Consider the following 114,032-nt stretch of genomic DNA (forward strand, 5'->3'; position numbering starts at 1 on the left):
CAGAGCCAGCAAACGGTCTCCAACGACCGGGATCCCGACGGCCTTCCGCCCGCCCCCATTAAAGCACAGTTCAGACACACAGGATTCCTGTGACAGGCACAGGAATGACGGAGGTTTTGGCAATCGCATAATTTCCCAAACAACCCGCAAAATGCCAAGACAATGACTTTGTCAGCGGCCTGCTAAAAACTCATCCGGTAGCGCACGTGGCCGTCCGCTTCGGTATAGTGATCGTAGAGTTTTCGCGCCATCTCGTTGCCTTCGTCGGTGTGCCAGTACAGACGCGCCCAGCCATTGGTTTTGGCTTTGGTGACGAGGTCGTCGAGCAGAGCCTTGCCGATGCCTTTTCCACGCGCAGCCTCATCAAGGAACAGATCCTCCAGATAACAGACCGGCTCCTTAACCCAGGTTGCCTCATGCAGCAGGCAGATGGCAAAGCCGACTACCTGACTATCCAGAACGGCAACCCGCATGAACAGCGGCGTCGCTGGGTCGATGATCCGCGCCCAAGTCGTGGTCGTCACTTCCTGCGATACGGCGACCCTGTAGAAGGTCACATAACCGGCCCAGAGCCTGCGCCACTCAGCTTCGTCGCCAGGTGCCGCATCGCGTATTTCAACCGTCATGTTCTTCTCTCCCGTCGCGCCTATTCGCTGGCTTCGTTTAGCAGTTGGCAAGCTTCGTCGGAAAGGGTGATCGCGGCCGATTTCGCCAGGCTTTCAAGCTGCTTCAGGCTGGTGGCGCTGGCGATCGGTGCCGTTACGCCCTTGCGCGCCATGATCCAGGCCAGGGCAATTTCCGCCTGCGTATTGCCAGTATCGGCCGCCACTTCGTCCAGCGCTCCGAGAATGCGCATGCCGCGCCCGTCGAGATACTTGCCGACACCGCTGCCGCGCGCCGAGCCTTCGAGGTCCTTGTGCGAACGATACTTGCCAGACAGGAAGCCGCGCGCCAGGCCGAAATAGCTGATGACGCCGATATCCTCGGCGATGCAGAGATTGCGCAGCGGCCCGTCGAAGGAGGCCCGGTCATAAAGATTATATTCCGGCTGCAGCACATCATAGCGCGGCAGGTTCCGTGCCGCCGAAACATCCAGTGCTGCACGCAGCTGTGCCGCATTCAGATTGGAAGCGCCGGTATGGCGGATCTTGCCCTGTTGCAGGAGCCTTTCATAGGCACCGAGCGTTTCCTCGTAGGGCGTCTCGTCATCCGGCCAATGGGAGAGATAGACATCGATATGATCGGTCTGAAGCCGGCGAAGGGAATCTTCGACTGCCTGCATGATCCACTTGGATGACAGACCCTTCCTGCCCGGCCCCATTTCCGAACCGACCTTGGTGATGATGACGGCTTCGTCCCGGGCGCGGCCTTTCAGCCATTTGCCGATGATCATCTCGGACTCGCCGCCCGCATTGCCGGGAACCCAGGCAGAATAGACGTCTGCGGTATCGATCGCATTGAAGCCCGCATCGAAAAAGGCGTCGAGCAATTGGAAGGAGGTTTTTTCATCGGCGGTCCAGCCGAAGACATTGCCGCCGAAAACCAGCGGCGCGATCGGCAGGCCCGTGCGGCCAAGGGTTCGCTTTTGCATGGGGTCGCTCCAGATTGTTATGGGGTCATCGCTTGGGAGGCGTGAAGTCTGCACCAAGGACATAGGCGGGGTACAGCGCTTTTACATGCGCGGTCGTAATTTTATTCCGGCAAGGACAGCTTGATAGGCACGTACCTCGGGGATACTGTGCCGCCAAAACGGAGAGGACACATCATGTTGCGTTTCGGTATTCTGTCGACGGCCAAGATCGGCCGCGAACTCGTTGTTCCCGCCATTCAGGACGCCGAAAACTGCGTCGTGACGGCGATTGCCAGCCGCGACCTTTCCCGGGCGCGCGAGATGGCCGATCGCTTTTCCGTGCCGCATGCCTTCGGCTCCTATGAGGAAATGCTTGCCTCCGACGTGATCGACGCCGTTTATATTCCGCTGCCGACCTCGCAGCATATCGAATGGACAATCAAAGCCGCCAATGCCGGAAAACACGTGCTCTGCGAAAAGCCGATGGCCCTGAAGGCATCGGAAATCGACGCCGTGATCGAGGCGCGCGACCGCAACAAGGTGCTGATCTCCGAAGCCTTCATGGTCACCTACAGCCCCGTCTGGCATAAGGTCCGCTCGCTGCTCAAGGAAGGCGCGATCGGCAAGCTGCGGCATGTGCAGGGCGCCTTCACCTATTACAACCGCGACGCCGGCAACATGCGCAACATGCCGGAGCTCGGCGGCGGCGGGCTGCCGGATATCGGCGTCTACCCGACGATCTCGACCCGTTTCGTCACCGGCAAGGAACCGATCCGCGTCCAGGCCAACACCGACCGCGATCCAGAATTCGGCACCGATATCTATTCGAGCGTGCGTGCCGATTTCGGCGATTTCGAACTGAGTTTTTACATCTCCACCCAGCTCGCCGCCCGCCAGATCATGGTGTTCCACGGCGACAAGGGTTTCATCGAGGTCAAATCCCCCTTCAATGCCGACCGTTACGGTGCCGAGGAACTGGAACTGACCAACCAGAACCACTCGCAATCGCAGCTTTTCCGCTTCCAGGATGCGCGCCAGTACAAGCTGGAGGCCGAAGCCTTTTCGCGCGCTGCGAAGGGCGAAGCGGAAGAAGTCGTGACGCTGGAAAGCTCCGTCAACAACCAAAAATTGATCGACGCCATCTACCGCGCCAGTGAGAAGGATGGCTGGGAACCGGTCTGAACCGCGTCACACCAAACAGAGACCCGCCGGCGAAAGCGCGGCGGGTTTATCATGACCGGCATCGCGGATCGGGATATCTATGCCTCGGAGCGCAGCGCCACGACCAGCGCGATCAGAAATGTCGCCGCCATGCCGGTATTATACGCCACAATCGCCAGCCCGAGTGCGAGCAGCGACACATTCCCCGGCGAACAGATCGCCGCGAGAGCAAAAGCGATGATGATCAGCCACGGCGTCATGCAGTAACAAATCAGCGAGCGCGTGCCCGCCGCCAACAATCCGATTGCAAATGCGGTCAAGATTATCATCCGACCCTCCAGCCATAGCCACAATGCGGCAACACTGCGCCGGGGGCGCTAAAATTGACTTAAATTTCAACGTGCCGGGCGCCATGCGCCCGGTTTGGCGGCCAGGAAACCGCAGGTATGGTGAAAGCTTTGTTGAGAGCAGCGTCAAAGGCTGGCTATCCGCCGCCGGGCACGGCAAAATAGCTGGATGAGCTCGTTCTTCGAATCCGATTCGCCCTCCAATCTCGCCGAATATTCGGTCTCCGAACTGTCCGGCTCCATCAAGCGCACGGTCGAGCAGGCCTTTGACCAAGTGCGGGTACGTGGCGAGATTTCCGGCTACCGCGGCCCGCATTCCTCGGGTCACGCCTATTTCGCCCTGAAGGACGACAAGGCGCGCATTGATGCCGTCATCTGGAAGGGCACGATGAGCCGGCTGAAGTTCCGGCCGGAAGAGGGCATGGAAGTTATTGCCACCGGCAAGGTGACGACATTCCCCGGCTCCTCCAAATACCAGATCGTCATCGAAACGCTGGAGCCCGCGGGCGCTGGCGCCCTAATGGCACTGATCGAGGAGCGCAAGCGCAAGCTGGGTGCTGAAGGGTTGTTCGATCCATCGCGCAAACGGCCGCTGCCTTATATGCCAAAAGTCATCGGCGTCATCACCTCCCCGACCGGCGCCGTCATCCGCGATATCCTGCACCGCATCGCCGACAGGTTTCCAGTCCATGTCATCGTCTGGCCGGTGCGGGTGCAGGGCGAAGGTTCCGGTAATGAAGTGGCTGCGGCGATCGAGGGCTTCAATGCCTTTACTGCAGGTGGCCCGATCGCCCGGCCGGACCTTTTGATCGTCGCGCGTGGCGGCGGCAGCCTGGAGGATCTCTGGAGTTTTAATGACGAAGCGGTGGTGCGGGCAGCGGCCAATTCGCAGATCCCGCTGATCTCCGCCGTTGGCCATGAGACCGACTGGACCTTGATCGACTATGCCAGCGACCAGCGGGCACCAACGCCGACGGGGGCCGCGGAAATGGCCGTCCCGGTGAAGGCCGATCTGGAAGCCGCCACATCGGCGCTTTCCGCACGGTTGAAATCTGCCGTCGGGCGGCAGATGGACAATCGCCGTCAGAGCGTGCGGGCGCTGACCCGTGCCCTTCCCTCGCTCGATCAGTTGCTGGCTTTGCCCCGCCGCCGTTTCGACGAGGCCTCGGCAGGATTGGGCCGCGGGCTGCAGATGAACACCGCCAACAAGCGGCGGACCTTCGAGCGGATCGCCGCGCATCTGAGGCCCGACGTTCTCTCGAACCGGATCAACGAACGGCGCCAAAAGCTTGGCGAGCGGATGATCCGTGCCGAGCGCATCGTCGAGCGTTTGCTGCAGCGTTCCGCCTCACGGGTTTCCTCCGCCGACGCCGCCTTGCGCACGCTTCCTGCCCGCTTGCTGAGCCAGATCCACCGGTCCCAGGATCGCCTGACCGGTCTTTCCGGCAGGGCCGACAGCGCCCTTCTGGCCGACCTGCGGCGCCGGCGTAGTGCGGTGACGGCGCATGACCGCATCCTGCAGTCCCTATCCTATCGCAACGTGCTGAAGCGCGGCTATGCACTGGTGCGCGACGAGACGGGGACACCGGTGAAGGGCGCTTCGACGCTGTCGCTCAACCAGACGATCGCCATCGAATTTGCCGATGGCTCGATCAACGCGGCGACGACCGAGGGCAGCGCTGCACCGCCGCCACAGCCGGCGAAGAAACGCGCCGACAAACCGGCGGACGCAGCACCGTCCAAACAGGGCAGTCTGTTCTAGGATGCGCATTCTCCTCGTTCTCGCCCATCCGCTGACCGACAGCTTTGCCGCAGGCGTTGCCGCCACTGCGAAGGCGGCGCTGGAGAAAAGCGGCCATAACGTCGATCTGCTCGATCTTTACAGGGAAGGCTTCGATCCGCGCCTGCGGGAAGAGGAACGGCGGGGTTATTACGACACGCCCTATGACACCACGGGCGTCGACGATATCGTCGCACGGCTGCGGGCTGCCGATGGGCTGATCCTGGTCTTTCCGCAGTGGTGGTTCAATTTTCCGGCGATCCTCAAGGGTTTTTTCGACCGGGTCTTTGCGCCGGGCGTCGCCTTCGACCATGAACAATCCGGCGGCCGCATCCTTCCGCGGCTGACGAACATCAAGTTGTTCTGGGCGCTGACGACGACGGGCTCGCCGTGGTGGGTCGTCAAGCTCTACATGGGCAACCCGGTGCGGCGCCTGCTGAAACGCGGGATTGCGGCGTTCTGCGCCAAGGACGTCAAATTCCGGATGATCTCGCTGCACGATATGGACCGGGTGACGCCAGCGCAACGCGCCGCCCATCTGGCAAGGATTGAAAAGGCTCTGGAACGGATATGAAGTCCGGGCAGGCAGACGGAAAGGAAACGGTTCCGTAACGGTCTGACAGCTAGAATATCGGCTGATTGAACCGAGGGCGTCCGATGCCGGTGGAATTATCAGCTTCGCAGGCTTTGAACCTCTGGCACAGCGTTTCGCTTGAGCAGGTGCGGATCGACAATCACGACCTGACGCTGCGGCAAATCTCCATCCTGCTGCATATCTACCTCGTTCCGCCGCCGCATACGGTGCGTGGGCTCGCCGGAATTCTGGGTGTCACCAAGCCTGTCATCACCCGTGCGCTCGACACGATGGGCGATCTCGGCCTTGTGACCCGGGCCCGCGACGAGCGCGACAAACGCAATGTGATCATCAAGCGCACGGTCGACGGTGCGCTTTATCTTGAAAAACTTGGCGATCTGATCATTGATCAGGGACGCAAACTGTCTATTTGAGAAACCATGCTTGATCTTCCAGACCGCCGGCTGAACGCCTACCGCACCGATCTTGCCGAGGAACGCCTGCGCGGCGTCGTCGAGGCCGCCAGCTATGTCAGCGGCTCACCGGGACTGATCTGCGTGCCGGTGGTGCAGATGCGGGCAAGGCCGGAGCTGGAATGCGGCACCGATACGGAACTGCTGCTCGGCGAAACCGTCCGCGTTCTCGATACCGATGCTGGCTGGGCCTGGGTGAAGTCCGATTTCGACGATTATGTAGGCTACATTCCCGATTATGCGGTTTCTCCCGTCGTGCGCAGCCTGACCCATATCATTACCGCCCCGCGCACTTTCATCTATTCCGGGCCAGACCTGAGATTCCCGACCGTGCAGGCGCTGTCGATGGGCAACCGGATCGCTGTCATCGACGAGCGCGAGACGCGCGGCACACGCTATTTCCTGTTGGAAGGCGGGCAGGCGGTGATTGCCAACCATTGCGCCGAGGTCGGCCAGCCGCTCTCGGGTGATTACGTTTCTGTTGCCGAGCGATTTCTCGAAACACCCTATCTTTGGGGCGGACGCTCCGGATTCGGCATTGATTGCTCCGGCCTCGTGCAGCTGTCGATGATGATGGTTGGCCGGAATGCGCCACGCGACACCGATATGCAGGGCAGCGGACTTGGCACCGAAATCGACCGCAGCGAACTCAAGCGTGGCGACCTCGTGTTCTGGAAAGGCCATGTAGCGATCATGGAAGACGAAAAGACGCTGCTGCACGCCAACGGCCACACAATGACCGTCTCGCATGAAGGGCTTGAGGAATCGATCCAGCGAATCGGCTGGCTCTACAATAAGCCGACGGGTTTCCGCCGGCCCTGATCAATAGCCGGCTTTGCGATCCACCAGATGCTCCAGCGGCAGGCCGCTTTCGAAGCGGTCCATCTGTTGCTCGGCATGGACAAACAGCGCCTTGACGTCTGACGACGCCGCCACATGCGGCGTGACATAGACATTGTCCATGTCCCAGAACGGGCTGTCGCTGGCCAAGGGCTCCTGCTCGAACACATCGAGCGAGGCTCCACCGAGAACGCCCGATTGCAGTGCTGCGATGATATCCGTGCCGACCTGACTGCCGCCACGGCCGCCATTGATCACAACCGGCGCGCCAAAAGGCCCTTTTCGGCTGAGCTTTGAAAACAGAGAGGCGTTCAGGATGCCCTTTGTCTCTGCCGTCAACGGCAGCAAGCTGACGAGAAAATCGGTTCTGGCGAGAAAGGCATCCAGCGCATCGCCGTCAAAGGTCTCGACACCATCGATTGTCTTTTTCGAGCGCGACCAGCCGATGGTCTTGAAGCCCACGACACCGAGTTTGCGGATGGCATCCTGACCGAGAATGCCGAGGCCCATGACGCCCACCGTGACATCGGCCGCTTCCGGCTGGCTGAGATCCTCCCAGACATGCGCCTTGGCCCGCGCCTCGTAGGCACGATGCTGGCGCAGGTGCATAAGGCAGTTCATGACGACCCATTCGCTCATCCGCGTCGTGAGGCTGCGATCGACGAAGCGCACCAGCGGCACATCCGGCAGGCCCGGAAGCGTCAGGACGTGATCGACGCCGGCACCGCCGGAAAACACCACCTTCAGATCTGGAGCGCGCGAAAACAGATCGGGGCCTGATTTCCAGACGACGGCATAATCGATGCCGGAGAGATCGCGGCCCTTGTGAGCGGGGTCGGCGAGGTTCAGGACCTCGCGCCCCGGGAACGCACCCTTCAGGCCGTTCTCCACTTCGCGCGGAATGAACTTCAGATCGACAATGACAGGACTTTTTGCGGGCATGACAACGGTCTCTATTGGCGGACGGCGGGCACATCGACCGCCTCCATGTTGAAGGCGGCGGCCATCAGCGCCTTGGTGTAATCTTCCTGCGGCGCGGTAAAAATACGCTCGGAAGGGCCCTGCTCGACGACCTTGCCAAGCCGCATGACGATCATATCATTGGCAAGGGCGCGAACGACTTTCAGGTCATGGCTGATGAAGAGATAGGCGAGCGAGTGTTTCGCCTGCAGATCGCGCAAGAGATCGACCACCTGCGCCTGCACGCTCATATCCAGAGCCGATGTCGGCTCGTCGAGCATGACGAACTGGGGTTTCAGCACCATGGCGCGGGCAATGGCGACACGCTGCCTCTGGCCGCCGGAGAACTCATGCGGGTAACGCCACCGCGTCGCCGCATCGAGACCGACTTCTTCAAGTGCTGCCGCCACGCGTCCGTCACGCTCCTTCTCGGAGAGTGACGGCTCATGCACTTTCAGTCCTTCGGCGATGATATCGCTGATGGCCATGCGGGGGCTGAGGGAACCAAAGGGATCCTGGAAAACGATCTGCATGCGGTTGCGCAAGGGGCGCATCTGCTTGAACGAATAGCCAGCTATCTCGTTGCCGATAAAGCTGATGCGGCCCTTCGACGAAATCAGCCGCGTCAGCGCCAAGCCGAGCGTGGTCTTGCCCGAGCCGGATTCGCCGACGACGCCGAGCGTCTGGCCGGCGCGCAATGTCAGGTCGATGCCGTCGACCGCCTTCACGTGATCGACGACCTTGCGCAGGAAGCCGGCCTTGATCGGGAACCAGACCTTCATGTCTTGCGCCTCCATCACCACCGGCTTTGACGTGTCGGAAATGGGCGGCACGCCCTTTGGCTCGGAGGCCAGCAGATGGCGGGTATAGGCATGCTGCGGATTAGCGAAAATCTCGGCCGTCGGGCCGGTTTCGACGATCTTGCCCTTGGTCATGACACAGACCCGGTCGGCGATCTTGCGGACGATGCCGAGGTCATGGGTGATGAACAGCATCGACATGCCATGATCGTCCTTGAGCTTTTTCAGAAGCTCGAGGATCTGTGCCTGCACGGTCACGTCGAGCGCCGTCGTCGGCTCATCGGCGATCAAGAGTTCCGGCCGGTTGGCAAGCGCCATGGCGATCATGACGCGCTGGCGCTGGCCGCCCGACAGCTCGTGCGGATAGGCGGCGAGGCGCTTTTCCGGCTCGCGTATGCCGACCTGATTGAGCAGTTCCAGCACCCGGGCGCGCGCCGCAGCACCTGTGATGCCCTGATGCAGGTCGAGAATTTCGGCGATCTGCCGCTCGATCGAATGCAGCGGATTGAGCGACGTCATCGGTTCCTGGAAGATCATCGTGATGTCGTTGCCGCGCACCCCACGCAGTTCGGCATTCGAGGCCGTCATCAGGTCCTTGCCGTTGAAGAGGATTTCGCCGCTCGGATGGCTGGCAGCGGGATAGGGCAGAAGTTTCAGGATCGAATTGGCCGAGACCGATTTTCCCGAGCCGGATTCGCCGACCAGCGCCACCACTTCACCGCGCTTGATATCGAAGGAAATGCCGTCCACCGCCGTCGATGTCTTGCCGCCCTGATGAAAGGCGACCGAGAGATTGCGCACGGAAAGGAGTGTGTCTGTCATCAGGCCAGGCTTTTCAGGAGAGAGGTTAGGGTGGGGACATCCAAGGGCACCATTTCGAGCGACCGCATCTTGGTCATTCCAAACCGTATGTGCCGAAGTTCACCGATCGTGCGCAAGGCCTTGTCGGCTGTGAGAAAAGGGGTGCAGTCAGATCCGAGGGCTGTCGAAAGATGAATGGCGTCCGGTAATTTAATCCCGGTCTGAGACCTCAGAACACCGGCATACCATAATGTCGGACGGACCACCGGCTGAACATCAAGCCATGCACTGTCCCTGATCATGTTGTCATAACGGGTGATCAATTCGTCTTCAAGATTGCGATAGGGTTTGACGAGCACCTCCGCAAGCGTCAGTTCGCTAGTCACCAAGATGACACGATCCGCCTCTTCGGAGACCGAAAAGAGCTCTAGCAGAAGGCTTGAACGCTCCGATTGCTCCTCGACTGCAAAAATGAATGCGTTTGTATCGAGATATAGTCTCGGCACTTCCGTCATTCTTCATCCCATTCGTCGCGCAACTCACGAATCCGCCGGACGGCTTCTTCCTCATCCGTGGAAGGCGCGCGGCTGGCTTTATAGACGCGAATACTTTCCAGCAGATCGGTCACTTTCATCGGCGGACCAGGTACACGGTATTCAAAAAAAGATGACGGTAAGGCGCCTCCGCCTGACTCGACTATAGAATTCTCGTGCTCTTCGATCACAATGCGGACGGTCGCATCCTTGTCGAACCCTGTGCGGAGATCATCGGGAAGCTGGGATACTGGATAATGATCGCGGACAATCTTGTTCATTGCAGCTCTTTCGACACAGAACCAGTTGCTCGCATCATATGCCCTAGGGAGACAAATGACGAGATCATCGAAACGTCTTCCTTGGGTCGAAGGCGTCGCGGGCGGCTTCGCCAATGAAGATCAGCAGCGACAGCATCACCGACATGACGACGAAGGCAGTCAACCCGAGCCATGGGGCCTGCAGGTTGGACTTGCCCTGGCTGATCAGTTCGCCAAGCGAGGCGGATCCCGGCGGCATGCCGAAGCCGAGGAAATCGAGCGAGGTCAGCGTCGTGATCGAGCCGGAAAGAATGAAGGGCAGGAAGGTCAGCGTCGCCACCATGGCATTGGGCAGAAGGTGGCGGAACATGATCGTCCGGTTGTTGACGCCGAGCGCGCGGGCGGCCCGCACATATTCGAAATTACGGGCGCGCAGGAACTCGGCCCGGACGATGCCGACAAAACCGACCCAGGAGAACAGCAGCATGATGCCGAGCAGGATGAAGAAGCCGGGCGGCAGGATCGCGGCGATGATCAGCAAGATGTAGAGCACCGGCATCGACGACCAGATCTCGATGAAGCGCTGCATCAGAAGGTCCGTCCAGCCGCCGAAATAGCCCTGTACGGCACCGGCAGTGACGCCGACGACGGCGGAGGCGATGGTCAGGCACAGGCCGAAGAGGACGGAGATGCGGAAGCCGTAGATCATCCGCGCCGCAACGTCGCGCGCCTGGTCATCGGTGCCCATCCAATTGAGATTGCCGAGCGTGCAGCCTGGATCGTTTTCGCCCTGCGGATAGCCCGAGCAGCGCTCGGCCTTGTCCATCAGCCAGAAGGGCTTGGTGGGCGCCGAATGCGGAATGTTGGAATTGGCCGTCTGGTAGGAATAGCGGATTGGCGGCCAGATCATCCAGCCATTGGCCTTGATCTCGTCGGAGATTTCCGGCGCGCCATAGTCGGTGATCGCCAGGAATCCCATGTCGCCGAGGAATTTCTCCTCCGGATACTGCACCAGAGCCGGCACCAGTAGTTCTCCCTTGTAGGAGACCAGCACTGGCCTGTCATTGGCGATGAACTCGGCACCGAGGCTGAGGCCGAACAGGACGAGGAAGATCCAGAACGACCAGAAGCCACGGCGGTTGGCCTTGAAATTATCCCAACGGCGCCGGTTGACCGGCGACAGGCGGCCTGTGCGGCCGTTGAGCAAGGTTGGATCAGCAGAGACGATATCGGCGGCCATCAGACGTCCCTCCTGTCGAAATCGATGCGCGGATCGACCCAGGTATAAACGAGGTCAGACAGAAGGCTAACAAACAGGCCCATCAGCGAGAAGATATAGAGCGTTGCAAAGACGATGGGATAATCGCGCTTGACGATGGCGTCATAGCCGAGACGCCCAAGGCCATCGAGCGAGAAGATATATTCGGTCAGCAGCGAACCGGTGAAGAAGGCGGTGATGAACGCGCCGGGGAAACCGGCGATGATGATCAGCATGGCGTTGCGGAAGACATGGCCGTAGAGCACCTGGCGCTCGTTGAGCCCCTTGGCCCGCGCTGTGGTGACATACTGTTTCTTGATTTCGTCGATAAAGGAATTCTTGGTGAGCAGCGTCGTCGTCGCAAAGGCCGACATCAAAAGCGTGATCAGCGGCAATGTCATGTGCCAGAAATAGTCGAGAATCTTCTGCCACCAGTTCAGTTGGGCAAAATTATCCGAGACGATGCCCCGCAGCGGGAACCAGTCGAAGAACGAGCCACCGGCAAACAGCACGATCAAGAGGATGCCGAACAGGAAGCCCGGAACCGCGTAGCCGACAATGATCACGCCCGACGTCCAGACATCGAAGGTCGAGCCATCGGAGATGGCCTTCTTGATGCCGAGCGGAATGGAAATCGCGTAGGAAAACAATAGTATCCACAGGCCCAGCGAAATCGAGACCGGCATCTTGTCGAGGATCAGGTCAATGACCGAGGTATTGCGGAAGAAGCTCTCGCCGAAATCAAAGCGGATATAGTTCCACATCATCTGGCCGAAGCGCTCAAGCGGCGGCTTGTCGAAGCCGAACTGCTTTTCCAGCTTCTTGATGAATTCCGGATCAAGACCCTGTGCACCCCGGTACCTGCCAGAGGAATCGTCCGAGAAAGACTGTCCGAGGTCGCCACTGCTCCCGGACAACCGGTCGCCGCCCTGCTGGCCGGTCAAATCGGAAATGACCTGCTCGACGGGGCCGCCGGGCGCAAACTGGATAACGGCGAAGGAGATGGCCATGATGCCGACGATCGTCGGGATCATCAAGAGAAGGCGGCGCAGGATATAGGCACCCATCAGCGTTGCTCCCGCCTGCCGCCGTTTCCAGCAACGCGATCCGATCCGCAAGCGGCCTGCCACCTGTTTTCAGTCAATCCGTTCGTCTCCTTGAAGGCGCCCCTGCCAAACCGGCCAGGACGCCCAAACTGATTCGCATATGTGCATTTGGAGTACATGGTGAGCCGTGCGCAAGGCTTTCATGGGGTTCCAGCAGGCTTCGACCACCAGACGTCCGGGAATCCCATGCCGTAATAGGGCAAGTCCGCCGGATGGGTCAGGTGATTCCAGTAGGCGACGCGCACAGCCTTGGAATAGAACAGAGGCACGACATAGTGATGCGCCAAGAGCACGCGGTCGAGCGCCCTTGTGGTCGCCACCAGTTCCTGCCGGTTCGGCGCGAAGACGATCTTACTGATCAGTTCGTCGATCGCCAGATCGGCAATGCCCGCATAGTTCTTCGAGCCCTGCTGATCGACCGAGGCTGAGCCCCAATAGTCGCTCTGCTCGTTGCCGGGCACCAGTGTCTGCGCCCAGATCCCGTAGATCATGTCATAGTCGAAGCTCCGGACGCGATTGGTGTATTGCGAGTCATCGACAGTGCGCATGCGGGCATCGATGCCGATCTTCTTCACGCTGTTGACGAACGGCGAGACCGTACGCTCGAAGGACGGGTTGGACAGAAGGATCTCGAAGCCGAAAGGTTCGCCGGTCTTCGTGTTCACCAGCCGGTTTCCCTTGAGCTCGTAGCCGGCCTCCTTGAAGAGGGCGAGCGCCGTGCGCAGGTTCCCGCGTACCTTCTGCGGATCGCCGTTGATGGGGTTCGTGTAGGGTGTGGTGAAGACGGCAGCAGGGATCTTGTCCTTCAGCGCCTCCAGGATTTCCTTCTCGCGGCCCTCGGGCAGGCCAGAGGAGGCAAGTTCTGTGTTCCAGAAATAACTGTCGACGCGTTGATAGGCGTTATGGGCAAGCGTGCGGTTCAGGTCCTCGAAATCGAAGGCGTAGTTCAGCGCCTCACGCACCTTCTGATCCTTGAACTTTTCGCGGCGCATGTTCGGCACGAAGGCCTGCATGACGCCGGTGGCACGCAGCGGGTTCGCGATCTCCGCTCTAATCACCCGGCCATCCTTCGCGGCCGGGAAGTCATAGGCTGTCGCCCAATGGCTGGCGCTACTGTCCCTGTAGAAATCGACATCACCGGCGCGCACAGCCTCGAACTCCACGGTCTTGTCGGCGAAGAACGTGTAAGTGATCGTGCCGAAATTGTTCTGGCCGACATTCACGTTGACGTCCTTGCCCCAATAGTCGTCGCGCAATTCGAAGCGGATCGAACTGCCTGCCTGGAAGGAGGCTATTTTGTATGGCCCCGAGCCCATGACCGGTTCCAGCGTGGTGCGGCTGATATCGCGCTTGTTGCCCTTCGCATCCTGGCCTTCCCACCAGTGCTTCGGCACGATCGGAAACTGGCCGAGAATGTTTGGCAGTTCGCGATTGTTCTTCTCGTCGAAGCGGAAGGTGACGTCCCGCTCGCCGGTCTTTTCAGCCGAAACCACATGGCGGTAGTAGTTGGAGAGAAGAGGATTGTGTTCCTTCGACATGTCGAAGGAGAAGACGACGTCTTCCGGCGTGACCGGCTTGCCGTCCGCCCACTTCGCTTCAGCGCGCAGCCGAAACGTCGCGGAGGAAAAGTCGTCGGGATAGGAGACGCCCTCGGCGAGCAGCCCGTAGGAGGCGGTGACCTCGTCTTCGGCGGATTTCAAGAGCGTATCGAAGACAAGAGACGTGACGCCGGCTGCCGCCTCGCCCTTGGAAAGGATCGGATTGAACGTGTCATAGGTCCCGGTTTCGGAGAGCTTCAGCTCGCCGCCTTTTGGCGCATCCGGATTGACATAATCGAAGCGGGCAAAGCCGTCTTTATGTTTCAGTTCGCCGATCGTGGAAATGCCGCCGTGCCAGACCGGCTCCTGCGCCACCACCGGGCCGGTTGCCAGGAAGATGGTTGCTGCCAAAGCCAATGCGCGTCTGAAATTCATGCCAATTCGCCTCTTCCGTTTTTCATTTTCCCGCTGCTTGAACGACAGAATAGGCAAAATCCGGGCAATTGACAGAAGCCGCCTCAAATCGGGCATTTTTTTTGGTCACGGTTGCGTGTCCCGCAAGGCTGACACAAAGACGGCGTGTCAGGGTCTGCATGGCAAATCGCAGTTGGGCATCGCTTATGCGCGGATCGCCACGCGTTATCAGGAAACGGACGGTATATGACACCGAAACATGCAGGCTTTCTTCGGCATCTGGGATCGGTCGCGCTGGTTGGGATGATCGGGCTGAGCCTTGTTGCAGGCGATGCAGCAGCGGCTGACGATACGCCTGCAAAGCAGATCTTCGGCAAGGTCCAGCTTCCGAGCGAAGCCGCGCCGAACCCGATCGGATTTTATGCCAAGGGCTGCATGGCCGGCGCCGTGGCGATCCCGACGGACGGGCCGACATGGCAGGCGATGCGTTTGTCGCGAAACCGCCGCTGGGGCAATCCGGCGATGATCCAATTGCTGGAAAAATTCTCTCAGGATGCGGTTCGGCTTGGATGGGGATCCGGCATCCTGATCGGCGACATTTCCCAGCCGCGTGGTGGGCCGATGATTACCGGACACGCCTCCCACCAGATCGGGCTCGACGCGGATATCTGGTTTCAGCCCAAGCCTGCGCAGTCGCTTTCCGCGCAGACGCGCGAGGACATGCCGTTCATCTCGATGCTCGACAAGAGCAAGTTCCTGACCGTGAACCCTGCCCGCTGGACGCCGACCCACGCCAAGCTGGTGATGCAGGCGGCAAGCTATCCGCAGGTGGAGCGTGTTTTCGTCAACCCGGCGATCAAGAAGAAATTGTGCGAGACCTGGACCGGTGACCGCGACCTGCTCGGCAAGGTACGCCCGGTCTATGGCCATGACGAACATTTCCATATTCGCATGTTCTGCCCGCCGGGTACGCCGAGCTGCAAGGCGCAGGCCCCGGTCGCCAGCGGCGACGGGTGCGACAAGTCGCTTGCCTGGTGGTTCACCAAGGAACCTTGGGCCGCACCGAAAAAGGATCCGAATGCCAAGCCGGTGAAACCACGCTTCACGACCCTGGCTGACTTGCCGAAAGCCTGCACGGCGCTGCTGGCCGCGCCTGCGGCCTCGGAACAGTCGGCCACTTTCGGCTCGGCTTACGTGGCGCCGCAGCCAACGCCCGGCGATGCGGCAATCCAGCAGGCAATCCACACGGCAAACAGTGACCTGCCGGACAATGACGTTCCGATCCCCCTGGCCCGTCCTGCCACGCAATAGGCTTGAGGCGCCGAAACTTTCGGCGCTTTTCAACCGCCGAGCAGTGCTGTAGAGAAAATCAAATCGATTTAATTCGAGACTTTTCTTGGTCGGCGTGATGCCGGGAGTTCTGTGATGGCCAGCCAGACATGCGTGGCGCTGATTGCGCACGATCAGAAGAAAGACGACATAGCCGCGTTTGCTCAGGCCAACGAGGCCGTCTTTGCCGGCTGGAAAATTGTCGCTACCGGCACTACCGGCGGCCGGGTGCAGGAGGCCTGTCCCAGCCTTGATGTGATCCGGCTGAAGAGCGGCCCGCTTGGCGGCGACCAGCAGATCGGCGCGATGATCGCCACCGGCGACGTGCAGATGCTGATTTTCTTCGTCGATCCCCTGACTGCAATGCCGCATGATGTCGACGTCAAGGCGCTGATGCGGCTTGCCACCGTCTACGATATTCCGATGGCGCTAGACCGAGCGACCGCAGAACGGTTGATCGACTTCAACCAACCCTGATACAGCTCTTAACAGCCTTCAGTCGCACGATCATAACGGAACCCTCCATGCCCACGCTCCCAGATACCGACAGCGGCCTCACCTTTCCGATCCTGATCGGCGATATCGGCGGAACCAATGCCCGGTTCGCGCTGCTCCTCGACGCCTTTGCCGAGCCGAAGCTCTTTCCGATCATTCCGACGACCAGTTACGCCAGCATTGAGGAAGCGCTGCAGACCAGCATTCTCGACAAGACTTCGGTTCAGCCGCGCTCGGCGATCATCGCGGTGGCAGGCCCGGTCAAGGGCGATGAGATACCGCTGACCAATGCCGGCTGGGTGATCAAGCCGAAAGACATGCTGACGGCGCTTTCGCTGGAAGATGTGATCATCATCAACGATTTCGAGGCGCAGGCGCTCGCCATCGCTTCGATCGGCGACGAAGGCCGCGAACAGATCGGCCCCGGCACAATCCTCGAATCCGCCTCATGCGCTGTGCTTGGGCCAGGAACGGGCCTTGGTGTTGCGGGCCTTGTCCATGCGCAGCATACCTGGTTTCCGGTTCCCGGCGAAGGCGGTCATGTGGATGTAGGTCCACGCACCGAGCGCGACTATCAGATCTGGCCATTCCTCGAGCCGATCGAGGGACGCATTTCCGCCGAACAACTGCTGTGTGGCCGCGGCATCGTGAACATCTACCGCGCCGTCTGCGAATCAAAAGCATGGGAACCGAAACTTGCCGATCCGGCAGCAGTGACCACCAATGCACTTGCCGGCAGCGACGAGGCGGCGGTAGAGACTATTTCGTTGTTTTCCACCTATCTCGGCCGCGTCGCCGGTGACATGGCGATGATCTTCATGGCGCGTGGAGGCGTGTTCCTCGCCGGCGGCATTTCGCAAAAAATCCTGCCGGCGCTGAAAAAACCGGAGTTCCGCCAGGCTTTCGAGGACAAGGCGCCGCATTCCGCGCTGCTGAAGACCATTCCGACTTTTGTGGTTACTCACCCCACCGCGGCCCTGTCCGGTCTTGCTGCTTATTCGCGCACACCGGCGCGCTTCGGTGTGGCAACTGAGGGACGCCGCTGGAGAACTTGAGCCCCTGTCAGCCGCCAGACTCGCCAAACGGGGATCAAGGGACTATAGAGCCCGGTGAAATAAGGCGCCCTAAAGCACGCGCCGGGTTTTAAGGAAACCAGCTTGAAACAAGCCAAAGCAAAGTTGCCTGCCGTCGATCGCGAGACGATTACCAGTGTTCTGAAGCGTGTTATCGCCGAAAACGGCCGTGCGCATTTGCGCGGTTACGCTTTTGCAATCGCCTGCCTCGTCCTCGTCGCCGGCACCACGGCATTTACCGCCTGGATCATGGAATCGGTCGTCAACGAAGCCTTTGCCAACAAGCGCGCTGACATCGTTCTCTATATCTGTGGGGCGATTTTTCTCGCCTTCGTGGTTCGGGGCTTTGCCACTTATGGCCAAGCTGTGGCATTGTCGAAGATCGGCAACAGCATTGTCGCAAGCTACCAGCGCCGGCTTTACGCGCATCTGATGGCGCTCAGCGTCGGCTATTTCAGCGATACCCGCTCCGCCCGTATTTCCGCCCAGATCAGCCAGAATGTGTCCGGCATCCGCGACGTGCTGAACATGACGGTCACCTCGCTTGCCCGCGATTTCCTGACATTGGTGGCGCTTATCGGCGTAATGATCAGCAAGGACTGGCTGCTGACGCTGATCGTCTTCGTCATCGCGCCGCCGTTGTTAATTGGCCTTCGCTATATCTCGCGACGGCTGCGGCAAGCAACGCGCGAAGCCGTCGAGATCAACAGCCACGTCCTCGGCGCCATGCAGGAAACCATCCAGGGCATCACCATCGTCAAGGCTTTTACGATGGAAAAGCAGCTGAAAGAAAAGGTCGAGTCGATCATCGACCGTGCCGAAAACCGCGCCAACCGCATTGCCCGGCTCAGTGAACGCACCGCGCCGATGACGGAAACCTTCGCCGGTTTCGCAATTTCCAGCGTGCTGGCCTATGCCGCCTTCCGCTCGATCTATAACGGTGTACAGCCCGGCGCTTTCTTTGCTTTCGTAACTGCGCTGCTGATGGCCTATGATCCGGCACGGCGTCTTGCCAGGCTTCAGGTCTCGCTGGAGCGCGCCGTTGTCAACGCGCGGATGATCTATGAAATCCTCGACACCGTGCCGCATCAACGGGATCTGCCAGATGCCCGCGACCTTGTGCTCCGTGCGGCAAAGATCGAATTCAAGAACGTACGTTTCAGCTACGCGCAGGGCGACGATATTCTCAAAGGTGTCAACTTCGTCGCCGAGGGCGGCAAGACGACGGCGCTCGTTGGGCCATCCGGGGCCGGGAAATCGACCGTCATCAGCCTCATTCCGCGTTTCTACGATCCTTCTGGCGGCGAGATCCTGATTGACGGGCAGGACATTGCCCATGTTACCAAGCAGTCGCTGCGCAACGGGCTCGCCTATGTTTCGCAGCAGCCCTATCTGTTTGAAGGCTCGATCCGCGACAATATCCGCTATGGCCGTCCCGAGGCGACGGATGCTGAGGTCGAGGAAGCCGCAAAGCTTGCCTACGCGCACGACTTCATCACCATGCAGCATCAAGGCTACGACACGCCGGTTGGCGAAAACGGCGTGACCCTGTCCGGCGGCCAACGTCAACGTTTGTCGATCGCCCGCGCCCTGGTGCGCCAGGCGCCGATCCTGCTTCTCGACGAGGCGACGTCTGCACTCGACACGGAATCGGAAGCAGCCGTGCAAAAGGCACTCGATTACGCCATGAGTGGCCGAACCGTCGTGGTCATCGCCCATCGTCTATCGACTGTGGTCAATGCCGACAAGATCATCGTCATGAAGGACGGGATCGTTGTCGAGGAAGGCACCCATGAGGCGCTTGCGCAGCGCAGTGACGGCCTCTACGCTCGCCTGCACAATCTGCAAGGCACGACGGCGGGATCACAACCGGTCGCGGACGCCGAAATACTGATCTGAGGGAATGAGGCTGGCATGAGCGGGACAGACATGAAATTGGTGGTGGTCGGGGCCGCAGGCCGGATGGGCCAGACGCTGATCCGCACCATCCATGCCATGCCGGGCGCCACCGTCTTTGCCGCGGTCGAACGCCCGGGCTCCGCCTTCATCGGCCGGGACGCCGGCGAGATTGCCGGGCTTGGACCGACCGGTGTCGTGATCACCGACAAGCCGCTCGAAGCCTTTGTCGAGGCCGAAGGCGTGCTCGACTTTACCGCGCCAGCATCTTCCGTGGATTTTGCCGGGCTCGCCGCGCAGGCCCGCATCGTCCATGTCATCGGCACGACCGGCTGCTCGGCGGAGGACGAGGTGAAGTTCAAGGCGGCCGGACGGCACGCCCGGATCGTCAAATCCGGCAATATGAGCCTCGGCGTCAACCTTCTCGGCGTGCTGGCGCAACAGGCAGCCCGCGCGCTCGGTCCGGAAAGCTGGGATATCGAAATCCTCGAAATGCACCACAAGCACAAGGTGGACGCGCCGTCCGGCACGGCATTGCTGCTTGGCGAAGCGGCTGCCAGGGGCCGGCAGATCGGCCTTGCCGAACATTCCGTGCGGGTGCGCGATGGCCATACCGGCGCCCGTGTCACTGGCGCCATCGGTTTTGCCACGCTGCGCGGCGGCTCCGTCATTGGCGAGCACTCTGTCATCCTTGCCGGTGAAGGCGAGCAGGTGACGTTGTCCCATTCGGCGACCGACCGGGCAATCTTTGCCCGGGGCGCCATTACTGCCGCACTCTGGGCACGCAACCAGAAACCCGGCTTCTATTCCATGCTCGACGTGCTCGGGCTGTCCTGATCCCTAAACTCCCCGGAGGAATTTCTATGAGCGGCACCCTCGTCCTTGTGCGTCACGGCCAGAGCGACTGGAACCTGAAAAACCTGTTTACCGGCTGGAAGGATCCCGACCTGACCCCGCTTGGCATTGAGGAAGCCAATGCCGGCGGCAAGGCGCTTGCGGACTACGGCATCAAGTTTGACGTCGCCTTTACATCGGTTCTGACACGCGCCCAGCACACGTTGAAACTCATCCTCGACAATCTCGGCCAGCCCGACCTGGAGACCATCAAGAACCAGGCGCTGAACGAGCGCGACTACGGCGATCTGTCCGGTCTCAACAAGGACGATGCCCGCGCCAAATGGGGTGAAGAGCAGGTGCACATCTGGCGCCGCTCCTACGATGTACCACCGCCGGGTGGCGAAAGCCTGAAGGACACCGGGGCCCGCGTCTGGCCCTATTACATGACCGACATCCTGCCGCGCGTGCTGGCCGGAGAAAAGGTCCTGGTTGCCGCCCATGGCAATTCGCTGCGCTCGCTGCTGATGGTTCTCGACCGGCTGGACCGGGAACAGATCCTCTCGGTCAACCTCGCGACCGGCGTGCCGATGGTCTACAAGCTGAAGGCGGATTCCACCGTCGCTTCCAAGGAAGTACTCGGCGACATGTCCGGCGCGCATTGAGCACCAAGTGTTCAGTAGATGAAGATTGGGCCGCGCAAGCGGCCCTTTTCATGTCAGACCTTGCCCGCCTCCCAGCCGAGCATGGCCCGCTTGCGGGTGAGGCCCCAGTGATAGCCGGTCAAAGCACCGCTCTTGCCGAGCGCGCGGTGACAGGGGACGACGAACGAGATCGGGTTGCGGCCGACAGCAGCACCAACGGCCCGTGAGGCGGTGGGCTGGCCGATATCGCAGGCGATGTCGGAATAGGTGACGGCCTTGCCCATCGGGATCTTCAACAGCGATTCCCACACACGGATCTGGAAATCGGAGCCGATCAGCACGACGCGCAACGGTTCTTCCGCATTCCATTCCCTGGCATCGAAAATACGGGCCGCATAACCGGCGGTGGCTGCACTGTCCTCAACAAACTGGGCATTCGGCCAGCGGCTGGCCATGTCCTCGAAGCTGGCCTTCTCATCGCCGGCATCGTTGAAGGCAAGACCGGCAAGGCCGCGATCGGTGACCATCACCAGTGCCACGCCGAACGGGCATGGATGGAACCCGTAACGGATGGTCAGCCCACCACCGCGCAGCTTCCATTCCCCCGGCGACATCGCCTCATGGGTGACGAACAGGTCATGCAGGCGCGACGGGCCGGACAGACCGAGCTCGAAGCTGGTTTCCAGAAGCGGCAGTTCTTCCTGACGCAGCAGGCGCTTGGCGTGATCGAGCGTCACGGCCTGAAGGAACGCCTTTGGTGACAGGCCAGCCCAGCGGGTAAATGTCTTCTGCAGCTGCGTCGGCGACTGGCCAAGATCGCTGGCAATGGCGTCGAGAGACGGTTGATCGCGATAGTTCTCGGTCAGCAATTCGACGACGCGGCTGACGGTTTCGTAATCGCTGCCGTGCGGCGTGATATCGGTGGGAATCGATGTCTTGATATCCATGAAGGTATCTCCTTGAGACCAGAGATAATCACTCCGAGTGATCCATCGCCACCCGATTCTTGATCTATCGGCGTTTCACCGTCGCCAAGGCACCGGAAAAAGCGGCGGCGAAGGTTTCGCGGTCATCACGGTTGAGGAAGGAGCCGATATCGGTGGTGCGCTGCCGGTCACTGAGCTGCATCGAGACGATGCCGATTTCCTGGTGGCGGGAAATGTTGAACCGCGCCCAGAAGGGGTTGAACCTGTGCTCGGTCATCCGGCCAGCCGGGTTGAATTTGCGCACGGAAACATCGGTGCGCGAAACGCGGATTTCCTCGCGGGCGCGGGCGGAACGACAGTTCAGCCAGAAGGCGCCGAACAGCAGCAGGAAATCCAGTCCGAAGAAAAAGACGATCGGCCAGGCACCGATGACCACAAAGACGAAGATATGGACAAGGCTCATCAGGGCGGCGATGAGCAGGAAAACCTTGAAGCCCCCGATCCCAAGCGAACGATGGGGCGTCAGCTCGGCGGCGAAAACCGGCTGCTCCTCACTCCATATCTCGGCGTTGCCATCGTTCATGGCGAATGACTATAGATGCATCATGAAAAACGTGAAGCCAAAATCAGCAGTCAAGCCGGCGAAAGCAAAATCCGCGACAACCGGCCGCGCCAAAACAAAGCCGAAAACCATCTACAGCAAAGCGGAAATCGAGGAGATTTTCCGCCGTTTCTCGATCCAGCGCCCCGAGCCGAAGGGCGAGCTGGAGCATGTCAATCCGTTCACGCTGGTCGTTGCGGTGGCACTGTCGGCACAGGCGACGGATGCGGGGGTCAACAAGGCGACGCGGGCGCTTTTCGCCATTGCCGACACGCCGGAAAAAATGGTCGAACTCGGCGAGGAGCAGGTTCGCGAGCATATCAAGACCATCGGGCTTTACCGCAACAAGGCGAAGAACGTCATTGCGCTCAGCGAAAAGCTGATCGCCGACTTCGGCAGCGAGGTGCCGCGCACCCGCGAGGAGCTGATCACCCTGCCCGGCGTCGGCCGCAAGACCGCCAATGTGGTGCTTTCCATGGCTTTCGGGCAAGCGACCATGGCGGTCGATACGCATATTTTCCGCATCGCCAACCGGCTCTGTCTGGCACCGGGGAAGACCCCGGACGAGATCGAACATCAGTTGATGCAGATCATCCCCGATCACTATCTCTACCATGCGCATCACTGGCTGATCCTGCACGGGCGCTACTGCTGCAAGGCGCGCAAGCCGGAATGCCAGCGTTGCGTCATTGCTGATATCTGCAAGGCGGCCGAAAAGACCAGCGAAATGCCGGCACCGCTGGTCGAGCTGCCGGCTCAGATCATCTGATGGAAATGCCATCGATCAGGGCGGTGATTGCCGTCTCGTAGTCTTCGCGCCTGCCACCCGCTTCGATGGCGAGTGCTGCGCGGTCAAAAGATGCGGACAGAAGCTGGGCGAATGCATCAAGCAGCGTGGTATCCCTGCCGTTTGCCGCAAACAAATCTTCCAGACCCGCCTTCAAACTCCCCTCGACATGCTCAGCATCGATATCCTGCAAGCTGTGAAGGCCGAGAATGGCGGGACCTTCGAGTAAAAGAAGCCGCGTGCGGCCGGGCACAGCCATCGCATTGAAATAGCCGCGTGCGCCCTGCAGCAACGCGTCGCGGGCATTGCTGGATCCGGCGGCTTTAGCCTCGATCTCAACGCCCACCTGCCGTGCCTCCTCTGCGACGATGGCTGCAAACAGCGCCTTCTTATCTTCGAAATGATGATAGAGCGCGCCGCGCGTCACGCCGGCGGCGCTGGCGATCTCCGGGGTCGCCGTGTCGGCATAGCCTTTTTCAACAAAAAGCGCGCGCCCCGCTGCCATCAGGGCGAGGCGCATGCTTTCGGTCCGTTCCTTATTGCTGCGTCGCATTTTTCACCTTTACATACAATCTGCATGTATGTTAATTACAAAACATACAGACTGTATGATAATTTAGCACGGAGGAAAAGACATGAAAATCACCAGCTATTATCCCGTCATCATGACCGGCGACGTTCAGGGCACGGCAGAATTCTATGTCCGGCATTTCGGCTTCGAAGCGCTGTTTACGGTCGACTGGTACATTCATCTGCAGTCGATTGAGAACGAGCATGTGACGCTGGCCATTCTCGATGGTAGCCACGAAACGATCCCGGAAAGCGCGCGCGGCGCAGTGTCCGGGCTTCTGCTCAATTTCGAAGTTGAAAACCCGGATACCGTTTATGCAGAGTTCCAGGCGGCGGGCCTGCCGATCCTTCTAACGCTGCGCGATGAAGATTTCGGCCAGCGGCATTTCATCACCGTCGATCCGAACGGCGTACTGATCGACGTGATCAAGCCGATCCCGCCAACGGCGGAATTTGCGGCGCAGTATACTGCGCCCGTGCTGCCGGCCTGATCACGCGCGGGCCGTAACCGGTCTGCGCTCCGTCAGCGAATAAAGGAGCGCCGAGACCGGCAGTGCCAAGCCAAGCATCGAGGCGGCCCACCAGCCGCCTTGCGCATAAAGCCAGCCGCCAAGCGCCGAGCCAACGGCACCGCCGGCAAAGAAGGTGGCCATGTAAAGCCCATTCAGGCGGCTGCGATATTCGGCGCCGAGCATGAAGATGGCGCGCTGGCCAAGCACCAGATTGGTGGTGACGCCGAAATCCAGCAGGATCGCAGCAAAGGTCAGAAGGTCGAGCGCCCACATCGACCCGGCCGGCGCGATATGGGTGATGAGGAAGGCGGCCGCGACAGAGATCATCGATAGGCGGGTTGCCGGAAAACTCCAGCCCTTGTCTGCAAGACGCCCGCTAATGGGCGCGGCGATGGCACCGGCGGCACCTGCCAGCGCAAACAGCGCAATCTGCCCCTGCGACAGGCCAAATTCCGGCCCCGACAGCAGCAGCGGCGTCGTTGTCCAGAACAGGCTAAAGGCGGCGAACATGAAGGCGTGATACAGCGACCGTCGGCGCAGGATGGGCGTGGTTGCGACCAATCTGCCCATAGAAGCCAGCAGGGCGCCATAGCTCAATCCCGTCTGCGGAACGCGCGGCGGCAGCGCGCGAGCGAGAACCAAGGCTAGAACGACCAGAACCCCGGCAGAAATGAAGAAGACCATATGCCAGGGCAGGAACTCGGCGATGAAGCTCGAGGCCGGGCGCGCCAGCATGATGCCGACCATCAGGCCGCTCATGACATTGCCGACAGCCTGGCCGCGATGGGCCTCCGGTGCCATATGTGCCGCGTAGGGCACGATGATCTGGATGGCGACGGACCCAAGCCCGATGAAAAACGCCCAGGCCAGAAACGGCAGCGGCGTCGAGGCAAGGCCTGCACCGACCACCGCCACCGTTCCGAGCGCCATGACCGAGAGGATCAGCTTGCGATTTTCAAAGAGATCGCCCAGCGGCACGATCAACAGAAGGCCAAGGCCATAGCCGATCTGCGTCAGCGTCACGATCAATCCTGCAGCCCCTGGAGACAGGCCAAGCGACGCGCTGATCGGGCCGATTAGGGGCTGCGCGTAATAGAGGTTGGCGGCAATCAGGCCGCAGGCAGCGGCCAGAAGGAACATCATCGATGATGACATAACCTTGGGTTCGATAGCCTCGGGTTCAGATGCAATGTCAGCCCGGCTTGCAATACTGGTCACGGTCGTCTCCGTATCCAAGTCTCGAGATCCAGGTCTCAAGACATCACAGTGTTTAGCCGAGCAACTTCAGCGCCACTTCGGCGACCGCCATCATCTCAGCGCGGCTGCGGCCGGTTTTCCCGACAATGCGCATGCCCTGCAGCAGGCACAGCAGCGCGCGTGCGGTATCGTCGGCATCGATGCTCGTGGATACCGATCCATCCGACTGGCCGAGCAGAATGCAGTCCTTCATGACAGCTTCGTTGGTTGCGTGCGCGACGTCGACGCGCTCTGCGGCAACCGGATCGGAGGCGGCCAGTTCCGCTGCCGTCGCAATGACGAGGCAGCCACGCTGGCCAAGTTCCCCATGAGCCGCCTCGGCGTAAAACCGTAGGGCCGCCCTGATCTTGTCACGCCCGAACGGAAACGGCGCAATCGCGGCCCTTAGCTTCGTGCTGCGCAGAACGCGGTAGCGGTCGAAGGCGGCGAGCAGGATGCCACGCTTGTCCTTGAAGGCCTTGTAGATGCTACCCGGCGTCAACTGCATCGCATCCGAAAGATCGCTGATGGACGTCCCGTGATAACCGCGAACCGAAAAAACATCGATGGCGCGCTCCAGGGCAACATCGGTATCGAACTCCCGGGGGCGGCCGCGCGGGCGTTGGTCCTGTGGTGTTTCGGCTGTGGTTTCCATGCACGCCATATAGGAAATGATCGTTTCCTATATCAAGTAAAATTTGCGTGTGACCGCTCTTTTTCGCTTTCCTCTTCCAAACTGCCGGAAATCCGCTATTACCGCACACCGACTGACACAAACATTCCAGGCGGTTTCCGGATGACAAAATTCGACGTGCTCACGATCGGCAATGCGATTGTGGATATCATTGCGCGCTGCGACGACGCATTCCTTGTCCACAACGGCATCATCAAGAGCGCGATGAACCTGATCGATGCCGACAGGGCCGAGCTGCTCTATTCGCGCATGGGGCCGGCACTGGAGGCTTCCGGCGGCAGCGCCGGCAATACGGCGGCGGGCATTGCCAACCTGGGCGGCCGGGCCGCCTATTTCGGCAAGGTCGCCAACGACCAGCTGGGTGAAATCTTCACCCATGACATTCGTGCCCAGGGCGTGCATTTCGAAACGAAACCGCTTGCCGATCTTCCGCCGACCGCCCGCTCAATGATCTTCGTCACCGAGGACGGCGAACGCTCGATGAACACCTATCTCGGCGCCTGCGTCGAGCTTGGACCGGACGATGTGGAACCGTCCGTGGTCGCGGACGCGGCCGTCACCTATTTCGAGGGCTACCTCTGGGATCCGCCGCTAGCCAAGGACGCGATCCGCGAATGCGCCCGCATTGCCCACGAGCACGGCCGCGAAGTGGCGATGACGCTGTCCGACAGCTTCTGCGTCCATCGCTACCGGGCAGAATTCCTCGAGCTAATGCGCTCCGGCACCGTCGATATCGTCTTTGCCAACCGCGCCGAGGCCCTGGCACTGTACGAGACGGAAGACTTCGAGCACGCTCTGTCGATGATCTCCAAGGATTGCAAGCTGGCCGCGGTGACGTTGAGCGAGGAAGGCTCGATCGTCGTCAAGGGCGACGAGCGGGTCAAGATCGAAGCAACCACCGTCAACCGCGTTGTTGATACAACGGGTGCGGGCGATCTTTACGCCGCCGGCTTCCTGCATGGTTATACGACGGGTCGGACATTGGCCGATTGCGGCAAGCTTGGCAGCCTTGCGGCCGGCATCGTCATCGAACAGGTCGGCCCACGCCCGATGATATCGCTCTCTGCCGCAGCAAAGGAAGCCGGTCTGCTATGACCGACTCTTCTCGTCAAAAAGCTATGTAGACGTAATCCCGTTTGGGCGGGGCCTTACTTGAAGGCTTCGCCCGGATAGGCGCCCCAGATTTCACCCTGTGAAATCCAGCCATCGGTGCCTTGCGCTTCGGCGCGGCACCATTCGCCGTTGCACTCGCCCACATGGACGACGACGCCAGGCTCGATCCGCGCGACGATGGCACCGCCCGCCTGCGGATCGCGCCGCATGTTGACGAAAACGCCCTCGCCCTTGCCGCGCATCCACGGGGCAGCAACAGCCGTCCGGTCGCCCGATAGCAGCGCCTGATTGACCCAGCCTTCGGTGCCATCAGCATCGCGGATCTTGCGCCAGTTGTCATATTCCTGGGTCACTTCAACCGGCACACCCGACTTGAGGTAACGCCAGGCAACGGCATAATCGACACTGGGGCCAACACGCAGATTGACGCTCTTGGATTTCAGGCTGACGAAGCGCGGCAACGGCAGGCCGCTGGCACCTTTGGCCGCCTGGGCAAATGCCGGTGCTGCCTCGATCGCGACGAGGGACAGGGTAACTGCGGTGGCGAAAGCGAGCCTGGAAAGGAACTGACGCATGACGAAATCCATTTTCCAAAAAGATTCAGAAGCTTGCAGCTAAATCTCTGACCGACCCCGTAGAAGACACGCAAATCGTCTGGGAACATCTCGAGTTTTGTTTGTCTTCCCCACCGGGTCTGGTAGAAAATGGAACTGCAGGGAGAACGATCACTCATCTTGGTTAAAAACCCGTCAACAAGGCGAAGCAGGCAGCAATGACCGCGAAGAAAAAACCCAAGGTCTACATCACCCGCAAACTGCCGGATGTCGTCGAAACGCGCATGCGCGAGCTGTTCGACGCTGAGCTCAACATCGACGACACACCGCGCACGCAACCGGAACTCGTGGCGGCAGTGAAGCGGGCCGACGTGCTTGTTCCGACCCTCACCGACCGGATTGACGCCGCGCTGATCGAACAGGCCGGGCCACATCTGAAACTGATCGCCAGCTTTTCCAATGGCGTCGATAATATCGATGTCGATGCCGCCGCGCGCCACGGCATAACCGTCACCAACACGCCGAACGTGTTGACCGAAGACACCGCCGACATGACGCTGGCACTCATTCTCGCCGTCCCGCGCCGGCTGACGGAAGGGGCCAATATCCTGACCGACCGCAAGGGTGAATGGGCCGGCTGGTCGCCGACCTGGATGCTCGGGCGCCGCATTTCCGGCAAGCGCATCGGCATTGTCGGCATGGGCCGGATCGGCACCGCCGTTGCCCGTCGCGCCAAAGCTTTCGGGCTGTCGATCCACTACCACAATCGCCATCGCGTCAGCACCGAGACTGAGGAAAAGCTCGAGGCGACCTATTGGGACAGCCTCGACCAGATGCTCGCCCGGGTCGATATCGTCTCGGTCAATTGTCCATCGACGCCTGCGACATACCACCTGCTCTCGGCACGGCGGCTGGCGCTGATGCAGCCGACCAGCTACATCGTCAACACGGCCCGGGGCAGTATCGTCGATGAGGTGGCGCTGATCAAATGCCTGCGTGAAGGCAAGATCGCCGGAGCCGGGCTCGACGTGTTCGAGAACGAACCGGCGGTCAACCCGAAGCTGGTCAAGCTTGCCAGCGAAGGCAAGGTCGTGCTGTTGCCGCATATGAGTTCGGCGACGCTCGAAGGCCGTATCGACATGGGCGACAAGGTGGTGATCAACATCCGCACCTTCTTTGACGGACATCGTCCGCCGGACCGTGTCTTGCCCGGTAGGGATTGATCCCTCAGAGCATTTTGCGCATCTCGACGTACGTGGGACGGGCAAAGCCGGGATGGCAGCCTTCCGCAATCCGGACGAAGCCCCATTTCGCGAAAACGTGGTGGTTTTCTATAAGCTCGATCCGTGTCTCAAGGCGCAGGCAGGACAGCCCGCATTCGGCGGCATAGGTCTCGGCCGCCTGCAGCAACATCCGCCCGACGCCTCTGCCCTGTGCATCCGGAGCGACAGCAAGCTTGCCGATATAGAGACAATCCGGCGGTTCCGGCTTGCAGAAGATGCAGCCCAGCAATTTACCGTTCTCAACCGCCGCATAGGCCTTTTCCACCCTCGCCTTTTCCATCAGCGATTGAAGCGTCAGCTGCAGGGCGGACGATGGCGGATCGATGCGGGGCAGCATATAGGAGAAGGAGGAGAGGATGAGCGCCAGAAGCGCGTCCCAATCGCCGAACGTTTCATCGATCGGCACAAGGTTCATCGCGTCTTCCGGCTGTATTTGATGGTCTCGAACCGTGCGGCCAGCCCGTCATACATCAGAAGACGGCCGATCAGCGGTTCGCCGGCGCCGGTGATGATCTTGATGACTTCCATAGCCTGCAATGTACCGAGAACGCCAGTCAGCGCGCCGACAATACCGGCTTCCGCGCAGGAGGGAACGACGCCCGGTGGCGGCGGTTCTGGAAAGAGATCGCGATAGCCCGGGTTCAGGCGGCCATCGGCCGACGTCTTCCACGGCTGGAGAACAGTCAGCGAACCATCGAAGCGGCCGACGGCAGCCGTTACCAGGGTGATTTCCAGGCGCTCCGCCGTATCGGCTGCGAGATAGCGGGTGGTGAAATTGTCGGAGCCATCAACGACGATGTCATAGCGGGACAACAGCGCCTCGGCATTGGCCGCCTCCAGCCGCTCCACGTACCGGATCACTTCCACATGCGGGTTGATCCGATGGAGCGCATCCGTGGCGCTGTCGGCCTTGGTGCGGCCGATATCCGGGGTGCCGTGGATGACCTGCCGCTGCAGGTTCGACAGCGAAACCGCATCATCATCGACGATGCCCAGCGTGCCGACGCCGGCGGCGGCGAGATATTGCAGGACCGGCGCGCCAAGACCACCGGCACCGATAACCAGCACCCGCGCCGCCTTCAGCGCCTGCTGCCCCGCCCCGCCGATTTCAGGCAGGATGATGTGGCGGGCGTAACGCTGGATTTCTTCGGAATTCAGAGGTTGCTTGCTCATGATATCGAACTCTCACCCGGAAACGGTGCCGTTGGCAACGGTGAGATAACGCGCCCTGTCACCAAGAGCTGAAAACATCGACTGGTCCGTGCCGGTCATGAAAGCCTGACCGCCGAGATCATCGACCAGATCAAACAGCGCCGCCCGTCTGCCCTCGTCGAGATGGGCGGCGATCTCATCGAGCAGCAATACCGGGGCATGGCCAGTCATATTGCCGACCAGGCGGGCATGGGCGAGGATTAGGCCAACGAGAAGCGCTTTCTGCTCGCCGGTCGAGCAGCGCGCTGCTTCCATGTTCTTGGCACGGTGACGGATCAACAGATCGCTGCGGTGCGGGCCATCCAGCGTGCGGCCGGCTGCGGCGTCGCGGTAGCGGCCAGCCCTCATCATCTCCAGATATTGCTCTTCCAGATCGAAGGCCGGGCGATGCCATTCTCCGTCGAGAAAGCCGGACAGCGCCAGATCGGCCGCCGGAAAGACGCCACCTTCGTGGTTCTTATCGACCAGCCCCACCAAAAGACCGAGCATTTCCTGCCGCGCCAACGCCATCGAGATGCCCAATTCGGCCATCTGCCGCTCAAGGCCTGTCAACCAGACCGGATCGGGGCGTCCTTCCGAGAGCAGTTTGTTGCGGCCGCGCATGGCACGCTCGTAATCGGTGGCGCGTCGGCCGTGTTCGGGATCGAGCGACAGAACAAGCCGGTCGAGGAACCGGCGGCGGTCGCCCGAACCGCCGGTGAACAGACCATCCATAGCCGGCGTCAGCCAGAGCACGCGCAAATGATCAAGCAACTCGTCCACCGTCTTTGCCGTCGTGCCGTTCAACCGCAGGCGGCGCGTCTGGCCTTCCTCAGTGCCTGCCGTACCGGTGCCGATCTCGACGGAACCGTCCATGCCCTCCAGTTCTGCAAACACGGAGAAGCCGGTCTCGGCGCCGGCCCGCGCCACATCGGCATAGGCGGCACGGCGCAGTCCGCGCCCCGGTGAAAGAAAAGAGACGGCTTCCATCAGGTTGGTCTTGCCCGCACCGTTCTCGCCGGTCAGCACCACATGGCGAGTGTCGAGATCGAGCGACAGTCCCGCATAGTTGCGGAAATCGCTGAGCTTCAGACGGGAAAGTGAAACCTTGTGCGGCATGGGGAATCCGGTTGCGTGTCGGGGTGAGAGCTAAGCCGAGAGGAGGCCGATGGCAAGGTGGAACATCGATGCGCATCAAACAGGAGGGGGCGGGCGGGAGACCGGTCGGCGCATTCACCGAGATGTGACAGCAGCAATGACGCAACGCACACATGGCCAGTTGCGCAGGTTCGAACATTCAAATAAGATTGCTTATATTATGTATGCTAATGATATGGCACTCCCTCCATGAACCTTACCCCTACCCTGGGTTTTCTGCTTCACGACGTCGCCCGGTTACTGCGCAAGCGTTTCGAACAACGCGCAAAACACATGGGCCTGACGCGCTCGCAATGGCAGACGATCGCCTATCTGGCCCGCAATGAAGGCATTCATCAAAGCGGCCTTGCCGAGCTCCTGGAAATCGAACCGATCACCCTGATGCGGGTGCTCGACAAGCTCGTCGAACGCGGCTTCGTCGAGCGGCGGCGGCATGAGACAGATCGCCGTATTTCGCTGCTCTACACCACGGAACTTGCCCGCGGACTGTTGTCCGACATGCGCGCCATCGGTGACGCGACGCGTTCCGAAGCCTTGCAAGACATTCCCGACGAGGACCGTGAAAAACTCGTCGGCATTCTCGACCTAATGAAATCCAACCTCCTGCAGGCCTGCCGTGCGCCGGCCGATAAAGAAACCCACCATGGCTGACACCCTCCGCGTACCCGCCAATGCCAATGTCACAACCCCCGAAACATCCGAAGGCGTGACGGCCGAAGCAAAGATAACCACCGCGCCACCGGCATCAGCCGACCCCGCTCCTGCCGCCGGCATCGTTCGCCGCCGCGGCAGCCTGAAGCGGCCGATCCTGTTTGCACTGCTACCGATCGCGCTGATTGCCGGCGGCTACTTCTATGTCACCGGCGGCCAGATCATGGAAACCGACAACGCCTATCTGCAGGCAGACATGGTCGGCGTTTCGACCGACGTCGCCGGCACGGTTGCCTCGGTCAACGTCCACGAGAACGAAGAGGTCAAGGCTGGCCAGATTCTGTTTCAGCTGAAGCCGGATTCGTTCCGCATCGCCTTGGAAGGGGCCGAGGCCAAGCTCGCCGCCTCCCGCAACGAACTTTTGAACCTCAAAGCAAGCTATGCCCAGACCCTGGCGCGGATTGCCCAGGTCGACGCCGACATTCCCTATTACCAGACCGCTTTCGACCGGCAGCAGACCCTGATCACCAATGCTGCCGCGTCGCATGCAACCTATGACTAGGCCAAGCACGATCTCGACGCCGCCAAACAGAAGGTGACGGTTGCCAAGGCCCAGGCCGAAACGACGCTGGCGCAGCTCGGTGGCGACGCCAACCAGCCGATCGAGCAGAATCCGCTCTATCTCGAAGCCAAATCGGCCGTGGACGACGCGCAGCGCCAGTTGGACGACACCACGGTGCGGGCACCGTTTGACGGCGTGGTCACAAACGTCAACGCGCTGCAGCCCGGCAGCTATCTGGAGGCCGCACAGCAGGCCTTCTCGCTGGTCTCCACCAAGAACATGTGGATCGCGGCCAATCCGAAGGAAACCGAGCTTACCTATGTGAAGCCGGGCCAGCCGGTGACAATCACCGTCGATACCTATCCGGGCGTCGAATGGAAGGGCAAGGTCGCCAGCGTCAGCCCGGCCTCCAGCGCCAGCTTCGCGCTGCTGCCGGCACAGAACACCTCCGGCAACTGGGTAAAGGTGATGCAGCGCATTCCGATGCGGGTGACGATCGACGACACCGCCGGCAAGCCGCCGCTGCGTGTCGGCATGAGCACGCTGGTTGCCGTCGATACCGGCCGTGCGCGCGGAATACCGGACATGATCCAGAAACTTCTTGGCCATTCGACCGCCCACGCCCAAGAGTAACGGCCATGAGCAGCATAGCCTCTGCCGCCACAACGCCCGTCGCCAATCGCGGCGCCATCACCGCCTGCATCATCCTTGCGGTAATCATGCAGGCGCTGGACACGACCATCGCCAATGTGGCGCTGCCCTACATCCAGGGCAGCGTGGCGGCGAGCGCCGACCAGATCAACTGGGTGCTGACTTCCTATATTGTCGCAGCCGCGATCATGACGCCGCCGTCCGGGTTTCTGGCGGCAAAATTCGGCCGCAAACCGGTTCTGCTGGTGGCGATCGTCGGCTTCGTCGCGGCTTCGGTGCTTTGCGGCCTCGCACAGTCTCTGCCGCAGATCGTCGGTTTCGCCTGCTGCAGGGCCTGTTCGGCGCAGCGCTCGTTCCCCTGTCGCAGGGCATCCTGCTCGACATCTATTCGACCCAGGAACGCGGATCGGCGATGGCGCTGTTCGGGGTCTCGGTGATGGTCGGACCGGTGCTGGGGCCGGTGATCGGCGGCTGGCTGACGGAGAATATCAGCTGGCGGTGGGTGTTCTACATCAACGTGCCGATCGGTGCGCTGGCCTTTGCCGGTATCAGCGTCTTCGTCAAGGAAACCAAGCTGGACACGCAGGCGAAACTCGACTGGTTCGGCTTCGGCATGCTCAGCCTCGGCAACGCCTCGCTACAGCTTTTCCTCGACCGTGGCGGCCAGCTCGACTGGTTTTCCTCCGGCGAAATCCTGATCGAGGCCATCGTCTGCGCGAGCGCCTTCTATCTGCTGGTCATTCATACGCTGACGACCAAAAAATCCTTCATCAATCCGCGCCTGTTCCTCGACCAGAATTTTGCCGTCAGCATGCTGTTCATCTTCGTCGTCGGCGTCACCTACCTGGCGTCGCTGGCACTGATGACGCCCTATCTGCAATCGCTGATGGGCTATCCCGTCGTCACCGCCGGCATCGTCATGGGGCCGCGCGGGCTCGGAACGATCGTCTGCATGTTCGTCGTCGGCCGTCTGATCGGCAAGGTCGATACCCGCATCCTGCTGTTCGTCGGCCTGGCGATCACCGCCTGGGCGATGTACGACATGATCGGCTGGACGCCGGATGTCTCCCAATGGACGATCATCTCCGTCGGTTTCGTGCAGGGCGCCGGGCTCGGCTTTCTGTTTGTGCCGCTGACGACGATCGCCTTCGCCACCCTACCGGCCGAAATGCGGGGCGACGGCACCGGGCTTTACAATCTCTCGCGCAATATCGGCTCCAGCGTCGGCATCGCTGTCGTCTCGGCGCTGCTGATTGAAAACACCCAGATCAACCATGCGTCGATCGCTGCTTATGTGACACCATTCAACCATGCGTTCCAGGCTCCGGCGGCCGCAGGGCTCGATCCGATGACGGCGGTGGGTCGTGCCTCGCTCGCAGCATCGTCACGCTGCAGGCGACCATCATCGCCTATATGGACGACTTCAAGCTGCTGATGATCATGTCGCTGGCGGTCATGCCGCTGGTCTTCCTGTTGCGCAAGCCGAAGGCTCCACCGGCAATCGACCATAGCGCGGTGATGGAATAGGTGGCTTTAACGCCGGTCAAGCTCCGGATAATAGCGGAAAATGCCCTGCTCGTTAAAGGCAAGCCGCCGTTCCGAGGCCAGATAGGCCTTGATCCGCGGCAGTTTGCGGACCTGCGCGTTGAGCGCAGCGAGAAGCGGATAATCCGGCTCCACCGCCGTCATAAGCGTAACGCAGCCCCTCGATGAGGTGGAACAGCGACAGATCGACATAAGTGAGCATATCACCCAAGGCATGGACCTGCCCTTGTCTGTTCTTCGCCAACTGCTTTTCGAAATAGCCAAGGAATTTCGGCAGCCGTTCCTCGCGAAAACTCTCGGCCCGCCGCAACGCTTCGTCCTTCTGGTCCTCGTAATAGATCGACACGCCGATCGGATGATGGGTGTCGTGGATTTCAGCGACGAAATCGGTGATGCTGAGTTGCAGCCCATGCGCGGTTATACGCCCGGCCTCATGTTCGGGTGCGAGACCCAGCCGGTTGCCCAGATAAAGCAGGATATTGGCGGCGTGGGAGATGACGAGGTCGCCATCCTTCAGGAAGGGTGGGGCAAGCGGCATGACGCCCGCCGTCTTGTTCTTCATCATCGCCATCATCCGCGCCATGCCGCCGTCATTGCGGGCGACATCGATGTAATCAGCACCGGCCTGTTCCAGCGCGAGGCGGACGAACTCACCCCGGCCGGGGATTCCATCCCAGTAATAGAGCTCGTAGGTCATGGTGCACCTTTCGCGTGGGGATACAGCCTGCCTGCATTACGGGCCACAGACAAAAAAGCCGGAGGCATTGCTGCCTCCGGCCAATATATATTGCGGATTGTCTGTTCTGCCAGCCGCCGAGTGCGGCGCTTACTCGATGTCGAAGAAATCCTTCATGCGGGAGAAGAAGCCCGCCGATTCAGGGTTGTTTTCCTTCGAGGACAGTTCCTCGAACTCCTTTAGAAGCTCGCGCTGGCGCTTGGTCAGCTTCTGCGGCGTTTCGATCTGGATCTGGATATAGAGATCACCCATCTGGCTGGAGCGCAGCACCGGCATGCCCTTGGCCTTCAGGCGGAACTGCTTGCCAGCCTGTGTGCCTTCCGGCACCGAAACCCGCGACTTGGTGCCATCAAGCGTCGCCACATCGAACTTGCCGCCAAGGGCTGCCGTCGTCATCGAGATCGGCACGCTGCAATAAAGATCGGCGCCGTCGCGCTGATAGAACTCATGCGGCTTTACCGACAGGAAAATATAGAGATCGCCGGAAGGCCCGCCACGCAGACCGGCTTCACCCTCGCCGGACAGGCGGATACGGGTGCCGTCCTCGATGCCGGCCGGGATATTGACCGAGAGCGAACGCTCTTCAGTGATGCGGCCCTGGCCGTGGCACTTGCCACAAGGGTCGGCAATGGTCTGACCGCGGCCCTGACAGGTCGGGCAGGTGCGCTCGATCGAGAAGAAACCCTGCGCGGCACGCACGCGGCCGGAACCCTGACAGGTGGCGCAGGTCGTCGGCTTGGTACCGGGCTTGGCGCCCGAGCCGGTGCAGACATCGCAGGTTATCGAGGTTGGAACCCGGATCTGCGCCGTCTTGCCGGCATAGGCCTCTTCCAGCGAGATTTCCATATTGTAGCGCAGATCGGCACCGCGCTCGCGGCCGCCCGACGAACGCCGCTGACGCCCGCCGCCCATCATCTCGCCAAAAATGTCTTCGAAGATATCGGAGAAGCCGCCGGCGCCACCGCCCATACCGGCGCCGCCACCCATGCCGCCCTGTTCGAAAGCCGCATGGCCATAACGGTCATAGGCTGCCCGCTTCTGCGGATCCTTGAGCATCTCGTAGGCTAGGCTGATCTCCTTGAACGTCTTTTCAGCTTCCGCATCGCCAGGATTCTTATCCGGATGATACTTCATTGCGAGTTTGCGGAAAGCGCTCTTGAGCTCCTTCTCGTCTGCTGTTTTCGCAACGCCGAGCGTTTCGTAAAGATCACGTTTCATGCTTGCAGATTGTCCTGTTGAATAGGCGCGTCAAAACCGGCTGCCCGGCGGTCGCCAAATTTCCTTGCAACAGGATTTAGTAAACCTTCAAGCGGGATACCATAGGCAATACACTATCTCGGCCGATTTTTCTCGGAAAAGTACTGAATCAGGCTCTCTGACCTTCGATCTTTCCCTCGCGGCAGCCCCGGCCCTGGGTGGACACGGGTTGATCCAGCCGCCGAGTGCCTTTTGGAAGCGTTGACCGGGAGCGATCTTGAGCGCTTCCTTGCGGTTCACTCACGCAACATCCCTGCGGAGATCAAGGAGTTTCATAAAATAGACCGATGCCCTGGGAACACCGAAGGGATCGACAAAATGATGCGGAACGATGCCGATTTGCTGCCAGCCCAAACGGCTATAAAGCCGTTCGCCAGCTCCGCCCATGACAGTATCGAGAATGAGGAGCGAACGTGCGAGCCGCACCGCTTCCACTTCTACGGCCAGCATCAGCGCCGTACCGATGCCTCGACACTGGAAATCGCGGTGGACAAGCAATTTGAAAATCTCAGCCCGATGCGGAGCGTTCGGCTCCGGCGACAGATACAGTTGCACGGTTCCGGCAATCTGCCCGTCGATCGAGGCGCAGAAAAGCAATCGTTCCTGTTCGGCAACGGCAAACCCGACGACCGCGCCGTCTTCAACACTTTGAACAAGAATTGCAGCAAGCCGGTCCAAATTCTGCGCCGCATATGCCCTATCGACAATCGAGATTTCCATTGCACCCTCAATTGGTTTTATCGCTGCCGGAGTGTGCCTTGGAAGGCTCTACCGTTCAACGTTTGCCGTTGAACCGGTTACTCAATTGCTGAAAACAAAAAAACCCGGAGCTTTGCGGCTCCGGGTTAATGATGGGCTGTTCAAAGAAGGCTTATGCAGACTTCTTGCGGTCGTCCTCGTCTTTCACTTCTTCATAGTCGGCATCAACGATGTCGCTATCGCGGGCTGCATCAGCCTGTGCATCGGCATTGGCTGCTTCAGTCTGCTGCGATTCGTACATCGCCTGGCCAAGCTTCATCGAAGCTTCGAGAAGCGTCTGGGTCTTGGTCTTGATGTCTTCAGCATCCGGCTCGGAGGCTTCCACAGCAGTCTTCAGCGCAGCGATCGCATCGGAGATCGCGGTGCGTTCGACTTCCGTGACCTTGTCACCGAATTCCTTCAGCGACTTTTCCGACGAATGGATCAGGCTTTCGGCCTGGTTCTTCGCTTCGACCCCTTCACGGCGCTTCTTGTCGCTTTCGGCATTGGCCTCGGCATCCTTGACCATCTTCTCGATATCGGCGTCGGACAAACCGCCCGATGCCTGGATCCGGATCTGATGTTCCTTGCCGGTGCCCTTGTCCTTGGCCGAAACCTGCACGATGCCGTTGGCGTCGATATCGAAGGTGACTTCGATCTGCGGAACGCCACGCGGTGCCGGCGGAATGCCAACCAGGTCGAACTGGCCAAGCAGCTTGTTGTCCTGAGCCATTTCGCGCTCGCCCTGCGAAACGCGGATGGTTACGGCATTCTGGCTGTCTTCGGCCGTCGAGAAGGTCTGCGACTTCTTCGTCGGGATCGTCGTGTTGCGCTCGATCAGGCGGGTGAACACGCCACCGAGCGTTTCAATGCCGAGCGACAGCGGGGTCACGTCGAGGAGCAGAACGTCCTTGACGTCGCCCTGCAGAACGCCGGCCTGGATCGCGGCGCCCATGGCAACCACTTCATCCGGGTTGACGCCCTTGTGCGGCTCCTTGCCGAACAGCTGCTTGACGATTTCCTGTACCTTCGGCATGCGGCTCATGCCGCCGACCAGAACGACTTCGTCGATCTCGGCTGCGGTGACACCGGCATCCTTGAGGGCCGCCTTGCACGGTGCAACGGTGCGCTGAACCAGCTCATCAACCAGGCTTTCAAACTTGGCGCGCGACAGCTTCATCGTCAGGTGCTTCGGACCGGTGGCATCCGCCGTGATGAACGGCAGGTTGATTTCGGTCTGCTGCGACGAGGACAGTTCGATCTTGGCCTTTTCAGCAGCTTCCTTGAGGCGCTGCAGAGCCAGCTTGTCGTTCTTCAGGTCGATGCCCTGATCCTTCTTGAACTCGGCTGCAAGATATTCGACCAGACGCATGTCGAAGTCTTCACCGCCGAGGAAGGTGTCGCCGTTGGTCGACTTCACTTCGAAGACGCCGTCGCCGATTTCCAGAACCGAGATATCGAACGTACCGCCGCCCAAGTCGTAAACGGCGATGGTCTTGCCGTCCTTCTTGTCGAGGCCGTAAGCGAGCGCCGCTGCGGTCGGCTCGTTGATGATGCGGAGCACTTCAAGACCAGCGATGCGGCCGGCATCCTTGGTTGCCTGGCGCTGCGCGTCGTTGAAGTAAGCCGGAACGGTGATAACGGCCTGCGTGACCTTTTCGCCGAGATAGGATTCTGCGGTTTCCTTCATCTTCTGAAGGATCATGGCGGAGATCTGCGACGGGGAATAACCCTTGCCCTGCGCTTCGACCCATGCGTCGCCATTGTCGCCCTTGACGATCTTGTAAGGAACGAGCGCCTTGTCCTTTTCGACGAACTTGTCGTCGTAACGGCGGCCGATCAGGCGCTTGACGGCAAACAGCGTGTTTTCCGGATTGGTGACAGCCTGACGCTTGGCCGGCTGGCCGGTCAGACGCTCGCCATCGTCGTTGAATGCAACGATCGACGGCGTGGTGCGTGCACCTTCCGCATTCTCAATGACCTTCGCGTCCTTGCCGTCCATGACGGAGACGCAGGAGTTGGTCGTTCCCAAGTCGATACCGATTACTTTAGCCATGTCGTTCTCTCCTTGCAGCGGACTGTCAGAACCCGGTCTGGCATTCATGCGACAGCCCCTAACGGGATGGTCTGTGGAATATTCGCAGCGAAAACTGCGGTGATGGGGCGTATATAAGGACCAGTGTTTCGGACTGCAAGGCATGACGACGCCACGAAGCCGAGGAAATCAACGCCTATTATGACGAAGCATCGCGCGTCGTTACCGAAATCAGCAATCCTCTCTTGAAGGCGATTGCGGTTCTCGCTCCAGAACAGCGGGGACGTCCAGCAGGCATGGCGGTATCGACGCGATCGTCTGCTGCGGGAAAATCATCGCATGTTCATTGGGTTGACCGGAATATAATTGTTTCGCCGGCTTTTTCCAGCCTGAATTTATCCCCGTCGCCTCTGCACCACGCACAATTGTCCGACTGAATTGAAAAGCGGATGGCGTGGCCAATGATTTCGACAGAACCGGCAGACCTGAGCCTGCCACAACTGAGCTACCGGCAGGCGGCGATGGCCGTCGAAATTCGCGCGCTGACCTTATGCCTGGAATGGAAGGCCGGTTTTCGCCCCGAGCAGCCGCGGGTGCCGGCCGGCAATCCCGACGGCGGGCAATGGGCTGGAGACGGTTCCGAAAGCCGCCCGATCCGCGTCAGCCGCCGCGGGCCTCGTGGCGCGGGACAAGTCCGCATTCTCGACAGATGGCAGCCCGTCACGCCCGCGCAGGAAGCGCGGCTGGCGGTCAGTATCGGCCGGATGCAGGAAGCGCTACGCGCAGTTCAAAGACGTGACCCGAACTGGCGGCCGACCCCGCAAGCCTACGAGACGGTCGAAGGGCTGATACGGGCCAATGAATCCGTAACACAGGAGGCGATGCTCCGCGCGCTCCAGTTGCGACTGCCGCGGACCGGCATCGGACCCTATGCAAAGGAGTGGCTTGCGGCGCCAGCTACCAACAGGCGGCTGACCAGGAGAGAAGAGGCGGAAATTGATCGCATCGGCCGTACCTATGGATGCCACTGGTGTGGTATAAAGACGTCCGGGACTAAGCGCGGTCATTTTATTGGTGATCATCAGGTGCCAAAATCGCTTGGCAAACCAAGTAGAATTTATCCGCATTGCTGGCCGTGCAGTAAATCACAAGGTGGATTGATATCTCAGGAAAGTTACTGATCGATGTCCATAAAAAAACTCACAATTGCCCCTGAATATCTCAGCATCTATGTTGCAGGCCGTCGCAACGTCAAAATTCCTCTTCATATGGACAGGCGGGGAATATTTTCCTCGCCTGACTGCATCAACGTTCCTGCGCTCTACTGGAACGATGGAGACACCTCTGTGACATTCGGACCGATTTTAGAAATTAAGGAAACGAGAGAGCCGGATTTCGATGGAATTCTGAACACTCCCAATAACGAATTGATTTTATTTGATGCAATCGAGCCTGAATTCGCCAGTACACACGTGCCTTCCCAAAAAACACGTATCCGAATCTGGATCGACCATCCCAGCGAGCCCGAAAATGTCACCGTCGCATGGGGGTAGGGATAGCGAGATCAGGCTTTCTGGACATTCACGTCACGCATGTGACATTAGGACCAGCGTCCGAGATAACGGAGACCCGGCAGCCCGATTTCTACGGCATTCTCGCCACACCCAATGAAGAGATAATCTTTTTTGACGCGAACCGCCCTCAATATGCCATTGCGCACATGCCATCCGTCAAAACCCGTATCCAAGTCTGGATGGATCACCCGATCGAGCCGGAAAATGTCGTTATCACCTGAGGTTAAGTAAGGTATCCAGTTAAACACATCGTGCTGCAGAAACATTGCTGATGGTACAGCAAATCGCAAGATGGATTAATCTCTAGAGGGAGGTATTAATCTGTGCCTGTTGAAAAACTCACGATCACACCTGAATATTTAAGTATATATGTTGCAGGCCATCGAAAGGTTAACATTCCTTTGCATATGGACAAGCAAGGAATATTTTCATCTCCCGACTGCATCAACATTCCGGCGCTGTATTGGAACGATGGAGATACGCATGTAACATTCGGACCAGCTTCCGAGATTATTAAGGCAGGTCAGCCTGATTTCGACGGTATTTTGAATACCGCCAATAAAGAGATTATCCTCTTTGATGCACTTGAGCCTCAATTTGCTATTGCACAGGTGCCTTCCTTGAAAACACGTATCCGGATCTGGATGAACCATCCCACCAGCCCTGATCAGGTGACTATCGCTTGGGGGTAGATAAAGCCGATACGGTGAAAAATGTGGCTTGCTGAGGAACGGCAACTCGCAGGGCAGACTTTCATCAAAAGGGGATTGTGACGCCATGACCGTGCAGCACCTGTCGATCGCTCCGGAATATGTGAGCTTTTACGTTGCAGGCCGTCGAAATGTCGATATTCCGACGCACATGGATAGGCGAGGTGTCCTTTCGTCAAAAGACTGCATTCTCATTCCCGCGCTCTATTGGAACGACGGGGACACCCACGTGACGTTTGGACCAGCTTCCGAGATTGAGGAGAAACGGGAGCCTGATTTCAACGGGATTCTGAACACCCCCAATCAAGAAGTTATCTTGTTTGACGCGAACCAACCCCAATATGCCATTGCGCGTGTCCCATCCGCGAAAACCCGTATCCAAGTCTGGATGGATCACCCGATCGAGCCAGAGAACGTGGTTATTGCCTGGGGATAAGCAAAAGTCGTGCAGCGAAGAGATGCTGCCCGATGACGAGTTGATGTTGAGCGCAGTAAATCACAAGGCGGACTGATATCTCAAGGAAGGGACTACTTGATGTCCGTAAAGAAAATTACAATCACGCCAGAATACCTGAGCATCTATGTTGCAGGCCGTCGCAACGTCAAGATTCCGCTCCACATGGACAGGCAAGGAATATTTGCTTCCTCTGACTGCATCAATGTTCCAGCTTACTATTGGGGCGACGGAGATACCAATGTGACGTTCGGGCCGATTTTAGAAATTACAGGGATAAGAGAACCTGATTTCGACGGAATTCTGAACACCCCCAATAACGAACTTATCTTGTTTGATGCTATCGAGCCTGAATTCGCCCGTGCACAAGTGCCATCCACGAAAACGCGGATTCGTGTCTGGATCGATCACCCGATCGAGCCGGAAAACGTTATCATCGCTTGGGGATAGCGACTGTTCAAACCGGCTCGGTAATACATGGAAAACGACCCCCACCGTGAGGAGCACCAAATGGCGGTTGCGGTTCAACCGCCGGTCAGGATGTCGAACAGGGTCGTGCGGCGGGTCGCACCGGTGGTCTCGCCGACATCGGCCGGTGGTGTAAGCCCGGAATTTGCCGACTGCGCCGGCTGATCGAAATCCTGCGTGCCAGCCGTCTGTCCGTTGGCGGCGGGTGCTTGCGGAAATTCATCCGCCGCCCCATTGCCGAACGTGCCGGAGATAACATCGCCCACACTCTCGGGCGGTGCCTGATTATCGTCGAATGTCGGCTGGATCCCGGTTGTGCCGAAGACCGGTGAAGGCGACAGGCCCTCGTGGGCCGCCGTCATGAAATCGTGCCAGGCCTTGGCCGGAAGACCGCCGCCAGTGACCTTCTTCATCGACTTGCCATCATCATTGCCGAACCAGACGCCGGTGGTCAGATTGTTGGTGAAGCCGACGAACAGAGCGTCTCGGAAGGACTGCGTGGTGCCCGATTTGCCAGCCGCCTGCCAGCCCTTCAGCCGGGCAGCCTTGCCGGTACCATGATCAATCACGCCGACCATCATCTGGTTCATCTCGCTGACAACAGCCGGATCCAGCACCCGGGGCGGGTTGTCATAGGTATTTTCATAAAGAACAGTGCCGTCAGCCGTCGAAATCCGCCGGATCACATGCGGCGTCGCCTTGAAGCCACCATTCATGAACGGGGCATACGCTGACGTCAGTTCGACGAGGCTGACTTCCGATGTCCCGAGTGCGATCGAGGCATTGGACTGCATTTCGGATTCGATACCGAGCCGGCGCGCCAGCTTGATGACATTCTGCGGGCCCACCTCCATCACCAGTTGGGCGGCGATGGTGTTGAGCGAATTGGCCAGCGCATTGGCGAGCGTCACCTCGCCGCGATATTTCTGATCGTAATTCTCCGGCGTCCAGTTGCCGATCCGGACCGGCGCATCATTGCGGATCGACATCGGTGTGCGGCCAATTTCCATGGCGGCAGCATAGACGAAGGGCTTGAAGGCCGAACCCGGCTGGCGCCTTGCCTTGACCGCACGGTCAAACTGGCTTTCGGCATAGTCACGGCCACCGACAAGGGCACGGATGGCGCCGGTGCCGTCGATCGAGACCAAAGCCGCCTGTGAGACATCCAGCTTTTGTCCGGATGCGTCGAGGCTTGCAGCCAGTGTTTCCTCAGCCTTCTTTTCCAGATTGAGATCGAGCGTCGTGTCCACGATCAGATCCTGGCTGATCTCGCCGACCATGCCCGGCAGCTGGTCCATGACCATATCTGCGACATAATATTGCGCGCCGGACCAGAAGCTCTTCGCCTTGGTCGGTGTCTGCGACATCGCGGTCTTGATCTCGCTGTCGGTGATGAAGCCTTCCTCGCGCATGGCGCCGAGCACGACCTGGGCCCGCTCCTCCGCAGCTTTCGGATCGCGGGCCGGCGACAGGCGCGACGGCGCCTTCAGAAGCCCCGCAAGCAGTGCCGCCTCGCCGAGGTTCACATCGCGGGCGGATTTGTTGAAATAGCGCCGCGAGGCCGCTTCGACGCCATAGGCATTGGAACCGAAGAACACCCGGTTCAGGTACATCGCAAGAATCTGGTCCTTGGTGTATTTCTGCTCCAGCCAGACGGAGAGCAGCACCTCCTGCACTTTGCGCTCCAGTGTGCGCTCCGGCGACAGGAACAGGTTCTTGGCCAGTTGCTGGGTGATTGTGGAGCCGCCCTGCACCATGCGCCCGGAGGTGATATTGGTCAGTACCGCCCTTCCCAGACCAAGCGGATCGACGCCGAAATGCGAATAGAAGCGCCGGTCCTCGATGGCGATGACCGCCTGCGGAATATAGGGCGACATGTTTTCGAGCGACAGCGCCTCGCCGCCGGTGGCGCCGCGATTGGCAATGATATCACCGCTGACGGACAGGATCTTTACGTTGGGCGGCCGGTCCGGAATGGCCCAGGTGGTAGCGCTCGGCATGCGCGATCCGTAATAGAGCACCAGTCCGCCGACGCCGATGGCGCCCCAGATACCGAGAACGACGCACCAATAGACCAGCGTCCGGATCAGGCCGGTCAGGCCTCCGCCGCCACGCGACCCGCCACGTCTGCTGGTTTTTCGTGAACTGGTCATCTTCGCTCCAGGCTTCGAACTACCGGATTTCCTGCCGCCGCCACTGACGCGTTCACCGGCATTCATGCGCAGATCGCCGTCATCCTGACCGCGTCCACCTTCAAAGGAAGGTTCAATCCTCTGCCCTGATGTTCGATTTCCTGCCATGTCGGGGTGGGTCTGCTCCAGCTGGGCGTTTGGGGAGCGTGGCCGGCACATATACCGCAACGCACGATTTCGCACCGTGCGATGAAGTGTAAATGCGGCGATTTAAGGGGGCGTTAACTTCACGGCCTCAAGTGCCACCGGTTCCCGGCCGCGCGACAACGCACTTGCGGAATGCGGCAATAATCGCCATGTAGTGATCAGCACCGACAGCGGTGCCTGAAGCAATTCCATCGCTTCAGCGCGGCCAACTCAAATCCGCTCGCCAGATTTTTGGAACATGCGGCAAGCATGTCCTTAATTCTCTGACCCAGCCTGTTACTCTTTTGCTAGACCGTTTCGCGACGGAATGGCTGCTTTTGTGACGTTAAGCGTCCGGCGGCCTCAAACAACGATCCAAGGAGACCACCCATGTCGACCCCCTCAGACAAGCCCTACGAACCGATCTCTTTCGCAAAGAAACACCGGATATCCGTTGAAGACGCCCGCAGCATCCTCGACCAGGCAGCCGGCGATAAAAAGGCTGCCGACAAGCATGCGCGACGGGTCAGCGTTTAAATTTTGATGCCCTGTGGGCGGCACCGCTGCATCGACGTGCCGCACAACAGACTTTTCATTCTTGGGAACCTTTCCGCTGGCCAACTCGTTTGTCGGGCGGCAACAGGAGAACCAATGATGGCAGAAACAACCAATAGCGACCTTGAATCCTTGCGCGCCGAAGTGGCGCGCCTATCCAAAATCGTCAGTGCCCAGAGCGCCCAGGCCTATAGCGACGTTCGTGACCGGGCATCAAGCGTCCTCGATGCCGCAGCACCTGTGGCGAGAAAAGCGGCAAGCGTTGCGCGCACCGAAGGCAGCGCCATTGCCCAAACCGCACGGGAACACCCGGCAGCAGCCGGAAGCGCACTGGCGCTTGCGCTGCTGGTCGGAGGGGCGATCGGCTTTTTGCTGGGAGCCGCCTCCCGACAGGAGCCGGAGCCGCCGCGTCGCCGGTATTGGTAACGAACGGGCTGGCAATCGGCATGCACATTCGAAAGGCCCTGTCGGGGCCTTTTTTCTTGAGGCAACCGGAACTTTTTTCCCCAAATCCGGTTATCCGGACTTCAAACAGGGGATTGCCATGGGCCAGATTTATCATCTCAATTCAGAAAACGACGAGCTTCTGTCGGAGGCTGAAAAAGCGTTCGATCTTTCTGCCCGCAGGCAGGCAATGCTGAAGAGCGTTCGGGACCTTCCGGAAACGCCGCGCCACAAACCGGTTCTGAAAGCGCTTGCCGGACTTGCTTAATCCCGTTTCCCACGGCCTGCAAAACTGAAGTCCACATCTCGGCGGAGGAACCTATGGAACACGACAGAGAAACCAGAATCCGGCAACGGGCCTACCAGATATGGCAGGATGAAGGCTCCCCCGACGGCAGACAGGAAGACCACTGGGCAAAGGCTGCACGCGAAATCGATAGTGGCGATATTGAAGGTGGCGGGGTCACCAATCCCGGCGTCGTGCGCGAGGCGATCCGCGAACATATGGATGCGTTTGTTGTGGCGTCCGATCTTGAGGATGCAGATCAGCGCGAGAGTTCACCCGGTACGCGCGAACAGCCGTAGCCGAACCCAATCATCTTCCCGAGATTGGTTCTACGACGTGGCGAGCTTGCCGTAAAATCTCTTCCGTCAGTTCGCGTTGGCCCGCGCGATGCGGTGGGTTGCATCGTCCAACGCATGGCTGGTTTGCACGCCATCCCGCTTCATGCCCCGCACCGTGTTGGCGCATCCAAAGAGCGAAAGCAGGCCCAGGCAGACGGCAGCTATCCCGAACTTCGACATTGCTCGGTCCTCCACTCAAAGCAGCGATAAACAGGACATGACCCGGCCGTCGAATAATTCAACCGGCAACCCGGAAAATACAATTTACGCGCTCTGCACATCCTTATGGCCACGGTTAACTTCTGCTGCCAAATCAAAAAAGACTGTGTTCCTGCTCTCGATTTCGCCTCATAAAACTCAATAAAAACAATGCTACAGCTGAAAGATGAATAATAAAACTTGACTGACGGCCCTCGGTAACCTATTTGAGCTTTGGTCGATATTTGTTAGATGACTTTGGTTTTTGCGACTTGTGCGCAATCGGACGAACTTTCCTTCAGATTCGAACAAAAGCTTTTCCGTAACGTTTTACGGGATGGTTCAACATAATTTGCTAGAGAAAGGGATCGTTATGGCCACTGGCACAGTAAAATGGTTTAATTCCACAAAGGGCTTCGGCTTCATCCAGCCGGACGACGGCAGCCAGGACGTTTTCGTACACGTTTCTGCTGTTGAGCGCGCTGGTATGCGTGGCCTCAATGACGGCCAGAAGATCAGCTTCGAGCTCGTCAAGGACCGCAAGTCCGGCAAGATGTCTGCAGACAACCTGCAGGCTGCTTAATACAAATCTGGCGCGATAATCCGCGCCGGAGAAATGCGCTTCCGCGGTTGACCACGGATGTACTGGCAGGAGTGTCGAAGCGCGTTGTGAAAGGTCGGGTTTTCCCGGCCTTTTTGTTTTTCTGCGTCATGCTTTTTCCCAACGCCCGGCTTGGGTGGCGCGGTTTTTGTTTGGCTGATGCTGGGCTGGACCTTCAAATCGCCTCATCCGCACTGAAACTTGCTGTGAACAACAGGAGTCGTGTGCATGAAAGCCATTTTCGTTTCTCTTTCGACAGCTGCGGTCCTGGCCGTGTCCGCCTTTCACGCCGGCGCCCAAGATCAGGCGGCTTATATCGACGACCGCTCGGACGGTCCGGCTCTTGTCCGCTCGCTCTACAACGCCATCAATCGTCAGGAATATGCCCGCGCCTATAGCTATTTCAGCGATCCGGTCGATAGCTACGAAACGTTTGTAGAGGGCTATGCAAAGACCGTGGATGTTCAGGTGTTGATCGGTTCCGTGACGCAGGAGGGGGCCGCCGGCAGTATCTATGCTCCGGTTCCGGTGGCGATCAAATCAACGGAAAAAGGCGGCAAGGAAAAGGTCTTCGCTGGCTGCTACATCACCCGTATCGTCAACTCTGCCATTCAGGAACCGCCATTCTCGCCGCTGCATATCGAAAGCGCGGAGCTTGAGAAGGTCGCAGGCCCCCTGGAAAAAGCGCTGCCGAAAGTCTGCCATTCGCCGTCATAGGGCAAGGACTGGGTCAGGGGCCGTTGTTTTCGCCGGCCTCGGCTTTGCGGCCAGCAAGGAACTGGCCACGCTCGAAAATGACCACGACGGTGAGCGCGATCAGGAATGGAACGATCAGGTAGAACAGGCGGAAGATGGCAAGACCGGCGAGAACGCCTGCCGGATCCATTTCCGGCAAGGCAGCGATGAACACCAGTTCCAGCACGCCAAGGCCGCCCGGAGCATGGGAGAGAAGCGCCGCCGAGAACGAGGCGAGAAATACCCCGAGGATCACCATATAACCGGGATTGCCGGCCTCCGGCAGGGCGAAATAGATGATGGCGGCAGCTGCGATCAACTCGACGGGGGCAATCAGCAACTGGCGCAGCGCCAGCGACGGTTTTGGATACTCAAGCCTGAACCAGCGGGTTTTCAGTGGCCGGAACCCGACGAGGCTGCCGATGACATAGAGCGCGATCAGCGCCAGAATGATCAGCCCGGTGGAAATGGACGCGCCGATCGGCAGGAAGGTGGCGAAACGGGCGGTGATTTCCGGCTCGACCAGAAGCACGATGGCTGCCAGCATCAGCGTGCCGAGCGCGAATGTGAAAGAGCAGAACGCGACGAGGATGCCGGTTTCCCCAGCCGTGAGGCCCTTTGATCCATACGCCCGATAACGCACGACGGCACCGGAAAAGACCGAGGCGCCGACCGTATGCGACAGCGCATAGGCCGTGAAGGAACACACGGTAATGAACCAGAGAGAGATCCTGTGGCCGAGATGCTCGAGCGCCAGGTGATCATAAGCCGCGAGCGCCGCATAGGCGGCCAGCGTCGCGGCCGCGGCCAATATCCAGCTTTTGAGCGACACGGCCTCCAGGCTCGCCATGAAATCGGCGGCCGAAAGGCCGTGAAGCTCGTGATAGAGGCCATAAAGCGAAAACACGATCGCGGCGAGACCTATCAGCGGCCAGGCAAGTTTGCGTACCGTTTTCATGAGGCGATTATACTTGAAATCTGTAGCTGGCAAAATGTCATCTGCACGAAAAGAACACCCCCGACCGGCCCGGTCAAGGGTGCTAACCGTTAACGATGGCCCTTAAGCCGCGAGCGCGTCGAGAATCCGGATCCAAGAACGGATGCCCTTGTGGAAGGACTGAAGCTCGTATTTCTCGTTCGGCGAATGAATGCGATCGTCCGACAGACCAAAACCCACCAGCAGCGATTCCATGCCGAGCATCTTCTGGAAATCGCCGACGATCGGGATCGAGCCGCCCATGCCAATCAGAACCGCAGGCTTCGGCCATTCATCCGAAAGGGCCGATTTTGCGGTGTTCAGCAGGGCCGAATCGTACGGAAGCTGGATTGCCGGCGAGCCGCCATGCTTGTGGAATTCGACCGAGCAATCGGCCGGGATTTTCGAGGTGACATAGGCGCGGAATGCCGCCCGGATTTTTTCGGGGTTCTGCGCGCCAACAAGGCGGAAGGAAACCTTGGCGGATGCCTGCGCCGCGATCACGGTCTTGAAGCCTTCGCCGGTATAGCCGCCCCAGATGCCGTTGACCTCAGCCGTCGGCCGGGCCCAGGTCAGTTCCATGACCGAACGGCCCTTTTCACCCGACGGAATCGACAGGCCGATTTCGCCGAGGAACTTTTCCGTCGTCATGCCCAGCGTGTCCCAGGCGGCCTTGATCTGCGTAGGCGTTTCCTCAACGCCTTCATAGAAACTATCCAATGTGACGCGGCCGGTGTCGTCGTGCAGCCCGGCGAGGATCTGCGACAGGATATGGATCGGATTGGCGGCAGCGCCACCGAAATAGCCGGAATGCAGATCACGGTCGGCAGCGGTGATGACGATTTCCTCGCCGACGAGACCGCGCAGGCCAGCAGAGATCGCCGGCGTGTCCCGGTCCCACATATTGGTATCGCACACCAGCGCGTAGTCGGCCTTCAACTCGGCGGCGTTGGCTTCCAGGAACGGCTTCAACGACGGCGAGCCGGATTCTTCCTCGCCCTCGAACAGGATAGTGACCTCACACGGCAACGCGCCGTTGACGTCCTTGAACGCGCGGCATGCCTCGACGAAGGTCAGGAGCTGGCCCTTGTCATCAGCCGTTCCACGCCCCGTAATGACCTTGCGGCCGCCATCCAGTTCCTTGATTGATGGCTCGAACGGAGCCGTGTCCCACAGATTGAGCGGATCGACTGGCTGGACGTCGTAGTGACCGTAGAACAGCACGTGCGGCGCTCCGGCCTTGCCGGCTGCATGGTGGGCCACCACCATCGGATGGCCGGGCGTGTCGCGCACCGACGCTTCGAAACCCAGGCTCGTCAACTCGGCAACGAGCCATTCCGCCGCCTTGCGGCATTCAGCCTTATAGGCAGGATCGGTGGAGATCGACTGGATACGGACCAGATCGAAAAGCCGTTCGAGGCTTTTTGGGAGATTGTCGTCTGCGCGGGTGAGAATGCTGGCCGTGTCTGTCATGTCGGAATCCTTGTTGTCGCGGCGGAACCTACTGCATAACTCCTCAAATCGGAATCGATTTAAGGGAGAATTATGCAGCCAGTTAAAGTGCTACAGCGCCGCGCGTCATGAAATGACGCGCGGCGCTGTAGACAAAGATTGGCGTCGCTTTAGGCAAAATATTTTGATCGATGGTTTGATCGATGGATGGTCACCATGCCGGAACGGCGAAAGGTGTCAGTTCTGCGCACCATTGGCGATCGCCATGCGCATATATTCGAGCATGAGTTCCCGTTCGAAATGACGAAAACCGGACAACAGGGATTGGTCGGCGGCGAGTGCTGCCTCTTTCGCCTCCCGCTCCATCTCTCTTGCCTTGGCGGTCAGGAAAATCTGCTGTGCGCGCCTGTCGGTCGGATGTTTTTTCCGCAGGACCAATCCGTCCCGCTCCATCCGGGCCAGAGTATTGGCCATCGTTGCCTGCTCGATATCGAGGCGGTCGAGCAACTGTTTCTGGGTCAGCCCCTCTTCGCTCCACAATTCCAGGAGAACCGGAAACTGGCCGGGGGCAAAGCCGAGTTTCTGGCCTCTCTCCTGCAGGGCGCGGGAGAAGCTTTTCGCCAGAAGGCTGGACAGGTATGTTGCTGAATCCATACGGTCGAAGGCCATGTCTATGGGTACCTCTCCCCAAGCTGGAACACAAGTTACATTGCGGCCGATGGACCGGCAGGCAATACGTTTTCACGCTGATTTGAAATCTGCAGGATATACAAACAAAAACCGCCATGGCGGAGGCGGGGCCACGGCGGTTGTTGTTATAAATTGGACAAAGGCCCGGAGAGGGGGGATAGGCCTTTGTCCTTACATCTGGCTTCGGCGGGGGACAGGCCTTTGACCAGATGACGGCGTGTTCAGGTGCCGTTGGTTATTATTTGTGGTCCCAAATGTGGCTTTTCAAGGGACTCGTCCGACCCGGCGCATTACAAATTGGTAACGTTCCTGTGAGGGCCCTCACTTTTGAGAATAGAGTGTCTACTCTTACCCAAAAACAGCTCTTCAATGACCAAAAGGCGCCTTTTTCTCACTGTCGGTTTACCTCGACGGACAGCGATTGTTCGTTGGAACCCTCCAATCGATCAACGCTTGAATATTCATCCGCAAGGAAATCCAGAAGCGCTCGCACCGAAGGAAGCAGCCCGCGTCTGGATGGAAAGGCTGCGTGGATGATGCCCGCCCGTGGAGCCCAATCGGGAAGGATATCCGCCAGCCTGCCTGCCTGCACGTCGTCTCTGATCATGAACGTCGGGAACTGGCAGACACCAACGCCGCGAAGTGCTGCAAAGCGCAGGGCAATCATATCTTCCGTGACAAACCGGGGACTATGACGGACGGTGGCTGATGCACCGTTTGGGCCATCGAGACACCAATCGTGCTCAAGTTTCATCGGTTCCCAGGCAAGGCTCGGCAGCATGGCAAGATCGGCGGGGACTGCGGCGCGGGACAACCCTTGCAGAAGAGCCGGGCTGGCAACCAGTCGCTGGGTGCTCTCCGCCAATTTGCGGATCACAAGATCACTGTCATCGAGTGGCGGAAAACGCACACGGATAACGAGTCCAAACCTTCGCGAATCACATCGACACGCCGGTTGGTGCTTTCGAGCAGCACTTCCACTTTGGGGTGCTTGGCCATGAAACGGGCAATCATCTCACCGAGCTGAAAATAGATCACCGACGAAGGACAACTGATGCGCACAATGCCCTGCGGCTCGGATCGCGTGCGGTCGATCACCTCTTGCGCCGCGTCAGCCTCCACCGTCATGGCCAGGCAATGGCGGTAGTACTCGCGGCCTATATCGGTCACCGCAAATTGCCGCGTCGAGCGCTGAATCAGCCGAACGCCGAGGCGCTCTTCCAACTGCATTATGCGGCGGCTGAGTTTTGATCTTGGCACGCCGAGCTTTCGAGCGGCGGCGGCAAAGCCGCCCTGTTTGATAACATCGACAAAAAATCGGAGGTCGTTGAGGTCCTGCATGGATTTGATTGTCCTATTTTCAGGACAGAGTAACCCGAATTGCCGATCTACTGCCATCACCGTGGCGGCAGTATTTTCTCCCAACACGCTGCATCAAAAGCAAAGCGACAAGGAGAAAGATCATGAGAAAGGTTCTCGGGGTTTATAGCAATCCCGCACCGCATTGGGTCGGAGACGGATTTCCGGTGCGCTCGCTGTTTTCACATGCCATGCACGGCGACCATGTCAGCCCCTTCCTGCTGCTTGATTATGCCGGTCCTGCAGAGTTCGCACCGGCGAACACGCCGCGCGGTGTCGGGGTCCATCCGCACCGCGGATTTGAAACAGTAACCATCGTCTATCGCGGCGAGGTTGAGCATCGGGATTCGACCGGCAGCGGTGGCATCATAGGGCCGGGCGACGTGCAGTGGATGACGGCCGCCGCCGGTATTCTGCATGAGGAATTCCACTCGCAGGCCTTCACCCGCAAGGGCGGGACACTGGAGATGGTGCAGCTCTGGGTCAACCTGCCGGCCAAGGACAAGAATGCTGCGCCAGGATATCAGAGCCTGCTCAGCGGCGACATTCCATCGGTGGAACTGCCCGACAGTGCCGGCTCTCTCCGGGTGATCGCCGGCACATACGACGGTCACCGCGGGCCGGCCCAGACCTTCACACCGATCGATCTCTGGGACGTGCGGCTGCACGAAGGCCGAAGTGCTTCGTTATCCCTGCCAGAGGGATATACTGCCGCCGTTGTCGTGCTGAAGGGCACGGTCGCCATCAATGACGCGACCGCCGGAGAAGCTCAATTTGTCCTGCTGGACAGAACGGGCGGCGACATCACGCTGGAAGCATCAACCGACGCATCCGTCCTGATCCTGGGCGGCACGCCGATCGATGAGCCTGTCGTCATGCAAGGGCCGTTCGTGATGAACACCGCCGATGAGATCAGGCAGGCGATGACCGATTTCCGCAGCGGCGGCTTCGGCGCGATCAGCGCAGCATAACGCCGATCTCTACGACCTAGCCAGATACGATTTTCGCCCCTTTGGGAAAACTGCTCGCATCCCCGGGCGATGAAGGCGAAGCCTTCAAATCATCAAGCGAGCCTTGAACGGAAGGAAACACGCCATGACCAGCGAAAAGATCCGCGACCCCGCCAGTGATCACCTGCTTACACCGCAGAATTCCGCTTCATCATTATCGATTATCAACCGGTGCAGGTGAACTCGATCGCCTCCATGGACCGGCAATTGCTTGTCAACAACATTGCCGGCGCCGCCAAGGCCGCAGTCGCCTACGGTCTGCCGATCGTGCACTCGACCGTCAACGTCAAGACCGGCCTCAACAAACCGCCGATCTCACAAGTCAGCAAGGTTCTACGCGAATATCCAACCTATGACCGCACCACGATCAACTCCTGGGAGGATGTGGAATTCAGACAGGCCGTTGAGAAGACCGGCCGCAAAAAGCTGATCATGACGGCCCTTTGGACGGAGGCCTGCCTGACATTCCCGGCGCTCGATGCGCTCAGGGAAGGTTACGAGGTCTATGTTCCCATCGATGCCGTCGGCGGCACATCGGTCGCGGCGCATGAAGCCGCTCTTCGCCGCATCGAGCAGGCGGGCGGCCAGATGATCAGCGTGCCCCAGCTGTTCTGCGAGCTGCAGCGCGACTGGCAGCGTTCCGCTACCGTACCCGCCTTCATGAACCTGTTCATCGAAACCGGAGGAACCGCCGGCATCCAGTTTTCATATGACAAGGCCGACTAAACGCTGCGCTTGAACCCACCCGCATATCCCAGAAAGGACATTTCCATGACAACGCCAAATACCATCGCAAACTTCAACGGCCAGAAACCGGTTATCGATGCCGACGACGCCGTGATGCTTTTGATCGACCACCAGAGCGGCCTCTTCCAGACCATCGGCGACATGCCGATGCCGGTCCTGCGAAACCACGCTGCTGCGCTGGCCAAGATGGCCACGCTCTGCAAGATGCCGGTGATCACCACAGCCTCCGTACCGCAAGGTCCGAACGGCCCGCTGATCCCCGAAATCCACGCAAACGCCCCGCACGCGACCTATATCGCCCGCAAGGGCGAGATCAACGCCTGGGACAACGCCGATTTCGTCGCGGCCGTGAAGGCGACCGGCCGCAAGACACTGATCATCGCGGGCACCATTACCAGCGTCTGCATGGCCTTTCCGGCGATCGCCGCCGTGCATAACGGCTACAAGGTGTTTGCGGTGATCGACGCATCCGGCACCTATTCGAAAATGGCCGAGGAGATCACGCTTGCGCGCGTCGTCCAGGCCGGTGTCGTGCCGATGGACATGGCCGCCGTGGCTTCCGAGTTGCAGAAGACCTGGCACCGCGCCGATGCGCAGGATTGGGCGGAAATCTACACCAAGATCTTCCCGGCCTATCAGCTGCTGATCGAAAGCTACGCCAGGGCTCAACAGGTCGTGACCGATCACGAGCAGCTCGACTCCCAGCGCGGCTAACAAAAGCGCGCGGCAGAGTTCAACACCCTGCCGCGCGCCTTTGAATGGCAGGCCCTCTGCCACGCAATTTCCACGGCAAAACGTCAAGCAATCGCGTAAAATTCCTCGCCGCTCCGGAATGAAATATGGACGGCCATCGCGGCCCGCGCTATCCCTTGTCGCCATGAAAAAAGGTGATCATCTCTTCCTCGTCGACGGCTCCGGGTTCATTTTCCGGGCGTTTCATGCCATCCCGCCGCTCAACCGGAAATCGGATGGCCTGCCGGTCAATGCCGTCTCCGGTTTCTGCAACATGCTGTGGAAGCTTTTGACTGATGCGCGCGACACTTCGGTCGGGGTGACACCGACCCATTTTGCGGTCATTTTCGACTATTCCTCCAAGACCTTCCGCAACGAACTCTATGATCAGTACAAGGCAAACCGCACCGCGCCGCCGGAAGATCTGATCCCGCAGTTCGGGCTGATCCGCCACGCAACGCGCGCCTTCAACCTGCCGTGCATCGAAAAGGAAGGTTTCGAGGCCGACGATTTAATCGCCACCTATGCGCGGATGGCGGAGGCCACCGGCGCGGATGTGACGATCATCTCCTCCGACAAGGACCTGATGCAGCTCGTCACCGCCAATGTGTCGATGTATGACAGCATGAAGGACAAGCAGATCTCGATCGCGGAAGTGATCGAGAAATGGGGTGTGCCGCCGGAAAAGATGATCGACCTTCAGGCATTGACCGGCGACAGCACCGACAACGTGCCGGGCATTCCCGGCATCGGCCCGAAGACGGCAGCGCAGCTGCTGGAAGAGTTCGGTGATCTGGATACGCTGCTTGCCCGCGCAGGCGAAATCAAACAGCAGAAGCGCCGCGAAAACATTATCGCCAATACCGAGCTTGCCAAGCTTTCGCGAGAGCTGGTGACGTTGAAGACCGATACGCCGATCGACGTGCCGCTGGACGATTTCGAGCTGCATGCGCAGGACGGGCCAAAACTCGTCGCCTTCCTGAAGACGATGGAATTCACCACACTGACCCGCCGGGTCGCGGCTGCGACGGAGACCGATGCGGATGCCGTCGAGCCCGCGGCCGTCCCGGTCGAGTGGGGTGCACAGGCGCGCGGACCCGATCTCGACAAGGGCGACCTGGCCTCCCCGTCTTCGCCATCCGCCTTGTCGTCTGCAAAATCATCGGCGGCCGGAAGTGCTGCAGCTGCGGCGACGTCTCTCGGCGCCATCCCGGACGGCGGCCCGCTGGCTGCGACACCGCAGGCGCTGGCGCAGGCCCGCGCCGAACTCTTTGCGACCGCGAAGATCGACCGCAGCACCTATGTGGCGATCCGCGATCTGGCGACGCTCGACGCCTGGATTGCGGCTGCCCGCGAGACCGGCATTGTCGCCTTCGACACCGAAACCACGTCGCTCGATGCGATGCAGGCCGAACTGGTCGGCTTCTCGCTGGCGATTGCCGATAACAGCAAGAACCCGTCCGGCACCGATATCCGCGCCGCCTATGTACCGCTGCTCCACAAGACTGGCGGCAACGATCTTTTCAGCGACGGGGTGAAGCTCGCGCCAGACCAGATCCCGGCCGCAGACGCGCTGGAACGGTTGAAGGACCTGCTTGAGGACCCTTCGGTTCTCAAGATCGCGCAGAATCTTAAATACGATTATCTGGTGATGAAGCGTCACGGTGTTAGCATTGTCGGCTTCGACGACACGATGCTGATGTCCTATGTGGTTGATGCCGGCGCCGGCACGCACGGCATGGATTCGCTGTCGGAAAAATGGCTTGGCCATCAGCCGATCCCCTACAAGGATGTCGCCGGCAGTGGCAAATCTGCAGTCAGCTTCGATTATGTCGATATCGACAAGGCGACCGCCTATGCGGCCGAGGATGCCGACGTGACGCTGCGGCTCTGGCAGGTGCTGAAGCCGCGTCTGGCCGCCAAGAACCTCAATGCCGTCTATGAGCGCCTTGAACGACCGCTGGTGCCGGTTCTGGCCCGGATGGAAGAACGCGGCATTACCATCGACAGGCAGATCCTGTCGCGGCTGTCGGGTGAACTGGCGCAGGGGGCTGCCGGTCTCGAACACGAAATTTACGCGCTTGTCGGCGAGAGCTTCAATATCGGCTCACCAAAACAGCTTGGCGACATCCTGTTCGGTCGCCTTGGCCTGCCGGGGGGCGCCAAGACGAAGACGGGACAGTGGTCAACATCGGCGCAGGTGCTTGAAGAACTGGCTCTGGAAGGCCACGAGCTGCCGCGCAAGATCGTCGACTGGCGTCAGCTGACCAAGCTCAAATCAACCTATACCGACGCCCTGCCGGGCTTCGTGCACCCGGAGACGAAACGCATCCACACGTCGTACGCGTTGGCTGCCACGACCACGGGGCGTCTCTCCTCTTCGGAACCCAACCTGCAGAATATTCCGGTGCGCACCGCCGAAGGCCGCAAGATCCGCACGGCCTTCATCTCGACGCCGGGCCACAAGCTGGTCTCGGCCGACTACAGCCAGATCGAGCTACGGGTGCTTGCCCATGTCGCCGAGATTCCGCAGCTGAAGCAGGCCTTTGCCGATGGCATCGACATTCATGCGATGACGGCATCTGAAATGTTCGGCGTGCCGGTTGAGGGCATGCCGAGCGAGATCCGCCGCCGCGCCAAGGCGATCAACTTCGGCATCATCTACGGCATCTCGGCCTTCGGCCTTGCCAACCAGCTGTCGATCGAACGCTCGGAAGCCGGCGACTATATCAAGAAGTATTTCGAGCGCTTTCCCGGCATCCGCGACTACATGGAAAGCACCAAGGCGTTTGCCCGCGAAAACGGCTATGTCGAAACCATCTTCGGCCGCCGAGCGCACTATCCGGACATCCGCTCATCCAACCCTTCGCACCGCGCCTTCAACGAGCGTGCAGCGATCAACGCACCGATTCAGGGCTCAGCCGCCGATATCATCCGGCGGGCTATGGTGAAGATGGAGCCCGCTTTGGAACAGGCTGGCCTGTCGCAGCGTGCCCGTATGCTCCTGCAGGTCCACGACGAACTGATCTTCGAGGTCGAGGACGCCGATGTCGAGCGCACCATCCCGCTGGTCGTTTCGGTGATGGAAAACGCGGCGATGCCGGCGCTCGACATGAGGGTGCCGCTGAAGGTCGATGCACGGGCCGCGCATAACTGGGACGAAGCGCACTGACGCCAAGAAGCCGCGACTTGCGTCGCGGCTTCTTGGCTATGCTGCAATGAAAAGGTTGAATCGTCTCAGGAGACCGTCGGGGCCTCGATGATTGCCGGGACCTGCCGGAAGCTGCCAAACAAACGCTTCAGTCCTTCCTTGCCTTCGACCGCCAGATCGAAACGGCGGCCAAAGAGAAGCCATTCGCTGCACAACCCGCCCATCATCCACCACAGAGCCTTTGTTGCCGATTGGGCCGTCCAGTTTGCATTGAGATAACCCTCGCTGCGTGCCTTGGTGAAGGCGTTCTCCAGCAGCGCAACGTGCCTGTCATCGACTTCTTGCTGCCGTTCCAGAACCGGCAGGAGATCCTCGCCATAAGGGCAACGCAGGAGAATTGTCAGGATCCGCTGGCGGTGCTCGTCCCCAGCCATCTCGTCCAGCCAGTCTCCCGCCGCCCGCTCGATGTAACAGAGTACATCGGATCCCGGCTCTTCGATCTCGCGGGCGATCATATCTTCCTGCGGCATCGGCACGGAATTGTAGAGCTCGAGGAAAAGATCGGTCTTGTTGGAAAAATGCCAGTAGATCGCACCGCGCGTCACCCCTGCTGCCTTGGCGACGTCGTCCAGCGATGCATTCGAAACGCCCTTCTCGAAGAAAACCCGTTCCGCTGCGCTGAGAATGCTGTTGCGGGTCTCTTCCGCCTCGGCTTTTGTTCTGCGCATGACGCCTCCTCACCCAGGAAAAGGCCCGCCTTGTGGCGGGCCGCTTCCATTATTCTGCCGGCGTAACGGCTGTTTCGGCACCGATCGGCTTCAACGTCGTTCTCCGGAACAGCTTCATCACGAACACGAAGAAGACGGGCACGAAGAAGATCGCCAGCACCGTCGCCGAGATCATGCCCCCCATGACACCGGTACCGATGGCGCGCTGGCTACCCGAGCTTGCGCCGGTGGCAATCGCCAGCGGCAGCACGCCGAGGGTGAAGGCCAGCGAGGTCATCAGGATCGGACGGAAGCGCAGATGCGCCGCCTCGATGGTGGCATCCAGCAACGGTTTTCCGGCCTCCATCTGCTCCTTGGCGAACTCGATGATCAGGATGGCGTTTTTCGCCGATAGCCCGATGATCGCGATCAGGCCGACCTTGAAGTACACGTCGTTGGGCATGTCGCGCAGGGTCACGGCCAGAACTGCGCCGATGACGCCGAGAGGCACCACCATCATCACGGCTACCGGGATGCTCCAGCTTTCATAGAGAGCTGCAAGGCATAGGAAGATCAGCAGGCAGGACAACGCCACGAGAAGTGGTGCCTGGGTGCCCGATGCGATTTCCTCACGCGACTGGCCCGTCCACTCGTAGCCGAAGCCTGGAGGCAGCTGGCTGAACAGGCGTTCCATTTCGGTGATCGCTTCACCGGAGGAATAGCCCGCATTGGCCTGGCCGCTGATCGGAACCGACGGATAGCCGTTATAGCCGACCGTCTGGGTCGGGCCGCTCGTCCACTCGATGCTGGCGAACGCCGACAACGGCACCATGCCGCCATTGCTGTTTCGGACATTGAGCTTCAGAAGGTCGGCCGTCTGCATGCGCCGGTTTTCGTCAGCCTGCACCGTCACACGCTGCAGACGTCCGGCATTCGGGAAGTCGTTGACATAGGACGAACCGAGATTGGTCGAGATCGTCGAGTTGATGTCAGCAAAGGCAGCACCAAACGTATTGGCCTTTTCGCGGTCGATCAGCAGGTTGACCTGTGCCGCATCCGGCAGGCCGTCAACACGAACGCCAGAGATGACCTGGCTTTGCGCCGCAAGACCGAGAAGCTGGTCACGCGCTGCCGCAAGTGCCGCAGATCCCTGCCCGCCGCGATCCTGCAAGCGGAACTCGAAGCCGTTGGAGGTGCCGAGACCCTGGATCGGCGGCGGCGACAGCGCAAAGCTGATCGCATCCTTGATCTGGGACATGGCGCCGGATGCCCGGCCGGCGATGACGGAGGCGACATCGTTCGGTCCACGTTCTGACCAGTCCTTCAGCGTCACGAAGGCGAGGCCGGCATTCTGGCCGGTACCGGAGAACGAGAAGCCGCTGATGGCGATGATCCGCTCGACAGCCGGTTCCTTGCTGAAGATCGCTTCTGTCTGCTCGATAACCTCGGTCGTGCGGTTTCCGGTGGCTTCCGATGGCAGCTGCATGCTGACGATGACGAAACCCTGGTCTTCATCCGGAAGGAAGGACGACGGCAGCTGCATGAACAGATAAGCCAACCCGCCGAGCAGCACGACATAGATCAGCATGAAGCGCCATGTGCGCGTGACCATGCCTGCGACCCAGCCGCTATAGCCGTGCGAGGCCTTGTCGAAGCCGCGGTTGAACAGGCCGAAGAAGCCACGCTTGGCGTGATGGTGACCTTTTGGAACCTGCTTGAGGAAGCTGGCGCACAGTGCCGGCGTCAGCGTCAAGGCAAGCAGTGCCGAGAACAGGATGGAGACCACCATGGTCAGCGAGAACTGCTGGTAGATGACGCCGACGGCGCCGGGGAAGAAGGCCATGGGAATGAACACGGCCGACAGAACCAGCGTGATGCCGATAACGGCGCCCGTAATCTGCTTCATCGCCTTGCGCGTTGCTTCCTTCGGTGTCAGCCCTTCTTCGGACATGATGCGTTCGACGTTTTCGACGACGATGATCGCATCGTCGACGAGAATACCGATGGCAAGCACCATGCCGAACATCGTCAGAACGTTGATCGAGAAGCCCATGGCAAGCATGGCCGCACACGTGCCCAGCAGTGCGACGGGAACGACGAGCGTTGGAATGATGGTGTAGCGGATGTTCTGCAGGAACAGGAACATCACCAGGAACACCAGAGCCACGGCTTCGAGCAGCGTATGCAGAACCTTTTCGATCGAGATCGCCACGAAGGGCGACGTATCGTAAGGAACGGAATATTCCACACCTGGCGGGAAGAAGGTTGCCAATTCATCCATGCGTGCCTTGATGGCCGTGGAGGTGGCAAGCGCGTTACCGGTCGGCGTCAGCTGCACCCCGATAGCGGCGGACGGCTTGCCGTTCAAGCGTGTCGAGAAGCTGTAATCCTGACCGCCGATCTCGATGCGTGCGACGTCACGCAGGCGGACGGCGGAGCCGTTGAGATTGGCACGCAGGATGATCGCCCCGAACTCTTCAGCCGAGGTGAGCTGGCCCTTGATGAGGACCGGGGCACTGATCTGCTGGGTGATCGGGTTCGGCTGAGCGCCGATGCTGCCGGATGCAACCTGGGCATTCTGTGCGGTGATCGCAGCATTGATGTCGCCGGCCGTCAGGTTGAGGCCACGCATCTTGTCCGGATCGAGCCAGATGCGCATGGCGCGCTCGGTCGCAAACATCTGGGCCCGGCCGACGCCTTCGACGCGCTGGACTTCGTTGAGCACGTTGCGGCTGAGATAATCGCCGAGCGAAACCGCATCCATGGATCCGTCCGTGGATGTGAGCGCGAGGATCATCAGGAAGCCGGAGCCGGCCTCTTCGACCTCGATGCCCTGCTGGCGCACGGCATCGGGCAGGCGCGCCTCGACGCGGCGAACGCGGTTCTGCACGTCGATCGAGGCATCGCCGGAATCGGTGCCCGGAGTGAAGGTCACGTTGATCGATACACTGCCCGCGGCGCTGGACGTCGACGAGAAATACTGCATGCCCTCGATGCCGTTCAACTCATTTTCGATGAGCCGCGTCACGCTCTGGTAGGTTTCTTCCGACGACGCGCCGGGATAGCTGGTGTTGATGGAGATTTGCGGCGGCGCAACGTTCGGATACTGCGAAATCGGCAGCAACGGCAGCGCGATAATACCGGAGATCATGATGAAAAGCGCGACGACCCACGCAAAGATCGGCCGGTCGATAAAGAAACTAGGCATCGATCAGATCCTCACTTCGCCTGTTCGGCGGGCTTGGCGTCTTCCGCCGGCTTGGCGGCAGCGCCATCCGTAACCGTCTTTTCGCCAGCAGGCTTCGCATCCGCCGATTTTGCGTCGGCAGGCTGCGCATCGGCTGCGGACTTGGCATCGGCTGACTTCCAGTCCGTCGGTTCGACAGGCGCACCCGGGCGAACCTTCTGGAAGCCCTCGACGATGACCTTGTCACCCGCCTTCAGGCCGTCGCGTATGATCCACTTATCGCCAAGCACATGACCGGCAGACACGGTGCGCAGTTCGGCCGTCTTGTCGTCCTTGACGACATAGACCTGCGCATTGCCCGACGTATCACGCTGCACGGCCTGGGTCGGCACGGCGATGGCATTCTTTTCGACGCCTTGCTCGACCAGTACGCGGACATACATGCCAGGCAGCAGATCACCATCCGGATTGGGGAATTCACCACGCAACGTTACCTGGCCAGTCGTCTCATCGACGGCTGCTTCCGAGAACAGCAGCTTTCCGGCATGCGGATAAGGGCTGCCGTCATCCATCACCAGATTGACCTTGGCTTCGTTCTTGTCGCCCGCCAATGCACCGTCCTGCAGCGCCTTGCGCAGGCGGATGAGGTCGGTCGCGGATTGGGTAAAGTCGGCGTAGACAGGATCGAGCTGCTGGATTGTTGCGAGGTTTTCCGAGCCATTGGCACTGACGAGCGCACCTTCGGTGATCAGCGCACGGCCGATACGGCCGCTGATCGGGGCCGTCACATTGGTATATTGCAGATTGAGCTGGGCACTCGCGAGGCCCGCCTCTGCAATCGCCACATCGGCATCGGCCTGCGCCAACTGTGCAATCGCATCATCATAGGTCTGACCGGTAGCGACGCCGGACTTCTTCAACTGTTCCTGGCGATCGGCCGCCTGCTTGGCCTGCAGCTGGACGGCTTTGGCGCGGCGCAAGGTGCCTTCGGCACTTTCGACCTGAACCTTGAACGACGCCGGATCGATCCGGTAAAGTACGTCGCCGGCGTTCACATGCGAGCCCTGCTCGAACACGCGCTCGATGACGATGCCGGTGGCGCGCGGACGCACTTCCGAGATGCGGGTGGCGGCGATGCGTCCGGGCAGATCGTTGGTGATCGGCAAAGATTCGGTTTTCGTTGTGATCACCGAGACCTGCGGCGGCGGGTAGGACGGAGCCGCCTGCTTCTCGCCGTCTTCTTTCTGGCACCCCGAAATAATCATCAGGCCAGCCACTGTTGCAGCCAATATCGGTCGGTTCATCCGCATCTTTGGTTCCATACGCAAGTCCAGCCACACGGCCGATCATCTTTCTTCAAGGAGATCAGCTGCTGCTGGAAGTTCATGAAAATCAATGTGATACGAAGGATTTCCGGGACAGAACCACCGACGCATCAATTATACAAACAGATACGTATGTTAAAATCCGGGGCAGCGCAAGCCGATGATGCAGCGCACAATGAAACGTTACCGAACGATAACTTTCGTCAACGTTCGGATACAATCCCGTTTCGAAATCAGCGCAGAACCCGGTCGTCGGCGCCGAAACGGTGCATAGATGCCTTGTCCGGCGTGGCGTAGACGACATCGTCGACATCGTACTGGTGCTCACCGAACAGGCGAACCGTCAGCAGCCCGGTGACCTCGGTTTCAAGATAAAGGATCGTGTCGGCACCGAGATGCTCGACATGGATGACCTTGCCCTTCCAGTCGCCATTTTCGCGCGACAGCGTGATATGCTCCGGCCGGATGCCGACAGTTTTGGCCTGTCCATCGCCAAGCCTGCTGGCTTCGACCAAGTTCATCTGCGGCGAGCCGATGAAACCGGCGACGAAGGTATTGGCCGGCTTGTTGTAGAGTTCCATCGGCGAACCGATCTGCTCGATCTGGCCGGCATTGAGCACGACGATCTTGTCCGCCAGCGTCATTGCTTCGACCTGATCATGCGTCACATAGATCATCGTCGCTTTCAGGCTGCGATGCAGCCGGGCGATCTCAAGACGCGTATTGACGCGCAGTGCTGCGTCGAGATTGGACAGCGGCTCGTCGAACAGGAACAGCTTCGGTTCGCGCACGATGGCGCGGCCAATGGCGACGCGCTGGCGCTGGCCGCCGGACAGTTCGGCCGGGCGGCGGGCAAGGTAAGGCTCCAGCGACAACATGCCCGATGCCTTGGCGACCTTGGCATCGACTTCCGCCTTGGGAGCACCCATCTGCTTCAGGCCAAGCCCCATATTGTCCTTCACCGTCAGGTGCGGGTAGAGCGCGTAGGATTGGAACACCATGGCAATGCCGCGCTTGGCGGGGGGCGTGTTGACCACTTCCTGTCCGTCGATCTGGACGCTGCCGGAGGTCGCATCCTCAAGGCCGGCGATGACGCGCAGCAAGGTGGATTTGCCGCAGCCAGACGGCCCGACGAAGATGACGAATTCGCCATCCTTCACTTCGAGGTCGATGCCCTTGAGAACTTCGTGATTACCGAAGGCCTTGCGGATGGATTTCAGATTCAGTGATCCCAAGTGAGGCGCCCTTTTTCGTTGTCGCATATGGCTTTCGTCCCGCTGACAGGCAGCGGAACGGGACATGCTTCGTTATAGTTTGACCGGCTGGCCGGTACGCACGCTCTCATCGGCAGCAAGGCAGATGCGCAGCGACTGGACGGCATCGTCCATGTGTCGTTCAAGATCGATGTTTTCGGTGATGGCTTTCAACACATAGGCCTGCTCGAGATCGCAGAGTTCCTGGTGTCCCGGCTCGCCATCCATCTTCAGGTCTTCGTCCTTGTGGACGAACTTGCCGTCCGCACCAGTTTCGGCCTTGTGAACACGAATGACCGCTGTCTTCGTATGCGTGTCGATGTCATCGGACTTGGCATTCGGATCCATGACGATCGAAACCGAACCATTTGGTGACATCACGTCCTTCACGAAGAAGGCGGTCTCCGAGATCATCGGACCCCAGGCAGCTTCGTACCAGCCGAGCGATCCATCTTCGTAAAGCACTTGGAGATGGCCATAGTTATACATGCCTGCGGCAATTTCATTCGACAGGCGCAGGCCCATGCCGCGCACTTCGACGGCCTTGGCATCAGTGATCTGGCACATGACATCGACATAATGCACGCCGCAATCGACGATCGGCGGGGTAGTTTCCATCAGCGACTTGTGCGTCATCCAGGTCGGGCCGCTGGACTGCTGATTGAGATTCATGCGGAAAACATAGGGTCCGCCGAGCTTGCGGGCTTCGGAGATCAGCCTGATCCAGGACGGATGATGGCGCAGGATATAGCCAACAACCAACTTCTTGCCCGCCTTCTTCGCTGCCGCCACGACGCGCTCGGCATCGGCCACCGTCGTTGCCAGCGGCTTTTCGATGAAGACATCGCAGCCTGCCTCAAAGGCCATGACGGCATAGTCGGCATGGCTGTCTGAATAGGTGCAGATCGAACAAAGATCGGGTTTCAACTCGTTGAGAGCCGTCGCGAAATCCGGATGGATCGTGTAGCCGCCAAGTTCCGGCGCGAGCACCGGCTTCGAGCGATTGACGAGGCCGACGATCTCGAAGCCGGGATTGTTGTGATAGGCCAGCGCATGGCTGCGGCCCATATTGCCGAGACCGGCGACGAGGACGCGAACGGGTTTGCTCATTACTTGACTGCTCCTGCGGTGATGCCGCGGATCAGCTGCCGCGAGAAGATGACGTAGAGAATAAGGACCGGGAAGATCGCCAGCGACAGGGCGGCGAGAACTGCGTTCCAATTGGTGACGAACTGACCGATGAACACCTGGGAGCCGAGCGTGACGGTCTTGGTGGCTTCGCCCGGAGCGAGGATCAGCGGAAACCAGAGATCATTCCAGATCGGGATCATCGTGAAGACGGCAACGGTTGCCATGGCCGGACGGACCAGCGGCAGAACGAGCCGGAAGAAGATCGCATATTCCGACAAGCCGTCGATACGGCCGGCATTCTTCAAATCATCCGAGACCGTGCGCATGAATTCCGACAGGATGAAGATAGCGAGCGGCAGGCCTTGGGCGGTATAGACGAGGATCAGCGCCGTCAGCGTGTTGACCAGACCGGCCGCGACCATGCCCTGCAGGATGGCGACCGTGCCGAGGCGGATCGGGATCATGATGCCGATGGCAAGATAGAGCCCCAGCAACATATTGCCACGGAAGCGATACTCCGACAGCGCGAAGGCCGCCATCGCGCCGAACAGCAGCGCAAAGAAGATCGACACGACCGTGACGATCAGGCTGTTCTGGAAGTAACCGATGAAATCGCCCTGCTTCAGCACCGTCGCGTAACCGATCAGGCTGAATGTTTCCGCCGTCGGCAAAGCCAGCGGCGTGCGGAAGATCGCGTTCTTGTCTTTCAGCGAATTCATGATCGTCAGGACAACCGGAAACAGCGCGATCACCGTATAACCGGCCAGTGCCAGGTGAACGAAGCCGGAGCGCAGTGGTGAGATGCGTGCTTTTGACATGGATCCGTCCCCCTTAGAACTGGTAGCGGCGAACACGCCGCTGAATGCCGAAGAGATACAGCGAGACGCCGGCAAGGATGATCAGGAACATGACGGTGGCGATGGTCGCGCCCATCGAACGGTCACCGAGCTGAAGCTGGAAGCCGAAGAAGGTGCGGTAGAGCAGGGTCCCGAGAATGTCGGTCGCCCCGTCCGGCCCGGCCAGCGCACCCTGCACCGTGTAGATCAAGTCGAACGCGTTGAAATTGCCAACGAAGGTCAGGATCGAGACCATGCCGATCGCAGGCAGGATCAACGGCAGCTTGATCTTCCAGAACTGGCTCCAGCCAGTGATGCCATCGCACTCGGCAGCTTCGATCACTTCGTCCGGAATATTCAGAAGAGCGGCATAGATCAGCATCATCGGAATGCCGACATTCTGCCAGACGGAGATCAGCGAGACCGTGATCAATGCCGAGCCCGGTTTGCCCAGCCAGGGTCCGAAGAAGGCCTTCAGGCCGACGAGATCCATGAAGAACGGCGTGATGCCCCAGATCGGCGACAGGATCAGCTTCCAGATGAAACCAACGATGACGAAGGACAGGATCGTCGGCAGGAAGATGGCGGTGCGGTAGAAGGCGGCGAGCCTGAGCTTGGGGATCGACAGCATGGCGGCGAGCGCGATGCCGAGCGGATTCTGCACCAGCATGTGGATCGCGAAGAAGACGAAGTTATTCTTCAGCGCCCTCCAGAAATCCGCCGCCCAGCGCTCATTGCCGAACAGGACCTGGAAATTGGCGAAGCCCACGAATGTCGATTGCCCGTCCACGGTATTGAACATCGACAGGCGCAACGTTTCGACCAGCGGCAGGATCATCACGGCGGAATAGACGATGAAAGCCGGCAACAGGAAAACAAGGATATGCCAGCGTCTCGGCCGCGCCGAAATTTGCATGCTGTCCTCAGACGATATGGCGCTGCTCATGGCTTTTGCCGCTCCGACCCGTTTTTCGTCGATCGCCGCGATATGCGGCAAGGCCTGCGCTGCCGGTCCCCACCGCGCATGCCATCACCAGCAAGCCCGAAGGCGCTGGCTGGATGTGATTTCAGATTACACGATTTTGCGCTCAATGCGCCGGCGTCTGCATACCTCCCCCTTGAGGGGGAGGTCGCGCGGAACGCGCGGGTGGGGGTGATCCGTTGCCGAAACAAAAGGTCACCCCACCCCGGCACTACGTGCCGACCCTCCCCCTCAAGGGGAGGGTAAATTCGTTACTTGGCAGGCTTGTACCAGCTGTCGAGGCCCTTCTGCAGTTTTTCGGCGGCAACTTCAGGCGTATCGGTGCCGTTGATGACGTTGGCCGATTCAACCCAGGTCTCGTTCTCGAGGTTCGGAGTGCCGCGCGACAAGATCTGATAGGTCGAGCGGATGGTCGGCTTGCACTTTTCGCGCCAGGAGACGAATTCCTGTGCGAGCGGATCGGCCATCTTTACCGGTGTCGAGTTCAGGCTGAAGAAGCCGGGCAACGAGTTGGCATAGATGTCGGCGAATTCCGGAGAAGCGATCCAGGTGAGAAGCTTCTTGGCTTCTTCCGGGTGTGCGCTCTTGGCATTCAGGCCAACGCCGATGTCGTTGTGGTCGGAGATGTAGCAAGCATCGCCTGCAGCCTTAACCGGCGGCGGGAAAGCACCCATCTTGAACTGGGCCTGGGTGTTGAACAGGCCGATTTCCCACGAGCCAGCCGGGTAGATGGCGGCGCGGCCGAGCGTGAACAGGTTCTGGCTGTCCGGATAGGTCTGGGCTTCGAAACCGTCGCCAAGGTAATCCTTCCACTTGGCAAGAACCTTGTAGGGCTCGACCCAATCGGCGTCGGTCAGCTTCTGCTCGCCCTTGATCAGAGCGGCGCGGCCTTCTTCACCCTTCCAGTAGGTCGGGCCGATGTTCTGGTAGCCCATGGTGGCGGCTTCCCAGAGATCCTTCGTGCCCATGGCGAGCGGGATGTAGGTGCCGTCAGCCTTGATCTTGTCGAGGGCTGCGAAGAAGTCGGCTTCCGTTGTTGGGATGGCGATGCCGAGCTTATCGAAGGCATCCTTGTTGTAGATGAAGCCATGGATAACCGAGGCCATTGGTACGCAGAAAGCGGCCGAGCCATCGTCCGTCGTCCAGGCGGACTTGGCGACCGGCGAGAAGTTCTCCATGCCGGCGAGACCGGTCAGGTCAGCCAAATGCTTCTTGTTATAAAGTTCGAGCGAGGCATCGAACGGACGGCATGTGACGAGGTCACCAGCCGAACCGGCATCAAGCTTGGCATTCAGCGCTGCGTTATACTCGGTCGGCGCGGTCGGTGCGAACACGACCTTGATGCCCGGGTTCTTGGCTTCGAACGCCGGGATCAGCTTTTCCTGCCAGATGGTCAGGTCGTCGTTGCGCCAGCTTTCGATCGTCAGCGTGACGTCTTCGGCGTGCGCCAGCCCGGCGGAACCGAGGATGCTGGATGCAAGCAGCAGGCCTTTCAAGGTAGTGCGGGTCATTACGTTCTCCCTCATTGTGCGCCATTTTTGGCGCGGTTTTAAAACCCTTGGACTCAATGTGCCGCGACAACAGACAACGCGCGGCGCAAGTTTTGACCAGCTTCGGTAAGCGCTGCTTCTGCAGCCACCACATCTTTTGCCCCAGCAGCAAGAAGAATGGCGATCTTTACCGAGCCTGATGATGTCGTGAGATAACGGCCGGCTTCCGTGGCGCCGATCCCGGCAATATCGGAAACAATGCGAATGGCACGGCCACGCAGTTTCGCATTGTCAGCCTTCAGGTTGACCATATGTCCGTCGTAGACATGGCCGAGATGAATGCCGACAAGCGTGGAAAACATGTTGAAGGCGATCTTCTGCGCCGTGGCAGCACCCATGCGGGTCGATCCGGAGATGACTTCGGGCGGCGTTTGCAGAAGAATGGACACTTCGGCATTCTGGAAGAGCACTGCACCGGGATTGTTCGCCATGGCGATAACCCGCGCGCCGCGCGCACGTGCCTCATCAGCAGCCGCTAGCGCATAAGGCGTCGAGCCGCTTGCCGATACCGAGATCAGACAATCGCCAGCACCGATACCGGCATCGCGCACATCCTTGCGCGCCAGCTCCATATCGTCTTCATATCCACCGGCGAGATCCGTGAGGCTCGCAGCACCGCCAGCAAGAAGCACCACGACCTTATCGAGCGCGATTCCATAGGTACCGGGCAATTCCAGCGCATCGGTCATGGCCATCAGGCCAGAGCTGCCGGCACCGGCATAAGCCAACCGTCCGCCACTGGCCAATGCTTCGGCAGCGATCTTGGCGGCAGCCGCAATGGACTCGATAGCAGAATCAACAGCCTTCGCCGCAGCCTGCTGGCCGGACGCGAGCAAACGAAGCGAAAGCGCCGGATGCATCACATCCAGTCCCATCGCCTTGTCGTGACGCTCCTCGGTTTTCACTGGCGGCATACGCTCAATCTCCCTCTTCGCAAATTAATGCCAAAAAAATACCAATTGTCTAGGAAAAATTAACTTCCGGCCGAAGAAAATTTCCAATTTCTAAAATTATTTATATATTTCAGATTGTTAATCGATAAATCCAATTAAATACCAAAATCCCCTTGGTAAATGGTATTTTTTTGGTATCATTTTTCTCGGAGGTATCCATGCCACATTACATTCTGGGAATCGACGGCGGGGGCACGAGCTGCCGTGCGGCTGTAGCGGAAGCCGATGGACGTATCCTCGGGCGCGGCAAAAGCGGCGCCGCCAACATCCTGACCGATCCCGACAATGCCCTGATCCATATTGTCGGTGCGGCCACTGCTGCATTCGAGGAAGCAAGCATTGCCCCTTCCGAAATCGCTTCGGCTTGCGCCCTGGTCGGCGTTGCCGGCAGCAATGTCGGCGATGCCGTGCATTATGTGAAAGAACGCCTGCCCTTCGCCAAGGCCGACATCGAATCCGATGGACTGATCGCGCTGCAGGGCGCGCTGGGCGATAGCGACGGCGCGGTGGCAATCCTCGGCACCGGTTCCATCTATATCTCCCGTCAGGACGACCAGGTCCGCTATATCGGCGGATGGGGTTTCCAGATCGGCGATCTCGGCAGCGGCGCCCGCCTCGGCCACGCCCTTCTGCAGGAAAGCGTGCTGGCCTTTGACCGGATTCACCCATCGTCGCCGCTGACGGATGCCGTCATGGCCGAATTCAACAACGATCCGCGCGAGGCCGTGGAATTTGCGCGCGCCGCACGGCCCGGCGAATTCGGTCGCTTTGCACCCCGGATTTTCGACTATGCGAGCCGCAACGACCCGGTGGCGATCGCACTGGTAAGAAGCTGCGCACAGACCATCGATGAAGCGCTGGACGTCGTCGTGGCGCAGGGCAGCCGCAGGCTCTGCCTGCTGGGCGGGTTGGCGCCGATCTACCGCCCATGGCTTGCCGAGCGGCATCAGCCGTTGTTCATGGAGCCGGAGGCGGACGCTTTGACCGGTTCGGTCGCGCTCGCAGCCAAGCGCTTTGGCACAGGGACCAGGGCATGACCCAGCATCTCGAGGCCATATTGCCGCTGGACGGCCTGCAGGCAGGGGGCTCCGGTCCCCTCTATCTCAAGCTGCGGCAGTCGCTGGAAGAGGCTATCCTGTCGGGCAAGCTCAATCATGGCGACGCCCTGCCGCCGGAACGGGATCTGGCCGATTATGCCAGCATCAGCCGCGTAACAGTGCGCAAGGCCGTCGACGATCTGGTCAAGGATGGCCTGCTGGTGCGCCGTCACGGGTCCGGAACCTTTGTCGTCAAGCCGGTGAGCCGCGTTCAGCAATCGCTGTCGCGCCTGACATCGTTTACTGAGGACATGTCACGCCGGGGTTTGGTGACCACGGCACAATGGATCGAGCGCGGGCTATACCATCCCTCACCGGATGAAATGATGGCGCTTGGCCTGCCACCCGATGCGCTGGTCGCACGGCTAGGCCGGTTGCGCATCGCCGACGATATGCCGCTTGCGATCGAGCGGGCCAGTGTTTCTGCGGAATTCCTGCCCGACCCCATCCGGGTTGGCACCTCGCTCTATGCCGAACTCGACAAGACCAAATCGCGGCCCGTGCGCGCCGTGCAGCGCATTTCCGCCTGCAGCCTGAAGGATCCGGACGCGGCAATGCTTGGCGTGCCGGCCGGTTCCGCCAGCCTGTCCATCGAACGCATATCCTACCTCGCATCCGGCCGCGTGGTGGAATTCACCCGCTCGCTCTATCGGGGCGACGCCTATGATTTCGTCGCCGAACTGACTTTGTCGGATTCCTGAGCGGCCCATATAAGAAAGACATGACCATGCAAACCAACATGCGGCGCGAAATCAACGAAATCCCTGAGGCGGCAGCCCGCCTTCTTGAACAATCCAAGGCAGCGGTCAAAGAGACGGGTGCAGCACTGCGCGCAAAAGACCCGGCTTTCTTCGTGACGATCGCCCGCGGTTCGTCCGATCATGCCGCATTGTTCCTGAAATATGCGATCGAGCTTTCGACCGGGCGGCCCGTTGCCTCGCTCGGCCCGTCGCTCGCCTCGATCTATGGCGCGAAAATGCAGCTTCAGGGGGCGGCATCGATCGCCATCTCGCAATCCGGCAAGAGCCCGGACATCGTCGCAATGGCTGAGGCCGCGACCAAGGCCGGCGCGGTGACGATCGCACTCACCAACACCCTGCCCTCGCCGATCTCGGAAGCCAGCACCCACCCGCTCGACATTCTCGCCGGGCCGGAAATCGCCGTTGCTGCGACCAAGTCCTATGTCAATTCGATCGTTGCCGGCCTTGCCATCCTTGGCGAATGGACGGGTGATGCTGCCCTGCAACGCGCGGTCGCCGATCTGCCTGCCCAGTTTGCAAAGGCCGTGAAGCTCGACTGGCAGCCGCTGGCCGACGAGCTTGGCGATGCGGAATCGCTGTTCGTGCTTGGACGCGGCCCTGCGCTGGCCATTGCCAGCGAGGCAGCGCTGAAATTCAAGGAAACGTCGGGCATGCACGCCGAGGCCTATTCGGCGGCGGAAGTGCTGCATGGACCGGTGGCGCTGGTCGAGAAACGCTTCCCGGTGATCGGCCTTGCCGCACGCGACGCGGCAGAAGGTTCCGTCGCCGGCATTCTCGATGGACTGAGCGCCAAGGGTGCGCTGGCCTTCGTCACATCTGCGCAGGCCAAGGCAACCAAGACCCTACCGTTCGTCGCCACCGGACATCCGATCACCGATGCGCTGGCTTTGATTATCCCGTTCTACGGCTTCGTCGAATCCTGGTCGCGCTCGCGCGGTCTCAATCCGGATGCGCCCGTCGCTCTCAAGAAGGTTACGGAAACGAGATGACCTCACAGACAGCTATCACCGGAGCCCGGATTTTCGACGGCCTGTTCTGGCATGACGGCCAGGTGTTGCTGCTCGATGGCGGAGTGGTCACCGGCATTCTGCCGCAGAGCGATCTGCCTGCCGGAACAGAGACAGTCGCGGCCGACGGTCAGTTGCTTGTCCCCGGCTTTATCGATCTGCAGGTGAATGGCGGTGGTGGCGTGATGCTGAACGGCCAGCAGGACGTTGACGCCATCCGCACCATCTGCGCAGCGCATGCGCAATTCGGAACCACGGCACTGCTGCCGACCCTGATCACCGATACGTTCGAGATTCGCGCCCGCACCATCGCCGCTGGCCGGCAGGCCAAGGCCGAAGGCGTACCCGGGTTTCTGGGGCTTCATCTCGAAGGACCGCATCTTTCCGTTGCCCGCAAGGGCGCCCATGACCCCGCGTTGATCCGACCGATGGATCAGGCCGATCTCGACGCCATGCTCGCGTGCGCCGGGGTCTTCGACGCAATGATGGTCACCGTCGCACCGGAAAACACCACGACTGCGCAGGTAAAAGCGCTCGCCGAAGCGGGTATCATCGTCAGCCTCGGCCACACGGACTCCGGCTACAAGACCATCGTGGACTATGCCAAGGCAGGCGCGCGTACCGTGACCCATCTGTTCAATGCGATGAGCCCGCTTGGCCATCGCGAACCGGGCGTTGTCGGCGCGGCTCTCGATATTGGTAGCCTGCATGCGGGGATCATCGCCGATGGCTTCCATATCGATCCGGCTTCGATGGGCATCGCACTGCGCGCCAAGAATGGTCCGGGCCGGATTTTCATCGTCACCGATGCGATGTCGACGATCGGCTCCGACCAGACCAGCTTCTTCCTCAACGGCCGCGAGATCTTCCGCAAGGACGGCCGCCTGACGCTGGCCGACGGCACGCTGGCGGGCGCCGATATCGACATGCTCGCTTCCGTGCGTTTTGCCCATGAAAAGTTGGACCTACCGCTCGACGAGGCGCTGCGGATGGCATCGGCCTATCCCGCCGATGCTGCAGGCGTGGCCTCCCGCAAAGGCCGGCTGCTGCCGGGTCTCGACGCGGATTTCGTGCTTTTGACGGAAGGCCTCGACATGGCCTCGACATGGATCGGCGGGACACGCGTTTTCCAGGCGTAGCCTCGTGACATATCAGGGCGCGACGGTCAGCCGCGCCTTCAGTGCCCGCACCGCCTGCTCGTCCGTTTGTCTGGCACTGGCCGCAACAAAGCCGAGCGACACCAGCCGGGCATCGTGAGCCGGCTTCTCTACCGAACAGGACGAATGGACTTCCGTCACGGAAAGACGCGACAGCAGTCCGCCGACCGTCGCCAGCGTCACGCCGGAGCCGGGCATGATCGAGATGCGGCCCTTGGCATCTGCGATAACCCCAGCCAGCGCGTCGACACCATCAGGGGCTCGTTTCGCGCCGCCGGAGGTCAGGATACGCTCGAAACCGAGGTCCACCGCGATCTCGACCGCTTCCGCAAAATCCGGCACCAGATCGAAGGCGCGATGCAATGTCAGCCCCAATCCCTGGGCATGATCCACCAGCATCCCCAAAGTCTCTCTATCGAGACTTCCGTCAGGTCCGCTGGCGCCGAGAACGACGCCGGCGAGACCTGCAGACCGGGCGGCATCGATTTCGACGCGCATGACAGCGATATCGCTGGCATCGAAAACAAAATCCCCGGGCCTTGGCCGGATCATCGCGTAGACCGGAATGTCGACCTTGCCCGCCAGCGCCATCAGACCCGGCGATGGCGTCAGCCCGCCGACGGACAGGGCCGAGCACAATTCGATGCGATCGGCGCCGCCATCGACCGCAGCCCGAAGACCGGCCGCGTCCTCGACGCAGACCTCCAGAAGAATATTTGTCATTAAGCCTCTCCTACCAGACCGAGAACGGCTGCGCCGATCAGCCCGGGTTCGATCCGGCATTCGCCCGGCACCACCAACGGGCGGTCGAATTTTCGCAGGATCCGCGCCCGCACGGCCTTATCGATCTCGGCAATCAGCGGCGTAACATTGGACAGACCGCCGCCGATCGGGACAATCGTCGCTCCGGTGATATTGACCGTCAGCGCCAGCGGCGAACTGATGAGATCGACGAGTACATCGACGGTTCGGGCTGCTTCGGCGTCGCCGTTCTGCCAGAGCGCGGTGATCTCATGGCTTTCCAGGGTCTTGCCGTGCAAGGTCAAGTGCAAACGCTCCATGCCACGGGCGCCGCCGATCGTATCGACGCAGCCGCGCTGGCCGCAGCCGCAGTCGAAGACAGGGATCGCGACGGGAGGCGTACCAGCCATCGAAGCCACCGCCGGGCCATGGCCCCATTCGCCGGCAAAACCGCCCTCCGCATTGATGAGCCGGCCATCGACCACCAGGCCACCACCGACTCCGGTGCCGAGAATGGCCCCAAGCACGATCCGGTAACCGCGCCCGGCACCGGCACCGGCCTCGGCCAACGCGAAACAATCGGCATCATTGGCAATCAACACAGGCAAGCCAAGCAACGCGGAAAGCTCCGCACCAAGCTTGCGCCCGTCGATGCAGGGAATATTGGCGCATTTGATCGCCTGCGTCTCCGGATCTACGACACCGGTGATCGATATGGCGATACGATCCGGCGTTTCGCCAGCTTCCGCGATGACATCGCGTAGCGTCGTTACAAAGGCGTTGAAATCATCAAGCGGCGTGATGCGGCGTTCGAGCGGTTCGATCCGGTCCGCTGCATGGGCAACAGCACCCTTGATGGCGGATCCGCCAATATCGAAGCAGACGATCATGCGTCACCACGGATAACGGCTTCGGCCGAGCGCGCTACAGAGAGCAGGGCCTCATCCTGATTTTTCTGGCCGGACAACAGGAACCCGACCGGCATGCCGGCTTCGCCCGTCCCGCACGGGATCGAGACGCCGCAGCCATCAAGGAAGTTACCGATCGACGTGTTGCGCAACGTCCTACCGTTGATCTTGAAGAACAGATCGTCATCGGCAAGCAGCGGCGCAATTGGCGGCGCTACATGCGGAACTGTCGGATGGATGAGCAGTTCGTCGGGCTCCAGGCTATCGGCGAAGGCGGCGATCAACCGCTGGCGCGCGTCAATGATGGCGATGTAGTCGGCCAAGGTGATCTTTTCGCCCAGCCGGGTGCGGGCGACGACGCGCTGATCCATACGTTCCGCCTCCGGCCCTTCCAGCCGCCCCTTGTGAAGTGCGAACGCTTCGGCAGTGACCAGCGCGCCATGGCGTGCACCGATCTCGAAAATCTCGGCAAAGATCGGGAATGTCCGGCGCCTGAGCCGTGCACCGGCCCTTTCCAGCCGCGAAACCGCAGCTTCAAACGCGGCCACGACGCCCGGTTCGGCATCGTCGAAAACGATCGTTTCGGGAATAACGAGCGTCAGGCCGCTCAGGTCCGTCCTGGCGATATCCGGCGCAATCCGTCCGCGCATGGCGGCGTCGATCCAGATAGCATCTTGAACGGTGCGGCACAGCGGCCCGAGCGAATCGAGGCTCTTTGCCAGCGGGAAGACACCTCGCATCGAATAGCGGCCGCGCGTTGCCTTGTAGCCGACGATGCCGTTGAAGGCTGCGGGAATACGGATGGAGCCGCCGGTATCCGTGCCGATCGCCACCGGCACCAGTCCGGCTGCCACAGCCACACCGGAGCCGGCCGACGAGCCACCGGGAATGCGCGGTACGTCGAGCGATGCGGGGTTATGCGCCGTTCCGTAATGCGGGTTGATGCCGAGGCCGGAGAAGGCGAATTCGCTGAGATTGGTGCGGCCGATACTAACCATTCCGGCACCGGCAAGCGCCGCAGCGACAGCGGCATCAGCGGCTGCGGGCGCCGCATCGGCCAGCACAGCGGAGCCTGCGGTCGTTACCGCTCCCTTGGTATCGAACAGATCCTTCCAGGCGACCGGAATGCCATCCAGCAGGCCGAGAGACCGCCCCGAACGAAGGCGTTGCGAGGACAAGGTGGCGTCGGACAATGCGCGTTCATCCAGCAATTCCGTGAAAATTGCCTGATCCTGGTAGCCGGCTATCTTTTCCAGCGACGCCTTTACCAGATCGACCGGATCGAGCGCGCCGGACTGCAGCATTACCGACAGGCCCGCGACCGACTTGTTTGCGTCCACTCCATCCATCGTCTCAACACTCCACAGCTGTCTTGTGGCGGCACCATAGCGGCGCTGCGCTGGTTTTGGCAGCGAAAACAGCGCCCTTCGCACATGATTTTCGCCGGCTTTTCAAGGTCGCAGGCTCCGCAGCCTTGCCCGCAGGCCACACCCCGCCTACATGCGCAGACAGCGGCACGAATGCCTTTAAGGGAGATACCGGATGATACTCGACGCGGCGCGGCTTTCCTTTGCCAATCTTTTCGCGCCCGAAACGCGCTCCGTCTTCTGGAAAGTGCTGGGCCTGACGCTTCTGGCGCTGGTCGGGCTGTGGTTCGCTCTACGCGAACTGTTCATCTATCTCGCCTTACCGTGGCTCGACGCCTTGCTGCCCGGAACGCCCGACTGGGCAGGATGGCTGACATTCGTTGTTGGCATCTTTGCGAGTTTGGGGCTGGCATTGGGTCTGGCACTGCTGCTGGCACCGGTTACGGCGCTGATCGCCGGTTTCTTTCTCGACGATGTCGCAGAGGTGGTCGAGAAACGCGACTACCCGCAGGAACCCGCAGGACGGCCCTTGCCGCTGGGCGAGGCGATTTCCGGTACGTTGAAATTTCTCGGCGTCATCATTATCGGCAACATCATTGCCCTGTTTCTGCTGCTGATCCCGGGCATAAACCTGATCGCTTTCTTCCTGGTCAACGGCTATCTGCTCGGCCGTGAATTCTTCGAATTTGCAGCGATGCGCTATCGCTCGCCCGCCGAAGCCCGGCTTTTCCGCGCCAAACATGCCGGCACCGTTTTCCTCAGCGGTCTTGTCCTTGCTGCATTTCTAGCCGTGCCGCTACTCAACCTGCTCACTCCACTCTTTGCCGCAGGCATGATGGTCCATCTGCACAAGAAACTATCGCAGCGCGACCCGGAGTTTCAGCGGCAGCTCAATTCCAGCAAACCATCGTTCGGACGATAATTATCCAATTTGTCAATATTGACAAATTGTCAATTCGAGTGGATAAGGCCTCATGTCTCATCCGCTCGCCCCTTTCATTCCGGTCTGCGGCGCCGTCGCCACGCTGTTTTCACCGCATGTTGAAGCGGTCCTGCATGACCTTGAGACCGGATTGATCTTCCATATCGCCAATGCCTTTTCGCGACGCCGGCCGGGGGACAGTTCCCTCAACGAGGCTGGCTTGATCTCGACCCTTAATGATGACGTGATCGGCCCCTACGGCAAATCCAACTGGGACGGCCGCAGGCTGAAAGCCATCACTTCCGTGCTGCGCGATGCCGATGGAAAGCTGGTCGGCCTCCTGTGTATCAACTACGATATCGAGGCGTTTGCCGGCATCTTCGACCAACTGAAATCGATGATGGATATTGCCGCGCCGCTGCCGAAGACCTCGGCGTTGATGGCGGAGGATTGGCGCGAGGCCGTCAACGCGGTGATCGGGGAGTTTCTCGCGACACACAGGACGAGCATGGCGGGGCTTACCGGCGCTGACATGGACGGCCTGATCGCGTTGTTGGAAATGCGCGGCGTCTTTGCCATCCGCAAGGCCGTTCCCTATGTCGCCGAGATTTTGAAACTGTCGAGAGCAACGATCTACAACCGCCTTGCCGCGATCCGCCAGAAACCGGACGCCGCCGTTCAAGGAGAGCCATGATGAGCAAGCCGATGCGCGATTTTGTGCTCGAGACCTTCATGTCGAAATGGGAATTTACCGCAAGATACAACATGACGGCTTCGGATGCCGAAAGCATGCGTCTGCCGGAACTTCTGGCGATGGCCACCGACGAGGATCGCACCGACTTCGAAAATCTCAGCCTCGGTTATACCGAGACGTTTGGCGCACCCCTTCTGCGGCAGGAGATTGCGCGAACCTATGACACCGTTCAGCCCGAAAACCTGATGTGCTTTGCCGGCGCCGAGGAAGCGATCTATGTGGCGATGAAGGTGCTTTTGACGCCGGACGACCACGCCATCGTCATCACGCCCAACTATCAGGCCGCCGAAACCATTCCGCTCAGCATCTGCGCTGTCACCGGCGTGGCGCTCGACGTCGACAGTGACTGGAACCTCGATATCGGCCTCGTCGAGGCTGCACTCCAGCTCAATACCAAGCTGATCTCTGTCAACTTTCCCAACAACCCAACCGGAAAAATTCTGCCGCATGCGACGTTCGATGCGCTCGTGGCGCTCTGCCGCAAGCATGGCATCTGGCTGTTCAGCGATGAAGTCTACCGTCTGATCGAGAAAGATGAAGCGCTGCGCCTGCCGCAGGCGGTCGATGCCTATGAGCGGGGGATTTCGCTCAACGTCCTGTCGAAGGCCTATGGGCTTCCGGGTTTGAGGATCGGCTGGCTGGCCTGCAAGGACGCAGATTTCCTGACCCGTTGCGAACGTTACAAGCATTTCCTGTCGATCTGCAATTCGGCACCCTCGGAAGTTCTGGCCCGCATCGCCCTGAAGAACCGCGACACGATTCTGGCGCGGACGCGGGGGATCGTCCGCAAAAATATCGCCGAGTGGAACACGTTTTTCGCCGATTTTCCGCATCTGTTCGACTGGCGCGAACCGGACGGCGGCTGCGTCGCCTTCATCCGCTACAAGGGACCGGAAGGCGTCGAGGAATTTGCGCGGCGCGCGGTCGAGGAAGCCGGCGTATTCTTCCTGCCGTCGAGCGTCTATCACTCCGAACTCACGCCCGTGCCGCAAAATTGCCTGCGCATTGGCTTCGGCCGCCTGCATATGCCGGAGGGCATCACCGTCTTGCGCAACTGGCTGAACCGCAACAACCTGTAGCTGAAGCTGACTAAAGGTCGGCTTCGCGCAGGCGGTAACCGACACCGGTTTCGGTGGTGATATATTGCGGCTGGTCGGGCGTCAGCTCGATCTTCTGGCGCAGCTGGCGCACATAGACGCGCAGATACTGCACGTCGTCTGCATTGCCCCAGACCTCTTTCAGCAGAAATTTATGCGTCAGCACCTTACCGGCGTGCTGCACAAGAATTCGGAGGATATCGTATTCCTTCGGTGACAGTTTGACCTCGCGGCCATCGACCTTGACGATGCGCTTGACCAGATCGACCGACAGACCCCCGGTCTGGAACAGTGGCTTTTCCCCCTGCTGCTGCAGCCGGTGACGCAGTGCGACGCGGATGCGCGCCACCAGTTCGTTCATGCCGAAGGGTTTGGTCACATAGTCGTCGGCGCCGAGCTCCAACGCCTTGACGATTCCGGCCTCGTCGGTGCGGCTCGACAGGATGACGATCGGCAACGTCAGGCCCTCCTCGCGCCAGCCGCGCAGTAGATCGTGGCCAGGCATGTCCGGCAGGCCGAGGTCGAGCAGGATCAGGTCTGGTTGCTCGTTTTTCACGCTTTCGCGCGCCGTCTTGCCGTTACCGGCTTCGCTGACGGCATAATCCTGCGTTGCCAGGCCGACGCGCAGCAGCCGGCGAATGGGCGGCTCGTCATCGACGACCAGAATCTTCACCGCAGAGAGCGTCATTTCATGTCCTTGAGATTGGGGGCATTCGGCAGCAGTGGCAGGCTGATGGTAAAGACGGCACCGGAGTGATCGATTCGGTTTTCCGCAGCAATGGTACCGCCCATCGCCTCGACGAAACCACGGCAGATCGAGAGGCCAAGCCCGGTTCCAGCCCGAACATGATCGCCCTTGCGCACCCTGTAGAACGTATCGAAAACCCGTTCCAGATCACCCTGCGGAATACCCGGCCCTTCGTCGGAAATCCGGATCAGAACCCGCTCGCCATTGCTTTCAGCCCGCACGCGGATCGTCGATCCTTCCGGCGCATATTTGGCAGCGTTGTCGAGCAGGTTGAACAGCACCTGTTCGAACAGCACCGGATCGACCCTGATCATCGGCAGATCGGCAGGAACCTCGACGTCAACAGTGTGATCGGCCAGAATCTTGCGTGCCCTGCGCAGCGCGCTGCCGACGATATCGCCGGTGTAGTGAAAGGCCGCGTTCGGCTCCATGGCGCCGGATTCGATCCGGGTCATATCGAGCAGATTGGCGATGAACCGGTTCAGCCGTTCGGATTCGTCGGTCACGGTGGTCAGAAGTTCGATGCGGTCTTCTTCCGGCAAGGCGGACTGATAGTCGCGCAACGTTCCGGCAGCACCCATGATGGCGGCAAGCGGCGTCTTCAGGTCGTGCGAAATCGAGGTGAGTAGCGCCGAACGCAGCCGTCCGGCTTCTTCAGCCAGCCGCGCATTGTCAACATCGGCCACAAGCTGCACGCGCTCAATGGCAAGCGCCGCCTGATCGGCGAGTGCATCCAGCAGCCGCTGCTGCTCTGGGCTGAGCAACGGCCCTTGCCGGTCATTGTCGAGACCGATGACGCCGACGGCGGCGCGGCCGGTGCGTAAGGGCACGTAAAGGCGTTTGGCGCCGGGCAACGTATCGGCACCGCGTCCGGCAGCACGATTGTGCTCCCAGGCCCAGCGGGCCGCGGCAATATCCGCGTCGTCGAGCGTATCGTCCGGCGGATAGCCGGCTTTGACCGCAATCGTCCCGTCTTCCGGCAACAGCAATACGACCCGTACTTTCAGCATCGAGGCCAGCTGAAATGCGGTCGCCCAGAGCACATCGTCCAGCGTACCGGTGCCTGCCAGCTTCTTGCTGAACAAATAAAGATCTTCGGTGGTACGCGCCCGCAACCGTGCAGCGGCCGCCTGCCGCTGGACGCTGGCAGTCAGGTTGCTGGCGATGATGGCCACGATGAAGAAAAGAATGAACGCGACAACACTGTCGGGATCGCTGATATCCAGCGTATAAAGCGGCTGCAGGAAGAAGAAATTCAGGCATACAGCGCTGACGACGCTGGCATAGAGAGCCGGCCGCAAACCCTTGGTTACCGCTGTAGTCAGCACCGCCATCAGGAAAACCAGTGCGATGTTGCGCACGTCAAGCGACTGGTCGAGTAGAAAACCCACACCGAGCGCACAGCCGACATAAAGCGTTGCCAGCGCATAGGGCTTAATCTTGAACTGGGTTGAAGCCGGGACGGTCTTGACACCCGTTGCAACGGATTCGCCCTCGCGGTCATCACCGGCGATGACATGGACACTGATGTTGCCGGCGCGCCGGATAAGGCGGCTGGTCACCGACCCGTGCAGCCATTCCCGCCATCCGGATGTTCTCGGCGTTCCGGCGATGATGTGAGTGACGTTGCTGGATGCAGCGACCCGGACGATCTCCTCGGCCTCGTCGGAGCCCGGCCTTGTCAGCGCTTCGGCGCCCAGCCGCTCGGCCAACCGCAGCGTCGCGGCGATGCGGTCGCGCGCGGCCTCTGAAAGATGAATCGACCGGGACGTTTCCACATGCAGCGCCACCAAAGGCGCCCGCAGGCGGTCCGCCAAACGGGCGGCATAGCGCACGAGGGACGCGCTACGCGGCTTATCATCGACGCAGACCAATACGCGGTCACCCGCCGCCCAAGGGCCGGAAATCGCGTTCGCCTGCATATGCGTCAGCAGTTGATCGTCCACGCGCTGCGCGGTCTGGCGAAGTGCGAGTTCACGAAGGGCTGTCAGGTTTCCCGGCGAGAAATAGTTTTCCAGCGCCCGCTGCGCCGTCTTCGGAATATAGACCTTGCCGTCATGCAGGCGCTTGATCAGGTCTTCCGGCGTCAGATCGATGATCTCGATATCGTCGGCCCGGTCGATGATTGAATCGGGGACGGTTTCGCGCACGCGGATGCGGGTGATCTGGGCGACGACGTCATTCAAGCTTTCGACATGCTGGATGTTGAGCGTCGAGTAGACGTCGATGCCGCGCGACAACAGTTCCTGCACATCCATGTAGCGCTTGGGATGCCGGCTACCGGGTGCATTGGTATGGGCCAGTTCATCGACAAGAACGAGGCCGGGACGCCGGGCGAGAATGGCATCGATATCCATTTCGTCGAGATGACGGCCCTTGTATTCGATCGGCGTGCGCGCAATGATCTCGAACCCAGCGGCAAGCGCCTGGGTCTCCTTGCGGCCATGGGTTTCGACCACGCCGATCACCACGTCGACGCCATCGGCCTTTTTGGCATGGCCGGAGGTCAGCATTTCATAGGTCTTGCCGACCCCGGGCGCTGCGCCCAGAAAGATTTTCAGGCGGCCGCGCGTTTCCTGCTCCGCCCGCTGCAACAGGGCGTCGGGAGATGGTCTTCCATCCATATCGCGGACATCGTCCCGCATGCGCGCTCGTCTTTCCTCATCAATGCCGAAAAGCGGCAGGATGCCGCTTTTGACCATTCCGGACATGTCCCAAAAGCCCAGAGGGTTTGGGACCGGTTCCGTTCATCAGATCGCCACCGGCATCGCGCCTCCTTGTCGAAGCGCGATGCCGTGACCGAACAAGGCTAGACAGCTTTATCAAGCGCCATGTTCAGCGCCAAGACGTTGACCGCCGGCTCACCGAGAATACCGAGTTCGCGGGCCTCGACAGCCTGATCGACCAGCGTGCGGACCTTGCCCTCATCCATACCACGCGCCTTGGCGACGCGTGGAACCTGGAAATAGGCGGCTTCCGGTGTGATGTGCGGATCAAGACCGCTGCCCGAAGCGGTGATCAAATCCATCGGTAACGCAGCGCCAGGATTGGTAGCCTTGAGAGCTTCCGCTTCCGCCTTGATACGGTCGAGCAGCTTCGGGTTGGTAGGCCCGAGGTTGGAGCCGCTGGACGAGGCGGCATTGTAGCCATCGCCGGCAGCCGACGGACGGCCGTGGAAATAGGTATCTCCGGTAAAGACCTGACCGATCAGGGCGGAGCCGACAACGGTCCCGTCCTTTTCGATCAGGCTGCCATTGGCCTGATGCGGGAACAGGGCCTGGGCAATGCCGGTCATGCCGAGCGGATAAGCAAGGCCTGTAATGATGGTGATTGCAACGATCATGACCAGCGCGGGTCTCAATTGTTTCAGCATTGGAATATTCCTTTAAACGAGACCGTTTTACACAAGGCCAAGGGCGGTGATGGCCATGTCGATGGCCTTGATGCCGATGAACGGCACGATGACGCCGCCGAGGCCATAGATCAGCAGGTTGCGCGATAGAAGAGCGCCGGCGCCGACGGCGCGATAGGTGACGCCGCGCAGCGATAGCGGGATCAGCGCGACGATAACCAGCGCGTTGAAAATGATCGCCGACAGGATGGCGCTTTGCGGCGAGGCAAGGCCCATGATGTTCAGCGCCGAAAGCTGCGGATAGAAGGCCAGGAACATCGCTGGGATGATGGCGAAGTACTTGGCTATATCGTTGGCAATCGAGAATGTCGTCAGCGCACCGCGGGTCATCAGGAGCTGTTTGCCGATCTCGACAATCTCGATTAGCTTGGTCGGGTCGGAATCCAGATCGACCATGTTGCCGGCTTCGCGGGCTGCGACCGTACCGGTGTTCATGGCGACGCCGACATCGGCCTGGGCAAGCGCCGGGGCATCGTTGGTGCCGTCGCCGCACATGGCGACGAGCTTGCCCTTGGCCTGTTCCTCGCGGATCAGCGACAGCTTGTTTTCCGGCGTTGCCTGGGCCAGGAAATCATCGACGCCGGCTTCGGCAGCGATCGCAGCCGCCGTCATCGGGTTGTCGCCGGTGATCATCACCGTGCGGATACCCATGCGGCGTAGTTCGGCGAACCGTTCGCGGATACCGCCCTTGACGATGTCCTTCAGGTGAACGACGCCCATCAGACGGCCGTCGCGAACGACAGCGAGCGGCGTGCCACCGGACTTGGCGATCTCGTCGGCAATGGCCTGGATCTCGCGGACGGTATCCGGGCGGGCCGCCGTGTTCTGGCTGGCGACGTAGCTCAGGACCGCATCCACCGCACCCTTGCGGATCGATGAACCCTCGATGTCGACACCGCTCATGCGGCTCTGCGCCGTAAACGGCACGAAGGTCGCGTGCAGCTGCGCCATGTCACGGGCGCGGATGCCGTATTTCTCCTTGGCCAGCACGACGATGGAGCGGCCTTCCGGCGTCTCATCGGCAAGCGACGCCAGCTGCGCGGCATCGGCAAGGTCCTGCTGCGACACGCCCGAGACCGGGCGAAGCTCGGTTGCCTGGCGGTTGCCGAGCGTGATCGTGCCGGTCTTGTCGAGCAGCAACGTATCGATGTCGCCTGCAGCCTCGACGGCACGGCCGGACATGGCCAGAACGTTGAAGCGCACCAGGCGGTCCATGCCGGCAATGCCGATGGCCGAGAGAAGCGCGCCGATCGTGGTCGGGATCAGCGTCACGAACAGGGCGACGAGTACAATTACAGGGATGGAGCCGCCGGCATAGGTGGCAAAGCTCGGGATCGTTACAACGGCCAGAACGAAGATCAGCGTCATGCCGGCAAGCAGGATGTTGAGGGCGATCTCGTTGGGCGTCTTCTGGCGTTCGGCGCCTTCGACTAGGGCGATCATCCGGTCGATGAAGGTGGAGCCAGCAGCGGCGCTGATGCGCACCCGGATCCAGTCCGACAGAACCTGCGTGCCGCCGGTGACGGCGGAACGGTCGCCGCCGGATTCGCGGATGACGGGCGCCGATTCGCCGGTGATCGCGGCTTCGTTGACGGAGGCAACCCCTTCGATGACTTCGCCATCGGACGGAATGATATCGCCGGCTTCAACGAGAACGATATCACCGACCTTGAGACTTGTACCGGAGACCATCTTGAAGCTTTTGAGATCCGTTCCGGTCAAAAGCTTGGCCTGCGTTTCGGTACGGGTCTTGCGCAGCGATTCAGCCTGCGCCTTGCCCCTACCTTCGGCAACGGCTTCGGCAAAATTGGCAAACAATACCGTGAACCACAGCCAGATATTAAGCTGCAGCGAAAAGCCGAGATCGCTGCCACCGGTCAAGAGATCGCGCAGGAACAGGACGGTTGTCAGCGTCGAGACGACGGCGACGACGAACATCACCGGGTTGCGGGCCAGCGTGCGTGGATCAAGCTTGACGAAAGCCGAGCCTATCGCGGGAATGAGGATGCGAGAGTCCATCAGGCTCGCAGATTTGGACTGGCTCATAAGAGAACTCCAGTTTCTTTTGTGTGTGACATCACGGCGACCGCGTCAGCCGTGGAACAATTCGGTAAAAGCGTGGGCAAGACCGCCAATCACCAGCAGGACCAGCATAAAAGCGATGATGATGCTGGTGGCCTGCGGGGCTGCTGCTCGCGGCGGATCACCGTCGCGAGGGTTGAGGAGCCTTTTGAACTTCTGCTGGAACAAGCGGTTCATGGCGGCACCTTAAAAGGTCTGACCCGAGATCATGGCCAGGTGCTCGACGATCGGCCCGAGCGCCAGCGCCGGGAAGAAGGTGAGACCGCCGACGATCAGGATGACGCCGCACAAAAGACCGACGAAGAGCGGGCCGTGGGTCGGGAACGTCCCTGCCGAAGCCGGTGCCGTCTTCTTAGTCACCAGCGAACCGGCAATGGCGAGCGCCGGGATGATCACCAGGAAACGGCCCATCAGCATGGCGATGCCAAGCGTGATATTGTACCAGGGCGTGTTGCCGGTGAGCCCGCCGAAAGCCGAGCCATTGTTGGCGGCAGCCGAGGTATAGGCATAGAGGATTTCCGAGAAGCCGTGTGGTCCCGGATTTCCGATCGAGGCCACGCCTGTCGGCAACAGGACGGAGACTGCGGTGAAACCGAGCATGGTTGCTGGCAGGATAAGGATGGCAAGGACAGCCATCTTGACTTCCTTGGCCTCGATCTTCTTGCCGAGATATTCCGGCGTGCGGCCCACCATCAGGCCGGCAACGAACACCGTCAGGATGACGAACATCAGGATGCCGTACAAACCGGCGCCAACGCCGCCGATGATGACTTCACCCAGCTCCATGTTGATCAGAGGGATCAGGCCACCCAATGCGGTGAACGAGCCGTGCATGGCATTGACGGCACCACAGGAGGCGGCCGTTGTCACGACTGCGAACAGTGACGACAGGACGATGCCGAACCGGACTTCCTTGCCCTCCATGTTGCCGCCATCAATACCCATGGCGTGAACCAGGGGATTACCGGCAGCTTCGGCCCAATAGGTCACCGCGACACCGGCGAGGAAGAGTACGCCCATCGCGGCGAAGATCGCCCAACCCTGGCGCTGGTTTCCGACCATGCGGCCGAAGACATTGGTGAAGCCTGCACCGATGGCAAAGATCGTCACCATCTGGATGAGGTTGGAGATTGCATCCGGATTTTCAAAAGGATGAGCGGAGTTGACATTGAAGAAGCCGCCGCCATTGGTGCCGAGCATCTTGATTGCCAATTGCGAGGCGACAGGGCCGAGCGCGATGGTCTGCTGCGCGCCCTCGATCGTCGTTGCCGTCACGTAGGCGCCCAGCGTCTGCGGTACGCCGAGATAGACGTAGGCAATCGTCAGCAGGATGCAGATCGGCAGAAGGATATAGAGCGTGGCGCGGGTCATATCGACCCAGAAATTGCCTATCGACTTGCCGGAAGCGCGCGCGAAACCGCGAATGAGCGCAACGGCGATGGCCATGCCGGTCGCAGCTGATGCAAAATTCTGCACCGTCAGACCGGCCATCTGCACGAGATAGGACATCGTGCTTTCGCCACCATAATTCTGCCAGTTGGTGTTGGCGACGAAACTGGTGGCAGTGTTGAACGAAAGCTCAGGCCCGACGGCCGTCATGCCCGCAGGATTGAACGGCAGGAAGCCCTGGAACCGCTGCAGCGCATAGAGAATGGCAAAGCCGGCGAGATTGAACAGGAGCAGGGAGAACACATAACTCGTCCAGTGCTGCTCTTCCTTTTCGCTGGTGCCGGACAGCCGGTAAAGGCCCCGCTCGAGCGGAGCAAAAAGAGGCGACAGCAATGTGCGCTCACCGCCGAAGACGCGCGTCATATAGGCGCCGAGCGGCTTGATGAGCAAAATGACGATCCCGCAGAAGATGAGGATCTGGATCCATCCGTTGAGTGTCATGGCAATAACTTTCCGAACCTGGCGTTGTTAGAAGCGCTCAGGGCGAATGAGGGCGTAGGTCAGATAGGCGAGGAGAAACACGGTCACGCCGGCTCCGAGCACATAATCGACAAACATTTCTCTTAATCCTTCGAATTAGAGACGGTCGCAGGCCCGGGTGTAGGCAAACGACAGCGCGAAAAACAAAACGCCGATCCCGATCAAGACAATATCCATCATCGATCCAGGCTCCTTTTGTTGAATTTCATCTTTCCCTCCTCTTCAAAGGAGGGCAGCGACGCGAAAGAGGCCCCGTTTGATCCTGCGCGACGCAAGATTCGGGGCCTGAATTCCACGCTGACCATCGCCCTGAACCGCATTAGCGTTCGAGACGGCGCGCTAAGGAGAGATATAAAAATCCCATAGGGATTTTGGGGGGATGACTGAGGCGCAAGCGCACTGCCCAGGCTCACCGCCACCCAGCAGGACATCCAGGTTGTTGATGTCGACCTGTTGGGAGACCGGCAGTTGCGGCTTCAGCACCGGATCAAGAGCGGTGTCTTACTGGAGGAAACCAGCCGGGACGCGACGCTTGGCCATGTGCGGCATTTGTGGGGTTATGGCGTCAGCCTTGCGGGTGTGGACGGGCACACGGGTGCTGTGCGGTATGAGTGTTCGACGGGCTGATCGGCGATTGCCTCTGTACGCTTTTCTTTTTCGTCGTTTGCGATTTGAACGCAGAAAAGCCCGCGAACATTTCTGTTCAGCGGGCTTTTTTGTTGTGGGTATCAATTTGGTTGCGGGGGCCTAAGACCACAGAGAATTGTAAGGTATCACTCCCGCGTTGATTTACAGCATAGTGATAAGGTTCCATTTCGTGAAATTGAATGTGTGACATCCATCATTGTTCCGCGCTACGAATCCAGGATCGAACTAAAGCTTATCGAATACAGAACCCATCCTTGGGCTGAAAAGTCTGTCATACGTCCGGAGAAGATGCCCATCGGTCATACCGGCTACGTAATCGCAAATTTGACGTATAGGATCGCCTGCTTCATTGTATCGTCCATATGCATCACTTGGCAGAAACTTCTCTGGGTCTGAACGCATCACCTCAAACACCGCGATCACCATCATTTGACCTTTGAATTCCAGGTGCTGTACGCTTGGGCTGTAGACAACTTCCTCCCGGACCAGATTCTTGATCGTAATTACAAAATCCATAACAGGTGCGGGAAGCACAGCTTGGTACCTAATCCGCGGCTCCGCAAAAATTTCTTTTTCAGAAATGGTGACTGAGGGAATTACCATGTTGAGAACACGGTTGATCTGATGCTTGCGCTCGTTTCCATCGCCAAAAAGACGATCAATAAAGCCTGCATAGACATCATTGCCGTACTGACCCGGATACTCAGAGTTCAGATAGTCTAAAAGCGCCGTGCAGTCTTGCGGCGTTACGTGCTTTTCCAATGCCTCCCGAGTAATAAGACGCAGAGCAAGCACATCCTCCAGATCGTGAATGCCGAAGCTAATGTCGTCTGCCAAATCCATTAAGCTACATGCGAACGATTTGTGCCTCGGTTCTTGATGTTTTCCGGGCACCTCGTTGAACAGTTGGAACTCCGCCCGGTCTGCAGGATCGAACGGATCGAGAAGCCAATCGACCACATCCTGTTCGCAGTCTAGGTAGCACTTCGGCGGTTTTGAGGCTTTTCGATCAAGGATAGGTGTGCCACTGGTATTCTCGAGCAGTGCTGGTCTTTTATTTTGGCCTTTGGCTTTGCCGTAAGATACAGGATATTTCAGCACGCCGAGCATCGTTTCACGCGTAAGATTGGAGCCGGCTGCCTTCGACATCTTCTCAAGTTTCGCGAGAATACGAAGCGTCTGCCCATTACCCTCGAAGCCACCAGCATCTCGCATGCAGTAATTTAGTGCCACCTCGCCGCCATGGCCGAAAGGTGGGTGGCCGAGGTCATGAGTGCAGGCGATCGCCTGCATCATGCTTCGTTCAGGTAGGTAAGCGATTGCCTTGTGACTTGGCAGGTTATGACGAAGCTGGATTGTGAGCCCAACAGCAATCTGCGCAACCTCGAGCGAGTGGGTAAGACGCGTCCTGTAAAAATCGCTGTCGCCGAGGTTTAAGATTTGGGTTTTGCCTTGAAGGCGTCGGAACGACGCTGAATGGATGACCCGCGCATAGTCGACATCCCCGGGTGTACGCGCGTCAAATGATCGCTGTTGCCATGCCTCGCGGCGGTCTCCCCACACCATCTTCGCCTCGAATCATGCAGACCAATTTTATACCATTAAAGGTAGCATAAGAGACTTTGCAAGGTACTTCGGGTCGAGTTACGTAGACCTCCATGAGTTTGCCGTATTTGAAGCTGCGGCCTGTATCTTCCATTGTTCCCGCACTAACGTCAGAAACGTGTTGCAGCTATCGGAAACAGAGAGACTAAAGCTAGTCACTTCCCGATGTCCGCAACGGGTGCACCAAAATTATCCAATGTTTAATACAATGACACTTTTACGAAGCTGAACGTGGCGCACAACGGGTGTTGCTCACGAGTTGCCCCGCTGTTTGAATATTTGTTCATCGAACGATCCGAGTCTCTGAGCTCAGATCGACCCTCTCCACACTTACGTCTGTCGAGCTCTCGTAAAACCAAAGGCATAGGGAATGGTCCGATCTGCGGTAACAACTTCGACGTCCCCCAAGGCCAATGTGGAAGTCGATAGCACTTCGATGGCCGCACCGCCATGCAAGCGGCGCAGAACCTCAGCAATTACGAGGCAGCCTGCAATCAAGCCGACAAAGGGCACTGCGATCGTTCGAGATGCAAGCCGGATCAGCCCGCATTCATCCATACCGGCTGCCGCCAGCGAGGCGTACGCCGGGGCTCTCAGGAAAGACTGGTTCCCCTGACCGATATGCTTGCCCCACATACCGCCAGCACTCCTTGACGCTGGAAACGTGTGGAGGCCAATGCTACAGAACGAGTCCAGCCCAGCTCCTAGACCTGCTTCCACGACAAGGCCGAACCCTGCATTTTCTAGCGCCGCCCGGGCTTCGGCATTGTCTACTCCACAAAGTGCCACGCCTGGCTCCGAAATTGCCTTGCGGGTCCATTCGCCGAACAGCCGCTCGTCGATAACGGTATCAAAGCCCCTTTGATCAAGCCACTCGGCTACGACACGTGCCTTCTTGATCCCTACGTCCCGAGGGAAAGAAAGCAATGACGTACTATGATTGGAAGTGGCGATCCTATCCATGTCCTGCAGCACGAGGTTGGTATTATGACCGTCGTCGTAGTCGAGCGACGCGAGCGACCAGGCAAAGGCCTGACCGAGGTTTCCAAGTCCAATGATCCAAACCGAAGACGGCAGAAACGACAGAGGAGGCTCGTCACAAGCATCGAGCCAATCAGCCATGGGATTCCAGAGCGACATACCGAACGATCGCCGGCCCGCAAGTGGATGTGTTTTCGCATGAAATGCAAAGACCTCCGCCGCGCACGCTGCCGCCGCTAAAACCGGAGCGAGCCCTACGACCCGTTCTTCGGCAAGGCGACCTCCTGACTTCGCCATCGTAACGCCGCCCCGCCAACCTTCCCAGGTCAGCCGCCACTGCGGCATATCGGAAACTATCTCAGCTACATCACCGATAACCGCGGTCGGCCGGTTCGGACTCCCCTCATTGTCGCCAATCAGCTCGCCGCCCAGTTCGATAACCACCTCGCGGAGGTTGCGGCCAGCGAAAAGGGGGGTCACTGCAATAACGTCAGGAAGGCCGATAACATCAACACCTCCGAGAAATGTTCGCGCGGCGAGGTTCACCAACGTCAAAAGTGCGGTCTGTTGTGAAGCTGAGGTAGCGACCGAATGGGACACGCGGACGGAAAGGTTAAAGGACTCCAAGATTGCCATCGCCTCTCCATGACTGGCCGCCTTGCCGTTATCCATGAAATACTTTGCGGTGCGGTGAAGTTCGTCGGCAGAAATCACAGACATGATCAGCTCCACATTCCAGTGTAAAAGAACTGCGCTCGATGGCCACCGGAGTTGTCGGTCCATTGGTGATCGCCGCGGTACTGGTAGATTCCAAGCTCGGACATGTTAATGGGCGCTTGACTGAAGTTCGGAACGATAAGGGCCACATGGCCTGCACGAGCCACCATCGGGTTCGTCTTGTCGGACCAACTCTGCCTTGCTCCACCGGGGTGAGTGTGAATATCGGCGACAACGGTCAGCCTGCGCGTCCGACAGATTGCCCAGAGCCGGGAAAAAGCATCCCCGTATAAAATGCAAACACCGCTCTCATACGCCGAGGCATCGAGGTCATCGTAGTAAATCACATCAACAACATTCCGTTTTTCTCCCGTGATGGTGCCAAGCAGAAAGGCCCCCGCTTCGTGCCGACGTTCACCCCGACGATCGAGTTCGCTGAGAATCTCGTTCCAGCGTTCCGGCGAACAGCGGATGCGATGTCTAGGCGCCACGAATGCCCGAATAATCGCTTTGATGGAAAAGGTCATAAATCTGCTCCAGATATCCAATGATGCCACGCTCGGGGTTCCACAGTCGGCTCGGATGCTCCGTTCGCCAATTGTCGTGCCCTTCGATGGAAAAACGATCACAGGGAATGTAAAGGCATTCGCCATTCCGCCAGTCGGGCCGGAACACCGCGACCACCTGCGATGACCCGGTAGGCCATCCGTCGGCATCCAGCGGCTTTCCGGCCGCTATATTCCATGGCTGCGCGGTAACGGGCGTTTGCCGATACCCGGAACATTCAAACCGAAATCCGTAGGACGTCGGCGCGGTGCCGCACGGCGGGGCCGGCACTGCGATGAGCACATGGGGCCAGGACAGTACTACGACCTTCCACCGATCTTCGAATTCGCCGCACCGGAATTCCGGTGCGGCAAGATCGCGCTCTAGTAATATGCGGTCGGGCGGGATAACGGCGTTCATGTCAGCCCTCGACGCGCTTCTCGGGGACGAGATCGAAGCAGACGGCACAAGTCTGGTTGTCCGTCAGCTCCTGAAGCGTCGTGTCGCTCGAGGGACGCTTTGTCGAATTGCAGAGCTGAAGCACATGCTCAGCCGCGTCCTTCGGATCGATCTTGAACTTGCGGACTGCCCACTCCTTCACGCGGCGAACGCGGGTACCCGGTGAAAAGCGATGTTCGTCGGAGTGCTCAAGGTAGTTGACGGTCGTTGCCACACGACGGCAGCGGGAAACATGAATGCGGACGCCATCCTTGAGTTCGCGCAACACGTCGCCGAGGTTCCCCGACAGCGGTTCTTCCGCGTCGCCAAGGAAAATGTGCGTGTCCTTGTCGAATTCGATGCCTGCCTTGGCCAAGGCCTCATGGAGATCGCGGACTGTCGCGGTGGTGTCGAGGATACCCTCAATCAAATCGCCACGGCCGTGCTCAAGCAGAAACACAGTTATTTTATTCATTTTCGCTTCCTTCATCGGGTCTGAATGACCCTCATAAAGAAAGCGGCCCGAGCCCAGAAAAATGGGGCACGCTTTAGCCTGTACAGCGAAAATAATACGGGCAGTTCGGGCAGTAGCGGCGGTCAGCATTTTCCACGCCAAAATCGCCTGACTCGATACGCGAGATAGTGTTTTGGTACTCGTTCAGATTCTTGCCATCAGCCTTCGCCGAAGCCGGAACTACGTCGCCCGTGGATAAATAGAGTGTCTCGACCTGGATTTGCATTCCAGGGTGGTTGTTCTCCGCGCCGCGTCTCAGGGCGGAATAGATGGGCTTATCGGATTCGGACTTTGTTTTCCGGCCGGTTTTCACCCGTTGAACGCGCAGGATGTTCCCTGTATTCACGACCCGATCCGGCTTAACCGAGACCTGGTTTACTCCGAGCGGCACTGTCCACTCCGGGCGTTGCTCGCTTCCTGGCTCGGATGCGACGATAATCGCCATTCGGCTTATCATTTCGCGCGCAATGTTGAGGTAGTATCCTGCGAAACCATGCGTGACTGGGCCACCGGATTCCCAACTGGTTTCGAGTTGCTTGATGGCTGCGTCGGTACCCACCCGCTGTCCCGATCGAACCTTTTCTTCGATCCAGTTCACCGTCTCGTAAACACAACGATGGAAGGCCACGTACGGTGACTCATCTCTGCCGCCTCGAAGAGCGTCCACGATCTGATAACGATAGCGCCGACCACATTGAAGGTAGATGTCGAGATCATTCACGGGATAGACGTCGGCCCGCGGCAATGGCACAAATGAGTGAGCGCTGCCGGGACTTGAGAAGACTTCTGGTCGACGACTCGAGTTCAATCGCAACGGCGGGAGAAACGCTGATTCACCGGCGGTCCGTGTCTTGTATTTCTCTGCTCGGGTCAGCGAAAGATAGTCCCTCGCGCGGGAGAGTGCGACGAAAAACAGGCATTCCTCCTCTGCCTGATGCCCTTCACGATCCATCGCTAACCTCGCCAAACTTGTTGGCGGAGCATATCGGACGCCACGCCAGGAACTCGGCATGTAGCCGGTCGCCAGTCCGGGCAGATGAACTGCTTCAAACTCAAGGCCTTTGCTGCCGTGGATTGTCATGACACGGACTGCGTCCATATCCGTAGCCTCGGACGAGATCGCCCTGTAAGACGTGTCTTCGTTTAGTGCCTCGATGCGGCGTATTCGAGCCAGAAACTTCTTTCTGCTCTTTTCTCCCTGCGTCGCAAACTCGCCGCACACCTTGAGCAGCTGGTAAATGGCGACCAATTGCTGTTGGGCGGACGGGTTATTGTTACGGAGAAGAGGCTCAAGATAGGTGCTCCTGTCTATCAACCAACTCGTTAGCAAAACCCATGGGGAAGCACTTTCCAAGCCCGCCAGCTCACAGCCTAGCTTGGTTAGCCCACGTGCTCCGGCGCGTGTGATTTCGGCGACCTCACCAGCCCTTCGAAGGGCCTCAAAAATCGCCAGATTGTTGTCCTTTGCCCATCGCACAAGCCGAAGAGAATCCTCTTCGCAGACAGAGTAGTCCTGTAATGCCGCAATGCGTGGCAGTCCAACCGCTCCGTGTTCGGCATCTAACGCGAGGAGTGAGAGCAGGTCTCTGACTTCTTGGCGTTCGAAAAGGTCACCGAGATAAAGCAATGGCACTCCGAGGCCTTCGAGAGCCCCGGTGATCCGAGACAAAGTCAAATGGGATCGCGCCAGGATGACTTGGTCGGCTAAGGCGACACCGCGATTCCTCAAATCAAAAATCTTGTCTTTGATGGCTTCAGCCTCAGCAACAACCGACGGAGTAACCGTCATCGCTACTTCCTGCGGCACCTGTCCGTCGTGGGAGCGGCGTTGCACATTCCAAGTGCTGGACATACCTTTGCCACCACCCATCAATGCCGAGAAAGTTTCGAAGGTGCGGACGACAGGGCGGAGGGATCGGTAGTTGTTCGCAAGTGCCTTTTGCGTTCCCCCAAAATCGCTGACAAACCTTGCTACGTTGCTGGGTTCGGCACCGCGAAACCTGTAAATCGACTGCCGACCGTCAGCGACCACCCAGAGATTTGCACCGACTTCGCGAATTGCACGGAGCATCTCGGCGCTGGCGAAATTGACGTCCTGATATTCGTCCACCAAGACCTGCGAGAAGCCAGCAATGTAAGCTGTCACGGCCGGATTATTGCGGATTAGGTCGTTCGCCAACCTTACGCAGTCGCCGAAATCAACCGTATCGCTTTCGATCAGACACTCCTCGTAAATCCTGTATATCTCCGCGATCTCGAGCGATTTTTCCGCTCTCTCAATCTCTTCGTTATTAACAGCCGCGCGCAAATCTTTAGTTGCGGCCGCTGCCAACTGCTCATGTGTGACAAGTTCATCCTTGCAGCGTGAAATGACTTTCAGGACCTGCGCGAGTTCATAAGCGGGTTCATAGAGGTTTTGATAGTACTTGAGGGGCAACCGTTCCAGATTGTCTTCAAGGATAGCCAGCGATGCGGCCTGATCAACAACGCGGACCTTGGTTGTCCGCCCGAGCTGGCCCGGCCATTTCATTATCAACTCGAGACCAAACGCGTGAAATGTTCCTACCCACATTTCTATTGAAGCATCCGCATTCATCGCAGAAAGGCGCTCCCGCATCTCACCCGCGGCTTTGTTGGAAAACGTTAGAGCCAGGATTTCGCCCGAAGAAGTATCTTTAGCAAGAAGATGCTCGATTCGATGGATGAGCGTGCGGGTCTTGCCCGTCCCTGGGCCTGCATCTACCAACAACGGCCCTCCGCTCCAGGTCGCGGCTAGTCGTTGGCTTTCGTCAAGTTCGATTTTGGGACCTGACTGCACCGGCGCCATAAATATCGGGAGCGGCGGAAGCATCAACGCTCGAACCATTTGGTTCAAGACCAGGTTAAAAGGCAACTCGAGTTCCTCAGCGATTTCCGATGGTCGCCTGCCTCCTAGATATTTATCCCTCAGCCAATCTGCTGGACAAAGGAATTCGCCTGCAAAGATGTCGGCCTGCTGTTCCTTTCTTTCTCGAGGTGAGTACCCTTCAACTCGACCAGCACCACTGTCCACGGGATCGCCGCCAAGGCCACGGGCGGATACCGTTACCTCGCTGTGGGGATCGTTGTGCAGGTGAGAAGTGGCCGATCTCATGAGCGATCACCACGCGCTCGTCGATCGGCGTCTGCCCGAGCGAAAGGTTAACCAAAAGGGATGACCGATCGAGGGAACCAAGCGTGCCCTTCCCCAAATCGATGTAGCGTACTTCCAGGTCATCTTTTTCAAGGGCTGCAGCTATGATCGAGACAGCACGTCTGTCACCGCCGTTTTTTTCGAGAGCCTGCCGGTGACATTCCCGCGCCTTTCGCCTGACATCGGTCCAACTATCCATAATCAGATTTCCCCCATCCAATACTTCTTGCGCTCAGAGGACATGTTACTGCCGGCAATGACCTCCTCATAACTGCGGCGCGGTATGATCGGCGGACCTGACGATTTGGCATGCTGAAATTTTGGATTGTTAAAGGCGTGGTAGTAGGCACTTTGAAATGCCGCTTCCGAGATTCCTAAAAAGCCACGAACTGCATCAACAAGTACCCGACCGACAGGTTCAGTCATCCAGCCGTTAAACAGGTCGGCGAGCACATCGCGGCCAATATTCAATTCCTTAGCGACCACGTGAACCTTTTGGCCGCGGCTCTCCAATATTTCATGAAATCCGGCAGCTCCTTTGACCTCCGGGGCGGTCACCTGTGTTTCACTTAAAAAGAGAGCGTTCAGAACGCGGCTATGTGCTCTCGCCATCATGGTTTTGCTGATCGCGATTTCCGCCGGCCTTCCAAGGGAATCGGCGGCGTTCCAATCGAGGCTGATCGCGGCATGAATCCGGATATCCTCCGCAAACTGTGGATAGCGTTCCGTCCACTCGATGATCTGCTCCGCAGTTGGGCGCGGACATGCGAGGTGAAACTCATACAAAGCGCGATCTCGGTCATGTTCTCGGGGTGATTTGGTCATTTTCTTGCTCCACTCGAGGCGCTCTCAAGTAATGTAACATCGCTATGTCTGGAGAGTTGTTCCTGTACTTCGGCTATCCAATCCCCGATAGTTTTTCGATCGACGCCAAGCGCCCTGGCTATGGAAGGTCCTTTGATCGAATGGATCGGAATGCGATCCATATGGAGATAGAACGCAAGACGCTTTCTCTCGTCAGTGACGGATGAAAGTATCCTGGCGTTATCGATCGTTTCTTCTAAGACTTTCACACCATCGAACACGTCCGTTTCGCGAATCGTGCCAGCTTGAAAATCAAGGTCATCGCCGTTGGAATCGTCGGCCTGCCCAGTACGACAATCCGCACGAATGCTCGCTTTGCTGCCGCCGAGGTCGTGGTCTGCATGGCCGCTTCCGGCATCTGGCTCGGAAGGCGGTTGAACTTGCCCGACCTCCAACGGACCGTCCCCCGCCGGGGATTCTGGCTCAGCGTCAGCTTCACCTACCGTCCAAGCTTTTTCCTCAGTAGGAATACGAGAGTGTCTGAACTCTGTTGCTATGGCGTCTTTGATACGGAAGGTCACCCGCGCCGAGAATGCGACCCTCAGTGCTTTGCCATCAGCCGAAGCGGGATTGAAAAGCGCGGCAATAAGGTCTGCGTGGACGCGCTCGATGATGTCGCGGCCTTCATTGGGGTGATTGAAGCCCACCCTCTTCCGTAGCATCCACATCAACGCATCCGAAATCCGGGAGGCCAGCGCCTCGCGCACCCGCCGGTCCGTCTTCGGCCCAAGGTCTTGCAATGCGGCGACCAGCACCTCAAGCTTGTAGTCGCGGAGGCGATTTTTTGCGAACGCCTCACGCCAAACTTCGAGATCACTGGATGACGGAACAGGGTCATCCCTTACATTCATTTCGTTATCTCCGGCGTCGTTAAAGGTTTCTCCCTAAAAGACAGCGACCCGAGCGCAAAAAAATGGGAACCGTTCAAAGCGTGGGTTGGGAACTACACGTAAATGCCTCATCCCGACCCGTTGGTTAGATTACCTGATTCTAAAAAAACAACCTATAGATGTTATGGCACATTTCATTGTTAGAAGTCAGCACTTACCGAATACTGTCTAATGCCTTAGGAGCTGGGTTGTGGTCCGCAAAACAACCGTCAAGGGAGGCATCAATGCCAGTACTGGATTTTACGGAGATACCTGAGGCCCATCTGGCGACCGGCCGCCAAGATACCTTCGAACTATTTGCCCGAGATTTTTTAATTTTGCTGGATACGAGATCGCTGCGGACCCAGACCGGGGAGCTGACGGCGGTAGCGATATCACGCTCATTGAGAAGCGAACCGGAGTTGGCGGCGAGACCGCAGTCCGGTGGTTAGTCAGTTGCAAACATAAGGCATTCAGCGGGAAATCCGTATCACCGGTAGACGACAGCAATATTTCTGATCGCGTTCGGGCAAAAAGGTGTGACGGATTTATTGGATTTTATTCGACATTGGCCAGCTCGGGCCTGAGCAACATGCTGTTAGGGCTAGGCATGTCGTTTCAGGTTTTTGATCGCGAAAAGATTGAGGGTGCGCTGTTGCATTCGTCCCGCGGTTTAGAGTTAGCCCGACGCTATTTTCCCCGGTCGATCCAAGTCTGGGGCAACGATAACCCGATACCGGCGCAACTGTTCAAAGAGCAACCGAATCTTTGTTGCGCGGTTTGCGGCACCAACCTTCTCGAGAAACCGGACAAGGGAATAATATCTCTCTGGCAGAAGATGCGCGATAGAGGACCTCGGGAACACGATGCCTTTGAACAAATCCACTTCACCTGCTTCGGCCATTGCGACGAGGTCTTGAAGACGCGGCTTCGGGGAAGCAGGCTAATCGACGGATGGGAGGATATCCAAGATATTTCGATCCCAACCGTCTATATTCGGTGGATCATGTCCGTATTGAACAGCTACGCTCTGGTGTGACGTACTCAGACCAAGCATTTGAAAGTTTGAAAGAGTTATTGCTTCAATTGTTTCCGTATGTCGCGCGGCATCCGACGGCGACGGAACGGGAACGGCTTATGGTTCTTGGTACAATCCCGAATTGGATGGGTGGTTTGGGCTACTCAGATTAGGGCAAGACTGCCGGTTGCGGCCAGAATCTAGTTGATCCTTGGGCGCTGCCGACACTTCTCTATTTCATCGACAGATGCGGAAATAATTTCCGCATCTGTCAGCTACGCCGGCAACATCATTCCTCGACGAAGAAATCCTCGTCCAGCCGCTTCACCTCCACAGTTCGGGCAATGCGAACGCCCACGCCACGCTCGATCATCAGGTCGGCCAGTCGGTCACCATCAATGAGGACGATGCGCTGCGGCAGATGGCGAACGAAGTCGATAGCTGGGGCCGAGAAGCTGGACGTGGTGACGAAGACACCCTTGGCTGCACCGACGCCGACGAGACTTCCCAGAAACCCCTGCACCTCAGGACGGCCGACGCTGACATGAGACGCGTAGCGCTTGGCCTGCACATAGATGCGGTCGAGGCCGAGGCGGTCCTCGTCTATCACACCATCTATGCCGCCATCGCCCGATTTGCCCAACCGGCGCGCGGCATTTTCATGGCTGCCGCCATACCCCATGCCGACGAGAAGATCGACGATGGCGCGCTCGAAGAAGGCCGGGCTCTGCGCCAGAATGCGTTGCAACAGGTCCGCCTTCAGGGCCTGGTGCAGCACGGCCTGCGCAGCATCGATCTGTTCCTCTGGCGTTGCGGATGTGGAGGCATCGATGGTTTCACCGGCGGCGGCTAAGGCCGCATCCGTGCTGCCGGTGCCCGACGTGCTGGAGGTGTAGAATTCCGCAAAGGCCGGATAGGTTTTCAGCGTGTCCACGTTGATGCCAGCGGGATTGGTGGCGAGCAGCACCCTGCCCGCCGGGCTTGCCACGAAGCGGCCGCGCGCCGGGCTGTCGATCAGGCCGGCCTTGGTCATATAGAACTTTGCCCAATGGATGCGGTTGTGGAAAATGCGCTGACGACCGCTCGGCAGCATCTCCTCCCGCTCCGCTACGGACAAGCCGAGCTGGTCGGCCAGCTTTTCCGCTGCATCCGGCACACGGGTTTCGCCATTGGCGGCGAGCCGCAGGACGGGGAGCATCAGGGACTGGTAATCGGGAATTGCCATCAGTTTTTCGCCCATTCGGTCGGCAAAGTCGGCCACCCAATCCTATCAAGCTCGTCTTGCGGCAACCTACCGTGCCGATCCAGGGCAAGTTGAAGCCGTTCGGTCAACCACTTCTGCCCCTGCGAGGAAAGCTGCACAGCTGCCTGCTGTCTGTAAGCATTGTAAGGATTGGTGTTGCCCTCACTTGACGCATAATTTCGCTGAGTCGAGATGAACGCGTCGTGGCCCAACTCTTTCATCAAGGCATTCAAGGAAACACCGTTTGCCATGGTGCCGGCAACAAACTCAGCGTGATGCACCCGGATGTATCGCGGCCATGCATCCTTCCATCCGCGCGCCTCGATTTCGGCGGCAGATGCATCGTCTCGCCCAGGCACGTATTTCATGCCGATGGCGCGGCCGAATATGATGATGTCCCTCGGGTCGTGTGTGAGGCGGCTGATAAACATCAAGGCGCCGTTCTTGACGGCAGTCGGTCGCTTGTTCGCTGGGTAGGTCAGAGCCCAGTGGCAAAGCGCGCTCTCCACCTCATCTCGCACCAAGAACGACAAAGAAACTCGGTTGCTGCCTTCCCCAAGAAATTTCACATAGGCTTGCTCAGGCTCGATGACACCTAAAGCCCGTGGAGAGTTGAGCACGTCAGTTCCCGTTGCTCCAAAATCACCCAAGCTCTCCTTAGAGTCATAGGGCGCTCCCCTAGCCAAATGGTTTGCAACCGTCCGCTCCCAGTCGTCCAGCTGATGAACGGTCAAGTTCGGCCCCCCGCATGCCCACAGCTTTTCAAAATAAGCTTCGGATGCGGAAATGATTTCTGGATCATCGGACACAACTCCGAACTCGTGATTTCTCAACAACGCCGCCTCCGTGAGATTGGCGGAAGTGACAATGGCGCGCCGTTGCCCGAAAACATAAACCTTGGCGTGAAGGTTCCTAATTCCGCGTACCTGTGCGCCCGCTGCAAGCAAGTTCCTCAGCGCGCTGATATCGCTGACGCCATCCGCAAAATCTACGAGATTAAACCTGGTGATTGCACGCATCGCTTTAGGCGCATGTGACAGAAGCCGCTCGATGGCACGACGCTTAATAAACGGAGAGATCACGCGAAGATTATCAGACTCGAGCACGAGACCTTCGGCCAGTTCCTTAGTCCATCCTTCGTCCACAAGACGCGAGCTCATGCTACTGCTCCTCGATCCCACGCACCACGTTCAGCAATCTCCGGAACTCTTCATTGTCCGCATCGCCCTTCCAGAAATTGATGAACTGGCAGACGACCTGGAGATTGCCGTCCTCGTAGTGGCCGTTGCTGTCTTTCCGGTCCAGAGATGGGAGGAGGTTCTTGTCATCGTGCTGACCTTGAAACTGTAATGGAATGCCTGTCAGTGCGCATCTGTGGTCCTGTTGCGCCAAAAGCTGACGGATCAAAGCTTCAAGCTGCTGCGCGGTCATGCGCAGCTCTTTGTTTTTCAGGACACGCTGAACAAGTTGCCCGTTAGCGTTCTTAACCGTGTTCTCGACGGACATCCGCATTGCCACGATGGACTTTTCGAGCGCGCCCAGTACCCGTCCGTCATCCTTCGAACCGGCAGCAGCCGTTAAGTCGCCCTCAGACTCCATCTCGATCAATGTCGAAAACATCCAGCAGAACGAGTGAGCGTCTATGAGACGAACGGACTTCAAGCCTGCTTCCTGCGCAATCAGCGGTCGCATCTGCTGGAGTAGGGCGAGAAAGGCGCTGTAATTTTCCCAGCTGCACTGGCGCAGCGTCGAGAAATCGACGCCCATTTCCCGGAACAAGCGGTCAAAGCCGGTCGGCTGGATCGGCGTGAACCGATCAATGTCCTTCAGGAAATACAGGTAAGCTAGTAGGGGGTACTTGCCTCCCGTGATGGCGCTCAGTTCCTCGAAGAGCTCGCCCTCATCAGCGCCACCGACATAAAGCGCATAGAGCAGTCGCTCGACTTCCTTACGGAGTTTTGGGTTCGTCTGCGCCTCGATGAACACGCGGTGATTGCGGTTGGCGTGACCATAGCGGTTCTGCCAGAAGACGAGGTTGTTCGTCAGGTTGCGACGGTTGTCCTGGATTTCAATGGCGTCGATCACATGGCGAAGAATCGTGCCAGAACCGATCGTCGCTTCCGCCCAGGTGTCCAAAGCCAGGATCGTCAAGGCGTAGTGCCGGAGCTTCGGCTTGTAATCCTCCCAGCTCGCCGCCAACCCCTCCTCAAAATTGGTGAAGGGATGTCCTTTGGTTCGAGCAGTGACGAGCCGCTGGAAGCGCTGGTACAGCATGCTGAAGTTCGCAGGGAGGTTTGAACCAGCCGCAGCACCGGATGACTGCGGTGCCTGATTGGTGGAAGCTGCATACCAATCGAGGAAGCCGTTCAGGGCCCCTTCCGTCGCGATCTCGACCCGCAGGGTGGAAGCACTCGCCAGTGGAGCAAGAGCACCGTTGAGATTGGAGTTTTTGGCATAGCCGATCAGCCGCACGCCATCCATGTCAGGCGGAGCCGGCGGCTCAAACCATAAGGTCGTCTGCGCAAGTGTACGATGAAGCGCAAGAACTCGGCCCGCCGGCGTCTTGAAACCGATCACGTAGTCGGTCGCCGTCTTTGCAGGCGCTCCAAATCTGGCCCGGACGATTTGTTCGGCTGCGGGCACGCTCATTCCGCAGCCTCCTGAAGCACCTCGGCATCCACCGGTGCCAGCGCCTCGGCCAGCAGCGCGTCGAGCAGTTTTTTTCGCGTCTCGTCGGCGCTGGTCAGGCTGGCTTCCAACTGGTCGCACAGCGCCATGAGTTCACCGGCCTTCGCGACGATGCGGTGTTGTTCGGCGAGCGGTGGGAGAGGAATAATGGTTTCGTTTATCTGTTGGGCACTCAGATTTGGGATAGCGGTACCAAATGAGATGCTGAGATTCCTGGCAACAATCGTCTCAAAGAAGAAGCGTAGAAAGTTCACGCTTACTAAGAAAACTTCGATTCGCCCTACGCGCTGATTCAAAAGGAGCGGGGTCCCCGTCTTGTTGAAGGCTGTTTTGCCAGTCGTAGCGCCGGACATAGCAATCAGCAATGCGTCTGGTGGAATCCACACCTCAGCACCGACTGTCTTTGCGACTGTTTCGGAAACACGCACCGCCCTAGAAAGAGTGACGTCTCCGTCTTGAAGGTCACCTATACGAATAACGGGCACCCCGGCCGACTGAAAATCTCCGCTCTTAAACGCGAACCCGTTCCAGAGCTTTATTACCTCAGCCATTCGTACCCATTGCCAACCTAAAGGAAGTTCGAAATCGATCTCACTGTCTTCGATTGATGTTAGTGGCTTCTGTTCCCGAAGTGTACCTTGTGTAACTCGCCGTGCCTTTTCCTTCGCAATCCGCCTCAACAGCTCCTCCGCCGGCTCATCCGCCGGGTCCTGGGCCACTAGCTTGCCGCGGACGGCGAGGTTGAGGATGGTCTGGCGCAGCTGTTTGATCTGGTCCGGCCGGGCGGTGAGTGCTGGCAGGGCATCCAGAGCAAAGCGGGCGTCGTCGGGGAAGGTCTCCGGTTCGGGGGTGTTGAGGCGGGCAAGGCTTGCCGCCGCCAGTCGGTCCCGCTTCGTCTCCCGCTTCGTTCGCGCCGCTTCCAGCGTGTCGCACAGCGCCAGCAGTTCATCGACCTGCGCGACAATCCGGTGTTGTTCGGCGAGAGGTGGCAAGGGAACCAAAAAGTCCGAGTAGTCGGAGCCTTCGAGGCGACATGTGCCATGACTTGAATATTGCACTTTGGCCAAAATCTGCGGCTTCAATCCCTTGAGGGCTCGAAGAAGGTACTCAACCATCTCACCATTGTGGGGGGTTAGCGCCTTCATATCCTGGTTGATCGTAACCACTGAATGGTTGATTGCCACAGGGAAACTGTGGGCCAGGATCATACCTCTTACCACGAACAATAGACTTCCTTGATCGATCAGGTTGACCGCTGATTCTCGTACCGCCTTGTCAGTAATCGTCATTTGCGAGGCAGATATGTAGTCCACCTTCATGTCTTTTGGGGACACCCATGGAATGTTACCACCCCAGAATTCGTTATTGCTTTTTGATGGAGTGCCGCCCCCTTTCAAGCTTCCGAGAGAGGACAACCTCGACCACATCCAAGAGCGCGGAAGGTCAAAAGGTCGTGGCAGCGTGCCAGGCAAATCTCGATCGAACCCCAACGCAGGCCCGTCCGCCGACTCCTGCGGCACCAGCTTCCCCCGCACCGCCAGATCGAGGATAAACCGCCGCAGCCGGGCAATCGCATTCGGGGCATCGGCAATCTGTTCGTAATGCTGCAACAGGCGCTCGGCATTCATCGGGCCAGCGCCTCGGCCAGAATGCTCTTCAGCTGATCGCGTAGGCGGGCTGCACTGGTTTCGGCAGCCGTCAGCTCTTCCAGCAACGTCTCCGGGTCGCCATGGTCATCGGCCACGGTGTGTGGGTTCTTGAAATCCAGATTGTAGCCGCGCGCCCTCACCTCTTCCAGGGTCACGCGCCAGGCCTGCGGGCCTTCCTCGCGGTCCTTACGCGCCTTGCCACCCCACCAGTCGACGCAATCGCGCAGATGCTCCTGCCGGATCGGCTTGGTCATGGAATAGGCCTTTTGGCCCTCCGGCACGTGGTGTTCCCAATACCAGATGTCCCTGGTCGGCGTGCCTTTTTCAAAGAACAGCAGGTTGGTGCCGATCGAGGCATAGGGCTTGAAGACGGAATTGGGCAGGCGGACGATGGTGTGGAGGTTGCACTCCTCCAGCAGATGTTCCTTCAGCCGTGTCTTGATGCCTTCGCCAAACAGCGAGCCATCCGGCAGAACGACGGCCGCGCGGCCGCCATCTTTCAAGAGGCGCACGATGAGCGCCAGAAACAGGTCTGCGGTTTCCTTGGTGCGGAAGGTCGGGAAGTTGTTTTCGATGCCGTCTTCCTCGCGCCCGCCAAAGGGCGGGTTCGTCAGCACGATATCGACGCGCTCATCCTTGCCCCAGGAAATCAGCGGGCGGGCCAGCGTGTTGTCATGACGCACGAAGCTCGGGTCCTCGATGCCATGCAGCAGCATGTTGGTGACGCAGAGCATATGCGGCAGCGGCTTCTTTTCCACGGCGCGCAAGCCGGCCTGCATCTTTTCCCGCTGGTCCGGCGTGCGCACATGGTGTTTTTCCATATGGCGGATGGCACAGGTCAGGAACCCGCCGGTGCCACAGGCGGGATCGAACAGGGTTTCGCCAGGTTTCGGGTCGATGCGATCGACCATGAAGGCGGTCAGCGCGCGGGGGGTATAATATTCTCCCGCATTGCCGGCCGATTGCAGGTCGTTCAAAATCTGCTCATAGATTTCGCCGAAATGCTGGCGTTCCGTCAGGCTGTTGAAATCGACATCGCTGATCTTGTTGACCACCTGGCGGATCAGCTGTCCTGACTTCATATAGTTATAGGCATCCTCGAAGAGATCACGCACCACGCGGCGGCGATCCCCCGGCTTCGCCGAGACCGGCACCGTCTTCAGCGCCGGGAACAGCTCCAGGTTGACGAAGTTCATCAGCGCCTCGCCGGTGATGCCTTCCGGGTCTGCCGCCCAGTTACGCCACTGAAAATTCTCTGGGATCGGCGAGACGTAGTTGTCGTGTGTCAGCTCCAGTTCCTGGTCTTGATCATCCATGATCTTCAGGAAAAACATCCAGCAGAGCTGGCTGATGCGCTGAGCATCGCCATCGACGCCGGCATCCTGGCGCATAATATCCTGGATGGATTTGACGGTGTTACGGACTGACATTTCGATTCTCTCTTGTGGCTCTGGATACCGGTCGCGACAGATACACTCTCAACGGAGAGGCCGCAGCCCTTTTGCGATCGCGGCGGGAAATCTTCCCGCCCAAGCTACGGTCACTGCTCCTATGCCACGTTGAAATCCGCATAGACCGGGATATGGTCACTCGGCCGATCATCGGCCTTTGCACCGGTGCCCGAGGTATGAGCCTTCGAAATTTCATGGGCAATGGTTGCCGCGCCTGGCTGCAACTTCAGCCAAAATTCCGGGTCTCGAAGTGCTGGCGTTACAAGAATATGGTCGATCAGTTCGCGCGTAATGCCGCGCTTTTCAGCGCTTCTGAACTCAACTGTGTATGCCTCTTTTTTGCGTAACTGCGCCTCATCGAGAACATGGTCCAGCAACGCGCTCTGCCGACGGAAACTTCCGCGAAGTTCATCGACCAGGCTCTGCAAAAGGAATTCCGTCTCAAATACGCTTCGCGTGAAACCATCGTTCAAATCGCCCATGACGATCACACCGCTCGCATTTTGCCGTTCCAGGATCACGTTTGTTATGTGACGGCGTAGAGCAGCAATGTCGGCACTCAGTTTTTGACGTGATAGGATCGCCTCACGCATTGCTGCTGGCTCTCGCGCATCAAACTTCGCCTTGGTAAAACCACTGGTGAACTGGCTCTTGGTGTGGGCGACGACCAGGTGTATTGGCTTGTTGTCGTCTTCGCCTGCCAACCTGATCAGCGCTGGAGGACGCGCCATCTTGTATTTCTTGACGTTGTTCACTTCGCCCCACGGCTGGAACTGAACTGGTTTCAGGAGCCTCTTGTAGTAGACACTGCTTGGATCGTATGGCGTTGCTTTTATGGGGCAATCGTTTCGAACCAGCGCATAGATGCTTTGCGATCCGGATTCGATTCCCGACGCCGTGTAGCGGCCCTCCAGGAACTCGTCTGAAAAGAACTGCATCTGGCTGAGTTTTGAGGGCCCTTCCTGCACGCCAATGATGTGGGCATCTAATCCCTTTATGACACCGGCGATCCGTTCAGCGACACCGCGCGGATCAGTCGGGAAGCGTCCCATACCTTTCGCGGGTTCCGTTCGAAGCTTGGCTTCACCTTTCAAGAAGAGGTTATTCATCCATTCGATGTTGTACGTAGCGATTCTCAGCGTAGGCATCACGGCTCCTCCCTCTAAGCGGTTTCATGATAAAGCGCGTCCTGCATAGCGTGGACCGCCTGTTCAAATGCGGCCTTTCCGCCAAATGCGCGAACAAGTTCGATGGCGGTGCCAAGCGTGTTGGCCGGCGGTATTTTTAGCACGTTGGTGTCGTCGAGATACAAGACGCCCTCATCCGCATATTTGGACAAGAGAACATCCAGCACGGCCCGCGCCTTGCCCTCGTAGCGGCTAAAGACATCGCGCTTCTTTACATTGTCGGCGCGTTCCTGCCGCGTTAGCGGCTTGCGATCAAAGGCGATATGGCAAACGAGATCGAAGGGATCGAGATCGATGCCGAGTTCCCTGGCGATCATGTCCAGCGGCAGGCCCTCGGCCGCTAGTTCCTTCACCAGCGCATCCTTGCGGTCCTCCAATTTCCAGCGTTTCAAAAAATCATCGAGGCTCGCAAAATGCCGAAGAAGTGCTGCCTTGGTGAAATCGCGCAGGCTTTCGGTGACGAGCTTGCCATTGGCATCGAGGTATTCGATGCGCTCTGCGACAATCCGCGCGCTGATGCCGTCGACATATACCTTCCTCTGGCGTTCGCCGCCGCCGCCCGGATACGTCACGTCCTCGCCTTTGGTGGTCGGTGGCTCTGTGGTGTATTCGTCCTGGTCTCCATCTTCGAAGCCGGTGGGGTTCGTATCCGGCGGAGTGATGGGATCGCCTTCGCCTGCCTCATAAATCTGCACCGGGTCGCCATCGAATTCGGGATCGGCGAAGTGGTTGGTCGCGCCGCGGAAATCCATCAGCGTGAAATAGAATTTCTGCGTGTCCTCATGCACGCGCGTGCCGCGGCCGACGATCTGCTTGAACTCGGTCATCGAGCCGACGGAGCGATCCAGCACGATGAGGCGGCAGGTCTGGGCATCGACGCCAGTGGAGAGCAGGCGGGACGTGGTGACAATAACCGGATACCGCGATTCCGGATCGATGAAATTGCCGATCTGCGCCTGGCCGAGCGCATCACTGCCTGTGATGCGCATAACGTAGCGAGCGTTTTCGTCGCAGAGGTCCTTGTTGTCGTTGATGAGCGCCTGGCGCATGCGGGCGGCATGCTCTTCGTCGACGCAGAAGACGATGGTCTTCTGGTATCGGTCGTTGCTCTCCTTCAGGAATTCGGTCACCTTGGCGGAAACCAGCTTGGTGCGGTCATCAAGAACCAGGGTGCGGTCGAAGTCCTTGGCATTGTAGATGCGATCCTCGACCTCCTCGCCATCGCGATCAAGCTGGCCCTTTTCCGGCCTATAGCCTTCGACATCGCGGTCGATATGGACTTTGATCACCTTATAGGGCGCCAGAAAGCCGTCGCTGATCCCCTGTTTCAGGGAGTAGGTGAACACCGGCTCGCCGAAATAGGCGGTGTTCGAAACGTACTCGGTCTCTTTTGGAGTGGCCGTCAGGCCGATCTGGCTGGCAGCCGAGAAATACTCCAGAATTTCCCGCCAGGCGGAATCGTCGGCCGCACTGCCGCGATGGCACTCGTCGATGACGATCAGGTCGAAGAAATCAGGCGAGAATTCGCGGAACAGCTTTTGCCGATCCTCTGGGCCGGTGATGGCTTGATAGAGGCCGAGATAGATTTCGAACGAGGTGTCGATACGCCGTTTGCGATCCAGCGCCAGAGGCACGGCCTTTTCCGTTCCATCCGGGCGCTCGATGGTCTTTGACTTGGTTGAGAGCTTGGCCATCGCGCCGCCGAAGGGGCGAAAGTCGTTCACCATCGTTTGGTCGATCAAAACGTTGCGATCCGCCAGAAACAGGATGCGCTTCTTGCGCCCAGCTTTCCATAGGCGCCAGATGATCTGGAAGGCGGTATAGGTCTTGCCGGTCCCGGTCGCCATGACCAGCAGGACACGATCCTGCCCCTTGGCGATGGCTTCGATGGCGGCGTTGACGGCATTTACCTGATAATAGCGCGGAGCCTTGCCGCTGCCGTCGTCGTAGTAATCCTGAAGCACCAGGGCTTCGGCGGATGAGTCCAGACCCTTCCATTGGCTGTAGAGCCGCCAAAGCTCATCCGGCGACGGAAACTGGTCAAGGCGGAGGTTTTCCTCCTTCACATCCCGCAGGCCCGTGCGATCATGAAACACGAAGCCGTCGCCATTGGAGGCAAAGACGAAGGGGATCGCCAGCGTTTCGGCGTAGTCCAGCCCCTGTTGCAGGCCGTCGCCTACCGCATGACTGTTGTCCTTCGCCTCGATAAGCGCGATGGGGATATTGGGCTTGTAGTAGAGAACGACGTCCGCCTTCTTGGCCGTGCCTCGAGCGACAAGCTTGCCACGCACGGTGATGCGCCCTTTCGTAAAGAAGACCTCTTCACGGACCTGCAGCATCATGTCCCAGCCAGCCTGCTTGACGGCCGGCAGGATGAACTTGGTGCAGATATCGCGTTCCGTCAAAGAGCGCTTGTCCATTCGGATGCCGTTCCCCCGCACTCCCATTGAATACACAATATGAATAGTGTTCGCAGCGTCAATGCAACCCTGAGGTCTGACGATTACGGTGCGCTAAGTTTTTTCGATTCTTTTGCAAACGCCCTGATGCGCAGTAATGGGGGGAAGACGACCGTTAGAACTGAACGGCGTTTGCAAGAGGGTGTTGACAGAGGGCCAGCTAGTTGGTTTCCAGATGCCGCTTAGGACGGAATGGAAACAGCCCATCCGCATAGCTATCGGCCAACTCGTGGAAGACATTTTCGCTCTCAAAGACATTGAACCCTTGGCGTTCAAGCAGTTCAACGATGACGTCCCGAACTTTACCGAGCGCTATGTAAGAGTCGTCTTCTTGGCGAGCAACCTCTATCATCTGCCAGAGGAGCACGCGCGCCAGATCGTCTCGGTCTGGTCGGCGGCGCAACCTGGCTTTTTCGCGCACCCTCTGCTGGCGGATCATTTGCTTTGCATTCCTCTGTCGCTTGGTTTCTCTGGGCATAACATAACTCCTTGTTGGTGGAGCCTTAGCCTGACCGTCGGCTATGCAAGCGACAAACACCGGTCGCCAAAAATAATCTCGAAGCTGCTGTCCAGCAATGCGTTACCCGCAAACGCCATTTGCCGCGGAATCGCAAATCCGGAGTTTGGCAACGAGGATACGGAGATCGGAATCGCAGCAGGGTAAATTGAGTTGACGCGTGATGATGTGCAGGCACCTTGATACGCATCGTGGCAATTCGGATTACGTCGGCATGAGGTGCCGACAGTTGATGACGATCTAAGAAGACCTGATACGACGCACGTTGCTGTGACCGTCCAGCGCCCGACCGCCTCAGGCAACGCAGTTGTAGAACTCAGAATCGATAATTCTGAAGTTGGAATCGAGATCGGAGAGATCGGAATCGGACGGGCGCCAACAGGAATCGATTTTCTAAATCACGCCGGTTGGTCTGCCGCCGCCCCTCAGCTGTTACCCGTCGCGGACATCCAGCATCTTCCGCACCTCGTCGCCGGTCATAACCCTGACCTCGTTGAGGCGCGTGGCGATGGCCATCAGATCGTCGCGCCGCGCCTCCAGCATGTCGCGCGCTGCTTGCTCGGCTGCCATCAGCCGTGCATTGACGCGCTCTGTGAGATGCCGGTCCAGGTTCAACTCGCTGATGCTCCCGCCCTCGCTGTGGTAAACGAGAGGCTGATGCTTGGAGAAGCCAAGGCGTGTCTCGGCCGCCAAGGCATGGTTCGTGGCCCGCGCCAGATCACTGTCGTCAGCGCCCCCAGCGCCTGCTACTGGTTCCCCGAACACAAGGAGCTCAGCGGTGCGACCGGCTGCGGCAGATGACTGTTCTGGCGGCTCGCGACCTGGCCTACGCCGTCGATGCCGACCGTGGCGGTGATGACTTCGGCGATGCCCGTGAGCGTGAATGCCATGGCATGGCCCGCTTCGTGGACTGCTGTGCGCCAACGCAGGTCATCGGACATTCGCATCTGGCCGACCAGCAGAGCCTGCTCAAGATCGCCCCAGGTGAGGACGCGCTGTTCGCGCCGCACCTTACGTCGGACCTCGCGGCGATGTCGGCGCCTGTTCGACCTGTCGCCAGCAGGGCCAGCGGGCGAAGGACATCATGCTGTTGGTTTTGGATATCGCTCATTGAGGCGCTCCTTTTCCATGGTCGGGATTTTGGGGTCCGGTTGTTTTCCGGTGCTGCTGCGGATCGCGATCTTTCGCCTTTGGTGGACGCAGGTGACGAATGGATTTCCGGAGCGGCGCTGACGACAAAACACTGGCGAGATCGGTGGCAAGATGATGTGCGAGGATACCGCTCAGCGCATCGGTGTCCGGCATGGGAATGTTGACATGCTTTTCCAGCCGGCCCGACCGAAGCAGGGCAGGATCGATCCGATCCGGCAAGTTTGTCGCGGCGACAACGATCACACCCTCTGTCTTCGAGGCACCGTCCAACAGTTCGAGCAACCGGTTGATGAGGGAGCGCCAGTAGTCGTCGTGTTGCTCGCGCCGGCCACCACTGCGACTGCCGATGTTGTCGATCTCGTCGATAAAGAGAATCGACGGCGCATGCGAGCGAGCTGCTTCAAAAGCCTGCGACATCCGCTTCAACACATCGCCGAGATATCCAGGCTCCAGCCATGCCGCAACCGAGGTGACGAGCAGCGGCACTTGCAGCGTGTTGCAAAGTGCTCGGGCATAGGTTGTTTTGCCGGTTCCGGGCGGCCCCGAGAGCAGGAGCTTTGTATTCATCTCGCTCCAGCCAAGACCGCCTTCGCGCCAGACCTGGAGATCGTCTTTCAGATCAAGTGCCCATTGCCGACCTTCACCGTAGCCGGACAATGTTTCAATCCGCAATTGGTGCATGTGCATATCGACCGACGGTTCGCTCATAGCCATTCCATCGACATCTGTCTCGGCGCCCATCTTTTCAGCAGGCGGCTCAAGTGGTCGAATGATGTCCACGCCCTCGAGAGATGAGGACGGTTTGCCCGCATCTTTGGAGGCAGCATTCCTGCTTTTCGGCTTGGTCTCTCGGCTGCTGCGACCGCGACGACCATCGCTGTCCTCGTCTTGATCATTCTCGTCGCGATTTCGTGCCCGGTCACCGAGCGCGGCAAGCGTGGTCAGAATTGTCTCCAGATCGTGCGACGGCCGGATCGACAACGTCAGATCGTCAATGGAAAGGCCTTCCAAATCGAGAGCCAAGGCTTCCATGCGTTTCAGCGACCGCGTCGGGGCGATCCCGAGGGTGAGATGCAGCAGTTCGGCGAGCAGCGTATGATCCAGTCCGCCACATTCGAAGACGATGTCGGCCGTCAGCGCCAGAGACGGTGACGGTGCGATCGATGTTTCGTCGACTACGATGACCGGGATTGCCCGATCGAGCAGCGCGTCGCCTAGATGCTGCGACAGGACCGCGTGTTCGAAATGGCACGCGCCCCTGCCGCTCAACAGTTTCACGGGGCGGCGCGGCCTTGTCCTCCGATCACTGCTCTGCTGTTCCCTGAGAGAGGCACCGTGGTAGACATCGCCAACTTTCATCCGATACGGGAGCAACAACCCGTCCTCCAACATCTGGGTAAAGCGTCTTTCGAAACGGGGAACAGGCGCTTTGATCAACGCGTAGACGTCGGGCCGAGACATCAGTTTGCGAAGAGCGGCGATATCAGAGAGACTTGATCCGATCGCGCGCGCGACCAGCAATGCAACGGCGACAGGTGCAACACTCGGTGCCGGCACATGCTGACGTACCAGGGCGAAGACGTCGCGCTTATTTGGTGATGTTCGGCCCGCTACGGCAGTGGTGAGACCACCCGCAATATAATCTGCGCCGTTGTCAGCGTCTGGTGCACCTACATTCGCAATCGTCGGCTTCGTATGCGGTGGAACCTGAAGCACAGTGTCACGGTCAGCCTCAACGTCGTAGAATTCGAGAGCCAGACCGGACCCAGACATCATCGACTTGCGCAGCCGCTGCGTGACCAACTGGCGATCGTTCATCTGGTGGCCTGTCAGGAGATGCAGGGCTTCGTCGGAAACAGTCCAGACGGTACCACGCTCCTCATCGTGGTCGATAAAACGTTCATCCAGCAGTCCAGCAACGGCGGAACTGTTATAGAGATTAAGAACTGCGTGACGGCGGATGCGGGCAAGCAGATAGCGCGTAACGCGATCGGTGACGGTTTCCATCATGCACCCTCCCCATTGTCGACGCTGTGCGTGGATGTGCGCCGCCCGTCGGGCTCTCCGCGATCGATGACACGCGCAAGATAACGGCGATTGCCGGTCAGCCAGTCGCGCACCATG

General features: G+C 59.3%; 104 protein-coding genes and 6 pseudogenes (1 of these 110 running past the window's edge). 42 read left to right on the forward strand and 68 right to left on the reverse strand.

What is annotated here, in order from left to right; genetic code table 11:
- Nucleotides 1–182: 182 nt before the first annotated feature.
- On the reverse strand, nt 183–626 hold the full coding sequence (locus ACP7E0_RS27260; protein WP_426129547.1) for a GNAT family N-acetyltransferase: 444 nt from the start codon (nt 624–626) through the stop codon (nt 183–185).
- A gap of 20 nt (nt 627–646) precedes the next feature.
- Nucleotides 647–1,591: an aldo/keto reductase gene (locus ACP7E0_RS27265; protein ID WP_426129549.1), complete on the reverse strand. Its 945-nt coding sequence runs from the start codon at nt 1,589–1,591 to the stop codon at nt 647–649.
- A gap of 174 nt (nt 1,592–1,765) precedes the next feature.
- Here ACP7E0_RS27265 and ACP7E0_RS27270 point away from each other — a divergent pair, with 174 nt between their 5' ends.
- A complete protein-coding gene (locus ACP7E0_RS27270) occupies nt 1,766–2,752 on the forward strand; it encodes a Gfo/Idh/MocA family protein (RefSeq protein ID WP_426129551.1) in 987 nt (328 codons plus the stop codon).
- A gap of 77 nt (nt 2,753–2,829) precedes the next feature.
- Here the strand turns inward: ACP7E0_RS27270 and ACP7E0_RS27275 are convergent, their stop codons facing one another.
- On the reverse strand, nt 2,830–3,051 hold the full coding sequence (locus ACP7E0_RS27275; protein WP_426129553.1) for a hypothetical protein: 222 nt from the start codon (nt 3,049–3,051) through the stop codon (nt 2,830–2,832).
- 196 nt (nt 3,052–3,247) lie between these two features.
- On the opposite strand from ACP7E0_RS27275, the gene xseA reads away from it, so the two are divergent.
- The 4 genes from xseA (at nt 3,248) to ACP7E0_RS27295 (ending at nt 6,727) form a co-directional block, all read left to right on the forward strand.
- Nucleotides 3,248–4,840, forward strand: a complete 1,593-nt coding sequence (gene xseA / locus ACP7E0_RS27280; protein WP_426129555.1) for an exodeoxyribonuclease VII large subunit — start codon at nt 3,248–3,250, stop codon at nt 4,838–4,840.
- A gap of 1 nt (nt 4,841) precedes the next feature.
- A complete protein-coding gene (locus ACP7E0_RS27285) occupies nt 4,842–5,432 on the forward strand; it encodes an NAD(P)H-dependent oxidoreductase (RefSeq protein WP_426129557.1) in 591 nt (196 codons plus the stop codon).
- An 83-nt stretch (nt 5,433–5,515) separates the two neighbouring features.
- Nucleotides 5,516–5,866: a MarR family winged helix-turn-helix transcriptional regulator gene (locus ACP7E0_RS27290; RefSeq protein ID WP_426129558.1), complete on the forward strand. Its 351-nt coding sequence runs from the start codon at nt 5,516–5,518 to the stop codon at nt 5,864–5,866.
- 6 nt (nt 5,867–5,872) lie between these two features.
- Nucleotides 5,873–6,727, forward strand: coding sequence for an NlpC/P60 family protein (locus ACP7E0_RS27295; protein WP_426129560.1), 855 nt, complete (start codon nt 5,873–5,875; stop codon nt 6,725–6,727).
- Here ACP7E0_RS27295 and ACP7E0_RS27300 read toward each other — a convergent pair whose 3' ends face one another.
- The 7 genes from ACP7E0_RS27300 to ACP7E0_RS27330 all read right to left on the reverse strand — a co-directional run bounded on the left by ACP7E0_RS27300 (nt 6,728) and on the right by ACP7E0_RS27330 (nt 14,436).
- On the reverse strand, nt 6,728–7,687 hold the full coding sequence (locus ACP7E0_RS27300) for a 2-hydroxyacid dehydrogenase (protein WP_426129562.1): 960 nt from the start codon (nt 7,685–7,687) through the stop codon (nt 6,728–6,730).
- An 11-nt stretch (nt 7,688–7,698) separates the two neighbouring features.
- Complete coding sequence (locus ACP7E0_RS27305) at nt 7,699–9,327, reverse strand: ABC transporter ATP-binding protein (protein ID WP_426129564.1); 1,629 nt, start codon at nt 9,325–9,327, stop codon at nt 7,699–7,701.
- Entirely contained in the window at nt 9,327–9,821 is a 495-nt protein-coding gene (locus ACP7E0_RS27310; RefSeq protein WP_426129566.1) for a type II toxin-antitoxin system VapC family toxin, read from the reverse strand. The genes ACP7E0_RS27305 and ACP7E0_RS27310 overlap by 1 nt, the downstream gene beginning before the upstream one ends.
- Nucleotides 9,818–10,120, reverse strand: coding sequence for a hypothetical protein (locus tag ACP7E0_RS27315; protein ID WP_426129568.1), 303 nt, complete (start codon nt 10,118–10,120; stop codon nt 9,818–9,820). Before ACP7E0_RS27315 ends, ACP7E0_RS27310 begins: the two co-directional genes overlap by 4 nt.
- A gap of 64 nt (nt 10,121–10,184) precedes the next feature.
- Entirely contained in the window at nt 10,185–11,339 is a 1,155-nt protein-coding gene (locus ACP7E0_RS27320; protein WP_426129570.1) for an ABC transporter permease, read from the reverse strand.
- Entirely contained in the window at nt 11,339–12,424 is a 1,086-nt protein-coding gene (locus tag ACP7E0_RS27325) for a microcin C ABC transporter permease YejB (protein ID WP_426129572.1), read from the reverse strand. The genes ACP7E0_RS27320 and ACP7E0_RS27325 overlap by 1 nt, the downstream gene beginning before the upstream one ends.
- A 179-nt stretch (nt 12,425–12,603) precedes the next feature.
- On the reverse strand, nt 12,604–14,436 hold the full coding sequence (locus tag ACP7E0_RS27330) for an extracellular solute-binding protein (RefSeq protein WP_426129573.1): 1,833 nt from the start codon (nt 14,434–14,436) through the stop codon (nt 12,604–12,606).
- A gap of 225 nt (nt 14,437–14,661) precedes the next feature.
- Between ACP7E0_RS27330 and mepA the strand changes: the two genes are divergently transcribed.
- From mepA to ACP7E0_RS27360, 6 genes are all read left to right on the forward strand, one after another.
- Nucleotides 14,662–15,726, forward strand: coding sequence for a penicillin-insensitive murein endopeptidase (mepA, locus tag ACP7E0_RS27335; RefSeq protein ID WP_426129575.1), 1,065 nt, complete (start codon nt 14,662–14,664; stop codon nt 15,724–15,726).
- 114 nt (nt 15,727–15,840) lie between these two features.
- Nucleotides 15,841–16,221 carry a methylglyoxal synthase gene (locus ACP7E0_RS27340; RefSeq protein WP_426129577.1) on the forward strand — a complete coding sequence of 127 codons (381 nt, stop codon included), beginning with the start codon at nt 15,841–15,843 and terminating at the stop codon, nt 16,219–16,221.
- Nucleotides 16,222–16,268: 47 nt separating this feature from the next.
- Nucleotides 16,269–17,294 carry a glucokinase gene (locus ACP7E0_RS27345; RefSeq protein ID WP_426129578.1) on the forward strand — a complete coding sequence of 342 codons (1,026 nt, stop codon included), beginning with the start codon at nt 16,269–16,271 and terminating at the stop codon, nt 17,292–17,294.
- A gap of 102 nt (nt 17,295–17,396) precedes the next feature.
- On the forward strand, nt 17,397–19,211 hold the full coding sequence (locus ACP7E0_RS27350; RefSeq protein ID WP_426129580.1) for an ABC transporter ATP-binding protein: 1,815 nt from the start codon (nt 17,397–17,399) through the stop codon (nt 19,209–19,211).
- A gap of 15 nt (nt 19,212–19,226) precedes the next feature.
- Nucleotides 19,227–20,045, forward strand: coding sequence for a 4-hydroxy-tetrahydrodipicolinate reductase (dapB, locus tag ACP7E0_RS27355; protein WP_426129582.1), 819 nt, complete (start codon nt 19,227–19,229; stop codon nt 20,043–20,045).
- A 26-nt stretch (nt 20,046–20,071) separates the two neighbouring features.
- Entirely contained in the window at nt 20,072–20,707 is a 636-nt protein-coding gene (locus ACP7E0_RS27360; RefSeq protein WP_037103805.1) for a 2,3-bisphosphoglycerate-dependent phosphoglycerate mutase, read from the forward strand.
- Nucleotides 20,708–20,760: 53 nt separating this feature from the next.
- Here ACP7E0_RS27360 and ACP7E0_RS27365 read toward each other — a convergent pair whose 3' ends face one another.
- Entirely contained in the window at nt 20,761–21,633 is an 873-nt protein-coding gene (locus ACP7E0_RS27365) for a methylated-DNA--[protein]-cysteine S-methyltransferase (RefSeq protein WP_426129585.1), read from the reverse strand.
- Between the two features lie 64 nt (nt 21,634–21,697).
- The gene (locus ACP7E0_RS27370; protein ID WP_426129587.1) at nt 21,698–22,195 is read right to left on the reverse strand and encodes a DUF2244 domain-containing protein; all 498 of its coding nucleotides are present in this window, start codon (nt 22,193–22,195) and stop codon (nt 21,698–21,700) included.
- A 22-nt stretch (nt 22,196–22,217) separates the two neighbouring features.
- Between ACP7E0_RS27370 and nth the strand changes: the two genes are divergently transcribed.
- Nucleotides 22,218–22,982 (forward strand): endonuclease III, encoded by a 765-nt coding sequence (nth, locus tag ACP7E0_RS27375; RefSeq protein ID WP_426129589.1) that lies wholly within the window; start codon nt 22,218–22,220, stop codon nt 22,980–22,982.
- Here the strand turns inward: nth and ACP7E0_RS27380 are convergent.
- Nucleotides 22,975–23,553: a TetR/AcrR family transcriptional regulator gene (locus ACP7E0_RS27380; protein ID WP_426129591.1), complete on the reverse strand. Its 579-nt coding sequence runs from the start codon at nt 23,551–23,553 to the stop codon at nt 22,975–22,977. The genes nth and ACP7E0_RS27380 overlap by 8 nt on opposite strands.
- 82 nt (nt 23,554–23,635) lie before the next feature.
- Between ACP7E0_RS27380 and ACP7E0_RS27385 the strand changes: the two genes are divergently transcribed.
- Nucleotides 23,636–24,061 (forward strand): VOC family protein, encoded by a 426-nt coding sequence (locus tag ACP7E0_RS27385; protein WP_426129593.1) that lies wholly within the window; start codon nt 23,636–23,638, stop codon nt 24,059–24,061.
- On the opposite strand, the gene ACP7E0_RS27390 is transcribed toward ACP7E0_RS27385, so the two are convergent.
- Together ACP7E0_RS27390 and ACP7E0_RS27395 are read right to left on the reverse strand one after the other, a co-directional pair.
- A complete protein-coding gene (locus ACP7E0_RS27390) occupies nt 24,062–25,237 on the reverse strand; it encodes an MFS transporter (RefSeq protein WP_426129729.1) in 1,176 nt (391 codons plus the stop codon).
- A gap of 115 nt (nt 25,238–25,352) precedes the next feature.
- On the reverse strand, nt 25,353–25,973 hold the full coding sequence (locus tag ACP7E0_RS27395; protein WP_426129595.1) for a TetR/AcrR family transcriptional regulator: 621 nt from the start codon (nt 25,971–25,973) through the stop codon (nt 25,353–25,355).
- A 141-nt stretch (nt 25,974–26,114) separates the two neighbouring features.
- Here ACP7E0_RS27395 and ACP7E0_RS27400 point away from each other — a divergent pair, with 141 nt between their 5' ends.
- A complete protein-coding gene (locus ACP7E0_RS27400; protein ID WP_426129597.1) occupies nt 26,115–27,107 on the forward strand; it encodes an adenosine kinase in 993 nt (330 codons plus the stop codon).
- A 53-nt stretch (nt 27,108–27,160) separates the two neighbouring features.
- Here the strand turns inward: ACP7E0_RS27400 and ACP7E0_RS27405 are convergent, their stop codons facing one another.
- A complete protein-coding gene (locus tag ACP7E0_RS27405) occupies nt 27,161–27,700 on the reverse strand; it encodes an SH3 domain-containing protein (RefSeq protein WP_426129599.1) in 540 nt (179 codons plus the stop codon).
- 197 nt (nt 27,701–27,897) lie between these two features.
- Between ACP7E0_RS27405 and ACP7E0_RS27410 the strand changes: the two genes are divergently transcribed.
- Nucleotides 27,898–28,902 (forward strand): 2-hydroxyacid dehydrogenase, encoded by a 1,005-nt coding sequence (locus ACP7E0_RS27410; protein ID WP_426129601.1) that lies wholly within the window; start codon nt 27,898–27,900, stop codon nt 28,900–28,902.
- 4 nt (nt 28,903–28,906) lie between these two features.
- On the opposite strand, the gene ACP7E0_RS27415 is transcribed toward ACP7E0_RS27410, so the two are convergent.
- The 3 genes from ACP7E0_RS27415 to recF are packed head-to-tail and all read right to left on the reverse strand — an operon-like array spanning nt 28,907 to nt 31,272.
- Nucleotides 28,907–29,377: a GNAT family N-acetyltransferase gene (locus ACP7E0_RS27415; protein ID WP_426129603.1), complete on the reverse strand. Its 471-nt coding sequence runs from the start codon at nt 29,375–29,377 to the stop codon at nt 28,907–28,909.
- Entirely contained in the window at nt 29,374–30,135 is a 762-nt protein-coding gene (gene moeB, locus ACP7E0_RS27420) for a molybdopterin-synthase adenylyltransferase MoeB (protein WP_426129605.1), read from the reverse strand. The genes ACP7E0_RS27415 and moeB overlap by 4 nt, the downstream gene beginning before the upstream one ends.
- A 12-nt stretch (nt 30,136–30,147) precedes the next feature.
- Nucleotides 30,148–31,272, reverse strand: a complete 1,125-nt coding sequence (gene recF, locus ACP7E0_RS27425) for a DNA replication/repair protein RecF (protein WP_426129606.1) — start codon at nt 31,270–31,272, stop codon at nt 30,148–30,150.
- A gap of 228 nt (nt 31,273–31,500) precedes the next feature.
- On the opposite strand from recF, the gene ACP7E0_RS27430 reads away from it, so the two are divergent.
- The 3 genes and pseudogenes from ACP7E0_RS27430 (at nt 31,501) to ACP7E0_RS27440 (ending at nt 34,702) form a co-directional block, all read left to right on the forward strand.
- Nucleotides 31,501–31,962, forward strand: coding sequence for a MarR family winged helix-turn-helix transcriptional regulator (locus tag ACP7E0_RS27430; RefSeq protein WP_426129608.1), 462 nt, complete (start codon nt 31,501–31,503; stop codon nt 31,960–31,962).
- A pseudogene (locus tag ACP7E0_RS27435) lies at nt 31,955–33,157 on the forward strand (HlyD family secretion protein). The gene ACP7E0_RS27430 and the pseudogene ACP7E0_RS27435 overlap by 8 nt, the downstream one beginning before the upstream one ends.
- 5 nt (nt 33,158–33,162) lie before the next feature.
- Nucleotides 33,163–34,702 (forward strand): annotated as a pseudogene (locus tag ACP7E0_RS27440) (DHA2 family efflux MFS transporter permease subunit).
- A gap of 6 nt (nt 34,703–34,708) precedes the next feature.
- Here ACP7E0_RS27440 and ACP7E0_RS27445 read toward each other — a convergent pair.
- From ACP7E0_RS27445 to dnaK, 4 genes and pseudogenes are all read right to left on the reverse strand, one after another.
- Nucleotides 34,709–35,417, reverse strand: a pseudogene (locus ACP7E0_RS27445) (glutathione S-transferase).
- A 129-nt stretch (nt 35,418–35,546) separates the two neighbouring features.
- Entirely contained in the window at nt 35,547–36,674 is a 1,128-nt protein-coding gene (gene dnaJ / locus ACP7E0_RS27450) for a molecular chaperone DnaJ (RefSeq protein ID WP_426129609.1), read from the reverse strand.
- 279 nt (nt 36,675–36,953) lie between these two features.
- Entirely contained in the window at nt 36,954–37,433 is a 480-nt protein-coding gene (locus ACP7E0_RS27455) for a GNAT family N-acetyltransferase (RefSeq protein ID WP_426129611.1), read from the reverse strand.
- Between the two features lie 151 nt (nt 37,434–37,584).
- Entirely contained in the window at nt 37,585–39,507 is a 1,923-nt protein-coding gene (dnaK, locus tag ACP7E0_RS27460) for a molecular chaperone DnaK (protein ID WP_426129613.1), read from the reverse strand.
- A gap of 440 nt (nt 39,508–39,947) precedes the next feature.
- Between dnaK and ACP7E0_RS27465 the strand changes: the two genes are divergently transcribed.
- The 5 genes from ACP7E0_RS27465 (at nt 39,948) to ACP7E0_RS27485 (ending at nt 42,674) form a co-directional block, all read left to right on the forward strand.
- Nucleotides 39,948–40,667 (forward strand): hypothetical protein, encoded by a 720-nt coding sequence (locus tag ACP7E0_RS27465; RefSeq protein ID WP_426129615.1) that lies wholly within the window; start codon nt 39,948–39,950, stop codon nt 40,665–40,667.
- 3 nt (nt 40,668–40,670) lie between these two features.
- Nucleotides 40,671–41,039 (forward strand): hypothetical protein, encoded by a 369-nt coding sequence (locus ACP7E0_RS27470; RefSeq protein ID WP_113245535.1) that lies wholly within the window; start codon nt 40,671–40,673, stop codon nt 41,037–41,039.
- 344 nt (nt 41,040–41,383) lie between these two features.
- Nucleotides 41,384–41,752, forward strand: a complete 369-nt coding sequence (locus ACP7E0_RS27475) for a hypothetical protein (RefSeq protein ID WP_426129617.1) — start codon at nt 41,384–41,386, stop codon at nt 41,750–41,752.
- An 85-nt stretch (nt 41,753–41,837) separates the two neighbouring features.
- A complete protein-coding gene (locus ACP7E0_RS27480) occupies nt 41,838–42,206 on the forward strand; it encodes a hypothetical protein (RefSeq protein ID WP_037103752.1) in 369 nt (122 codons plus the stop codon).
- A 99-nt stretch (nt 42,207–42,305) separates the two neighbouring features.
- Nucleotides 42,306–42,674, forward strand: coding sequence for a hypothetical protein (locus ACP7E0_RS27485; protein WP_426129619.1), 369 nt, complete (start codon nt 42,306–42,308; stop codon nt 42,672–42,674).
- A gap of 74 nt (nt 42,675–42,748) precedes the next feature.
- Here the strand turns inward: ACP7E0_RS27485 and ACP7E0_RS27490 are convergent, their stop codons facing one another.
- The gene (locus ACP7E0_RS27490; RefSeq protein ID WP_426129620.1) at nt 42,749–44,992 is read right to left on the reverse strand and encodes a transglycosylase domain-containing protein; all 2,244 of its coding nucleotides are present in this window, start codon (nt 44,990–44,992) and stop codon (nt 42,749–42,751) included.
- A 408-nt stretch (nt 44,993–45,400) separates the two neighbouring features.
- On the opposite strand from ACP7E0_RS27490, the gene ACP7E0_RS27495 reads away from it, so the two are divergent.
- From ACP7E0_RS27495 to ACP7E0_RS27510, 4 genes are all read left to right on the forward strand, one after another.
- Nucleotides 45,401–45,547, forward strand: a complete 147-nt coding sequence (locus ACP7E0_RS27495) for a hypothetical protein (RefSeq protein WP_426129622.1) — start codon at nt 45,401–45,403, stop codon at nt 45,545–45,547.
- Between the two features lie 114 nt (nt 45,548–45,661).
- Nucleotides 45,662–45,991, forward strand: a complete 330-nt coding sequence (locus ACP7E0_RS27500; protein ID WP_426129624.1) for a hypothetical protein — start codon at nt 45,662–45,664, stop codon at nt 45,989–45,991.
- Between the two features lie 118 nt (nt 45,992–46,109).
- Nucleotides 46,110–46,277, forward strand: a complete 168-nt coding sequence (locus ACP7E0_RS27505) for a hypothetical protein (protein ID WP_426129626.1) — start codon at nt 46,110–46,112, stop codon at nt 46,275–46,277.
- 53 nt (nt 46,278–46,330) lie between these two features.
- Entirely contained in the window at nt 46,331–46,594 is a 264-nt protein-coding gene (locus ACP7E0_RS27510; RefSeq protein ID WP_426129628.1) for a DUF2934 domain-containing protein, read from the forward strand.
- 66 nt (nt 46,595–46,660) lie between these two features.
- On the opposite strand, the gene ACP7E0_RS27515 is transcribed toward ACP7E0_RS27510, so the two are convergent.
- Nucleotides 46,661–46,813, reverse strand: coding sequence for an entericidin (locus tag ACP7E0_RS27515; RefSeq protein WP_426129630.1), 153 nt, complete (start codon nt 46,811–46,813; stop codon nt 46,661–46,663).
- Between the two features lie 391 nt (nt 46,814–47,204).
- Here ACP7E0_RS27515 and ACP7E0_RS27520 point away from each other — a divergent pair, with 391 nt between their 5' ends.
- Both ACP7E0_RS27520 and ACP7E0_RS27525 read left to right on the forward strand, forming a co-directional pair.
- A complete protein-coding gene (locus ACP7E0_RS27520; RefSeq protein WP_056338617.1) occupies nt 47,205–47,414 on the forward strand; it encodes a cold-shock protein in 210 nt (69 codons plus the stop codon).
- A 246-nt stretch (nt 47,415–47,660) separates the two neighbouring features.
- A complete protein-coding gene (locus ACP7E0_RS27525) occupies nt 47,661–48,149 on the forward strand; it encodes a hypothetical protein (protein WP_426129633.1) in 489 nt (162 codons plus the stop codon).
- Between the two features lie 13 nt (nt 48,150–48,162).
- Here ACP7E0_RS27525 and ACP7E0_RS27530 read toward each other — a convergent pair whose 3' ends face one another.
- The 4 genes and pseudogenes from ACP7E0_RS27530 to ACP7E0_RS27545 form a co-directional block, all read right to left on the reverse strand.
- On the reverse strand, nt 48,163–49,125 hold the full coding sequence (locus ACP7E0_RS27530) for a lysylphosphatidylglycerol synthase domain-containing protein (protein WP_426129635.1): 963 nt from the start codon (nt 49,123–49,125) through the stop codon (nt 48,163–48,165).
- 102 nt (nt 49,126–49,227) lie between these two features.
- The gene (locus tag ACP7E0_RS27535) at nt 49,228–50,616 is read right to left on the reverse strand and encodes a M20/M25/M40 family metallo-hydrolase (RefSeq protein ID WP_426129637.1); all 1,389 of its coding nucleotides are present in this window, start codon (nt 50,614–50,616) and stop codon (nt 49,228–49,230) included.
- 216 nt (nt 50,617–50,832) lie between these two features.
- Nucleotides 50,833–51,264, reverse strand: coding sequence for a MarR family winged helix-turn-helix transcriptional regulator (locus ACP7E0_RS27540; RefSeq protein WP_426129639.1), 432 nt, complete (start codon nt 51,262–51,264; stop codon nt 50,833–50,835).
- A 412-nt stretch (nt 51,265–51,676) separates the two neighbouring features.
- Nucleotides 51,677–52,626, reverse strand: a pseudogene (locus ACP7E0_RS27545) (LysR family transcriptional regulator).
- 122 nt (nt 52,627–52,748) lie between these two features.
- Between ACP7E0_RS27545 and ACP7E0_RS27550 the strand changes: the two are divergent.
- The 4 genes and pseudogenes from ACP7E0_RS27550 to polA all read left to right on the forward strand — a co-directional run bounded on the left by ACP7E0_RS27550 (nt 52,749) and on the right by polA (nt 58,305).
- Entirely contained in the window at nt 52,749–53,615 is an 867-nt protein-coding gene (locus tag ACP7E0_RS27550; protein ID WP_426129641.1) for a pirin family protein, read from the forward strand.
- A gap of 124 nt (nt 53,616–53,739) precedes the next feature.
- A pseudogene (locus tag ACP7E0_RS27555) lies at nt 53,740–54,380 on the forward strand (hydrolase).
- A gap of 45 nt (nt 54,381–54,425) precedes the next feature.
- Complete coding sequence (locus ACP7E0_RS27560) at nt 54,426–55,115, forward strand: isochorismatase family protein (protein ID WP_426129643.1); 690 nt, start codon at nt 54,426–54,428, stop codon at nt 55,113–55,115.
- Nucleotides 55,116–55,278: 163 nt separating this feature from the next.
- Nucleotides 55,279–58,305, forward strand: coding sequence for a DNA polymerase I (gene polA / locus ACP7E0_RS27565; protein WP_426129645.1), 3,027 nt, complete (start codon nt 55,279–55,281; stop codon nt 58,303–58,305).
- 65 nt (nt 58,306–58,370) lie between these two features.
- Here polA and ACP7E0_RS27570 read toward each other — a convergent pair whose 3' ends face one another.
- The 9 genes from ACP7E0_RS27570 to ACP7E0_RS27610 all read right to left on the reverse strand — a co-directional run bounded on the left by ACP7E0_RS27570 (nt 58,371) and on the right by ACP7E0_RS27610 (nt 70,169).
- The gene (locus ACP7E0_RS27570; protein ID WP_426129647.1) at nt 58,371–59,012 is read right to left on the reverse strand and encodes a TetR family transcriptional regulator; all 642 of its coding nucleotides are present in this window, start codon (nt 59,010–59,012) and stop codon (nt 58,371–58,373) included.
- A 49-nt stretch (nt 59,013–59,061) separates the two neighbouring features.
- Nucleotides 59,062–62,199 carry a multidrug efflux RND transporter permease subunit gene (locus ACP7E0_RS27575; RefSeq protein WP_426129649.1) on the reverse strand — a complete coding sequence of 1,046 codons (3,138 nt, stop codon included), beginning with the start codon at nt 62,197–62,199 and terminating at the stop codon, nt 59,062–59,064.
- An 11-nt stretch (nt 62,200–62,210) separates the two neighbouring features.
- Nucleotides 62,211–63,500, reverse strand: coding sequence for an efflux RND transporter periplasmic adaptor subunit (locus ACP7E0_RS27580; protein ID WP_426129651.1), 1,290 nt, complete (start codon nt 63,498–63,500; stop codon nt 62,211–62,213).
- Nucleotides 63,501–63,736: 236 nt separating this feature from the next.
- Nucleotides 63,737–64,738, reverse strand: coding sequence for an ABC transporter ATP-binding protein (locus tag ACP7E0_RS27585; protein ID WP_426129653.1), 1,002 nt, complete (start codon nt 64,736–64,738; stop codon nt 63,737–63,739).
- Nucleotides 64,739–64,810: 72 nt separating this feature from the next.
- A complete protein-coding gene (locus ACP7E0_RS27590; RefSeq protein ID WP_426129654.1) occupies nt 64,811–65,866 on the reverse strand; it encodes a Gfo/Idh/MocA family protein in 1,056 nt (351 codons plus the stop codon).
- The gene (locus ACP7E0_RS27595; RefSeq protein WP_426129655.1) at nt 65,866–66,705 is read right to left on the reverse strand and encodes a carbohydrate ABC transporter permease; all 840 of its coding nucleotides are present in this window, start codon (nt 66,703–66,705) and stop codon (nt 65,866–65,868) included. The genes ACP7E0_RS27590 and ACP7E0_RS27595 overlap by 1 nt, the downstream gene beginning before the upstream one ends.
- 13 nt (nt 66,706–66,718) lie before the next feature.
- Entirely contained in the window at nt 66,719–67,669 is a 951-nt protein-coding gene (locus ACP7E0_RS27600; RefSeq protein ID WP_426129657.1) for a carbohydrate ABC transporter permease, read from the reverse strand.
- 287 nt (nt 67,670–67,956) lie between these two features.
- Nucleotides 67,957–69,216, reverse strand: coding sequence for an ABC transporter substrate-binding protein (locus ACP7E0_RS27605; protein WP_426129659.1), 1,260 nt, complete (start codon nt 69,214–69,216; stop codon nt 67,957–67,959).
- A gap of 53 nt (nt 69,217–69,269) precedes the next feature.
- On the reverse strand, nt 69,270–70,169 hold the full coding sequence (locus ACP7E0_RS27610; RefSeq protein WP_426129661.1) for an N-acetylmuramic acid 6-phosphate etherase: 900 nt from the start codon (nt 70,167–70,169) through the stop codon (nt 69,270–69,272).
- A gap of 197 nt (nt 70,170–70,366) precedes the next feature.
- Between ACP7E0_RS27610 and ACP7E0_RS27615 the strand changes: the two genes are divergently transcribed.
- From ACP7E0_RS27615 to nagA, 4 genes are read left to right on the forward strand one after another with little or no spacing between them, the layout of a single operon-like run.
- Complete coding sequence (locus tag ACP7E0_RS27615) at nt 70,367–71,245, forward strand: BadF/BadG/BcrA/BcrD ATPase family protein (RefSeq protein ID WP_426129663.1); 879 nt, start codon at nt 70,367–70,369, stop codon at nt 71,243–71,245.
- On the forward strand, nt 71,242–72,006 hold the full coding sequence (locus tag ACP7E0_RS27620) for a GntR family transcriptional regulator (protein WP_426129665.1): 765 nt from the start codon (nt 71,242–71,244) through the stop codon (nt 72,004–72,006). Before ACP7E0_RS27615 ends, ACP7E0_RS27620 begins: the two co-directional genes overlap by 4 nt.
- 26 nt (nt 72,007–72,032) lie before the next feature.
- Nucleotides 72,033–73,055 carry an SIS domain-containing protein gene (locus ACP7E0_RS27625; protein ID WP_426129730.1) on the forward strand — a complete coding sequence of 341 codons (1,023 nt, stop codon included), beginning with the start codon at nt 72,033–72,035 and terminating at the stop codon, nt 73,053–73,055.
- Entirely contained in the window at nt 73,052–74,212 is a 1,161-nt protein-coding gene (gene nagA, locus ACP7E0_RS27630) for an N-acetylglucosamine-6-phosphate deacetylase (RefSeq protein WP_426129667.1), read from the forward strand. Before ACP7E0_RS27625 ends, nagA begins: the two co-directional genes overlap by 4 nt.
- A gap of 12 nt (nt 74,213–74,224) precedes the next feature.
- Here the strand turns inward: nagA and ACP7E0_RS27635 are convergent, their stop codons facing one another.
- Genes ACP7E0_RS27635 through ACP7E0_RS27645 form a run of 3 tightly spaced genes read right to left on the reverse strand, consistent with a single transcriptional unit; the run spans nt 74,225 to nt 77,228 of the window.
- Nucleotides 74,225–74,953: a copper homeostasis protein CutC gene (locus ACP7E0_RS27635; RefSeq protein ID WP_426129669.1), complete on the reverse strand. Its 729-nt coding sequence runs from the start codon at nt 74,951–74,953 to the stop codon at nt 74,225–74,227.
- The gene (locus ACP7E0_RS27640; RefSeq protein ID WP_426129671.1) at nt 74,953–75,861 is read right to left on the reverse strand and encodes an ROK family protein; all 909 of its coding nucleotides are present in this window, start codon (nt 75,859–75,861) and stop codon (nt 74,953–74,955) included. The genes ACP7E0_RS27635 and ACP7E0_RS27640 overlap by 1 nt, the downstream gene beginning before the upstream one ends.
- Nucleotides 75,858–77,228: an amidase gene (locus tag ACP7E0_RS27645; protein ID WP_426129673.1), complete on the reverse strand. Its 1,371-nt coding sequence runs from the start codon at nt 77,226–77,228 to the stop codon at nt 75,858–75,860. The genes ACP7E0_RS27640 and ACP7E0_RS27645 overlap by 4 nt, the downstream gene beginning before the upstream one ends.
- A 193-nt stretch (nt 77,229–77,421) precedes the next feature.
- Between ACP7E0_RS27645 and ACP7E0_RS27650 the strand changes: the two genes are divergently transcribed.
- The 3 genes from ACP7E0_RS27650 to ACP7E0_RS27660 are packed head-to-tail and all read left to right on the forward strand — an operon-like array spanning nt 77,422 to nt 80,001.
- Nucleotides 77,422–78,168 (forward strand): sulfate transporter family protein, encoded by a 747-nt coding sequence (locus ACP7E0_RS27650; protein ID WP_426129675.1) that lies wholly within the window; start codon nt 77,422–77,424, stop codon nt 78,166–78,168.
- Between the two features lie 52 nt (nt 78,169–78,220).
- On the forward strand, nt 78,221–78,862 hold the full coding sequence (locus ACP7E0_RS27655; RefSeq protein WP_426129676.1) for a helix-turn-helix transcriptional regulator: 642 nt from the start codon (nt 78,221–78,223) through the stop codon (nt 78,860–78,862).
- Nucleotides 78,862–80,001 carry an aminotransferase class I/II-fold pyridoxal phosphate-dependent enzyme gene (locus ACP7E0_RS27660; protein ID WP_426129732.1) on the forward strand — a complete coding sequence of 380 codons (1,140 nt, stop codon included), beginning with the start codon at nt 78,862–78,864 and terminating at the stop codon, nt 79,999–80,001. The genes ACP7E0_RS27655 and ACP7E0_RS27660 overlap by 1 nt, the downstream gene beginning before the upstream one ends.
- 10 nt (nt 80,002–80,011) lie before the next feature.
- On the opposite strand, the gene ACP7E0_RS27665 is transcribed toward ACP7E0_RS27660, so the two are convergent.
- From ACP7E0_RS27665 to kdpF, 7 genes are all read right to left on the reverse strand, one after another.
- Complete coding sequence (locus tag ACP7E0_RS27665) at nt 80,012–80,707, reverse strand: response regulator transcription factor (RefSeq protein ID WP_426129678.1); 696 nt, start codon at nt 80,705–80,707, stop codon at nt 80,012–80,014.
- A complete protein-coding gene (locus ACP7E0_RS27670) occupies nt 80,704–83,412 on the reverse strand; it encodes a DUF4118 domain-containing protein (protein ID WP_426129734.1) in 2,709 nt (902 codons plus the stop codon). The genes ACP7E0_RS27665 and ACP7E0_RS27670 overlap by 4 nt, the downstream gene beginning before the upstream one ends.
- Nucleotides 83,413–83,576: 164 nt before the next feature.
- Entirely contained in the window at nt 83,577–84,140 is a 564-nt protein-coding gene (gene kdpC / locus ACP7E0_RS27675) for a potassium-transporting ATPase subunit KdpC (RefSeq protein WP_426129680.1), read from the reverse strand.
- Nucleotides 84,141–84,167: 27 nt separating this feature from the next.
- Nucleotides 84,168–86,225, reverse strand: a complete 2,058-nt coding sequence (kdpB, locus tag ACP7E0_RS27680) for a potassium-transporting ATPase subunit KdpB (RefSeq protein ID WP_426129681.1) — start codon at nt 86,223–86,225, stop codon at nt 84,168–84,170.
- 45 nt (nt 86,226–86,270) lie between these two features.
- Nucleotides 86,271–86,438, reverse strand: a complete 168-nt coding sequence (locus ACP7E0_RS27685) for a hypothetical protein (protein ID WP_162745093.1) — start codon at nt 86,436–86,438, stop codon at nt 86,271–86,273.
- A gap of 9 nt (nt 86,439–86,447) precedes the next feature.
- Nucleotides 86,448–88,151 carry a potassium-transporting ATPase subunit KdpA gene (gene kdpA, locus ACP7E0_RS27690; RefSeq protein WP_426129683.1) on the reverse strand — a complete coding sequence of 568 codons (1,704 nt, stop codon included), beginning with the start codon at nt 88,149–88,151 and terminating at the stop codon, nt 86,448–86,450.
- Nucleotides 88,152–88,178: 27 nt separating this feature from the next.
- Nucleotides 88,179–88,268 (reverse strand): K(+)-transporting ATPase subunit F, encoded by a 90-nt coding sequence (kdpF, locus tag ACP7E0_RS27695; RefSeq protein WP_037129477.1) that lies wholly within the window; start codon nt 88,266–88,268, stop codon nt 88,179–88,181.
- A gap of 336 nt (nt 88,269–88,604) precedes the next feature.
- On the opposite strand from kdpF, the pseudogene ACP7E0_RS27700 reads away from it, so the two are divergent.
- A pseudogene (locus ACP7E0_RS27700) lies at nt 88,605–88,817 on the forward strand (SpoVR family protein); the annotation flags it as partial.
- 246 nt (nt 88,818–89,063) lie between these two features.
- Here the strand turns inward: ACP7E0_RS27700 and ACP7E0_RS27705 are convergent.
- From ACP7E0_RS27705 to ACP7E0_RS27740, 8 genes are all read right to left on the reverse strand, one after another.
- Entirely contained in the window at nt 89,064–90,404 is a 1,341-nt protein-coding gene (locus ACP7E0_RS27705) for an anti-phage deoxyguanosine triphosphatase (RefSeq protein WP_426129685.1), read from the reverse strand.
- 369 nt (nt 90,405–90,773) lie between these two features.
- Nucleotides 90,774–92,144: a ThiF family adenylyltransferase gene (locus tag ACP7E0_RS27710; RefSeq protein ID WP_426129687.1), complete on the reverse strand. Its 1,371-nt coding sequence runs from the start codon at nt 92,142–92,144 to the stop codon at nt 90,774–90,776.
- 2 nt (nt 92,145–92,146) lie between these two features.
- Nucleotides 92,147–92,668 (reverse strand): hypothetical protein, encoded by a 522-nt coding sequence (locus tag ACP7E0_RS27715; protein WP_426129689.1) that lies wholly within the window; start codon nt 92,666–92,668, stop codon nt 92,147–92,149.
- Nucleotides 92,622–93,107, reverse strand: coding sequence for a DUF7665 family protein (locus ACP7E0_RS27720; protein ID WP_426129691.1), 486 nt, complete (start codon nt 93,105–93,107; stop codon nt 92,622–92,624). The genes ACP7E0_RS27715 and ACP7E0_RS27720 overlap by 47 nt, the downstream gene beginning before the upstream one ends.
- A gap of 1 nt (nt 93,108) precedes the next feature.
- Nucleotides 93,109–93,600 (reverse strand): hypothetical protein, encoded by a 492-nt coding sequence (locus ACP7E0_RS27725; RefSeq protein ID WP_426129693.1) that lies wholly within the window; start codon nt 93,598–93,600, stop codon nt 93,109–93,111.
- A gap of 73 nt (nt 93,601–93,673) precedes the next feature.
- Entirely contained in the window at nt 93,674–96,772 is a 3,099-nt protein-coding gene (locus tag ACP7E0_RS27730) for a UvrD-helicase domain-containing protein (protein WP_426129695.1), read from the reverse strand.
- Nucleotides 96,773–97,012: 240 nt separating this feature from the next.
- Nucleotides 97,013–97,636, reverse strand: a complete 624-nt coding sequence (locus tag ACP7E0_RS27735) for a hypothetical protein (protein ID WP_426129697.1) — start codon at nt 97,634–97,636, stop codon at nt 97,013–97,015.
- On the reverse strand, nt 97,633–98,526 hold the full coding sequence (locus tag ACP7E0_RS27740; protein ID WP_426129699.1) for a hypothetical protein: 894 nt from the start codon (nt 98,524–98,526) through the stop codon (nt 97,633–97,635). Before ACP7E0_RS27740 ends, ACP7E0_RS27735 begins: the two co-directional genes overlap by 4 nt.
- A gap of 628 nt (nt 98,527–99,154) precedes the next feature.
- Here ACP7E0_RS27740 and ACP7E0_RS27745 point away from each other — a divergent pair.
- Entirely contained in the window at nt 99,155–99,583 is a 429-nt protein-coding gene (locus ACP7E0_RS27745) for a hypothetical protein (RefSeq protein WP_426129701.1), read from the forward strand.
- A gap of 268 nt (nt 99,584–99,851) precedes the next feature.
- Here ACP7E0_RS27745 and ACP7E0_RS27750 read toward each other — a convergent pair whose 3' ends face one another.
- From ACP7E0_RS27750 to ACP7E0_RS27805, 12 genes are all read right to left on the reverse strand, one after another.
- Nucleotides 99,852–100,787: a restriction endonuclease gene (locus tag ACP7E0_RS27750; RefSeq protein WP_426129703.1), complete on the reverse strand. Its 936-nt coding sequence runs from the start codon at nt 100,785–100,787 to the stop codon at nt 99,852–99,854.
- Nucleotides 100,787–101,965, reverse strand: coding sequence for a phospholipase D family protein (locus ACP7E0_RS27755; protein ID WP_426129705.1), 1,179 nt, complete (start codon nt 101,963–101,965; stop codon nt 100,787–100,789). Before ACP7E0_RS27755 ends, ACP7E0_RS27750 begins: the two co-directional genes overlap by 1 nt.
- Nucleotide 101,966: 1 nt before the next feature.
- Complete coding sequence (locus ACP7E0_RS27760) at nt 101,967–103,454, reverse strand: hypothetical protein (protein ID WP_426129707.1); 1,488 nt, start codon at nt 103,452–103,454, stop codon at nt 101,967–101,969.
- On the reverse strand, nt 103,451–105,121 hold the full coding sequence (locus ACP7E0_RS27765; protein ID WP_426129708.1) for a restriction endonuclease subunit S: 1,671 nt from the start codon (nt 105,119–105,121) through the stop codon (nt 103,451–103,453). The genes ACP7E0_RS27760 and ACP7E0_RS27765 overlap by 4 nt, the downstream gene beginning before the upstream one ends.
- Nucleotides 105,118–106,572 (reverse strand): N-6 DNA methylase, encoded by a 1,455-nt coding sequence (locus ACP7E0_RS27770; RefSeq protein WP_426129709.1) that lies wholly within the window; start codon nt 106,570–106,572, stop codon nt 105,118–105,120. Before ACP7E0_RS27770 ends, ACP7E0_RS27765 begins: the two co-directional genes overlap by 4 nt.
- Nucleotides 106,573–106,691: 119 nt before the next feature.
- Nucleotides 106,692–107,741, reverse strand: coding sequence for an endonuclease/exonuclease/phosphatase family protein (locus ACP7E0_RS27775; RefSeq protein ID WP_426129711.1), 1,050 nt, complete (start codon nt 107,739–107,741; stop codon nt 106,692–106,694).
- Between the two features lie 14 nt (nt 107,742–107,755).
- Nucleotides 107,756–110,200 (reverse strand): EcoAI/FtnUII family type I restriction enzme subunit R, encoded by a 2,445-nt coding sequence (hsdR, locus tag ACP7E0_RS27780; protein ID WP_426129712.1) that lies wholly within the window; start codon nt 110,198–110,200, stop codon nt 107,756–107,758.
- Between the two features lie 199 nt (nt 110,201–110,399).
- Nucleotides 110,400–110,717 (reverse strand): hypothetical protein, encoded by a 318-nt coding sequence (locus ACP7E0_RS27785; RefSeq protein ID WP_426129714.1) that lies wholly within the window; start codon nt 110,715–110,717, stop codon nt 110,400–110,402.
- A 471-nt stretch (nt 110,718–111,188) separates the two neighbouring features.
- Nucleotides 111,189–111,521: a hypothetical protein gene (locus ACP7E0_RS27790; RefSeq protein ID WP_426129716.1), complete on the reverse strand. Its 333-nt coding sequence runs from the start codon at nt 111,519–111,521 to the stop codon at nt 111,189–111,191.
- Entirely contained in the window at nt 111,503–111,766 is a 264-nt protein-coding gene (locus tag ACP7E0_RS27795; protein ID WP_426129717.1) for a hypothetical protein, read from the reverse strand. Before ACP7E0_RS27795 ends, ACP7E0_RS27790 begins: the two co-directional genes overlap by 19 nt.
- A gap of 97 nt (nt 111,767–111,863) precedes the next feature.
- On the reverse strand, nt 111,864–113,918 hold the full coding sequence (locus tag ACP7E0_RS27800; protein ID WP_426129719.1) for an AAA family ATPase: 2,055 nt from the start codon (nt 113,916–113,918) through the stop codon (nt 111,864–111,866).
- Nucleotides 113,915–114,032, reverse strand: partial view of a hypothetical protein gene (locus tag ACP7E0_RS27805; protein WP_426129721.1) — the 3' portion only. The gene runs 278 nt beyond the window's last position; only the last 118 of its 396 coding nucleotides appear in the window; the start codon falls outside the window, past its right edge; it ends in the stop codon at nt 113,915–113,917. The genes ACP7E0_RS27800 and ACP7E0_RS27805 overlap by 4 nt, the downstream gene beginning before the upstream one ends.

This window comes from Pararhizobium sp. PWRC1-1 (assembly GCF_049897905.1).
Classification (GTDB): domain Bacteria; phylum Pseudomonadota; class Alphaproteobacteria; order Rhizobiales; family Rhizobiaceae; genus Pararhizobium.

Excerpts from the sequence above, each read along its gene's own strand:
- ACP7E0_RS27260 (WP_426129547.1), bottom strand. The coding sequence starts at position 626 with ATGACGGTTGAAATACGCGATGCGGCACCTGGCGACGAAGCTGAGTGG.
- ACP7E0_RS27265 (WP_426129549.1), bottom strand. The coding sequence starts at position 1,591 with ATGCAAAAGCGAACCCTTGGCCGCACGGGCCTGCCGATCGCGCCGCTG.
- ACP7E0_RS27270 (WP_426129551.1), top strand. The coding sequence starts at position 1,766 with ATGTTGCGTTTCGGTATTCTGTCGACGGCCAAGATCGGCCGCGAACTC.
- xseA (WP_426129555.1), top strand. The coding sequence starts at position 3,248 with ATGAGCTCGTTCTTCGAATCCGATTCGCCCTCCAATCTCGCCGAATAT.
- ACP7E0_RS27285 (WP_426129557.1), top strand. The coding sequence starts at position 4,842 with ATGCGCATTCTCCTCGTTCTCGCCCATCCGCTGACCGACAGCTTTGCC.
- ACP7E0_RS27290 (WP_426129558.1), top strand. The coding sequence starts at position 5,516 with ATGCCGGTGGAATTATCAGCTTCGCAGGCTTTGAACCTCTGGCACAGC.
- ACP7E0_RS27295 (WP_426129560.1), top strand. The coding sequence starts at position 5,873 with ATGCTTGATCTTCCAGACCGCCGGCTGAACGCCTACCGCACCGATCTT.
- ACP7E0_RS27300 (WP_426129562.1), bottom strand. The coding sequence starts at position 7,687 with ATGCCCGCAAAAAGTCCTGTCATTGTCGATCTGAAGTTCATTCCGCGC.
- ACP7E0_RS27305 (WP_426129564.1), bottom strand. The coding sequence starts at position 9,327 with ATGACAGACACACTCCTTTCCGTGCGCAATCTCTCGGTCGCCTTTCAT.
- ACP7E0_RS27310 (WP_426129566.1), bottom strand. The coding sequence starts at position 9,821 with ATGACGGAAGTGCCGAGACTATATCTCGATACAAACGCATTCATTTTT.
- ACP7E0_RS27315 (WP_426129568.1), bottom strand. The coding sequence starts at position 10,120 with ATGAACAAGATTGTCCGCGATCATTATCCAGTATCCCAGCTTCCCGAT.
- ACP7E0_RS27320 (WP_426129570.1), bottom strand. The coding sequence starts at position 11,339 with ATGGCCGCCGATATCGTCTCTGCTGATCCAACCTTGCTCAACGGCCGC.
- ACP7E0_RS27325 (WP_426129572.1), bottom strand. The coding sequence starts at position 12,424 with ATGGGTGCCTATATCCTGCGCCGCCTTCTCTTGATGATCCCGACGATC.
- ACP7E0_RS27330 (WP_426129573.1), bottom strand. The coding sequence starts at position 14,436 with ATGAATTTCAGACGCGCATTGGCTTTGGCAGCAACCATCTTCCTGGCA.
- mepA (WP_426129575.1), top strand. The coding sequence starts at position 14,662 with ATGACACCGAAACATGCAGGCTTTCTTCGGCATCTGGGATCGGTCGCG.
- ACP7E0_RS27340 (WP_426129577.1), top strand. The coding sequence starts at position 15,841 with ATGGCCAGCCAGACATGCGTGGCGCTGATTGCGCACGATCAGAAGAAA.
- ACP7E0_RS27345 (WP_426129578.1), top strand. The coding sequence starts at position 16,269 with ATGCCCACGCTCCCAGATACCGACAGCGGCCTCACCTTTCCGATCCTG.
- dapB (WP_426129582.1), top strand. The coding sequence starts at position 19,227 with ATGAGCGGGACAGACATGAAATTGGTGGTGGTCGGGGCCGCAGGCCGG.
- ACP7E0_RS27360 (WP_037103805.1), top strand. The coding sequence starts at position 20,072 with ATGAGCGGCACCCTCGTCCTTGTGCGTCACGGCCAGAGCGACTGGAAC.
- ACP7E0_RS27365 (WP_426129585.1), bottom strand. The coding sequence starts at position 21,633 with ATGGATATCAAGACATCGATTCCCACCGATATCACGCCGCACGGCAGC.
- ACP7E0_RS27370 (WP_426129587.1), bottom strand. The coding sequence starts at position 22,195 with ATGAACGATGGCAACGCCGAGATATGGAGTGAGGAGCAGCCGGTTTTC.
- nth (WP_426129589.1), top strand. The coding sequence starts at position 22,218 with ATGAAAAACGTGAAGCCAAAATCAGCAGTCAAGCCGGCGAAAGCAAAA.
- ACP7E0_RS27380 (WP_426129591.1), bottom strand. The coding sequence starts at position 23,553 with ATGCGACGCAGCAATAAGGAACGGACCGAAAGCATGCGCCTCGCCCTG.
- ACP7E0_RS27385 (WP_426129593.1), top strand. The coding sequence starts at position 23,636 with ATGAAAATCACCAGCTATTATCCCGTCATCATGACCGGCGACGTTCAG.
- ACP7E0_RS27390 (WP_426129729.1), bottom strand. The coding sequence starts at position 25,237 with ATGTCATCATCGATGATGTTCCTTCTGGCCGCTGCCTGCGGCCTGATT.
- ACP7E0_RS27395 (WP_426129595.1), bottom strand. The coding sequence starts at position 25,973 with ATGGAAACCACAGCCGAAACACCACAGGACCAACGCCCGCGCGGCCGC.
- ACP7E0_RS27400 (WP_426129597.1), top strand. The coding sequence starts at position 26,115 with ATGACAAAATTCGACGTGCTCACGATCGGCAATGCGATTGTGGATATC.
- ACP7E0_RS27405 (WP_426129599.1), bottom strand. The coding sequence starts at position 27,700 with ATGCGTCAGTTCCTTTCCAGGCTCGCTTTCGCCACCGCAGTTACCCTG.
- ACP7E0_RS27410 (WP_426129601.1), top strand. The coding sequence starts at position 27,898 with ATGACCGCGAAGAAAAAACCCAAGGTCTACATCACCCGCAAACTGCCG.
- ACP7E0_RS27415 (WP_426129603.1), bottom strand. The coding sequence starts at position 29,377 with ATGAACCTTGTGCCGATCGATGAAACGTTCGGCGATTGGGACGCGCTT.
- moeB (WP_426129605.1), bottom strand. The coding sequence starts at position 30,135 with ATGAGCAAGCAACCTCTGAATTCCGAAGAAATCCAGCGTTACGCCCGC.
- recF (WP_426129606.1), bottom strand. The coding sequence starts at position 31,272 with ATGCCGCACAAGGTTTCACTTTCCCGTCTGAAGCTCAGCGATTTCCGC.
- ACP7E0_RS27430 (WP_426129608.1), top strand. The coding sequence starts at position 31,501 with ATGAACCTTACCCCTACCCTGGGTTTTCTGCTTCACGACGTCGCCCGG.
- dnaJ (WP_426129609.1), bottom strand. The coding sequence starts at position 36,674 with ATGAAACGTGATCTTTACGAAACGCTCGGCGTTGCGAAAACAGCAGAC.
- ACP7E0_RS27455 (WP_426129611.1), bottom strand. The coding sequence starts at position 37,433 with ATGGAAATCTCGATTGTCGATAGGGCATATGCGGCGCAGAATTTGGAC.
- dnaK (WP_426129613.1), bottom strand. The coding sequence starts at position 39,507 with ATGGCTAAAGTAATCGGTATCGACTTGGGAACGACCAACTCCTGCGTC.
- ACP7E0_RS27465 (WP_426129615.1), top strand. The coding sequence starts at position 39,948 with ATGATTTCGACAGAACCGGCAGACCTGAGCCTGCCACAACTGAGCTAC.
- ACP7E0_RS27470 (WP_113245535.1), top strand. The coding sequence starts at position 40,671 with ATGTCCATAAAAAAACTCACAATTGCCCCTGAATATCTCAGCATCTAT.
- ACP7E0_RS27480 (WP_037103752.1), top strand. The coding sequence starts at position 41,838 with ATGACCGTGCAGCACCTGTCGATCGCTCCGGAATATGTGAGCTTTTAC.
- ACP7E0_RS27485 (WP_426129619.1), top strand. The coding sequence starts at position 42,306 with ATGTCCGTAAAGAAAATTACAATCACGCCAGAATACCTGAGCATCTAT.
- ACP7E0_RS27490 (WP_426129620.1), bottom strand. The coding sequence starts at position 44,992 with ATGGCAGGAAATCGAACATCAGGGCAGAGGATTGAACCTTCCTTTGAA.
- ACP7E0_RS27495 (WP_426129622.1), top strand. The coding sequence starts at position 45,401 with ATGTCGACCCCCTCAGACAAGCCCTACGAACCGATCTCTTTCGCAAAG.
- ACP7E0_RS27500 (WP_426129624.1), top strand. The coding sequence starts at position 45,662 with ATGATGGCAGAAACAACCAATAGCGACCTTGAATCCTTGCGCGCCGAA.
- ACP7E0_RS27505 (WP_426129626.1), top strand. The coding sequence starts at position 46,110 with ATGGGCCAGATTTATCATCTCAATTCAGAAAACGACGAGCTTCTGTCG.
- ACP7E0_RS27510 (WP_426129628.1), top strand. The coding sequence starts at position 46,331 with ATGGAACACGACAGAGAAACCAGAATCCGGCAACGGGCCTACCAGATA.
- ACP7E0_RS27515 (WP_426129630.1), bottom strand. The coding sequence starts at position 46,813 with ATGTCGAAGTTCGGGATAGCTGCCGTCTGCCTGGGCCTGCTTTCGCTC.
- ACP7E0_RS27520 (WP_056338617.1), top strand. The coding sequence starts at position 47,205 with ATGGCCACTGGCACAGTAAAATGGTTTAATTCCACAAAGGGCTTCGGC.
- ACP7E0_RS27525 (WP_426129633.1), top strand. The coding sequence starts at position 47,661 with ATGAAAGCCATTTTCGTTTCTCTTTCGACAGCTGCGGTCCTGGCCGTG.
- ACP7E0_RS27530 (WP_426129635.1), bottom strand. The coding sequence starts at position 49,125 with ATGAAAACGGTACGCAAACTTGCCTGGCCGCTGATAGGTCTCGCCGCG.
- ACP7E0_RS27535 (WP_426129637.1), bottom strand. The coding sequence starts at position 50,616 with ATGACAGACACGGCCAGCATTCTCACCCGCGCAGACGACAATCTCCCA.
- ACP7E0_RS27540 (WP_426129639.1), bottom strand. The coding sequence starts at position 51,264 with ATGGCCTTCGACCGTATGGATTCAGCAACATACCTGTCCAGCCTTCTG.
- ACP7E0_RS27550 (WP_426129641.1), top strand. The coding sequence starts at position 52,749 with ATGAGAAAGGTTCTCGGGGTTTATAGCAATCCCGCACCGCATTGGGTC.
- ACP7E0_RS27560 (WP_426129643.1), top strand. The coding sequence starts at position 54,426 with ATGACAACGCCAAATACCATCGCAAACTTCAACGGCCAGAAACCGGTT.
- polA (WP_426129645.1), top strand. The coding sequence starts at position 55,279 with ATGAAAAAAGGTGATCATCTCTTCCTCGTCGACGGCTCCGGGTTCATT.
- ACP7E0_RS27570 (WP_426129647.1), bottom strand. The coding sequence starts at position 59,012 with ATGCGCAGAACAAAAGCCGAGGCGGAAGAGACCCGCAACAGCATTCTC.
- ACP7E0_RS27575 (WP_426129649.1), bottom strand. The coding sequence starts at position 62,199 with ATGCCTAGTTTCTTTATCGACCGGCCGATCTTTGCGTGGGTCGTCGCG.
- ACP7E0_RS27580 (WP_426129651.1), bottom strand. The coding sequence starts at position 63,500 with ATGGAACCAAAGATGCGGATGAACCGACCGATATTGGCTGCAACAGTG.
- ACP7E0_RS27590 (WP_426129654.1), bottom strand. The coding sequence starts at position 65,866 with ATGAGCAAACCCGTTCGCGTCCTCGTCGCCGGTCTCGGCAATATGGGC.
- ACP7E0_RS27595 (WP_426129655.1), bottom strand. The coding sequence starts at position 66,705 with ATGTCAAAAGCACGCATCTCACCACTGCGCTCCGGCTTCGTTCACCTG.
- ACP7E0_RS27600 (WP_426129657.1), bottom strand. The coding sequence starts at position 67,669 with ATGAGCAGCGCCATATCGTCTGAGGACAGCATGCAAATTTCGGCGCGG.
- ACP7E0_RS27605 (WP_426129659.1), bottom strand. The coding sequence starts at position 69,216 with ATGACCCGCACTACCTTGAAAGGCCTGCTGCTTGCATCCAGCATCCTC.
- ACP7E0_RS27610 (WP_426129661.1), bottom strand. The coding sequence starts at position 70,169 with ATGCCGCCAGTGAAAACCGAGGAGCGTCACGACAAGGCGATGGGACTG.
- ACP7E0_RS27615 (WP_426129663.1), top strand. The coding sequence starts at position 70,367 with ATGCCACATTACATTCTGGGAATCGACGGCGGGGGCACGAGCTGCCGT.
- ACP7E0_RS27620 (WP_426129665.1), top strand. The coding sequence starts at position 71,242 with ATGACCCAGCATCTCGAGGCCATATTGCCGCTGGACGGCCTGCAGGCA.
- ACP7E0_RS27625 (WP_426129730.1), top strand. The coding sequence starts at position 72,033 with ATGCAAACCAACATGCGGCGCGAAATCAACGAAATCCCTGAGGCGGCA.
- nagA (WP_426129667.1), top strand. The coding sequence starts at position 73,052 with ATGACCTCACAGACAGCTATCACCGGAGCCCGGATTTTCGACGGCCTG.
- ACP7E0_RS27635 (WP_426129669.1), bottom strand. The coding sequence starts at position 74,953 with ATGACAAATATTCTTCTGGAGGTCTGCGTCGAGGACGCGGCCGGTCTT.
- ACP7E0_RS27640 (WP_426129671.1), bottom strand. The coding sequence starts at position 75,861 with ATGATCGTCTGCTTCGATATTGGCGGATCCGCCATCAAGGGTGCTGTT.
- ACP7E0_RS27645 (WP_426129673.1), bottom strand. The coding sequence starts at position 77,228 with ATGGATGGAGTGGACGCAAACAAGTCGGTCGCGGGCCTGTCGGTAATG.
- ACP7E0_RS27650 (WP_426129675.1), top strand. The coding sequence starts at position 77,422 with ATGATACTCGACGCGGCGCGGCTTTCCTTTGCCAATCTTTTCGCGCCC.
- ACP7E0_RS27655 (WP_426129676.1), top strand. The coding sequence starts at position 78,221 with ATGTCTCATCCGCTCGCCCCTTTCATTCCGGTCTGCGGCGCCGTCGCC.
- ACP7E0_RS27660 (WP_426129732.1), top strand. The coding sequence starts at position 78,862 with ATGAGCAAGCCGATGCGCGATTTTGTGCTCGAGACCTTCATGTCGAAA.
- ACP7E0_RS27665 (WP_426129678.1), bottom strand. The coding sequence starts at position 80,707 with ATGACGCTCTCTGCGGTGAAGATTCTGGTCGTCGATGACGAGCCGCCC.
- ACP7E0_RS27670 (WP_426129734.1), bottom strand. The coding sequence starts at position 83,412 with ATGCGGGACGATGTCCGCGATATGGATGGAAGACCATCTCCCGACGCC.
- kdpC (WP_426129680.1), bottom strand. The coding sequence starts at position 84,140 with ATGCTGAAACAATTGAGACCCGCGCTGGTCATGATCGTTGCAATCACC.
- kdpB (WP_426129681.1), bottom strand. The coding sequence starts at position 86,225 with ATGAGCCAGTCCAAATCTGCGAGCCTGATGGACTCTCGCATCCTCATT.
- ACP7E0_RS27685 (WP_162745093.1), bottom strand. The coding sequence starts at position 86,438 with ATGAACCGCTTGTTCCAGCAGAAGTTCAAAAGGCTCCTCAACCCTCGC.
- kdpA (WP_426129683.1), bottom strand. The coding sequence starts at position 88,151 with ATGACACTCAACGGATGGATCCAGATCCTCATCTTCTGCGGGATCGTC.
- kdpF (WP_037129477.1), bottom strand. The coding sequence starts at position 88,268 with ATGTTTGTCGATTATGTGCTCGGAGCCGGCGTGACCGTGTTTCTCCTC.
- ACP7E0_RS27705 (WP_426129685.1), bottom strand. The coding sequence starts at position 90,404 with ATGGTGTGGGGAGACCGCCGCGAGGCATGGCAACAGCGATCATTTGAC.
- ACP7E0_RS27710 (WP_426129687.1), bottom strand. The coding sequence starts at position 92,144 with ATGTCTGTGATTTCTGCCGACGAACTTCACCGCACCGCAAAGTATTTC.
- ACP7E0_RS27715 (WP_426129689.1), bottom strand. The coding sequence starts at position 92,668 with ATGACCTTTTCCATCAAAGCGATTATTCGGGCATTCGTGGCGCCTAGA.
- ACP7E0_RS27720 (WP_426129691.1), bottom strand. The coding sequence starts at position 93,107 with ATGAACGCCGTTATCCCGCCCGACCGCATATTACTAGAGCGCGATCTT.
- ACP7E0_RS27725 (WP_426129693.1), bottom strand. The coding sequence starts at position 93,600 with ATGAATAAAATAACTGTGTTTCTGCTTGAGCACGGCCGTGGCGATTTG.
- ACP7E0_RS27730 (WP_426129695.1), bottom strand. The coding sequence starts at position 96,772 with ATGAGATCGGCCACTTCTCACCTGCACAACGATCCCCACAGCGAGGTA.
- ACP7E0_RS27735 (WP_426129697.1), bottom strand. The coding sequence starts at position 97,636 with ATGACCAAATCACCCCGAGAACATGACCGAGATCGCGCTTTGTATGAG.
- ACP7E0_RS27740 (WP_426129699.1), bottom strand. The coding sequence starts at position 98,526 with ATGAATGTAAGGGATGACCCTGTTCCGTCATCCAGTGATCTCGAAGTT.
- ACP7E0_RS27745 (WP_426129701.1), top strand. The coding sequence starts at position 99,155 with ATGTCGTTTCAGGTTTTTGATCGCGAAAAGATTGAGGGTGCGCTGTTG.
- ACP7E0_RS27750 (WP_426129703.1), bottom strand. The coding sequence starts at position 100,787 with ATGGCAATTCCCGATTACCAGTCCCTGATGCTCCCCGTCCTGCGGCTC.
- ACP7E0_RS27755 (WP_426129705.1), bottom strand. The coding sequence starts at position 101,965 with ATGAGCTCGCGTCTTGTGGACGAAGGATGGACTAAGGAACTGGCCGAA.
- ACP7E0_RS27760 (WP_426129707.1), bottom strand. The coding sequence starts at position 103,454 with ATGAGCGTGCCCGCAGCCGAACAAATCGTCCGGGCCAGATTTGGAGCG.
- ACP7E0_RS27765 (WP_426129708.1), bottom strand. The coding sequence starts at position 105,121 with ATGAATGCCGAGCGCCTGTTGCAGCATTACGAACAGATTGCCGATGCC.
- ACP7E0_RS27770 (WP_426129709.1), bottom strand. The coding sequence starts at position 106,572 with ATGTCAGTCCGTAACACCGTCAAATCCATCCAGGATATTATGCGCCAG.
- ACP7E0_RS27775 (WP_426129711.1), bottom strand. The coding sequence starts at position 107,741 with ATGCCTACGCTGAGAATCGCTACGTACAACATCGAATGGATGAATAAC.
- hsdR (WP_426129712.1), bottom strand. The coding sequence starts at position 110,200 with ATGGACAAGCGCTCTTTGACGGAACGCGATATCTGCACCAAGTTCATC.
- ACP7E0_RS27785 (WP_426129714.1), bottom strand. The coding sequence starts at position 110,717 with ATGCCCAGAGAAACCAAGCGACAGAGGAATGCAAAGCAAATGATCCGC.
- ACP7E0_RS27800 (WP_426129719.1), bottom strand. The coding sequence starts at position 113,918 with ATGATGGAAACCGTCACCGATCGCGTTACGCGCTATCTGCTTGCCCGC.